Here is an 86303-nt window from a genome sequence, read left to right as displayed (position 1 = left end):
CTTGACCGCTTCGATCTTGAATTCTTCGGGGTAACGCTGACGACTCATGGCACCTCCTATTTGGGCCTCATTATGAGGCTTGGAGGTGTCTACGAAACCAGGGGCGATTCAATCTACCCGGTACTGCCTGGCAGCGTCCTCCAGCGGCGCAACGCGTCATTCTCGTCACCGGCCAGGTCGAGGGAGATGCCTCCATTCGCTACGGCAGCGCGCGCATTCGCAGCAACCTCCAACTGCTACGTGCAGTGCGTGAGGCCAATCCCTTAGCCTGGGTGCTGTACAAGCCGCACCCAGAGGTACTCGCCGGCACACGACCCGAGGGCGATGACGAAGCGCAAACAGTTCACTGGTGCAATGAGGTGATTGGCAACACGCCGCTGCAGCAGTTGCTGGAAGTGGTTGACGAATTGCATGTACTGACGTCGCAGTCGGGTTTCGAAGCGCTGTTGCGCGGCGTACCTGTAACGACCTACGGGCAGCCGTTCTATGCCGGCTGGGGGCTAACCGACGATCGTGAACTGGAACCGCAGGTTCAAGCGCGAAGGTCGCGAAAATTGACACTTGATCAACTGGTAGCGGGAACACTTTTGCTCTACCCCACCTATGTCAGTCGCATCACCAATCGTTTTACCACTGCTGAACAGACTCTCTACGAATTACAACATTGGCATGGGCTACCGCAGCTCGGAGCAATCTCCAGATGGCAGGACTTGAAACGACGCTTGAGCAGTTTGTTGGGCATGAAGCGCCCGACCGGCTGAATACGAGGGCGACGCGTGGTCCACTGCTGCGCATCCCTACGCACAATTTTCTGTTCCTGCAGGGTGTCAGTTCGCCTTTCTTCAGCCGCCTGGCGAAAGGGCTGCGTGACATTGGCCAAACTGTGCACAGTGTACGTTTCAATGTCGGTGACGAACTTTACGGTGCTGATGGCCCAAACATGAGTTGCCCGCAAAAGGCTGAAGACCTGGATGCTTGGTATTCCCATGTCTTTCGCCAGCTCGACATCACCGACCTGGTGCTGTTCGGCGATTGCCGCCCCGTGCACCGCACCGCAGTGAAGCTGGCCCGGTTGCAGGGCATTCGTGTGCACGTGTTCGAGGAAGGCTACTTCCGCCCGTACTGGATCACCCTGGAGCGCGATGGCGTCAATAACAACTCGCGCTTGCCAAGGGACCCCGACTGGTACCGCGAAGTGGGCAAGTACATCCCCCGCTACCAGAACGGCAACGCGTTCAAGCTGTCTTTTGCCGCCCGCGCGGCACACGACGTGCTGTATCACGCCAGCGGAGCGTTGAACCCGCTGTTCTACCCGAAATACCAGACCCACGCGCCGTTTAACGCTGCAGTGGAATACGCGGGGTTCATTCGCCAGGGCTTGCGTCTTTTGCTCGCTCGCAGCCGCGACGACGCACTCGTGGCCGATGTTGCCCGTGAGCGCCAACCAACGTTCTTACTACCGCTGCAACTGGACAGTGATGCGCAGATTCGCGATCACTCGCCATTCTCCAACATGACCCAGGTCATCAGGCATGTGATCGACTCGTTTTCGCTGAACGCGCCGTTCAACGCACGCCTGTTGATCAAAAACCACCCGTTGACACCGGGGCTAGTCAACTACCGCAAGGTCACCGAAGCGCTGGCGCGCGAGTACGATGTGGTAGACCGCGTCGTATTCATGGAGAGCGGGCACATGCCGACATTGCTCTCTCACATCACCGGCATGATTACCATCAACAGCACCGCCGGCGCATCAGCCATCCTCCACGGCCGCCCAACCATCACGCTGGCCGACCCAATCTACGCCATGCCCGGCCTGACTCACCAAGGCGCGCTGGCCGATTTCTGGCAATCCCCGGACATGCCAGACATCAAGCTCTTTCATCGTTTTCGCAACACAGTCATCCACACCACCCAGGTCAACGGCGGTTTCTACACCGGCTGCGGCATCGACATGGCGGTCACCAATTGCCTCGAAGTGCTGATGGCGAAAACTTCAAGAATCGAAAAATACCTATGAACCACACCGCTTCACCCCGCTGCATCCTCATCACCGGCGCCACCGGCGGCATCGGCGGCGCGCTGGCGCCTGCCTATGCCGCGCCGGGCGTGACGCTGATTCTGCAAGGCCGGCGCCTGGACCGCCTGGATGAGATGGCCGAGCAGTGCCGCGCCTTGGGCGCCGAGGTACTGCTGGAAGCCATCGACGTGCGCGACCTGGATGGCCTGCGGGCGATGGTGCGGCGGGTCAGCGAGGCGCATCAGCCAGACTTGGTGCTGGTCGGTGCCGGGCTCAACACGGCAGTGGGCGCCAATGGCGAGGCCGAGTGCTGGGACGACAGCCGGGCGTTGCTCGAGGTGAATGTGATGGCGGCGCTGGCCACTGTGGAAGCAGCGCTGCCGGCCATGCGCAGCCGGGGCCATGGGCAGATTGCGCTGTTCAGCTCGCTGGCGGGCTGGCGTGGGCTGCCGGTGACGCCTACCTACAGTGCCAGCAAGGCGGCGATTCGGGTGTATGGCGAAGCGATCCGCGATTGGCTGGCGCCGGAAGGGGTGAAGGTGAATGTGATCGTGCCGGGCTACGTGGAATCGAAGATGTGCTTCGAAATGCCGGGGCCTAAGCCGTTTTTGTGGACCGCCGAAAAAGCGGCCAAGCGCATCAAGCGTGGGCTGGCTGCTAACCAGGCGCGTATCAGTTTTCCGTTCCCGCTCAACCTGGGCACCTGGCTGCTGGGGCTGATCCCGCAGTGGCTTTCTTCGATGATCCTGCGTGGGCTGAAGTACAGTGATTGATGTTTCTCTGCTGCCGGTTGCGTTGATCGGCCTGATGCTGACCGTGCTGGTCGAACGCTTGTTGATACCCCGCCCTGCCCTGCGCCGCCCGGCTGACTGCTGGATGCTGCATGTGGGGTTGTGGTGCGTGGGGTTTGGGTTGCTGTATGCGCTGACCGCGCGGCCACTGTTCAGTGGCGTGAACCTGCTGTTGCTGTGGGTGCTGATCGTGCTGGTGAGCAACTCGAAGTACCACTCGCTGCGCGAACCGTTTGTGTGTGCGGATTTCGAGTACTTCAGTGATGCGGTGAAGTTTCCGCGGTTGTATTTGCCGTTCTTTGGGTTTGGCAAGGCGGCAGTGCTGGCGGTCGGGTTTCTGGTTTACCTGTGGGCGGGCTTGCGCTTCGAGGTGCCGGGGGCGTGGGTTGAGGCGTTGCTGCCGGTGGTGATTGGCCTGGGGTTGCTGCGGTTGGGGCATCGTCGGGTGGTGCCGAGCTTTGATGCCGAGCGCGATGTGCGGGGCTGGGGGTTGGCGGCTAGTTTGTGGCGGTATTTTTGGGCGGCGCGGGCGCCGGTTGATCAGGCTGGGTTGGGGTCGCCGTTTGCTTGTGAGGGTAGTGCTAGGTCGGCTGGCGCATTCGCGGGTAAAGCCGCTCCCACGGGGAATGGGCTGGCGGACTTGGTGTCGGTGCAGAGCGAGTCGTTCTTTGATGTGCGTGGCTTGTGGCCTGGCGTGCGGGCTGAGGTGCTGGGCGAGTATGACGTGCTGGCCAGCCAGGCGCTCGCGCGGGGCAAGCTGCAGGTGGCGGCGTGGGGGGCCAACACGGTGCGTACCGAATTCGCCTACCTCACGGGCATCCCCTCCGAGCGGCTTGGCGTGCACCGTTTCAACCCTTATCGCGTACTGGCGCGCCGGGGCTTGCCTAGCATCGCTTCGCGGCTGAAGGCGCTGGGCTACCGCACGGTGTGCATTCACCCGTATGACGGTGGGTTCTACGGCCGCAATAAAGTGCTGCCGGCGTTGGGCTTCGATGAGTTCATCGATGTGCGCGCGTTCAACCCGTCGCAAAAGGCTGGGCCGTTCATTGGCGATTGCGCGGTGGCGCAGAAGATTCGCGAACTGCTGGAGGCGCCTGGGCGTACTCAGCCGTTGTTCATCCACGCGGTCACCATGGAAAACCACGGGCCGCTGCACCTGGAAAGCGTGGCCGAGCACGAGCTGCCGGCCTGGTTCGACCGCCCGCTGCAACCGGGCATGCAAGACCTGGCGCCTTACCTGCGGCATATCGGCAATGCCGATCGCATGCTTGGCATGCTGCGCGAAACGTTACTGAGCCAGCCGAACGAGGCGCTGCTGTGCTTCTTTGGTGACCATGTACCGATCCTGCCCGAGGTTTACCAGGCAGTCGGCGCGCCGGCCGGCGACACTGACTACCTGATCTGGTCCAACCGGCGCCAGCCTGGCAGCCAAGCGTGCCCCATCGCTGTACACAAGCTGTCCAGCGCACTGCTGGCACACGCCCAGGCGCCCGCACAGGGCCAGGCGCCGCACAGTGCAGTGGCTGGGGTAGCCTGAAAACGTGGTGCGCATTGTTCTGGGATCGGACCTGGCGCCGGAGCGTGCCGCAGACCCTGCCTTGGCTCAGTTGCTGACCCAGGGGCGCGGTTCGCTGGCGTTTCTGATTGGTAACCCTACTTGCCGCTATCGCCTGCTGGGCGGGGCCATCCACTGGGACCGCGTGCTGCTGGCCTTCGAGGGCGAGCAGGCGCTGGGCTTTGCCGCCTTGAAGCATGACGGGCGTGGGCCATTTGCGTTGCACTGGCGGCCGTTCATTCGCGAGTTCGGGCTAATCAGTGGCTGGGTGCGCTTTGCCGGGTTTTGCCTGAGCGAACTGCGCGAGTGGCGTTACCCGTTCTTGTTGTATGGGCTGCGCGTGAGCAAGGCAGCTCGCCAGCAAGGCATGGGATCGGCGTTGGTGCAGGCGTGCTGTGCGCATGCGGCCAAGCTGGGCTTTACCCAGGTCGAACTGGAAGTGCCGCTGAACAACCCACGGGCCAAACGGCTGTACCTGCACAATGGCTTTGCCCTGCGCCGCAAGCGTTGGGTGCCGTTCCCGCCGGTGCGTGGCATGTGGCGGGGGGTGCCATGAACCGTATTGAAGCGCCGGCAGCAGTGGCCTTGCAAGCACTGGTGGACGGCCCGGGTTGGGTCGGCATCATGTCGCAGTGGGTTGCCTGGAAGGTGTTGCACCTGCCGCAGTTTCTTGGGCCCGAGGGCCCGCCCTTCTGGCTCTGGCGCCGGGGTAGCAAGGCGCCGAAGGGGCTCAAGGCGATTGCCGGTATCGGCTACAAACAGTCTTCTGCGCAGGCGCGCGTGTTGTGCCAGCGCTGGGGGCTGCCTTATATCGCGCTAGAGGACGGTTTTTTACGGTCTTCGTCGCTGGGCATCGAAGGCGACACGCCGATGTCGATGGTGGTTGACCCGATAGGTATTCACTACCTGGCAGACCGGCCTTCGCTGCTCGAGAACATCCTGCAACAGCCCGAGGCGCTGACCGAGCACGAGCTGGAATGCGCGCACGCGCTGATCTCGCTGATGCGCAGCACGGGCATCGGCAAGTACAACAATGCCCAGGACCTGCCCGCAGACGACCCGCTGGGCCGTGAGCGGCCGCTGGTGCTGGTGGTTGACCAGACGGCGGGCGACTATTCGATCCCCGGTGGCGGTTTGTGCGAAGCGGACTACGTGCGCATGCTCGATGTCGCCTTGGCCGAGCACCCTGATGCCGATGTGCGGGTGCGTATTCACCCGGACTGCCTGGGCGGGCAGAAACCCAGCTGCCTGCTGGCCGCCGCGCAAGCCCGGGGCGTGCCGCTGGAGGCACGGCCAGTGGCGTGGGCGTCGCTGGCCAAGCGGGCGCAGCGGGTGTATGTGGGCACCAGCCAGGCTGGGCTCGAGGCGTTGATTCAGGGCGTGGCGGTGACCTGCTTCGGGCTGCCGTTTTACGCTGGCTGGGGCCTGACCGACGACCGCATGCCCATCCCCCGTCGCCAGGCGCGGCCGAGCCTGGAGCAATTGGTGGCGGCGGCGTACATCCGTTATTGCCGCTATGTCGACCCGCTCACCGGCCAGCTGACCGATGCGCTGACCGTCGCTCGCCAGCTGGCGCGCAAAAAGGCACGCGACACTGAATTTGCCGGGCCTACCACAGTGCTGGGGGTCAAGCGCCACAAGCAGCACAACATTCGCCGCTTCTTTGCCAGCCGCTGGGGCCAGCTGCGCTTTACCGTGGATAGCCCGCAACTGGTGCAGCAGGTGGCGGCAGAAAACGGCCGGCTGCTGGTGTGGGCGGCGCGGGAGCCCGCCAGCCTGGCAGAACGCGCCCGCCAGCAGGGGGTGCCGATCTGGCGGGTCGAGGACGGCTTCATGCGGTCCACGGGGTTGGGGGTGAGTAACAGCCCGGCCCTGTCGTTGGTGCTGGACCGTGGCGGTATTCACTATGACGCCGCGTCGGACAGTGACCTGGAATGGCTGCTGCTCAATACCGACTTCGACGACGCCAGCCTGGCCGAAGCCGCGCAGTTAAGGGCGCAGATCGTCGCCAGCGGCACCAGCAAGTTCAACCTGCGCAGCGGGCCGATTCCGCCGTTGCTGGGCCAGCCGGGCCAAGCACGTGTGCTGGTGGTGGGCCAGGTCGAAGATGACGCTTCGGCGCTGTGCAGTGGCGGCGGCGCAGGCTGCAACCTGCGCCTGCTGCAACGGGTGCGCGCGCAGTTGCCGGACGCCTGGATCATCTACAAACCCCACCCGGACGTCGAGGCCGGCAAGCGCCAGGGCCAAGTTGCCCCGGCGCTACTGACGGGCCTGGCTGACCAAGTGTTGGGCGGTGTCGATATCGCCAGCCTCTACGGCCAGGTCGATGCGCTGCACACCTTGAGCTCCACCGCTGGCTTCGAAGCGCTGCTGCGCGGCGTGCCGGTGGTGACCTACGGCACACCGTTCTACGCCGGCTGGGGGTTGACCCACGACCACCAGCCGCTGCCGCGCCGCACCCGGCGCCTGACCCTGGACCAGTTGGTAGCCGGCGCCCTGATGCGCTATGCGAGCTATGCCGACGTTCAGCAAGACTTGCCCTGCGATGCCTGGCACGCCCTCGCTTGCCTGTCGATGCCGCGCCCTGCGCGGTTGGCCGAACACCGGCGCGTGGCGCCGCTGCTCAATTACTCCCGGACCATGCTCGGCTGCGGCCGGCCACTGGCCCCATCAAAGGACTAAAACATGCCCGTATCGATCAAGGACATCGGCCGCTATGCGGCGCTCCCCTGGCATTGCATGCAACTGGCCACCCACGCGAAATCGTTCGAGAACAACCCGGTGCTCGGCAGTGCGCGGCTCAATGCGCTTGGCCTGCATGTGCAGCGTCGCCAATTGGCGATGGCCATGGCCAGCTACCGTCGCCAGGCCCTGGCCTCGCGCCTGGATGCCGGCGAGCGTGCGCATTTTGAAGAAAACGGGTTTTTCATCCGCGAAAACGCCCTGCCCGCTGACCAGTTCGCGGCGTTGCGCGCCGAATTGGGTGCCTTGCGCAGCACGGGTTGGGAGATGCGCCAAGGGCGTGCGGTTACCCGCCGGGTCAGCCTTGATCAGGATGTGCTGGCCAGCAACCCGGCCAGTGCGGCGTTTGTGGCGGACCGTGGGGTACGGGACCTGATTGCCTATGCATCGTCCAACACGGGCGGCATTACCTATCAGCTGCAGTCGATCATCATCGATGCTGCCAATGCCGACCAAGACCCGCAAACTCGCCTGCACGCAGACACCTTCCACCCCACCGCCAAGGCGTGGTTATTCCTGGATGACGTGGCCGACGACCAGGGGCCGTTCAGTTATGTGCCGGGGTCGCACCGCCTGACGCCCGAGCGCCTGGCGTGGGAGTATCAGCAAAGCCTGGGCGCTGCCCGCTCGACCGAGCAGATGCACCGCGAGGGCTCGTTCCGTATCGACACCCCCGACCTCGCCGCCCTGGGCCTGCCGCAGCCGCGCCGCTTTGCGGTGCCTGCCAATACCCTGGTGGTGGCCGATACATCCGGCTTCCATGCCCGCTGCGCCAGCCACCAGGCCAGCCACCGGGTAGAAATTTACGCCAGCTTGCGGCGCAACCCGTTCATCCCTTGGCGCGGGGCGCACCTGTTTGCCCTGCCGTGGATTGCCAACCATCACATGCGCTGGGACATCCGCCTGAAGCGCTGGATGGGTTTTGACAAGAAGAGCCATTGGCGGTTTGTGGAGCAGCTGAATGCCTATGAGCCGCCGCATATTTGAGGCAGTTATCCCGTCGGTCAGCACCGACCCGTAGGAGCAGCCTTGTGCTGCGAAGACGCCAGTGGCAGCAACGAAAATTGATTGTGCTGGCACCGGCCTCTTCGCAGCGCAAGGCTACTCCTACAAGGGACTGCGCCAGGCGAAAGCCCTTGCGTGCGCTCAGTTATTCCTTCGCTTAGCACCGACCTGTAGGAGCAGCCTTGTGCTGCGAAGAGGCCAGTGGCAGCAGCGAAAATTGATTGTGCTGGCACCGGCCTCTTCGCAGCACAAGGCTGCTCCTACAAGGGACTGCGCCTGGCGAAAGCCCTTGCGTGTGTTCAGTTATTCCTTCGGTCAGCACAGACACCTGTAGGAGCAGCCTTGTGCTGCGAAGACGCCAGTGGCAGCAGCGAAGATCGATTGTGCTGGCACCGGCCTCTTCGCAGCGCAAGGCTGCTCCTACAAGGATTGCGCCTGGCGGTTGGCTCAGGGTCACTTCATTAATTATTGCAAAACCCTTGCGTGTGCAAGATTAAAAACTGACGCCAAGTTTTATACCGTATTCATCCTGCACCTGAGTATCCGTTGGGGTCATTGCAAACTGCCCGTCCAACTCATATTCAAAGCGGCTGTAATACAACGAGGCAATCACCGGTATCATCCCGTCCTGATTGAACAGCAGGCTCATTTCAGCAAACGGATGAGTGCCATCTTTCAAGTCCACTTTCTCGTTGCTGATGCCATGGATCTCCAATTGCGAATCACCATTGATCAGCTTACGCATGCCGGCTTCGAAACGTAGGGTCGCGGTGTCGAACCGGTAGTTGTAACCCAGCGCCACCTTGGCAAAAGGCGTGCGGTTGGTGAGGTCGATGTCGTACTTGCGGTTGTTCGGCTGCAGGCGGTTCCATTTGTAACCGCCGCCCACCAGCAGGTCGACGGAATGGCGCTCAGCCAGCGTAATACGCCAGCCCAGGTCGAGGTCGGCCTGCGCGTCCTTGACCTTCTGGTTCTGGTGCTTGCTATAGAGGCCGCTGAGTTCTGCCTGATAAATGAACCCGTCGGTTGACGTCATTTTATTGCCGAAGTTAATGAATGCGCCGCCTTCTGGCATATGTTCCGTGTCGGTTTTACCGTGCCCGGTGAATTCCTGCTCGGTGTAGCTTCCCTGTAAGCCAAACGCAAAAGCCGGTGCAGTGTGAGAAGTCGCATCGCAAACGGTTGGCACGGCGCAGACGCACGCCGATACAACAGCAGCAAGAGTCACTCTGCTCATAAGTACTCCATCGGATACACGACGGGCCCAGGGGGTGGCCCGGTTAATGATCACGATAGTCGTATTTTTTAAAGTTGCAGGCGTTACGCAAACTTTACACAGACACTTTTTTGCGTCGTTTTAAAGAGGAATTATTTAGATGTTTAACACTAGAGCGCTCGAAGTAAGTTCGGCTTTTCTTGCTTCGATTTAATATGACTAGCCGCTTTGCAGTGGCCAGATTCCAGCTATCATTGATGGCCCATTGATGGCACGCCACAAGGGCTGCCAAGCAGCCCCTCAGGCCTTACCCCATCACCCCAGCCGCGCCATCTCTTCAGCGACCACCGCCACCGTGTGCTGGATCTGCTCGGGCGTATGCTCGCACGAGACAAAGAAGCGCACCCGCGCCGCCTGCTCTGGCACGGCCGGGTAGACGATCGGCTGGGCATTGATGCCCCGCTCGAACAACGCACTGGACAACCGCCCCGCCTTGAACGAACTGCCGGTAATCACCGGGATCACCGCAAGCCCCGTGCTGGTGGCGGTGTCCAAGCCCGCTTCACGCGCCAGGCGCAAGAACAACTCGCCCCGCGCCTGCACCTGGGCAACCCGCCCGTTATCCGCCGCCAGCAGCTGCAACGCTGCCAAGGCCGACGCTGCGACCGCCGGCGGCATACCGACGCTGTACAAAAAGCCCGGCGCCAGAAACTTGAGGTGCTCGATCAGCGCCGTGCTGCCAGCGATATATCCGCCGCAACTGGCCAAGGTCTTGCTCAAGGTGCCCATCCAGATGTCGACGTCATCACCCGCCAGGCCAAAGTGCTCACGGATACCTTTACCCGTAGCCCCCATCACGCCCAGCGAATGCGCTTCATCCACCATCAGAAACGCTTTGTGCTTGCGCTTGATGTCGACGAAGCGGGGCAGCTCAGGGTAGTCGCCGTCCATGCTGTAGATGCCTTCGACCACCACCAGCACCCGCTCGAAGTGCTGGCGCTGCTCGCTCAACAGGCGGTCCAGCGCCTGCCAGTCGTTATGCGCAAAGCTCAAACGCCGTGCACCGGACAACTGAATGCCCTGCAGGACGCTGTTGTGAATCAGCTCGTCATGCACCACCAGGTCGCGCGGCCCGAACAGGTAGCCGATAGTGGTGACGTTGGTGGCATGGCCGCTGACCATCACCACGGCGTCGTCCACCTCGTACAGCCTGGCCAACCCCTGCTCCAGCTCACGGTGCAGCGGGCGATCACCCGAGACCGGGCGGCTGGCAGACACCGAGGTGCCGTAGCGGTCGATCGCCGCCTTGGCTGCCTCGGCAACGCTGGGGTGGCCGGAATACCCCAGGTAGTTGTAACTGGCGAAGTTCAGGTACTCGCGCTCGCCAATCTGGGTCTGCGCGCCGGCGGTGCCTTGGTGCAGGCGGAAAAACGGGTTGCTCAGCCCCAGCCGCTGCGCGGTTTGTTGCATCACCCGCAGGTGCTGGTAACCCGGGTGCTGGTCGAAACGGTAAAACGCTTCAGGCACCTTCAATGCAGCCTGCTGCACCTGCTCCAGGGTGGCACCTTCCGCGCCTTCGGCGCCTGTGTTACGGCGCCGCGCAAGGGCTTGCTGGATCAGGCGTTGCTTGGCGTCGCCACCAAGGCCGGTCGGGGTTTTGGCTGTCATCTGAGCTCTTAGTCAATCAATCGGTTAGGTGCCACACTGGTCTCGGCCAGTTCTGCATTCAGTTCAGCCACTTGTTCGGCGCTGAGTTCGCTGCCATGACGGGCGAGCACGTTTTGCGCCAGCTGGTCTTCGCCAGTGCTGGCTTCACCGCGCAACAGCTCAAGCAAGCGCACGCTGAGCTTATCGATGCTGGAACTGTCACTGAGTTCCATGACCGGCAAGCGAATGCCGAAGCGCTCTTCCAAGGCCACCACCAGCTCGACACTCATCAGCGAGTCCAGCCCCAGTTCCTGCAGCGGGCGTTGTGCATCCAGGCGCGCGGGCGGCAGGCGCAGAATCTCACACACCTCGTGCTTGAGCATCTCGGCAAAGCGCTCGAGCAATTCGGCATCGTCAAGCTCGGCCAGCATGCGCTGGATGTCTTCACCGCCGTTGTCGTCTTCCTGGTCACCGCCGTGGGCACGGGCCAGTTCGCTGAAGCGTGGCGAGGTGGCGGTCGGCAGGAAGCGCGACAGGGCTTTGAAGTCCAGTTCGAGCACGCCTTGGCCGTTGTCACCGCTCAGCAGCATGGCTTCGAGCTGGGCCAGGGCCGCCTCGGCGCGCAGGGCAGCACCGCCCATGCGGCTTTGCAGGGCATCCTTGATCTGGCTGTTGCGGGCCAGGAAGCCGACGTCGTCAATCGCGCCCCACAGCACTGCGGTGGCCGCCAGCCCTTGGGCACGACGGTGGCGCGCCAAGGCTTCGAGCCAGTGGTTGGCGGCGACGTAGTTAGCCTGGCCGGGGTTGCCGAACAGGGTGGTGGCCGACGAGAACATCACGAAGAAGTCCAGCGGCAACGCTTGGGTCAGTTCATGCAGGTACTGCGCGCCCTTGGCCTTGGGCTCAAGCACGCGACGCAGCTGGTCGCCATCGAGGTTGCGGATCAGGCTGTCGTCGATCACTGTCGCGGCATGCACCAGGCCTCGCAGCGGCCATGGGCTGGCTGCGATGCGCTCGAACACCGCGCGCAGCTGGCCGGCATCCGTGATATCGCAAGCCACTGCCTGTACATCGATACCTTGAGCCTGCCACAGCGCCAGCTGCGGCTGGGCCTCGGCACTGGCCGGGCCACGGCGGCCCAGCAGCACCAGGTGGCGGGCGCCCTTGTCGATCAACCATTGCGCGGTGCGCAGGCCGAAGCCACCCAGGCCACCGGTGACCAGGTAACTGGCATCGGCTGCCAGTTGCACGTTACGCAGCGGTTGTTCGCGGGTGTCGACCGTGCGTTCGATCGGGTTGGCGTAGGTGATCACCACCTTGCCGATCTGCCGCGCCTGCTGCATGTAGCGGTAGGCTTCGACCACCTGGTTGGCGTCGAACTCGCGGAATGGCAGCGGGTGCAGGATGCCTTGGGCAAACAGCGCCATCATTTCGGCGAACAGGCGACGGGTCAGTTGCGGGCGTTCGCTCATCAGCTGGTCGGCGTCGATGCCGAAGTAGCTGATGTTGTTGCGGAACGGGCGCAAGCCGATACGGGTGTTCTGGTAGAAGTCGCGCTTGCCCAGTTCGAGGAAACGGCCAAACGGCTTCAGCACACGCAGGTTGCGGTTGATCGCCTCGCCCGCCAGCGAGTTGAGCACCACATCGACGCCACGCCCGCCGGTTGCGGCCAGTACCTGGTCGGCATAGGCCAGCGAACGCGAGTCGTAGACGTTGTCCACGCCCAGCAGGCGCAGGAAGTCGCGCTTCTCGTCGCTGCCGGCGGTGGCGTGGATCTCGGCACCCAGCCACTTGGCGATCTGGATCGCGGCGATGCCCACGCCGCCAGCCGCGCCGTGGATCAGCACTTTCTCGCCCGGCTCTACGCGTGCCAGGTGGTGCAGCGCGTAGTACACGGTGAAGAAGGTGCTCGGAATGGTCGCTGCGGCTTCGAACGACATGCCCTCTGGGATGCGTGCCACGGCGTTGGCGTTGGTCACCAGGCGGTTGGCGAAGCTGCACGGGCCAAAGCCCACCACGCGGTCGCCCGGGGCGAAATCGCCGAGCACGTCAGCGCCCTTGCCTTGCACCACACCGGCAAACTCGAAGCCCAGGGTTGGGCCAGAGAAGCCGTTCTCGATCGCTTCGTCAGACAGCAGGCCGAGGGCGAACATCACGTCGCGGAAGTTCAGGCCGGTGGCCCGTACGGCGATGTCCAGCTCGTCCGCCGCCGGTTGGCGCGGCTCGCGCAGCTCCCAACGCAGGTTACGAAGCTGGCCAGGCAGGTCGAAGCCCAGGCACACCCACTGCGCGGCGCTGTCGGCGCTGGCGGGCTGGTCTGCCAATACACGCAGGCGCGGCACATAGCGGCGGCCTTCGGCATCCAGCGCCAACTCGGTTTCGCTGTCGGCGTGCAGCAACGAGGGCAGCACGTGGTCGATTGGTGCCGCGTGGGCCAGGTCCAGCAGGCGAATGCGGCAATTGACCGATTCGTTGGCCAGGGTGCGGCCAAAGCCCCAGAACGCCGCGTCAGCGATGGCCGCGACGTCGGCGGCGGTGTCGGTGCCGTACAGGTGTTCGGCAGCGCCACGGGTCAGCAGCCAGCATTGCGGCGCCAGTGCCAGGGCCTCGCAGGCCTGTACCAGTGCGGCTGCCTGCAGGCAGCGCTCAGCCTGGTTGTCTAGGCCGGCGGCGCTGTCGAAGCCTGCCAGGTGCAGCACATGCGCTGGCGCCTGGTCCAATGCGCTGAGCTGTGCAGCCAGCGCCTGCGCATCGCCAGGCAGGAGCAGGCTCACGAGCTGGCCTTGGGCACGCAGTTGCGCGGCCAAGCACTCGGCAGCGCCCTGCCCGGCTTCGGCAAGCACCGCCCAGTGTTGCACAGGCACCTCTGCCGAGGCGTGCACAGCGCCCGCAGGCTTGTCGGCCAGCAGCACGTAGCTACCGCACGCGCTGCCAGGCAAGGCATCGACGGTGTGCAGCGGGCCGAGGCCGTGGCGTTGCAGTTCATGGCTCCAGAAGGCCGGAGCCTGCTGACGCGAAAGCGCGTGCTGCGGGCCAGCCAGCCACCAATCAGGCTCGCCACCGAAGACAAAGTCAGCCCAACGCGCCGGGTATTGCCCCAGCAGCGCCAGTTGGCCATGGGGGTTAAGCTGCGCGCTGGCCTGGCGCAAGGCATCGCCCACTGCGCCAAGTGCGGCGAGGTCGGTCGGCACCAGTGCCCAGTCAAAGCGGCCGGCGTCGGCCAATTGCTCCAGGCTCAGCACGCTCAGCGCAGGGCAATCGTCATGCAGACGTTGCTGCAGCTCGGGCTCTGCCACAGCGTAGACATAATCGATGCGGTCGAAGTCGAGCCCTGCGTACAGCAGCTCGGCAAACGATGCGCCGCCAAAGCCGATTTCCAGCACACGCAGGCGCTGCCCGGCCGGCAGTTGCTCAAGGCGCAAGGCCAAGGTTTGGCTGATACCGGTAAGCAGGCGCTGCTGGCCGGCCGCACCGAGCACCAGGCGCGCCAAGCTGCTGCCGCTGGTTTCGCGCGGCAACAGGCTTTCGAGCGTTTGCTCGCCCGTCAGCAAGGTCGGCAGGTGACGGCCAATACGCCCCACCGAATGAATGATCTGGAAGTACTCGGGGTAGCTCTGGAACAGTTCCTGCCAGATGGCCTCCGACGACGGGCGCTCGTCGCTGTCGACCAACTGCCAGCTGCCATCGGCGTTGCGCAGCACATTGCCGTCCTGCTCGGCGTGGCGCAGCAGGGTCGCCAGGTAATCGCCCTGGCCCTGGGACCACAGCGCGACCTGTTCGGCGCTCAGCTGGCCACCGGCCTGCTCGACCAGGTCGAGCACAAAGCTGGCACACAGCACATCCAGCAGCGGTTCGACTTCATTGAGGTAACGCAACTGCGCCGGCTCGTCGGCCAGGCTGTGCAGCGCGTCAGCCACCGGCGTACCGGCCACGGCGTGGCGTTGCACGGCAACGGCATTGCCCGGTGCGGCCAGGCCAACGTGGCCGAGGCGCTTGATATCGCCACTGCGGTCGTACTGCAGGCGCACGGCGCGCATGCGCGCATCCTTGATCGCCAGCACGGCAGCGCCGCTGGCATCAAACAGGGTGAAATCAACCAACAGCGAATGCGCGGTGCGCTTGCGCTGGCGTACTTCGGCCAGCACCGGCACAGCACCTGCCGTGCTGAAGGCGATACGCCCCAGCTTGACGGGGATGAAGGCCAGCCCGTTGTTGCGGCCCGGGCGGCTGGCCAGCAGTTCGGTAATCAGCTGGAAGGCACCGTCCAGCAGCGCCGGGTGCAGGTGCAGCGCGTCCAGTTCGTGCTCGATGGCGGCAGGGACGGCCAGTTGCGCCAGCACCCGCTCTTCTTCTACCCAAGCCGCGGCGACGGTCTGGTAGGCCGGGCCGTAGTTCAGGCCGACCGCACAGGTCAGTGCCAGGTGCTGCTCGCCGCTGAAGTCCGCCGGGCGCTGTGGCAGCGCCGGCGCACGGGTGTCCAGCATGACGCCACGGGCTTCGCCCGGCAGGCGCGCGACCACGTGCTGCACCCAGTCTTCATGCTGCGCCAGGTTACGCGAAATGATGCGCAGCGTGCCGTCGGCCTCTTCGATGTGCACGCGGACTTTTTTGCTGCCCTCGCTGCTCAGCAGCAGCGGGTTGTGGATTTCCAGCTCTTCGATGTCAACGAACTCACCTGGCTGGTGCAACTGCGCCGCCGCCAGGGCCAACTCGGTGAAACCGGCACCGGGGAACAGCACCGACTCGCCCACTTTGTGGTCGGCCAGGGTCGGGAACAGTTGTGTGTCCAGGCGGTTTTCCCAGGTCAGCGGCTGGTCGACGACGGGGTAACCCAGCAACGGGTGCACGCGCTTGCGGTTCAAGGGGCTGTGCGACTCGGCACTCACCGGCAAGCTGAAGTGATCACGCTGCCAGGCATAGTTCGGCAGGCGTACCTGGCGCCCGGCAACCGGGAAGCGCGTTGCCCACTGCGGCTCGACGCCGGCAATCAGCAGGCGGGCCACGGTGCGTTCCAGCAGCAGCGGGCTGTGGTCGTTGCGCTTGAGCGTGCCGACCACCTGGCCAGGCTGCTCGCACTGGTTCAGCACATCGGTGACGTAGCTGCGCAGAATCGCGTGCGGGCCGATCTCGACGAACAGGTTATGGCCGTTGCGCACCAGCGCGTCCAAGGCGCCCTGGAACAGCACCGGGAAGCGGATGTTCTGCCACCAGTAGTGATTGCCCAGGCACTCGCCATCCAGCTCGCCGCCAACCACCGTGGAGTAGAACGGGATCTGCGTGGCGCGCGGGCGAATGTGCGCCAGGTCGTCGATGACGGCCTGTTCAATCGGGTTCATTGCTGGCGAGTGGAAGGCGTAGTCCAGGTCCAGTCGGCGGGCGAACACCTGGCGCTCGGCAAGGGTTTCTTCCAGCAGCGTCAGGGCGTCGACCTCACCTGCCAGGGTGGCGCCACGGGCACTGTTTTCACCGGCGACGACCAGGCGGCCGTCCAGCTTCAGTTCAGTGATCAGCTCGCCAGCGGCTTCACCCGACAGGCCCACGGCGGTCATCTGCCCGGTACCGCGGGTCAGCCCTTGCAGGCGGCTGCGGTGGTAGATCACTTGGGTGGCGTCTTCCAGGCTCAGGGCACCACTGGCCCAGGCCGCGGCCACTTCACCGACGCTATGGCCGATCACCGCGACAGGGTGGATGCCTTCGGCGGCCAGCACGCGGGTCACCGCCACTTGCAAGGCAAACAGCGCCGGCTGGGCGATTTCGGTGCGGGCATAACGGCCTTCGCCGTTGTCACCCAGCAGCTCGGCGCGCAACGAATAGCCCGCCAGCGGCTGGAACAACGCATCCACTTCATCCACCGCAGCAGCAAACAGCGGTTGACCGAGCATCGCCCGGCCCATGCCTTGCCACTGCGAGCCGTTACCGGAGTAGACGAACACTGGCGCCGAGGCGGCTTCCAGTGCCTGGCCGGCTTCGAGCACCGCGCTCAGTTCACTGAGGGTGGGGTCCTGGGCATAGTCGTCCAGGGCCTGGGCGGCTTCGGCGGCATTGTCGCTGACCAGCAGCAGGCGATGGCTGTGAGCGTCCCGGCGGTACATGGCCTGATAGGCCACGTCGTAATAATCCAGCTCCGGGTGGGCGGCCAAGTACGCGGCAAAGCGCTCGGCGGTGGCGCGCAGGCCTTGTTCGGTCTTGCCGCTGAGCAGCAACGGTACGCGTCGCGCCTCGGCAGCTTTAGCCGGGGCAGCCTGCGGTTCGGGGCTCTGCAGGATGACGTGCGCGTTGGCGCCGCCAAAGCCGAACGAGTTAACGCCGACCGTCAGTTGGCCTTCAGGCTTGAGCGGCAGCGGCTCGGTGACCACCTGCAGGTTCAGGTCGCCGAACGCGATATTCGGGTTAAGCGCCTTGACCCCGATGGTGGCCGGCACGGTGCGTTCGGTCAGGCAGTTGAGCGCCTTCATCAGGCCCGCCACACCGGACGCGGCTTCCAGGTGGCCAAGGTTGCTTTTGACCGAGCCAATCGGCAACGGGTTGCCATTGCCACGCGCCTGGGCCAGTGCTTCGCCGATGGCACGGGTTTCGATCGGGTCACCGACCGAGGTACCGGTACCATGGGCTTCCAGGTAATCGAGCTGGTCGGGGCTGATGCCCGCCTTGGCGTAGGTCTGCTTGAGCAGCGCGGCCTGGGCTTCGGCGTTGGGCAGGGTCAGGCTGGACTTGCGCCCGTCGGTGTTCACCGCACTGGCCGCGACCACGGCCAGAATCGTGTTGCCATCGGCCACAGCCTGGTCGTAGTCCTTGAGCAGGAACAACCCACCGCCTTCCGAACGCGCATAGCCATCGCCATTCTCATCGAATGACTGGCAGCGCCCGGTGCGCGACAGCATGGTCGCCTTGGCAAAGATCATGAAGCCAAACGGGTGCATGTGCAGGCTGATGCCGCCGGTCAGCGCCTGGTCAACATCACCGCTGAGGATGGCCTGGCACGCCTGGTGGAAGGCCACCAGCGAAGAGGAACAGGCGGTGTCGATGGCCATGCTCGGCCCACGCAGGTCGTAGAAGAACGACAGGCGGTTGGCGGCAATGCTCATGGTGTTGCCCGTGGCGGTTGCACCATCGATCGACGCCAGGTCTTCGACCAGCCGGTAGGACTGCTCGACACCGGCGATGCCCAGGTACACGCCACAGTTGCTGCCGCGCAGGCTCGACGGCTTGACCCCGGCGTTTTCGAAGGTTTCCCAGCACATTTCCAGCAGCATGCGCTGCTGGGGGTCCATCATCCCCGCTTCACGCGGCGAAATATTGAAGAACCCCGCGTCGAACGCGCTGATGTCGCCCAAAGTGCCCGCGGCGAAGGTGTAGCTGGTCGCAGGGTTGGCCTTGTCCGGGTGCAGAAACTCAGATTTCTCCCACCGAGAAGGGTCGACCTGGGTGACCAGGTCGCGCCCCTCCATCAGGTTTTGCCAGAAGCTGGCATTGGAAGATCCAGGGAAGCGGTACGAACAGCCAACGATTGCAACCTTTCTACGCTTAATCAAAACCTATTCCTTCAAATCTCATCGGGCACCGTCCCATCCGTCGGACAGCCGGCATGCCTGGCCTGGCCATGAATCTGGCAGGTCGTTTTATGACACTGATGATCGTCTGGTTATCTGAAGCTGCTATGCACGCTGGGAACGCAAGACCTTTGGTCTGAAGCAGGCGTGGGGATATTCAGATTTGTGTGAGGGGATGATACGCGGGTTGGGGGGGCGGGGAAAACCCTGGGGTGCTGCGGGGTTCACATTAACGCTGGGCGGTAGTGCTGCCCCGCTCTAATGAGGGCCATTGCGGCCCTCATGGCTGGCACTGCTAATCGTGTAGAACAGGCCGCTGCTATAAGGAGCGGCCTTGTGTCACAGAGGATGCTTACAGATCCAAGCGCCGCTGCTGATAAATCCAGTCAACGATTTCCCCTTCCGGGGCATAGCCGATCACGGTTTCACGCAGCAACTGACGCACCCGTACAAAATCATCTGCAGAGGCCGCGCCCAGCAACTGGTTCAGCGCGTCCTTGAGCTCGTCCCAAGGGAGGAAGTCCTCGCTTGCACTCATGATCATCGGGTGGCGGGTCGCTAGCACGTTGTCACCGATCAACAGCTCTTCGTAAAGCTTCTCGCCCGGCCGCAACCCGGTGAACTCGATAGCGATGTCACCCATGGGGTTGCGTTCGGAGCGGACGCTGAAACCGGACAGGTGGATCATCTTCTCGGCCAACTCGACGATCCGCACTGGCTCGCCCATGTCGAGTACGAACACATCCCCGCCCTTGCCCATCGAACCCGCCTGGATCACCAACTGCGCGGCTTCGGGAATGGTCATGAAGTAGCGGGTGATTTTCGGATGGGTAACGGTCAGCGGGCCGCCGGCCTTGATCTGCTTATGGAACAGCGGGATTACCGAGCCCGATGAGCCCAGCACGTTGCCGAAACGGACCATGGTGAAGCGGGTTTTGTTGACCTGCGAAACATTGCCCCCATCGCCAAACAGTACGGGCGCCAACTCGCGGCTCAGGGCCTGCAGGGTCATCTCGGCAAGGCGCTTGGTACTGCCCATCACGTTGGTCGGGCGTACCGCCTTGTCGGTCGAAATCAGCACAAAGTTGGCGACACCCGCCTGCAATGCTGCTTGCGCGGTGTGCAAAGTACCAATGACGTTGTTCAGCAGGCCTTCGCTGATATTGTGCTCGACCATCGGTACATGCTTATAGGCCGCAGCATGGTAAACCGTATCGACCCGCCAGGTTTTCATGATGTCGAGCATCTGCGCCTGGTTACGTACCGAACCCAGGATCGGCAGCAGGCAAACAGACAGCGACTCACGGGCAATGCGCTGTTCCAGTTCAGAAAGAATGCTGTAGAGGTTGAACTCGCTGTGATCGAACAGCAGCAGCGTTTTCGGGGACTGCGAAAGAATTTGCCTGCACAGCTCGGAGCCGATCGAGCCACCGGCACCGGTGACCAACACGGTTTGTTCAGCGATGCAACGTTCAAGCAGGTCGCTTTGTGCGGGCACCGGGTCACGGCCCAACAGGTCGGCAATGTCCACTTCCTGAATATCATCCACCTTGACCTTGCCGCTCGCCAGGTCGATGAAGCTGGGCACACTGCGCACATGCAGCGGGAAGTCTTCGAGGAAGTTTAGGATCTCTCGACGGCGGGTGCGGGTCGATGACGGCAGTGCCAGCAGGATTTCCTGGGCGCCGGTATCGTCAATCAACTGCTGCAGTTGCTCTGGGCGATACACTTGCAAACCCGCGATCACACGGTCGGCAATGCTCGGGTCATCGTCGATGAATGCCACCGGCCGCATGGCTTTGTCCATGCGCAGCGCCGTTGCCAATTGGTTACCGGCGGCGCCGGCCCCGTAGATTGCCACCCGTGGCAAGCCATCGTCTCGTTGAGCGAACGGGACGTGCTGGACGGCGGCAGCAAACCAGTCACCCAGGAAGTACTGGCGCATGGCGAGCCGCAGGCCACCGACCATGATCAGGCTCAACCACCAGTAGTTGAAGGTGATGGAACGCGGCACTACGTTCTGATGGTTGCTGGACCAATAAATGATGAAGCCGAGGATCAGCGCAGACAGCGTGACCGCCTTGATGATGGCGATCAGTGCGTCGTTACCAAAATAACGCATCACCGCGCGGTACAGCCCGAAGCGAATGAAGAGCGGGATCGACACTACCGGCGCACACAGGAACAGCCACATGTGGTCGACGATCGGATTGGCCAGGTCGTCGATGCCAAGACGAACGACAAAGGCAAGCCACAAGGCGAGCCAGATCATCACTACGTCAGTAGAGAGCTGCAGCAGCCGCTTCTGGCGCCGCGTTAGCTGTAAAAGCCAGCTGCGCATCTTATCGTATCCTTGAACCATAGCTAGTCAGGCCTCTTTCAATCCGGCATTGAACCTTAACGCCAAACACACCAAGGGAATATAGGCCAGAACAAGACCGGCTATACCGTCGAGATGGGCAGAGCCCACCAACAACGCGATGGGCAACAGCCACCCTATATTGATCAGCAGCACAGCGAGGGTCACGGTACGGTGGCTCCCATAATGCCTTGAAGCATACTGGTAAGCATGGCTGCGATGGGCTTCATGGACTTTGTCACCGCGCAACAGCCGGCGGATCAACGTCCACGTGGCATCAACGATGAATACCCCTAGCAATATCATCCAGCTCCAGAAAAACGCCGGCGAAATCCACGCTGCCTGGAGCGCGAAAAGGCCCAGCATGATCCCCAGGAAGCCACTACCGGCATCCCCCATGAAAATCTTCGCAGGCGGGAAGTTCCAGACCAGAAAGCCCGCCACTGCCATCAGCATCAACCCTGACAGCCACAGTTGCGATACGTGCCCCCCCAGCAAACAAAGCAGGCCTCCCCCCAGGCATGCGGTAACCGCCTGCACACTCGCCAGCCCATCGATCCCATCCATGAAGTTGTACAGGTTCAACAACCACACAAGGTAAACGGCCGCCAGCAAGTGGCCTATCACGCCCAAATCAACAACAACGCCGAAAAACTCCAGCGGTGGCGCACCGTTGAGCCAGAAAAGCCCCCAGGCAGCGGCCGCAAAATGCCCGAGCAACCGCCATCCGGCAGGGACGTGCCCGTGGTCATCCAGAAACCCGACGAGGGCCGCAATCAGGCCGGCACCGAACAGGCCCACAGCAACAGCCCAGTCGATCGCATCCACATAGCCCAGCCATGCCAGCGCAATGAGAAAGCTGACGACGATCGCCACACCGCCGCCGCGGGGCGTGGGTATCGTGTGCGAACTACGGGCATTGGGCACATCGATCATGCTCGTCGCCAGTGCGTAACGACGCAGTGCTGCAGTCAATACAAGCGACACAATCACAGTCAGGGGTAAAAGTAACCAAAGGCTCATCTAGGTTCCTGCTCACGGTAAGCTTTAACAGTGCGCTTCAACTCTTCGGCAACCGATGATCGAGGCGTCCAGCCCAGCACGCGGCTGTTTTTTTCAATGTCGACTCTCAACGAGCCGCACAGCCGGTCCACAACGGCCCGCTTACCCAGCAGTTCAGCGAACCCACGGAGTAACGTGACGGGGAACGGCAGCAGACGAGAGGGCTTTCCAAGTGCCTGCGCAACGTTGCGCAACAGCGCGGGGGTGGAAAGATCCTCTCCATCTGAAATCAGGAACACCTGGTTCGCTGCACCCGGATGGTCGATGCAATGGATCAGGAAGTTGGTCAGGTTTTCCAGGCCAACCAAACTCCTGCGGTTATCAACCAAGGCCAACGGAAGCGGCACGCCCCGATCGACCCACTGGATCATCTTCAGGAAGTTTGCCTTTACGCCCGGCCCATAAATCAACGGTGGCCTGACGATGACGACGTCCATCGCCGAATGTTGAGCCAGCTCCATGAGTCCTTTTTCAGCCTCCCATTTCGAAAGGCCGTAGGGGTCGGTCGGGCCGCAGTCGTCTTCGGCAGTGAAGGCTGCTCCGTCCGTACCCTCGCCGTTGACCTTGATCGAGCTGAGATAAATGAAGCGCCTAACGCCTGAGCGAGCGGCCTCCCGCGCAAGCTTCAACGTGCCTTCTACGTTGACCTCGCGGAATGCAGCCAACGGATCTGCAGTGGTTTCGTTCATGACATGAACGCGCGCCGCGCAATGCACGACCACATTCACCCCAGCCAACGCCGACGACCAGTCGGTCTCACTGTTGATAGCGGGTGTGACAACGGCTTTTCCCGGGCTCTTCTGCGCAGAGGCGCTGGAGCGAAACTGCGCGACGACCTCAAAGTCATTGCTTGCCAGCAATCGCGTCACCAGCGCACGCCCAACAAAACCGCTAGCGCCCGTAACGAGGACGCGCTGAGAAGAAGATAACGGCTGACTGCCACTCATGAGCTGAATCCTTCGTACTTTTCAATCAACAAGGCTGAGCACCGTGCTGAATCAAAATCCCTTATAGCCCGCTCCCTGGCGTGCCTGGCCATTTCCTTCAGACGCTCAGGCTCAGCCAAAAGCGATCGAATAGCCTCGGCCAAGGCGTCGGCATTCTGCACGGGGACCAATAAGCCTGTCTCACCGTCCACAATGGCATCGGTTAAACCGTAGATTGCGGTGCCTACCGTCGGCACGCCCATCGCCGCCGCCTCTATCACCACGGTGCCAAAACCTTCTCGATAACTCGGCAAGCACAACAGATCGGCGATCGCCATGTACTGCTCAGGCGCAGCTTGCAAGCCCAGCACTTTCACCCGCTCAACACATGCAGGCGTCAAATGAGACTCGACCACGGCGCGGCCGTCCGCTTCATAGGGCCCGACCAGCACCAGATAAAGCTCTGGGTAGTGCGCTTGCAGCTTCAAAAAAGCCTGCATCAATTCACCGACGCCTTTCTCCGGCGTCACCCTGCCAACGAACAGCAAGACTTTAGCGTCCGCTGGAATACCCAACTGTTGACGCATTGCGTCGTTGGCAGACGTCGAAAACCGTGCGGCGTCAAAACGACGAATATCAACGCCGGCGAGTGACCCGGAACCGATCACTGAAATTCTCGAAGCAGCGACCACCCCTTCCCTTACCAGGAAGTCGCGCTGGCTGACGCTGTCGGTGAAGGTATGTGAATTGAGCCTGGCGATGAGCATATCGCAGAGCTTGAGCAGCTTCTTCTTGGCCCCGCTCATGGTCACCCAAGGCTGCCCGGTAAAAGTGTGCAGGCGCACCTTGACCCCGGCAATCTTCGCGGCTATTGCCGTAAGCAAACCGGCTTTGGGCGTGGTGGAATGCACGATGTCATAACGCTGTTTGCGGAACAAGACGACCAGCCGAATCAGGCTGACCAAATCTTTGAAAGGGCTGATTTCACGCGCGATCTCGACCGGAATGAAACGTATGTCCTCACGGGCTTGAAGCGCCCCTACCAGCTCGTCGTTGCTGGCAATCACGTGCACTTGCGCGCCCGCCTCACCCAGGGCTTGCAGTTGCGCACTGAGCTGGGTCACTACAAAAAACGGAACCGTTGAGATTCGCGCCACCCTTAGGCCTTTGATCGACATCGCTTGAGGTTCCAATTTGCATGTTCATTATTTTCTATCGCCTGCTGGGCCCTCTGGGCTGGCCACTGGCGCATCGCTATTTTATTTCAGCACTTCGCTGATATGCGCTGGGACGCTGTAGCGCGGCACAAAATTCAGTTCGTCGCGTATTTTGCCTATCGGGTAAGCAGTTTTATTGACCATGGCATCAACTCGCCCCTGTGTCAGAGGCAAGCGCGTGACTTTGCCAGCCACCCACACGGCGAGCCTCACCACCCCCTCCGGCACCCTCAAACGCGGCGATGACACCCCGTGGGCAGCGGCCAGGGCGTTGACCACCTCGCTGAACGGGCAATCATTCGACAGGTTGTAGAGTTGCCGTGAGGCACGCGGATCTACGGCGCAGCGCACGAGGGCGGCAGCAACATCGTCGGCATGAATGTACGTGGCAATCGCCTCTTTGTAGCCGACGTAAAAAAACAACTTCTTGCGAATCATCGCACCCAGCTGCCGGATAGAAGCGTTCGGCATGTCGTCTGCAAAAACGTTGGAGGGCCGAAGGATAGCCCAATCAGCGAAATCGCCCTGCAGCGCAGGGTGAGACATGATCAATTCATCAGCCTGGGTCTTGGTGACTTCATAGGTCCCCTGCGGGTTGACTGGCGTCTGCTCGGTGACGATACGCTCACGGCCAGCCGCCGGGCCATATGCCCCGACGCTACTCAACTGCACCCAGCGCACGCGCCCTGTGCGGCTGCGCGCACGGCCCACGGCAGTGAGTAAACGCTCGACCGCGTCAACATGCAGCGCAGGCATCAGCTGTTCATTTCTGATCTCGCCCGCGCAGTTGATGACGACATCGCAGCCGCTGAGCACGTCATCCACATTCAACTGCGGGTCAGTCAGGTCCCCGGCGAATACCTCTAGCTGCGTGGCATCAAAAAGCGCTGGCTTACGGGTCAGAACACGAATCGAGAGCGCCTGCTCCTTAAGAAGACGTACCAACCGCGACCCAATAAAGCCGTTTGCGCCCAACACTAATATCTTCAATTACGCCCCCCCGTTTTCCACCTGTGCGCCCGCAGCCTAGACACCACCAAGCAAGTCCAAAAAATGATAAGGCAGGAATGGGCTAGGCCCCTGCCCCGACTCTTGCAAATAGTTCCTGTAACTGGCCACTACCGAGATAAGCCCAACCAGCGAAAGCCCCAACTTTATCGCCCAGTCGAATTCAAGATCGTTGTCGTTATAAACAACCATGACCGCCAATGGCAGTGAAAACGACAGCAAATCAAGGAAGCGCAAACCCGCGTAGCTTACGGTCGCCAAGCCAAACGAAGCCGCCGTCAACAGCACCGCCAAAACCAACAATTTAAACTTGTCCGGCCGCGGCATACGTGAGGCGATGACCGCCAACAGCATCACCGCAATCAGCACGACCTTGCTCAACCCAGAAAACCTCCCGGGCGACGCGACCTGCTGATAAGCGTTCAGCTTCATCAAGAAGTAGTCGTTATTCAAGAGCACGACCGACAACGCACAGACGACGAAAACGGCGAACCCCAGCATGCTGGCCCAGCGTGTCCAGCGCATACGCAGTGCCAACAAAAAACCCAGATTGAAAAGGGACGAGTAATGAAACGCCAAGGCAACTATCGATAACGCTGCGCGTTGTGAATAACGGTACCGACGAATGTACTGAAACACCAACAGAAGTACGGCGCTGGCCAAGCCTAAGCGCAAGGTATTCATGCTGTACTGATAGATGAATGACGGCAGGAAAAACGACAACAGGAAGAAGCGTTCATTTCTATTCGAGTGCAACAGAAAATAGAAAAGCACGCCAAATAACACAAGCGCAAACAGCCTGACCGCCCCCACTGCAGAACCCGTGACCGTCTTGAAAAGCCAGCCGGACACCATGAACAGAGGCTCTACACCGCCGCTGAACGCCGCAGGGTCCACGGACTCCAGCAAGAACTCGTAGGTGTTTGTGTCCGTACCCACCGCACCTCGGAAAATAGCCAATATCGCCACGAAAGCGATCACCACCGCAGCAGGGATACGGCTTCGGTTTTTGACCACCTCCGAAACCATAAGCCCGAGCAGCATGATCCCCCAGCCGACGATATAAATCATAGAGTCCTTCGAACCGATGAGTTGATGACGCGACGAACAAACTTCCCGAGTGACCATGAAACGGCGAGCAAGCACGCAGGAAGGCCTATGTACCTGCGCTTGAGCAGCGACAGGTGCACCGCCAACTCGCCTCTCTCCATGCGCCAGAGTTGACCACTCAGGCCTGAGTCGCCGTACACGGGCTTGAAGGTGTTGACGAGTGGGTAATCCACGTTAAAGCATGCCCCACCGCCGAAACAGATATCACACCACAACTGGTAATCTTCGCAGTAACGCATGCCCTGCTTGAATCTATACTTCACGTCTTGCCGAATCATGACAGAAGAGGTGGAAAAGCGATTGGACAGCAGCAACTGGCGTCCCGTCACGGGGATAAAACGCACATCGTCAATCGACGGTTCGCTGCGCTGACCTGCCGCAAAATGCTGGCCAAGCAAGTCGACCTCGGGATGCTGCTCAAGCCACTGGTATTGCAACTCGGTTTTCTTGATATGCCAGCTGTCATCAGAATCAAGAAACGCCACGTACTTCCCAGTGGCTTCTGCCCAGCCAGCATTCCGCGCATTGCCTGGGCCGCCATTTTTCTTCAGCGCAATGACCTTTACCCAGCCCGGCGGGTACCTCTTCGCTTCAGCGTGCAGCTGTTCAAGCGTGTCATCTGGGCTGCAGTCGTCAACCAGGATAACTTCAGAAGGCCTCAGTGTTTGAGCAAACACAGACTCAACCGCGCGCGCTATCGAACCCTTGCAGCGATAACAAGGGATAACAACACTGACACTGACGACAGCACTGAGCTCGGCCAAACGACTTCTCCAACACACCGACAAATAATAAAGCACCAACAACCGGGCACACGACGTTGATCAGGCTTTCAGCTCTTGCTGTATGTAATCCAGCTTGAGCAAGGTCTCCTTGATCTCTTCGATCGACAACAACACGGTATTGTGTGAGGTGTAGTCATCGAGATGGGAAACTTCTTCCTCGCCATTGGAGGAATATTTTTCGTAGTTGAGATCTCGGTTATCAGCAGGCACGCGATAATAACGGCCCATGTCTTCGGCCTTGGCCATTTCTTCACGCGATATCAGCGACTCGTAGAGCTTCTCGCCATGCCGCGTGCCGATGACCTTGATTTCATTCTTAAGCTTGAACAATTGTTGCAAGGCGGTCGCCAGGTCACCCACCGTTGAAGCAGGCGCCTTCTGCACAAAAATATCCCCTTGCTGGGAATGCTCGAATGCATGCAGCACCAAGTCGACGGAGTCCTCAAGCGACATGAGGAAACGCGTCATATTGGGGTCGGTAATAGTAAGCGGCTGGCCACTTTTTAGCTGATTGACAAACAAGGGGATTACCGAGCCCCTGGACGCCATCACGTTGCCATAGCGGGTAGCGCAAATGACAGTTTGTGAACTCGCAGGAATCATACGGGACTTGGCAATGACCAGTTTTTCCGCCAACGCCTTGGAGATACCCATCGCGTTGATCGGGTACACCGCTTTGTCGGTGCTCAATACCACCACGCGCTTGACCTTGCACTCGACTGCCGCGTTGAGCACATTCTCAGTACCCATCACGTTGGTCTTGACCGCCTCCATGGGGAAGAACTCGCAAGACGGCACCTGCTTGAGCGCTGCAGCATGGAAGATGTAATCCACGCCGACCATCGCTTGCAACAGGCTGGAATAATCACGCACATCGCCAATGTAGAACTTGACCTTGTCATTACCCAAGGCAATGCGCATGTCTTCCTGCTTTTTCTCGTCACGACTGAAAATCCGAATTTCTTTCACATCGGTATCGAGAAACCGCTTAAGCACTGTATTGCCGAACGACCCAGTACCACCCGTAATCATCAATACTTTATTTTTAAACATTTCCAAGCCCTGAAATATCTTATTTAAAGTCGCGCATCTTAACGATCAGATCAGCCCAGCTCGGGGGCAGGTAACCTGTCGCCTGACGAAACCGGCTCGAGTCAAGCGAGCGATCAATAGCAACCGCGTCATCCGCCACGATATCGATCGTCTTACCGTATTTCTCAGCGACCAACTTCAACAATGAGTATTTATCAATCGCCTCCGCCGACACATGGTAGAGGCCATTCAGCGCTGCATTGGGCAGCACGTAGTCCGCAATGACCCGCGCCATTTCAACCGTTGGCAGGCCTGAAAATATGGCCTTCTGGTAACCCTTGACACTGCCGGACTGAGAAAGGAACCAGTCCACCAGTGACTTGCTCCCTGACAGCTCGTGACCAATGATCGAGGTTCGCAACGTGATCGCGTTCGCTGAATCATGTACTTCACCGATGTACTTCGACTTGCCGTACAGGTCTTCAGCATCAGAAACATCAGCCTCTACGTACTGCCCCTGGGTGCCGGCATAAACACAATCGGTACTAATATGAACCAGCCGCGCACCAATCAGTTGCGCGAGCTTCTGCAGACGATGAGGCAGCAGCGCATTGATCGGCAATACCGCGAGCGGGTCATTTGCAGTTGAAAGTTGCTTTATCAGCCCAGTGCAATTGACAACGACATCCGGCCGATACTGCATAAAGAATTCAAGCAGGTCGTCTTGGCTAAGCACATCAAGCCCTACCACCAAACGTTCACGTTCACTGGCAGAAAAATACTTGAGCGACGCGGAACTACGTACCGTGCCCCATACTGTGTAGCGCTGATCAGACACCAAGTACCTGAACACCGCATTACCCAGCATCCCGGAAGCACCCAGCACAACTATCTTCATTATAATTCTCCGTAATCAAGACAGACTATACGCTCATGTCACCTGAGTCCAGCCAACTGCTTGCGAAAGATAAATGCCCCCAATGCAGCCAGCAACGCCGAAGCCAGGCATGCACCCACCACGCCCGCCACCGCGCCAGACAACCATTGGAAACACAGGAAGAATAAGCCATTCGCCATCACGGCAGTCACCAACGCAGCGTATAGACACGCGCGATAAGCAGGCAGCAACCAAGGAAATCGGCGACACGTAAAATATACCGTACAGCCAAACGAAAAGGCGTTGTAAAGCAGCCAATTGTAAGCACCGCCAACAGCCCCAAAGCTCGCCACCAGTGCTGGCAGGCCGAACAAGATAATCGGCACCGCAACCAGGTTTAAGCGGAACGCAAGCGACGTCCACCCCGCAGCCATCTGCAGCGAGAAAGGAACGATCAACAAGGATTGCAGTGCCGTACCCACCAGCAGCCAAGGCACTACCGTGTCGATACCCTCTGCCAAAAACGGCTCGAACATCATGTGCAAGGCCGCGCCGGCATACCAGAATACCGCACTGCACATAATGGTCATGATCAACGCAAACAGTACCAGTGCAGCTCGAAATACTTTTTCGATACGCGCCAGTTCACCAACACGCAGGTCCCGCGAGAACCGTGGGAACAACACCGTATTAAAAGCTGTCGAAAAAATATAAGGAAAACCTGCAATCGTGCTGGCAAGGCTGTAGTACGCATAGTCTTGCAGGCCGAGCGCACCGCTCATGAACAACTTGTCATATTGCACGGTTATCACCGAAGTCAAGGAGATCAGAAAAACCCCTCGACTAAATGCCAAGCCGCTAAGAACGTATTTTTTGTGAACCCTCCCCGCCCCCAGCAAGTCACGACGATACAGCACATACATCAATGTCGCGACATACATCAACTGGATTAAAACCTGAAGTGTAAAATAACCCGTCACACCACCGAAGGCGGGAACACTATGAACCAACCCTAATACGCCGAGGGTACGCATCAACGAGTAGACGATGTACACTTTGTTCAGCGGGTATTGCAGTTCATTGCCTACAAATACGCCCTGCAGCAACATCACTGGCAAATTAAGGCCAATGAATATTGCCATGCAGTAAAGGGCGTACAGTGCTTGATCCTGGCTGATATCAGTGAGCTTCAGCCAATGGCTCACGAGTGCCGGCGACGCCAGCGATATCGCGCACGCCGCAATCAAGCCCACTGCAGAAAAGACCAACAGGTAGGTATTCACCAGCGCCCTGACCGAGCGCATTGAACGGTCAGCGCTCGCAACGCCTCTGATCCTGGCCAAACGCTGGATGACGTTACTGGTCAGTCCGCCCTCCAGCACCATCAACACCATCAGCAGTGTAGTAAAAAAACCTACCAGGCCTACCGCTTCTGCGCCAAGCACATAAGCGGCCAGCGGCAATGAAATGACACTTGCCAACGCATAGATGAGCTTTCCGGAAAAACTGGCCAGCAGCAGTGACGAGAGATTAGCTATCTTCATTGCCTCCCACCAATCACTCTGTCACGCTGCGCGTTCTCGTCGATGAAGTGCAGATGCCCGCCCCCGCCAACCTTGCTTCCAGCTTATTGTCCAGGGCCTGCCGTGCGAGGTACACATCTTCTACCACGCCAACCACTTCGCGCCCGTTACTGGCATTAGGCTTCATCACCCTTTTCAGGCGGGAGAAGGTATATTTTGTAACCACGGATACAAACTCAGAAACCAGCCGGACCATGCCCACCTGGCTATTGCCACCTGCCTGAGCCGCCCGACGCGCTGCAAAAATTTCTTTTGCGTAGTCACGGTGATAAAAAAGGCACAAGGCATAAAGGCGCGCTAAGTTGAACTGCGACTGCCGCTTTTCGTCTTTCATACCTTCCAGCGTTGCCCAGGCAGCGTGAGCCCAAACAGTCTCAACACTGAAGAACATGGGCAACTCAGCAGGCCACTGTAAGTCCGTGAAGGGCTTCATATGAGGGTCATCTTTCAAGTTGCCCTTGTGCTTGCCCATGGCGCTACGCCCGCTGTTACTCCCACCCCCACCGCCTGGCATGGTGAAGGGGAAATCGAGCAAGCAATAAGTCTTGCCTATCATCGCAAGCGAAACGGACGCTGACATGTCGGGGCTAGTCCCGAAGAAAATCTTTCCACTGCGGCGACGCAGTTCGTCCAGCAAGTTACGCCTTACCAGGCCATGGTAAAGCTTCGGCAGCGCATCGGTGCCCTGGCATGCCTCATGGAGTGCTTTGTCCAACTGCTTGCTAGCCTGCAGCGTCTCGGCACCCCGCCCAAACGTTTCCAGATAAATGCGCCCTGCATGCGCAGCACCGTAAAACTTGGTGCGAAAGTCTGGCCAGTAATAGAAGGCTTTAACCCGCGGCGTCAGCATGTCGACGTTTTCAGCCTTTGCGTATTCGGCCGCCTCGAGAATCCGTTGCGAAACAGTATCATCATCACCAATCAGGCAGACGTACTCGCCCTCTGCCAACTGCATGGCCCGCTCATGGTTCTCGGTCATGGAAAGACGGCTTTTCCAATGGACGTAAACCAATCTCGAGTCCGCCTGATCCGCCGCCCAGGCAGCCAACTGGCAATCATCGTTACTGGTATCGTGCACCACGACCTGTAGCCGCTCGGACTTTATTTCGAGCAAGCTCTTCACACAGGGAATCGCGTACTTCGAACGGTTATGAGTTGGCACTACAATGGAAACTAGATATTGCTCACTCATCCTCAACCACTGCCTTATGTCTTTTGAGTTTTCGGCACTATGAGCCGACGCTTCACAGGCCAGCAGTGTTCGACAGTTTATTCATTGCCGCACACCACCAGCACCTCTGCTGACCACTAGTCCTGGCGCGCTTGCCTGAACCGCCACGCCTCACGAATGAGCGCGATGAATGTGCCGATGAACAAGCCAACCAACACGCCGATCCCCACAATCAAAGCCTTGCGAGGCTTGATTGGAGCTTCGGGTGGCTCCACTACGCCATCCTGCCGATACACCTCAAACTGATCAGGCGTCAGTGTTACCGAACGATAGAACGACACCTTTTGTTCTCGCTCACGCAAGTTACTCACGAACGGGTCATCAGACACGCGCGCCTGCAAATTCTTAATTTCCGATTCCAGCGCTTTGCTTCCGCGCATATACATCAGCGAGCCATTCATCCCCGAAGAGACTTCCGCTGACAACCCGGTGGTAATAATTGGCGGCTTTTCAAGACCGATGGAGCGCGCCGTGTGCAACGCCTCCGTCAACTGGATAATCCGGTCCTCACGCTCACGCGAGGCATTGGCACGCGCGGCATCGATGGCTCGCTGCAGGTTGTCGGCCTCTACCTTGAACTCGGCAGTGACCTTTTTAATCAGTTCACTTTTGGTTCGCTCAGCCGCCATCTCCGCATACTTCACAACCCAATCAGCCGCTTGATGGGGATCCTCGGCACGTGCAGAAACAGAAGAACGGCCCTCCTCCTCATTAGCATTGAGCACCTGTAGCTGCCCATAGAATTTGGCGTAAAGACCAGCCGAACCTGCACCAAGCCCCTCACCAAGACTGGGTAGGTAAACTTGCTCGAAAAACGCTTGCCGCAACGAATCTGACTGCAGATTGCGCCGGTAGATCTGGCCGACCTCCCGCTCACGAATGGGAGCGAGCAAATCATCACCACCCACCCGTCCGACATTCAACTGACTGATATCACTGCTCAGTGGCGGCTGCAGAAGAACCTTGGCCTCATACACCGGAGTCGCCAGCATTGCGTAGACAACTGCCAGCGCCGCAACCAACACAGTGACCACCAGCACCAGCAAGCGTTGCCGCCAAAGCCCCTCGGTCAAATCGAAAATATCATACTCACGCGCTTCACCGAGGCGCTCACGATCATTGCGCATTTCTTTTAGTTATCCTTGAATCCGACGATCTGCACGATTCCCTGGCAAACCAGGGAAAGCCACTTTCAGCAACCCACCCAAATCGGTGGATCAAGACATAGCTCAGCGGCGATGTGTCACCCAGCCGCCCGCATTCGAGCCTGCCCCACTATGAATCAGAGTACAGCATTCGCTCTAATTCGACCGAGGAAAGCACAATCTATCAGTTTCTTGGCACAGCGGATAACGCGCAGATCATCTTGCCGCTTTCAAGGAATACTCACCTCCACTTGCTGCTTGGCTCCCTGTGCCCGACTGAGTAGAGCTCGGCTCAAGGCCGCCTTTGCGGCTGGCTCCCCATGCACCAAAACCACTTTGGCAGGCGACGTGGCGCCGCCCATGGCAAATTCGAGCAGGCCATGCTGATCCGCATGCCCCGAATACCCACTCAACGTCATCACCTTCGCCCGAATCCCATAAGCCTCTCCATCCAGATCAATCTGCACAAACCCTTCCGCGCCTTCACTGGCCTGGATCACTGCCCCCGGCGTGCCCTTGGCCTGATACCCGACGAACAGCACCTCATGCCTCGGTTCCCCAAGCATGGCCTTGAGATAGTTGACGATCCGCCCACCCGAGCACATGCCGTTGCCTGCAATGACAATCGCCGGGCGCCCGGTGCTCTTGAGGTAATTCACCACCTGCTGATGCCTGGCATGGGTATCCACACTGATCAACTGACCGAAGCCCAGCGGGTCACGCCCTTCAGCCAACCGCGCCCGGGCCTCTTCATTCCAGTATTCATGCAGGTCGCGGTAAACGCCGGTGATGCGTTGAGCCAAGGGTGAATCAAGAATGATGGGTAATTGTGACCAATCAAGAGGATTATCACCCGATGCTTGCCCCGCGTTCAGCAGGGCCTTGCGATGAAGGATGTCTTCGAGCTCGTACAACAATTCCTGGGTACGCCCCAGGCTGAAGGCTGGGATGAGGATCGTGCCGTTATCCGCCAATGCCCGATCGATGACTGCTTCCAGTTTTTCTCGACGGTCGTCGGTACTGGGGTGCAGACGATCACCATAGGTGCTTTCGAGCACCAGCACGTCAGCGCGCTCTGGGGGCTGCACTGGCCGCAGCAAGGGATTGGTGGAGGGCCCTAGGTCGCCGGAGAACACGTAGCGGGTGTTGACCTCCCCGCGCGCCAAGTCACACTCGACATAGGCTGAACCCAGTAGGTGCCCGGCGCGCTGCAAGCGAATGCGGCAGCCAAGACCAGGTCGATCGATGAGAACATGCCATTGCTCGAAAGGCAGTGGGACGATCAGTTCATTGAGCATCGCGAGATAGCGCTGCACGTGCTTCGGTTCACGGCTGATGCTCAGCCTGTAGGCATCCTCCAGCACCAGTGGAAGCAGCTTGGCAGAGGGTTCGCTGCACAGAATGGGGCCACGGTACCCTGCCGCCAGCAGCGCGGGGATGCGGCCGACATGGTCGAGATGCACGTGCGTGACGATCAGCGCCTGAACACTGCTCACCTCGAAGCTCGCACCCAAACCCAGGGACGCGGACTCCGCGCCAGGCGATGCATCATCACCCTGCTCCAGGCCGCAATCGACCAGCAAGCTGGTAGCGGGGCCAAGATGAAGCTGGTGGCAAGAGCCAGTTACGCCTCGGGTGGCGCCGTGATGAGAAAGAACGGGGAAATCCATGCTGCTGCACACTCGCCTGGGCCGAAAATGAAGTGTGCTATTACTTCATGACAGCCGATGCGGGCATAGGTGAGACTTTCCTCAATAGAAGTAGGAAACCGCCTCAATTACCGCTTAATGCCGCTTGGCGGGCAGAAGCGCGAATTTTGCGCTTGCTGCGCTGCACGCCGTAGGCGCCGAGCAGTGGGCCGATAGCCAAGCCGATGACCAGCGCGGCCAGTACCAGTACCGCAACCGGCACTTCAGGGGCAGACCAACCAAACAGGACCAACGAGACCGCCTGCTGGTTCTCGAGCACGAAGAACAGCACCACAGCCGCCAACAGCAGCACGAACAACGCCGCCAGGGCGCGCTTGAGGTTACGCATCAGACTGCTCCTTTTTTATCAGGCCTCGGCCTCATCTTCTTCATTGACCCGGTCACGCAATTCCTTGCCCGGTTTGAAGTGCGGCACGAACTTGCCTTCCAAGCTGACCGACTGGCCAGTCTTGGGGTTGCGACCGACACGGGGTGCGCGATAGTGCAGCGAGAAGCTGCCAAAACCGCGAATCTCGATGCGATCGCCCGTCGCCAGGCACTGCGACATCTGCTCAAGCATGGTCTTGATGGCCAACTCCACATCTTTCGAGGAGAGCAGCCCCTGATGGGTGACAATACGTTCGATCAGCTCCGACTTCGTCATATTTTTCCCTTCGTTATCAAGCAGCTAGATCATTGCTTAACCAGTTTGTAGCACGCTGGGAGGGATTTGAACAGGGCGGTTCTTGACTTAATAAAAAAATTCAAGATTGAAGTAAAAAGAAATTTGTCGCGGATTGGCTGGGATGCGCGTGGTTGAAGGGGTACGTCGTGAGTTTTGGGGTGACGCGTAGATCGAGCGCCGCCCGCGCGGCGCATCGCGAGCAACGCTCGCTCCTACGTTTGTTTTTGGCCAATAACGCCTGTGACAGGCGCGCGCGACCGCCTTGTTTGCTAGACGCGATATTACGCCATGCGCCAAGGCGGTCGCGGGCATTTACCCCAAGAAATAACTGGCCCGATACAAACGTAGGAGCGAGCGTTGCTCGCGATGCGCCGCGCGGGCGGCGCTCGATCTACGCACCACCACACAACTCACGCCAAATGGCCGCCCCACGCCCCCACTGACCCAGCCATTCAACTCATGGCATTTACATGCTGACAATCTTCCATCGCCCAGCGCCACAGGTCGGCAACTACGCTGATTGGACGCCCTTGTTCACGGAAGAACACGATGCCCAAACCTCATGGCTGCATGCTTCGCCGCGCACGATACTCTGAGCCAGGCAGGCTTTATATGTTGACCACAGCCACACACCAACGTCGGCCACTGTTTCAGGACTTTCATTTAGCGCGCATGATTATCCAGAACCTTCGCCATGCCGAAGTAAAAAACCACTGCCGGTCATTAGCCTGGGTTGTGATGCCTGACCATGTGCATTGGTTGCTTGAATTAGGGGAAGTGACGCTTAGTGTACTTATGCAACGCGTAAAGAGCCGGTCCAGTCATGCACTGCGCAAGGCAGGGATAAAGGTTTCACCGGTCTGGCAGGCGGGTTATCACGACCGGGCTTTGCGGCAAGATGAAGATGTTTTGAGGGTTGCCCGATACATCATAGCCAATCCGGTCAGGGCGGGATTGGTCGCCAGGATTGGCGATTATCCGCACAGGGATGCAGTGTGGGTTTGAGATCGAGCGCCGCCCGCGCGGCGCATCGCGAGCAACGCTCGCTACGATTGATTCGGGCCGCTCGATTTAGGCACCACCACAAAAATCACAGATAAAAAAAGGGCGACCCGAGGGTCGCCCTTTTTCTTACCGATCCAACAGAACTTAGTTCTGTTTGGCCATTGCTTCGCGCAGCAGCGCAGCCATGGTGGTGTCGGCAGCAGCTTCCGGAGCGTTTTTCAGGCTCTGGATAGCTTCGCGCTCTTCAGCGTCGTCTTTCGATTTGATCGACAGGCTGATAACGCGGGACTTACGGTCAACGCTGATGATCTTAGCTTCGATCTCTTCGCCTTCCTTCAGAACGTTACGCGCGTCTTCAACGCGGTCACGGCTGATTTCGGAAGCTTTCAGAGTGGCTTCGATGTCGTCGGCCAGGGTGACGATGGCGCCTTTGGCGTCAACTTCTTTCACGATGCCCTTGACGATAGCGCCCTTGTCATTGACAGCAACGAAGTTGGAGAACGGATCGTCTTCCAGCTGCTTGATGCCCAGGGAGATGCGCTCGCGCTCTGGGTCGACCGACAGGATGACGGTTTCCAGCTCGTCGCCCTTCTTGAAACGACGTACGGCTTCTTCGCCGGTTTCGTTCCAGGAGATGTCGGACAGGTGAACCAGGCCGTCGATGCCGCCGTCCAGACCAATGAAGATACCGAAGTCGGTGATCGACTTGATGGTACCGGTGATCTTGTCACCCTTGTTGAACTGGCCGGAGAAGTCTTCCCATGGGTTGGACTTGCACTGCTTGATGCCCAGGGAGATACGACGACGCTCTTCGTCGATGTCCAGAACCATGACTTCCACTTCGTCGCCAACCTGAACGACTTTCGACGGGTGGATGTTCTTGTTGGTCCAGTCCATTTCGGAAACGTGTACCAGACCTTCAACGCCTTCTTCCAGCTCAGCGAAGCAGCCGTAGTCGGTCAGGTTGGTAACGCGAGCTTGTACGCGAGTACCTTCTGGGTAGCGGGCAGTGATAGCAACCCACGGATCTTCGCCCATCTGCTTCAGACCCAGCGAAACGCGGTTGCGCTCACGGTCGAACTTCAGAACGCGAACGTCGACTTCGTCGCCAACGTTAACGATTTCGGAAGGATGCTTGATGCGCTTCCAGGCCATGTCGGTGATGTGCAGCAGGCCGTCGATACCGCCCAGGTCCACGAATGCGCCGTAGTCGGTGAGGTTCTTGACGATACCTTTGACTTGCTGGCCTTCCTGCAGGGTTTCCAGCAGGGCTTCGCGCTCGGCGGAGTTCTCGGCTTCCAGCACGCTGCGACGGGAAACGACAACGTTGTTGCGCTTCTGGTCGAGCTTGATGACCTTGAATTCCAGCTCTTTGCCTTCCAGGTGGGTGGTGTCGCGCACTGGGCGGACATCAACCAGGGAGCCCGGCAGGAACGCACGGATGCCGTTAACGTCGACAGTGAAGCCGCCCTTAACCTTACCGTTGATAACGCCCTTGACCACTTCTTCGGCGGCGAAAGCTGCTTCCAGAACAATCCAGCACTCGGCGCGCTTGGCTTTTTCACGGGACAGTTTGGTTTCGCCAAAGCCGTCTTCGACCGCGTCCAGCGCAACGTGAACTTCGTCACCGACCTTGATGGTCAGCTCGCCAGCTTCGTTGTAGAACTGCTCGAGCGGGATGACGCCCTCGGACTTCAGGCCAGCGTGTACGGTAACCCAGTCGCCGTCGATGTCGACAACGATACCGGTGATGATCGCACCCGGCTGAAGATTGAGGGTTTTCAGGCTTTCTTCAAAGAGTTCTGCAAAGCTTTCGCTCATTTTAATTCCTGTAGATTCGGGCGAAACAGACGCCCATCGCCACATTCCAGACAATGTGGGTTTCGTTATTTAAAGGAAAGCCGACAGGACGTTGACTGGTGCACCTGCCTGCTCTCCTGGCTATCAGTGAAGGTCGCGAAGCGCGATCTCACTCCTGATACGTTGCAACACCTGCTCGATGGACAACTCGGTAGAGTCCAACTGAATGGCATCGGCCGCTGGTTTCAGCGGGGCCACTGCACGTTGGGTGTCACGCTCATCACGTGCACGAATCTCATCCAGCAGACTCGACAGACTAACATCTTCGCCTTTGCCCTTCAACTGCAGGTAACGACGACGTGCCCGTTCCTCGGCGCTGGCGGTCAGGAAAATCTTCAAGGGCGCATCCGGGAACACCACGGTACCCATGTCGCGACCATCGGCGATCAAGCCCGGAGCCTCGCGGAATGCACGCTGACGCAACAACAAAGCGTCCCGCACGGCAGGCAACGAGGCCACCATCGAGGCGCCTGCACCGACGGTTTCGGTGCGGATGACACTGCTGACGTCCTCACCCTCAAGGATGATCTGTTGCAGCTTACCGGGCTCGGCCGCGATGAACTGCACATCCAGATGGGCGGCAAGTTGCTTGAGCAGCTCTTCGTTGGTCAGGTCGACGCCGTGATTGTTGGCATTGAACGCCAGCAAACGGTACAGCGCGCCGGAGTCCAGCAGGCGCCAGCCCAGCTCGCGAGCCAGCAGACCGGCGACCGTGCCCTTGCCCGAGCCGCTTGGCCCATCGATGGTGATGACTGTTGCTTGCGAATTCACGACTTGCCCTCTTCAGCCACGCGGATACCGACTTCGGCACACAGCGCCAGGAAGTTAGGGAACGAGGTGGCGACGTTGGCGCAGTCATGGATGCGAATCGGCGCAGTGGCACGCAGCGAGGCAACGCTGAAGGCCATGGCGATACGGTGGTCACCGTGGCCGTGCACTTCGCCGCCGCCGATCTGGCCGCCGTCGATGATGATGCCGTCCGGGGTCGGTTCGCACTTCACGCCCAGGCTGATCAGCCCATCGGCCATGACCTGGATGCGGTCGGATTCCTTGACCCGCAGCTCTTCGGCGCCACGCAGCACGGTGCGCCCTTCGGCACAGGCCGCGGCGACGAACAGTACCGGGAACTCGTCGATGGCCAGCGGCACCAGGTTTTCGGGGATGTCGATACCCTTGAGCTGAGCACCGCGCACACGCAGGTCGGCCACCGGCTCGCCACCCACTTCACGCTGGTTTTCCAGGGTGATGTCGCCGCCCATCAGTCGCAGAATGTCGATCACGCCGGTACGGGTCGGGTTGATGCCGACATGCTCGAGCACCAGCTCAGAGCCTTGAGCGATCGAGGCTGCGACCAGGAAGAACGCCGCCGACGAAATATCGGCAGGCACTTCGATGCGGGTCGCCGTCAGCTTGCCGCCAGACTGCAGCGAAGCCACCGGGCCATTGGACTCGACTGCGTAACCAAAGCCGCGCAGCATGCGCTCGGTGTGGTCACGGGTCGGTGCAGGTTCAGTGACCGTGGTCTTGCCTTCGGCATACAGACCGGCCAGCAGCAGGCACGATTTGACCTGGGCACTGGCCATTGGCAGCGTGTAGGTCAGCGCCTTGAGCTTGTTGCCACCACGGATGGTCAATGGCGGACGGCCTTCAGGGCCAGTCTCGACCACTGCGCCCATTTCGCGCAGCGGGTTAGCCACGCGATTCATCGGGCGCTTGGACAGCGAGGCATCACCGGTCATGGTCACGTCGAACGGCTGACCGGCCAACAGGCCAGAGAGCAAGCGCATCGAGGTGCCGGAGTTACCCACGTAGATTGGCCCAGGTGGCGGCTTGAGGCCGTGCAGGCCGACCCCATGGATGGTTACGCGACCCTGGTTCGGGCCTTCGATGACCACCCCCATGTCACGGAAGGCTTGCAAGGTCGCCAGCGCATCCTCACCTTCGAGGAACCCTTCGACCTCGGTCGTGCCTTCGGCCAGCGAGCCGAGCATGATCGAGCGGTGAGAAATCGACTTGTCGCCCGGTACGCGGATTCGCCCGGTCAGGCAGCCACCCGGTTGGGCCAGGAAAATCAGATCGTTGGCGTTCATAGCGTCCACATAGGCCCGGCGGGCCAGGATTTTACTGAAATGCTCGCGGGCAACGCGTGCGCGGGTGAATACACCCAGCAACTGGTGCCCGTCCCCTGCATCGATCGCGTCGCGCAAGGCGTCGAGATCGCTGCGATATGTATCAAGCGTGCGCAGGACGGCTTCGCGGTTGGCGAGAAAGATGTCGTGCCACATGGTCGGGTCGCTGCCGGCGATTCTCGTGAAATCGCGGAAGCCTCCCGCAGCGTACCGGAAGATCTCGAGGTTTTCATTGCGCTTGGCCAGCGAATCGACCAGGCCGAAGGCCAGCAAGTGCGGCAGGTGGCTGGTGGCGGCCAGGACTTCGTCATGGCGCTCGACCGGCATGTGCTCGACATCGGCATCCAATGCGCGCCACAGGCGGTCTACCGTGGCCAGGGCGGCGGGGTCGGTGTCCGGCAGCGGCGTGAGGATGACCTTGTGGCGACGGAACAGGGCGGCGTTGGAGGCCTCTACCCCGCTCTGCTCAGAACCGGCAATCGGGTGGCCGGGGACGAAGCGCGACAGGCGCTCACCCAGGACTTCACGGGCGGCGCGCACCACATTGCCCTTGGCGCTGCCGACATCGGTGATGACGGCATCGCCCAGGTCGAGCTGTGCCAGGCGCGCCAGCAGCTTTTCCATGGCCAGGATCGGCACGGCCAGCTGGATGACATCGGCACCGACACAGGCGGCGGCGAGGTCTTCTTCACAGCGGTCGACCACCCCCAGGGCCACGGCCTGCTTGCGCGAGGGGGCATCCAGGTCGACGCCGACCACTTCGCGGCACAGGCCGCTTTCGCGCAAGCCCTTGGCGAAGGAGCCGCCGATCAGGCCCAGGCCTACGACGACGAGGCGACCGATGAGCGGTGCGGGTTTGGTTGTTACTGCATTTACCACGAGTGCGAACCCTGTTCAGAAATCAAGACAGTCTGTGAGACCGCAGGGGGCCGCTTCGCAGCCCATCGCGACACAAGGCCGCGCCCACAGGTATCACGCAGGCCCTGTAGGAGCGGCCTTGCGTCGCGATGGGGCGCAAAGCGGCCCCGGCAAGCTCATTTACAGCACCGCCTTCGGATAAGACCCCAGCACCTTCAGCCCCACAGCCTCTTGGCTGATCGCCTCCAGCACTGCCTTGATCAACGGGTCGCGGTGGTGGCCGACGAAGTCGATGAAGAACACGTACGTCCACTTGCCGCTGCGCGACGGGCGCGTCTCGATGCGGGTCAGGTCGATACCGTTCTCGTGGAACGGCACCAGCAGCTCGTGCAAGGCCCCCGGCTTGTTGCTCATCGAGACGATGATCGAGGTCTTGTCGTCGCCGGTCGGCGGTACTTCCTGGTTACCGATCATCAGGAAGCGCGTCGAGTTGTCTGGACGGTCTTCGATCTTCTCGGCCAGACGGGTCAGGCCGTACAGGTTCGCCGCCATATCACCGGCGATCGCTGCCGAATTCCACTCACCCTTGACCCGCTTGGCCGCTTCGGCGTTGCTCGAAACCGCCACGCGCTCCACGTTCGGGTAGTGCGCATCCAGCCACTTGCGGCACTGGGCCAGCGACTGGGCGTGGGAGTAGATGCGGGTAATGCTGTCGGTCTTGGTGCTCTCACCCACCAGCAGGTGGTGGTGGATGCGCAGCTCGACTTCACCGCAGATCACCATGTCGTGCTCAAGGAAGCTGTCCAGGGTGTGGCTGACCGCGCCCTCGGTGGAGTTTTCCACCGGCACCACGCCGAAGTTGACGGCACCGGCCGCCACTTCGCGGAACACTTCGTCAATGGCCGCCATTGGGCGGCTGATTACGGCATGGCCGAAGTGCTTCATCGCCGCTGCCTGGGTGAAGGTACCTTCAGGGCCCAGGTAGGCGATTTTCAGCGGCTCTTCCAGGGCCAGGCAGGACGACATGATTTCGCGGAACAGCCGCGCCATCTCTTCGTTGCCCAGCGGCCCCTTGTTGCGCTCCATGACCCGCTTGAGTACCGCAGCCTCACGCTCGGGGCGGTAGAACACCGGCTTTTCACCTTCGGCGAGCGAGGCGGTCTTGACCCGCGCCACTTCCTGGGCGCAACGGGCGCGCTCGCTGATCAGCTCGAGGATCTTCTCGTCGAGGCTGTCGATGCGCACGCGCAGCGCCTTGAGCTCGTGTTCGGACATCAGCCGTGCTCCTTCTCGAATTCAGCCATGTAGCCAACCAGGGCTTCAACCGCTTCCAGGCCCAGGGCGTTGTAGATCGAGGCACGCATGCCGCCGACCGAACGATGGCCCTTGAGGTTGAGCAAGCCACGGGCGTCGGCGCCGGCCAGGAAGGCCTTGTCCAGGCGCTCGTCGGCCAGGCGGAACGGCACGTTCATCCACGAACGGGCGTTGACGCTGATCGGGTTGGTGTAGAAGTCGCTGGCGTCGATGAAGCTGTACAGGCGGTCTTTCTTGGCGCGGTTGCGCTGCTCCATGGCCTCGACGCCACCCTGCTCCTTGAGCCACTCGAACACCAGGCCCGAGAGGTACCAGGAATAGGTGGCCGGGGTGTTGTACATCGAGCCGTTGTCGGCCGACACCTTGTAGTCGAGCATGGTCGGGCAGCTGCTGCGGGCATGGCCCAGCAGGTCTTCGCGCACGATCACCACCACCAGGCCGCTCGGGCCGATGTTTTTCTGCGCGCCGGCGTAGATCAGGCCGTACTGCGAGACGTCGATCGGGCGAGAGAGGATATCGGACGACATGTCGACCACCAGCGGAACGTCACCGGTTTCTGGCACCCAGTCGAATTGCAGGCCACCAATGGTCTCGTTGGACGCATAGTGCACGTAGGCAGCGTTCTTGGTCAGGTTCCAGTCGTTCTGGCCTGGGATGGCGAGGTAGTCGTAAGGCTTGGCGCTGGCGGCGACATTGATGTTGCCGAAACGGCGCCCTTCCTCGATCGCCTTCTTCGACCAGATACCGGTTTCGACGTAGTCGGCGGTACCGTTTTCCGGCAGCAGGTTCAGCGGGATCTCGGCGAACTGCTGGCTGGCACCGCCCTGCAGGAACAGGACCTTGTAGTTGGAGGGGACGGACAGCAGGTCACGCAGGTCCTGCTCGGCCTTCTCGGCGATGGCCACGTAATCGTCGCTGCGATGGCTCATTTCCATCACCGACAAGCCCTTGCCGCGCCAGTCCAGCATTTCGGCCTGGGCGCGCTGCAGGACAGCGTCAGGAAGCGCAGCAGGGCCTGCGCAGAAGTTAAAGGCTCGTTTGCTCACATCCACTCTCGCTCTGCCAAATAGAACAAAATCGTTTCTCGCACGCCGCGCACCGCTCTTTGTAGGAGCAGCCTTGCGTCGCGAAAGGGCCGCAAAGCGGCCCCCAGCTTTTTGCAGCGTCGCTGAAATCCTGGGGGCTGCCTTGCAGCCCTTTCGCGACACAAGGCCGCTCCTACAAAAAACGCCCCCACTAATGGGAGGATCCAGCGTTGCCTGCTGTAATCAGTCAAACGGGGCGACCTTGGTCGCCCCGCTCGGGTTGTTGCGCTTGCTTACTCTTGCGGTGCCTCTTCGGCGCCCGCGCTGTCGTCATCGACAGCCTCCGGCGCTTCGCCTTGCGCATCCGCCTCGACCAGTTCGTCGAGCTCTTCTTCGGAAGGCTCCTGGATCCGCTCCAGGCCCACCAGCGTTTCGTCAGCCGCCAGCTTGATCAGCGTCACACCCTGGGTGTTACGGCTCAGGCTGGACACTTCACCAACCCGCGTGCGCACCAAGGTGCCCTGGTCGGAGATGAGCATGATCTCTTCGCCTTCCTGAACCTGGATAGCGCCGATCAACAGACCGTTGCGCCCCTTGGTACCCATGGCGATCACGCCCTGGCCACCACGGCCGCGACGCGGGAACTTGGACAGCGGCGTACGCTTGCCGTAGCCACGCTCGGACGCGGTGAGGATCTGCGCACCGGACTCAGGGATCAGCATCGAAATGATCTGCTGCCCTTTGCCCAACTTCATGCCGCGCACACCACGGGCGGTACGGCCCATTTCGCGCACCACGCTTTCAGCGAAGCGGATCACCTTGCCGGCGTCGGAGAACATCATGACTTCCTTGGCGCCGTCGGTGATGGCCGCGGCAATCAAGGTGTCGCCTTCTTTCAGCTTCAGGGCGATCAGGCCGCTGGTGCGTGGGCGGGCAAACTGGGCCAGCGGGGTCTTCTTGACGGTACCGGAAGCGGTGGCCATGAAGATATAGGCACCGGTCGGCTCAGCAGACCATTCCGGGGTGTCGCCGTCTTCTTCGTCGACTTCCTCGGCTTCTACCAGCTCACCTTCGAGCACGGTGTCATCGGCCTCGTCCAGCTCTTCGTCCAGGTCGGCGCTTTGCTGCAGGGCCTCGAGGTCGATCTGCAGCATCGCAGTGATGCGCTCACCCTCTTCCAGCGGCAGCAGGTTGACCAGCGGACGGCCACGCGCAGCACGGGACGCTTCGGGGATTTCGTAGGTCTTCTTCCAGTACACCTTGCCCTTGCTGGAGAACAGCAACAGGGTGGCGTGGCTGTTGGCGACCAACAGGTGCTCGATGTAGTCCTCGTCCTTCACGCCGGTCGCCGACTTGCCCTTGCCGCCACGGCGCTGGGCCTGGTAGGCGGACAGTGGCTGGGTCTTGGCATAGCCACCGTGGGAGATAGTCACCACGCGCTCTTCTTCCGGGATCATGTCGCCGTAGTTGAGGTCGTGGCTGGCGTTGAGGATCTCGGTGCGGCGCGCATCGCCGTATTCGGCGCGGATGGCTTCGAGCTCTTCGCGGATCACTTCCATCAGGCGCTCGGCGCTGCTGAGGATGCGGATCAGTTCGCCGATCTGCTCGAGGATTTCCTGGTACTCGGCCAGCAGCTTCTCGTGCTCCAGGCCGGTCAGGCGGTGCAGACGCAGGTCAAGAATCGCCTGGGCCTGTTCCGGCGACAGGTAGTACTTGCCCTCGCGCAGGCCGAACTGCTCCGGGAGGTCTTCAGGGCGGCAGGAATCGGCGCCGGCGCGCTCGACCATGACCTGCACAGCGCTGGATTCCCAGGCAGTGGAAATCAACGCTTCCTTGGCTTCCGACGGCGTCGGCGAGGCCTTGATCAGGGCGATGACCGGGTCGATGTTGGACAGCGCGACCGCTTGGCCTTCAAGGATGTGGCCACGCTCACGGGCCTTGCGCAGCTCGAACACGGTACGGCGCGTCACCACTTCACGGCGGTGGCGGACGAACGCTTCGAGCAGGTCCTTGAGGTTGAGCAGACGCGGGCGGCCGTCGATCAGGGCCACGACGTTGATGCCGAACACGCTCTGCAGCTGGGTCTGCTGATAGAGGTTGTTGAGCACCACCTCCGGCACCTCGCCGCGACGCAGCTCGATGACGATGCGCATGCCGTCCTTGTCGGACTCGTCACGCAGCTCGGTAATGCCTTCGATCTTCTTCTCTTTGACCAGCTCGGCGATCTTCTCGATCAGACGCGCCTTGTTCAGCTGGTACGGCAGCTCGGTGACGACGATCTGCTGGCGGCCACCGACCTTGTCGATGTCTTCGACTTCGGAACGGGCACGCATGTAAATGCGGCCACGGCCGGTGCGGTAGGCCTCGATGATGCCCTGGCGGCCGTTGATGATGCCGGCAGTCGGGAAGTCTGGGCCAGGGATGAACTGCATCAGCTCATCGATGGTGACATCCGGGTTGTCGATCAGCGCCAGGCAGCCGTCGATGACCTCGCCGAGGTTGTGCGGCGGGATGTTGGTCGCCATGCCCACGGCGATACCGCTGGAACCGTTGACCAGCAGGTTGGGAATACGGGTCGGCATGACTGCCGGGATCTGCTCGGTGCCGTCGTAGTTGGGCACCCAGTCGACGGTTTCTTTGTGCAGGTCGGCCAGCAGCTCGTGCGCCAGCTTGGCCATGCGCACTTCGGTGTATCGCATGGCCGCGGCGTTGTCGCCGTCGACCGAACCGAAGTTGCCCTGGCCGTCGACCAGCAGGTAACGCAGCGAGAACGGCTGGGCCATACGCACGATGGTGTCGTAGACCGCAGTGTCGCCGTGCGGGTGGTACTTACCGATCACGTCACCGACCACACGGGCGGACTTCTTGTACGGTTTGTTCCAGTCGTTGCCCAGTTCGCTCATCGCAAAGAGAACGCGACGATGCACGGGCTTCAAGCCGTCACGCGCATCGGGCAGCGCTCGCCCGACAATCACGCTCATCGCGTAGTCGAGGTAAGACTGTCTCAGTTCGTCTTCGATATTGACCGGGAGGATTTCTTTGGCCAGTTCGCCCATGAGAAGCCTGATTCCTTTTTCTGGTGAAACTTCGCAGCGCCATCAAGGGCCGAACGAAGCTCGCCGTCGCGACGCGCAGTGCTGCGACGACTTACGACAAATCAATGAGTTGTGCCATGGATCTGCGCAAATTTGGCCGCCGTGATGGGCGGTCTTGGAAACTGCCGGATGTTATCACAAAGGCAGTGCGGGTGGGGAGATGTGGCAGGCCCTGCCACTACAGGTTGTGCAAGGCTCATGTAGGAGCAGCCTTGCGCTGCGAAGAGGCCGGCGCAGACAGCAGAAATAGCCGGCGCCAGTACTGGCCTCTTCGCAGCACAAGGCTGCTCCTACAGAGAAATGTGCAGCCACACCCCTCAGTGCAAACGCTTGCGGCACATCAACTGAGCCAGCTTGGCGGTATCCGGGCGTTCAACGATGCCCTTCTCGGTCACGATCACGTCGATCAGGTCGGCCGGGGTCACGTCGAACACTGGGTTGAACACCTCCACCTGCGGCGCCACGCGGGTGCCGGCGTAATCCAGCAGCTCGTCTGCATCGCGCTCTTCAAGGGGGATGTCCTCGCCGGTGGCCAGGTTCAGGTCGATGCTGGTGCTCGGCGCCACGACCATGAAGCGCACGCCGTGGTGCATGGCACTGACCGCGAGCTGGTAGGTGCCGATCTTGCTCGCCACATCACCATTGGCCGCGATGCAGTCGGCACCGACCACGACCCAGGTGATGCCCTTGCTCTTCATCAGGTGGGCCAGGGCCGAATCGGCGCACAACGTCACCGGAATGCCCTCGTTGGCCAACTCCCAGGCGGTCAGGCGCGAGCCTTGCAGCCAGGGGCGGGTTTCGCCGGCATACACCCGCTCGACCATGCCTTCCAGGTAACCCGCGCGGATCACCCCCAGCGCGGTGCCAAAACCGCCACTGGCCAGGGCCCCGGAATTGCCGTAGGTGAGCAGGGTCTGGGCGTTGCCCTGATGGCGGCGAATCAGTTCGATGCCGTACTGGGCCATGGTCAGGTTGGCTTCACGGTCGCTTTCATGAATCGCTACCGCCTCAGCTTGCAGCGCCGCCAGCACGTCTTCCTCCGGGCGCAAGCGCTGCAGGCGCTCGCGCATGCGGTTCAGCGCCCAGAACAGGTTAGCGGCGGTGGGGCGCGCCTCGGCCAGGCTGAGGAAGTCTTCTTCCAGGTCCTGCTCCCAGTCGCCGCCCTCGGCCAGGCGCTCTTCCAGGGCGAGGACCAGGCCGTAGGCCGCGGCAATGCCGATGGCCGACGCACCGCGCACAGCCATGTCACGGATCGCGTCCACCACCTGCGCGACATTGTCGCAGGCCAGCCAGACCTCCTGCGCGGGCAGCAGGCGCTGGTCGAGCAGATGCAGAACGCCGCCTTGCCAGCGGATCGCGGTCACCTTCTCCGCCGCCAAAAGTCGCTCGCGCATCGCCTCTCCCCGTCGTTCGGATATCAAAAGCCGGCGATTATAGCGACCCTCGGCCTTGAGCGCTCGGGTATACTCCGGCCCAATTTAGCGAAGTTTCAGAGGACTCTTAAATGAGCAACGTCGACCACGCCGAAATTGCCAAGTTCGAAGCCTTGGCCCACCGCTGGTGGGACCGTGAAAGCGAGTTCAAGCCGCTGCATGAAATCAACCCGTTGCGCGTCAACTGGATCGACGAGCGGGTCGGCCTGGCTGGCAAGAAAGTGCTGGACGTGGGCTGCGGCGGCGGCATTCTCAGCGAATCCATGGCCCTGCGTGGCGCCTCGGTAACCGGCATCGACATGGGCGAGGCCCCGCTGGCGGTGGCCCAGTTGCACCAACTGGAGTCCGGAGTCGAGGTTGAATACCGGCAGATCACCGCCGAAGCACTGGCCGAAGAGATGCCCGGGCAGTTCGACGTGGTCACCTGCCTGGAAATGCTCGAGCACGTCCCCGACCCGTCGTCGGTGATTCGCGCCTGCTACCGCATGGTCAAGCCTGGCGGCCAGGTGTTCTTCTCCACCATCAACCGCAACCCCAAGGCCTACCTGCTGGCCATTGTCGGCGCCGAGTACATCCTGAAGATGCTGCCGCGCGGCACCCACGACTTCAAGAAGTTCATCCGCCCCTCCGAGCTGGGCGCCTGGAGCCGTGTTGCCGGCCTTGAAGTCAAGGACATCATCGGCCTGACCTACAACCCGTTGACCAAGCACTACAAGCTTTGCAACGACGTGGACGTCAACTACATGATCCAGACCCTGCGCGAGGAATGAGCATGCGTTTGCGAGCAGTACTCTTCGACATGGACGGCACCCTGCTCGACACGGCGCCGGACTTCATCGCCATCTGCCAGGCCATGCTCGCCGAGCGCGGCTTGCCGGCCGTGGACGACAACCTGATTCGCGGGGTGATTTCCGGCGGTGCCCGTGCCATGGTCGCCACCACCTTCGCCATGGACCCGGAGGCCGAAGGCTTCGAGGCCCTGCGCCTGGAGTTTCTCGAGCGCTACCAGCGCGACTGCGCGGTGCACAGCAAGCTGTTCGACGGCATGGCAGAGCTGCTGGCCGACATCGAGAAAGGCAACCTGCTGTGGGGCGTGGTCACCAACAAGCCGGTACGTTTTGCCGAGCCGATCATGCAGCGCCTGGGCCTGGCCGAGCGCTCGGCGCTGCTGATCTGCCCGGACCACGTGAAAAACAGCAAGCCCGACCCCGAACCGCTGATCCTGGCCTGCAAAACCTTGAACCTGGACCCGGCCAGCGTGCTATTCGTCGGCGACGACCTGCGCGACATCGAGTCTGGCCGCGATGCCGGCACCCGCACCGCGGCGGTGCGCTACGGCTATATTCATCCAGAGGACAACCCGAACAACTGGGGTGCCGACGTGGTGGTGGACCACCCGCTGGAACTGCGCAAGGTGATTGACAGCGCGCTGTGCGGCTGCTGATCAAGACCTGAAGTCAGCAGGGCCTGTGGGAGCGGGCTTGCCCCGCGAACGCGGGCGAAGCCCGTGCCATCCTCCGCGCCGCCTGCTTCGCGGGGCAAGCCCGCTCCCACAATGATCGGCGCTGCCCAATGAACAAGGGAAAAATCTGATGTTCGACTACACCGCCCGCCCCGACCTGCTGCAAGGCCGGGTCATCCTGGTCACCGGAGCCGGCCGCGGCATCGGCGCCGCCGCTGCCAAGGCCTACGCCGCGCTCGGTGCCACCGTGCTGCTGCTGGGCAAGACCGAGGCCAACCTCAACGAGGTCTACGACCAGATCGAGGCCGCCGGGCACCCACAACCGGTGGTGATCCCGTTCAACCTGGAAACCGCCCTGCCCCATCAGTACGACGAGCTGGCGGTCATGATCGAAGACCAGTTCGGGCGCCTCGATGGCCTGCTCAACAACGCCTCGATCATCGGCCCGCGCACGCCCCTGGAGCAGTTGTCGGGTGACAACTTCATGCGCGTAATGCACATCAACGTCGATGCCACCTTCATGCTCACCAGCACCCTGCTGCCGCTGCTCAAGCTGTCGGAGGACGCCTCGGTGGTGTTCACCTCCAGCAGCGTCGGGCGCAAAGGCCGGGCCTACTGGGGCGCCTACGGGGTGTCGAAGTTCGCCACCGAAGGCCTGATGCAGACCTTGGCCGACGAACTGGAAGGGGTTGCGCCGGTGCGCTCCAACAGCATCAACCCAGGCGCCACGCGCACCGCGATGCGGGCCCAGGCTTACCCGAGCGAGAACCCGCAGAACAACCCGCTGCCTGAAGAGATCATGCCGGTGTACCTGTACCTGATGGGGCCAGACAGCACTGGGGTGAATGGGCAGGCGTTCAACGCCCAGTGATTTTGGGTGGCCTGCACTGGCCCTATCGCCGGCAAGCCGGCTCCCACAGGGGTATCATTTGCGTCTGGCTTGGTGAAATTCTGTGGGAGCCGGCTTGCCGGCGATAGGGCCAGTACAGGGGACCATCAACCCGCCGCCAACGCCGGCCGCACCCGCCCCTGCTGACGCCCTTCCAGCTGCATGCAGCGCTCCAGGAACAGGTACATGCAGTCGTAACTCTTGCAGATCGCCCGGCGCAATTCGGTACGCAACCCCAGCGTCGGGTTCTCCCCCGCCAAGGTACAGATGATTTCCAGCGCCTCCCACGGGTGCGCATCGTCGTACTGCGCATGCATCTTCAGCCATTTCATGGCGCGCTTGCGCTGCTCCTCCGGGAAGCCTTGGGCGTAGGTGTCATTGGCGCACACCACCGCCGACCATTCCCCCGTCGCGCCTTCGATGGCGTAGTTGGTCGCCGCCATGGAAATCGCCAGGTTTTCAGTAGCACACACCCGCCAGCACCAGTCATTGAGCCCATTCAACTCGGGTGGCACCTCTTGCGCCTGCAGGTCATGCAGGTGAACGCCATGGGCATGGCACCAGTGCACCCAGTAGTCGGCATGGTTGAGCTCGACGCGGATGTTGCGCATCAACCAGCGCCGCGCCATGTCTTCGCCGGGGTGGCGGCCATAGCGGGTCTTGGTCAGGTTATGGGCCATGTACAGGGAGAACTGCTCGACCACCGGCCAGCCGCCGATCAGGTACTGGCGGATGGTCGAAGGCTTCAGCTGGCCATCACGCAGGCGCTGGTAAAACTCATGCTCGACCACCCGGCGCTTGCTTTCGCGGCACTCTTCAATCAATTGCTGGGCCCATTGAGGGTAACTGGCGGGGTCCATCAATGGCCCGATACGAACGAATGCATCAATCACTTTCAGCTCCTTGTTCCTTGTGATTTTTCGGACGTGTTGTGTCAGCGAAAGCCGCTGTCTAGCTAACGAAACGTGCCAGGTGCCCGCTGCAACAGAGGCCGTGCGGCGATCCGTTGGCGCTGCAGGCTGTCACAGGTGAACACCTGGGGCCGTTCGATCAGGTAGCCCTGGGCGTAATCCACGCCAATTTCCTGCAGGGCCTGTTCGATCAAGGGGGTTTCGACAAACTCGGCGATGGTCCGCTTACCCATGACATGGCCGATGTGGTTGATGACCTCGACCATGGCCCGGTTGACCGGGTCGTCGAGCATGTCCTTGACGAAACTGCCGTCAATCTTGAGGAAATCCACAGGCAAATGCTTCAAATAGGCGAACGACGACATGCCGGCACAGAAGTCGTCTAGCGAGAACCTGCACCCCAGCCCTTTCAGTTCGTTGATGAAACGAATAGCACTGCCGAGGTTGGCAATGGCGCTGGTTTCGGTGATCTCGAAGCAGATCATGCGTGGCGGGATGGCGTACTCGACGAACAAGCGCTGCAAGTACTCGAGGAAGTTGTCGTCGCCAATGCTCGACCCCGACAGGTTGATCGCGCACATGGACAACGGCCCTTCGCGCCCTTCGTCCAGGCACTGGCGAATCACCTGGAACACATTGCGCACCACCCAGCGATCAAGGGCGGTCATCAGGCCATAGCGCTCGGCGGCGGGGATGAAGCTGCTGGGCAGGATGGTGCGCCCGCTCTCATCGTGCAGGCGCAGCAGAATCTCGATATGGCCAGGGCCTTCGATGGTCTTCAGCGCGGCGATTTCCTGGGCGTACAGGCAGAAGCGGTTTTCTTCCAGGGCCACGTGCAAACGCTGGATCCAGGCCATCTCGCCAAAGCGCATGGACAGCTCGCTGTCGTCGGCGTGGTACACCTGCACCCGGTTGCGACCCTTTTCCTTGGCCATGTAGCAGGCCATGTCGGCAGCGCGCAGCGAGGCCTCCAGGGTACCGGGGGCCTGCGCCATGTTCACCAGGCCAATGCTCACGGTGGTGACGAACGGGCGCCCCTTCCACACAAAGTGCAGGCTCTGGACCATCTGGCGCAGCTGCTCGGCAATTCGCTCGGCCTGGTCCGGCGGGCAGTTTTCCAGCAGCACGCCAAACTCATCGCCACCCAGCCTGGCCAGGGTATCCCCTTCGCGCAGACCCGACTGCAACACGGCGCAAATATGGCGCAGCAACTCGTCGCCCGCCGCGTGGCCACAGGTATCGTTGACCAGCTTGAACTGGTCGAGGTCGAGGAACATCAGTGAATGCCGCCCAGCCTGACGTGCCAGGCCGTTGAGCGCCTGCTCCAGGCGGTATTCGAACTCGCGGCGGTTGGCCAGGCCGGTCAAGGCGTCATGGGTCGCCTGCCAGGACAGGTTGGCGATGTACTGGCGCTCCTGGGTCATGTCGTGCAGCACCAGCACGATGCCGCTGACCTGCCCGTCATTGACAATGGGCGAGCCCACCAGGTTGATCGACACGGTGCTGCCGTCCAGGCGCTGGATCAACCGGGCATGCTCGGCGCCGCCCTTCAGGCTGCCACTGAGCACCTGCTCGACCAGGCTGCGGCCGTCCTCTTCGGCCTGCTCGTCCACCAGGCTGAACAGCGCCGAAAGTGGCAGCCCTTGGGCTTGGCCGGCCTGCCAGTGGGTAAGTTGCTCGGCCGCCGGGTTCATGTAGCCGATATAGCCATCGACATCGGTGGTGATGACCGCATCGCCAATCGCCTGCAGGGTGATCTGCGCCCGCTCCTTTTCGGCCTGCAGGGCACTGGCGAACGCCTGGCGCTGGGCCAGCAACTTGCTGGAGCGGCGCCAGGCAATGGTAATGAGGAACAAGGCAGTCAGCAGGTTGGTGATCAGCAGCACCTGCAGCAGCATGCGCGAACCCTCGCCCAGGGCATCGCTGAAAGCCCTGGCGGCCGGCGTCACACCTTCGTTGATGGCGACGATGCGGGCCTTCCAGTCGCTGATCGTGCCGGCATCGACCTGGCCACCGGCAAAGCCTGTGCGCATCTCATCCGCCAGCACATCCAGCTGGCCTAGGTAGCGGTCGCCGATGTCCCAATAATCGATGGCCGTCTGCATGTAGCTGATGCTGCGGAAGTTGCGATAGAACCAGATGATGCGTTCGACGTCGTCGGGGTGGTTGCCCCCCTGCAACACGGCATCGCGCGCGGCGTTCAAGTCCGGATTGGGCTGGTCGAGCACTTCACGCAACTGGTGATCGCCATGGGGCACGGTGATGGCCTGGCGATAGCGCTGGTAAGTGCTTTCGTCGCGGTTGTCGGCGTACAGGTTGAGGTAGTAGATGGCGTCTTTCTGAGCCTTGGACCACAAGCTCTCGCCCGCGACATAGGCGCGTACCGCCGATAGCGTATAGAGGCTGAGACCGGCCAATGCCGCCTGGAAGATCACGACGGCAATGAAGGGCCAGATGATACCCAGCAGCTTCGGCGCTTCTAGAGTGCGATGTCCCTTCATGGAGTCCCTGTCACAGAGCAGATAAGGCTCGAATCAACCCAGACAAGCACAGCGTAGGCCATTTGCCATCTGCGTGGAGGGGTTTTTTATGACAAGGAATGGGGCGATTCGCACCGCCCGTAACAAGAGGCTCAGGTCTGCTGTAGATGCCCGTACAGCTTGGCGTACAAACCACCCTCGGCAATCAACTGCTGATGGTCGCCATCTTCGGCCACATGCCCGCCATCGAACACCAACACCCGGTCGGCCTGTTTCACGGCCGACAGGCGGTGGGCGATGATCAGCGTGGTGCGGCCGCTGAGGAAGCGTGCCAGGGCCTGGTGCAGGTTGTACTCGGTGGCGGCATCCAGCGCCGACGTGGCTTCATCGAGAATCACCACCTTGGGTTCGGCCAAGACCATCCGGGCAATCGCCAGCCGTTGCCGCTGCCCCCCGGACAGGCGCACACCGGAACGCCCGACCACGCTGTCCAGGCCTTGCGGCAAGGCGGCGATGGTGGCGTCCAACTGCGCAATGCGCAGCGCCTGCCAGCAGGCTTCGTCGCTGCACTCGCGGCCCATGGTCAAGTTGGCGCGCACGCTGTCGTTGAACAACGAAGGGTGCTGCAGCACCACCGCGACGTTTTCACGAAGGGTTTCCAGGCCGATTTCCTGCAGGCTGGCACCGCCAAAGCGGATGGTCCCCGCCTGGGCGCTGTACAGGCCAAGCAGCAGCTGCACCAAGGTGCTCTTGCCGCCACCGCTGGCGCCCACGATGGCCACCTTCTCGCCCGGGGCGATGGACAGGTCGAGGTGCTCGAGCACCGGCTCGTCGGCATAGGCGAAGCGCAGGTCGCGCACCTCGATGCCCACTGTTTCGCGGCCCACGAATGGGTCACTGGCCGCGGGGTACTGCGGCTCGTCGGCACGCGCCAGCAGCTCGTTGAGCCGGCTCAGGGCGCCACCGGCGGCATAGTAGGCGTACTGCAGGTTGAGCAGTTGCTCCACCGGGCCGATCATGAACCACAGGTAGCTGAACACCGCCAGCATCTGGCCGATCGACAGGTCGGAAAACAGCACAGTGAGCATCGCCGCGGCGCGGAAGATGTCGATGCCGAACTGGAACAACAAACCACTGGCGCGGCCGCTGGCATCGCTCTTCCATTGCGAGTCCACGGCGTAGTCACGCACCTCCCGGGCGCGCACGCCCAGGCGCCCCAGGAAATAGCCCTGGCGGTTGCCGGCGCGGATCTCCTGGATGGCGTCGAGGGTTTCCGACAGCGCCTGGGTAAAGCGCGCGGTGCTGTCGTTTTCGAGCTTTTTCAGGTGTTTGACGCGTTTGCCCAACTGCACGGTGAAGTAGATCACCAGCGGGTTGAACAGCAAAATCAGCAACGCCAGTTGCCAGTGCATCCAGATCAGGATGGCCGCCGTGCCGGTCAGGGTCAGCATGGCGACCAGGAAACGGCTGAGGGTCTCGCCGACGAATTTGTCGAGGGTGTCCAGGTCGGTGACCAGGTGAGTGGTCACCGTGCCGCTGCCCAGGCTTTCGTATTCCTTGAGGGAAATCCGCTTGAGCCGTTCGATCAGCCGAATACGCAGGCGGTAGACGATGTCCTTGGCCAGCCCGGCAAACAGCTTGGCCTGCACCACGTTGAAGGCCAGGGCGGCCAGGCGCAGGCACAACGTCAGCGCCAGCATCAGGCCGATATAGCCGGCCGCGACCTGCCAGCTGGCCGGCAGCAGGTGGTTCATCCACTTCAGCGCGGCGTCGCCGTGGCCCAGCAGCACTTCATCCACCAGCAGCGGTAGCAGCAAGGGGATCGGCACGCTGCAGCACGCCGCGAGCACGGCAATCAGGTTGGCGGACCAGAGGTTTTTCTTGTGATGCAGTGCCAGGCGGCGGATTTCCGCCCAGCTCAGTCGATCGGCCGCACTGTGGGGTTTCCCTGGCACAGGGTCGGGCGACCCGGGCACATCAAGCACAGGCAGCCTGCTGCAGCCAGCGGCCGAGCAAGGGTTGCAGGCGCTCCAGCGGCTGGTAGCCGTTGGTCAGCAGCGCCAGCTGGCCGTTACGCTCGGCCAGCAGGGTGGGGAAACCGGCGATGCCCAGGTCTTGCGCCCACGCAATATCGGCTGCGGTTGCTACACGCGTATCGGCGCGGGCAAAGGCCTCGGCAAACACCGCACGGTCGAAGCCTGCCTGTTCGGCCAGCTCAACCAAGTGCGGCGCAGTGGTAACGTCGACGCCGGCCTCGTAGAACGCGCGCTGGATCAACGCCAGCAGTGGCCAGACGCGCTCGGCGTCCAGCTCACGGGCGGTGACCAGGGCGCGGCAGGCAGGCTCGGTGTCGTAGACGAAACCGTCAGGCATGGCGCCCTCGAAACGAAACGGCTGGCCGGTGGCGTCGGCCACCGCCTGCCAATGCTCGAGGATGTACTTGCGGGTCGACGCATCCAAGGCGCTGCCACCGGTGCGCAGGCCGCCTGGCACCAGGTGGGTTGGCACGCCGGCTTCACGCGCCTGGGCGATCAGGGCCGCGGCCACCGGCGCAAAACCCCAGCACCAGGAGCACATGGGGTCCATCACATACAGCAGGCGTGCAGTCATGCATCAGGCCTCGGCTTTGTAGTTGTAACCGATCGGGTGCGGCAGGTTGCGGGCCTTGGCCAGCTCGATCTGCTTCTGCCGGTCGATGGCGCTGCGGCGAGTTTTTTCGCTCAGGCTGTCCCAGCAGTGCGGGCAGCTGACACCTGGCGAATAGTGCTCGGACGCACGCTCCTCTGCGTTGATCGGGTGGCGGCAGGCATGGCACTGGTCGTACTCGCCTTCGCTCAGGTCATGGCGCACCGTGACGCGGTTGTCGAAGACGAAGCAGTCGCCGTCCCACAGGCTTTCTTCCTGAGGCACTTCTTCGAAGTACTTCAGGACGCCACCTTTAAGATGATAGACCGCCTCGAAGCCTTCACCGAGCATGTAGCTGGAGGCTTTTTCGCAACGGATACCGCCGGTGCAGAACATCGCCACTTTCTTGTGCTTGCTCGGGTCGAAGTTGGCCTTGATGTACTCGGGGAACTCGCGGAAGGTCTCGGTCTTGGGGTCGATGGCGCCCTTGAACGTGCCGATGGCCACTTCGTAGTCGTTGCGGGTATCGATCAGCAGCACTTCAGGGTCACTGATCAGGGCGTTCCAGTCCTTGGGCTCGACGTAGGTGCCCACCTGCTGGTTGGGGTCCACGCCCGGCACACCAAGGGTGACGATCTCTTTCTTCAGCTTCACCTTGGTGCGGTAGAACGGCTGTTCGTCGCAGTAGGATTCCTTGTGGTCGACATCCACCAGGCGCGGGTCGTTGCGCAGCCAGGCCAGCAGGCCGTCGATGCCTTCGCGGGTGGCCGACACGGTGCCGTTGATGCCTTCGTTGGCCAGCAGCAGGGTGCCTTTGACGTCATTGTCGAGCATGGCCTTGAGCAGCGGCTCGCGCAGCTCGACGTAGTCCTGCAGGGTGACGAATTTGTACAGCGCCGCGACGACGATCGGTTGTGACATGAACGTGAATCTCCAGGTGGTTGCCCTCGTAAGGGGCGGACCGGGGTAACAAAAACAGGGGGCTGCTTCGCAGCCCATCGCAGGCAAGCCAGCTCCCACAGGTACAGGGTGTGGGAGCTGGCTTGCCTGCGATGGGCCGCAAAGCGGCCCCCTTTGGGATTGTTGCGGATTCTACCAGAACGCTAGAAAGGATTCAGTGCCCACCGCCCGCACACACCGGCGAGGCCGGTGCGACCCCGACCTTGGCCCACTCTTCAGCGGTGTAGGTGTGGATCGCGAGGGCGTGGATCTGGCCCATCAGCTCGCCCATGGTGGCGTAGACCTTCTGGTGACGCTTGACGCTGTTCAGCCCGGCAAACTGCTCGCTGACGATCACTGCCTTGTAGTGGGTCTCCTGACCACGACTGTGCATGTGACTTTCATTGAGCACTTCCAGGTGTTGCGGCGCCAGCGCGGCCAGTTGTTGCTCGATGCGGTGCTGCATGCTCATCACGCGTTACTCACTTCTTGGCGGGGGCGGCGGCCTTGCCAGCGTTCGGGTCAAGCTCTTTGGTCATGTCTTCGAGCAGCTTGTTGACCACCGGTACCGCAGGCTCCAGGCTCTGCTGGGTCAGCTGGGCCGACTGCTGGGTAACCTTGGGCATCTCGCGCAGGACTTTCTTGCCCAGCGGCGACTCGTAGAACTTGACCAAGTCCTTGAGCTCGGCCTCGGTGAAGGTGGCGGTGTACAGGTCGACCATTTTCGGCTTCAGCTTGTTCCAGCCGATGGCGCTGTCCAGGGCGGCGTTGGCCTTGGCCTGGTAGCTTTGCAGCACCGGTTGCTTGGACGCAGGCGCCTTGGTTTGGGCGAAGCGCTGGGCGAACATTTGTTGGACCTGCATATAGACCGGGGTGCCCAGCTTGTCGGCGTTGGCCAGGTTCAGGAATTTCTCGGCGGCAGCGTTGTGACTGGCGGTGGCAGCGAGTACCTGGCCGCTGGCACAGGCCAGGGCGACGGCGGCACAAAGGACACGGAGACGGGTCATTGCATTTCCTTCAAGAGAGGGAGGCGGGTACCTCAGAGTAGAGCATTCTGCGCTGTGGTGGCGATGTGCTCAAGTGGGCACGACGAGCGAGGGAACCGCGCTGTCGAATCAGGGCCTAAACTGCGATTTCGAACCACAAAGGAGTGAGCGCAGAATGAGCCGTATCGAGACAGACAGCCTGGGCCCGGTCGAAGTTCCTGAGGGCGCCTATTGGGGTGCGCAGACCCAGCGGTCGCTGATCAACTTCGCCATTGGCAAGGAACGCATGCCGCTCGCGGTGCTGCACGCCCTGGCGCTGATCAAGAAAGCCGCGGCACGGGTCAACAACCGCAACGGCGACCTGCCGGCCGATATCGCCCGGCTGATCGAGCAGGCCGCCGACGAAGTGCTCGACGGCCAGCATGACGATCAGTTCCCACTGGTGGTCTGGCAAACCGGCAGCGGCACCCAGAGCAACATGAACGTCAACGAAGTCATCGCCGGGCGCGCCAATGAACTGGCCGGCAAGGGCCGTGGCGGCAAGACGCCCGTGCACCCCAACGACCACGTCAATCGCTCGCAGAGCTCCAACGACTGCTTCCCCACCGCCATGCACATTGCCGCGGCCCAGGCGGTGCATGAAAAACTGCTGCCGGCGATCGCCGAGTTGTCCTCGGGGCTGGCCGAACTGTCGGCGCGCCACCTCAAACTGGTCAAAACCGGCCGTACGCACATGATGGACGCCACGCCGATCACCTTCGGCCAGGAGGTCTCGGCCTTCGTCGCCCAGCTCGATTACGCCCAGCGCGCCATTCGCGCCACCCTGCCCCCAGTCTGCGAACTGGCCCAGGGCGGCACGGCCGTCGGTACCGGCCTGAACGCGCCACACGGCTTTGCCGAAGCCATCGCGGCCGAGCTGGCGGCCCTTTCCGGCTTGCCATTCGTCACCGCGCCCAACAAGTTCGCCGCCCTTGCCGGCCATGAACCGCTGACCAGCCTGGCGGGGGGGCTGAAGACCCTGGCAGTGGCCTTGATGAAAATCGCCAATGACCTGCGCCTGCTTGGCTCTGGCCCCCGCACGGGGCTGGCGGAAGTGCGCCTGCCGGCCAACGAGCCGGGCAGCTCGATCATGCCCGGCAAGGTCAACCCGACCCAGTGCGAGGCACTGTCCATGCTGGCCTGCCAGGTGCTGGGCAACGACGCGGCGATCGGTTTTGCTGCCAGCCAAGGCCACTTGCAGTTGAACGTGTTCAAACCGGTGATCATCCACAACCTGCTGCAGTCGGTTGAACTGCTGGCTGATGGCTGCCGCAACTTCCAGCAGCACTGCGTGGCCGGGATCGAGCCGGATGCCGAGCAGATGGCGGCGCACCTGGAGCAGGGTTTGATGCTGGTGACGGCATTGAACCCGCATATTGGCTATGACAAGGCAGCGGAAATTGCCAAGAAGGCGTATGCCGAAGGCACGACCTTGCGCGAGGCGGCGTTGGCGTTGAAGTACCTGACCAATGAACAGTTCGATCAGTGGGTCAGGCCGGAAAACATGCTGGCGCCGGGCGGTAAAGGCTGACCCGCTCGCCCCTCCCCTGTAGGAGCAGCCTTGTGCTGCGAAGAGGCCGGTGAAAGTAGCGAAAAATCGCTGTGTTTGCACCGGCCTCTTCGCAGCACAAGGCTGCTCCTACAAGGACGGCGGTTAGCGCATGCTATTGATGCACCTGCGCCAACCGTGCCTTTCTGGCGCGCCAACCGGCAACCAACGAAGGCCCAAGCGCCACCAGCGCCGACCCCAGCACGACCGTCACCGCCCCCAGATACCCCAGGGCATTGATGTCCTCGGCATGCACATAGTCGGGCCACACCCAAGCCGCCAGCGCCACCGCCACAAAGGTCACCAACGGCGTCAACGCCAGCGTCGCGCTCACCCTTGAGGCCTCCCAGTGCGCCAGTGCCTCGGCAAAGGCGCCATACGCCACCAGGGTATTCAGGCAGCAGGCCAACAGCAGCCAGCCTTGCAGCGGCGTCAGTTGCAACGCTTCCAGTGGATGCACCCAAGGCGTGAGCAGCGCGGCGCAGCTCAGGTAAATCACCATCATCACCTGCTGCGAATGCCATGCCGTCAGCAGCTGCTTCTGGCTCAAGGCGTAGAACACCCAGATGCTGGTCGCCAGCAAAATGGTCAGCACGCCAGTGGTGTAGGTGCCGAGTGAGGTCAGCAGCTCTTCCAGACGCTGGTTGAAGAACAGCCCGAAACCGCCGATCAACACCACCAGGCCCAGCCCCTGCCCCAGGCTGAAGCGCTCCTTGAACACGAACACGCTGGCCACCAGCAACAGCACCGGGCCTACCTGCACCACCAGTTGCGCGGTACCAGGGCTAAGCAGCCTGAGGCCGATCAGGTAGAGCACGTAGTTGCCCATCAGGCCAAGCACGGCCACGGCCACCAACCCCTTGCCCTTGGGCCCGAGCTTGCCGAACGAGGGCAACTGGCGCTTGGCCCCTAGCCAGGCGAACAACAGCCCGCCAGACACCAACAGGCGGTACCAGGTGACGGTGACAGGGTCCATCACCTGCAGCACCTGCTTGAGCTTGATCGGCAGGATGCCCCACAGCAGCGCGGTCAGAAGTGCCAACAGCAGGCCATAGACCCAGCGTCCGGAAGTGGTGTGCATAAAGCCCTCGATCAAGCCCGTGGTGGGGGTGCTTGGATTCTACGGGCTTGGCGGCTGGCGCGGGGCTAAGTGCCGGGAAAAGAATTCATCAGGTCATTCCACCGCGGCATGGCTGGACGGGCAGTCCGAAAGGGCCGCTGCGCGCCCCATCGCCGGCAAGCCGACTCCCACAGATACACCGCCTCCTGAGATTCACGCCCCACCTGTGGGAGCCGGCTTGCCGGCGATGGGCTGCACAGCAGCCCCAATGACCAACGGACACAGGTGGCTATTTCTTGTCCTTGGCAAACGCCGCTTCCAGCGCCTCGTTGATGGTGCGCAATACCTTCACCCGGGCCCAGCGCTTGTCATTGGCCTCGACCAGTGTCCATGGCGCGATCTCGCTGCTGGTGCGGTCGACCATGTCGCCCACGGCCTCGGTATACAGGTCCCACTTTTCGCGGTTGCGCCAGTCGTCCTCGGTGATTTTGTAGCGTTTGAAGGGGATCTGCTCACGCTCTTCGAAACGTTCCAGCTGGGTCTGCTGGTCGATCGCCAGCCAGAACTTGACCACCACCACACCGGCATTCACCAACTGCTCTTCAAAATCGTTGATCTCGCTGTAGGCACGCATCCAGTCGGCCGGGCTGCAGAACCCCTCGACCCGCTCCACCAGCACCCGCCCATACCAGGAGCGGTCGAAGATAGTGAACTTGCCCCGCGCCGGGATGTGCCGCCAGAAACGCCACAGGTACGGTTGCGCGCGTTCGTCTTCGCTGGGCGCGGCAATCGGCACGATGCGGTATTGGCGTGGGTCCAGCGCCGCCGCCACGCGGCGGATCGCGCCGCCCTTGCCAGCCGCGTCGTTGCCTTCGAACACCGCCACCAGGGCATGCCGGCGCATGTGCTTGTGGCGCAGCAGGCCGGCCAGGCGCGCCTGCTCGGTGACCAGTTGTTCCTGGTAATCCTGCTTGTCCAGGCGCAGGGTCATGTCCAGGGCACCGATCAAGCTGCGCTGGTCAATGCTGCGACCCAACGGCGCGACGTTGCCCTGGTGCTTGCCCTTGGGGTTGTTGGCGAGGGCGGCTTGCAGGCCGTCCAGCAGAATGCGCCCCACCGCCAGGCTGCGGTAGTAAGGGTCGACCCCCTCGACCACATGCCAGGGCGCGTAGTCACGGCTGGTGCGGCGCAGCACCCGCTCGCCAAAGCGCACGAAACGGTCGTAGGTCTCGGACTGCTGCCAGTCCAGTGGGCTGATGCGCCAACTGTGCAGCGGGTCATCCTTGAGCGCCTTTAGGCGGGCTTTCATCTGCTTCTTGGAAAGGTGGAACCAGAACTTGATGATCAGCGCGCCTTCGTCGCACAGCATCTGCTCCAGGCGTTCGGCACCGGTGATGGCTTGGTCGAGCACGGCGTCCTTGAACACCCCGTGCACACGCCCCTGCAGCATCTGGCTGTACCAGTTGCCAAAAAAAACGCCCATCCGCCCTTTCGGCGGCAAGGCCCGCCAATAGCGCCAGGCCGGTGGCCGGGCGAGTTCTTCGTCGGTCTGCTGGTCGAAGGTGAGCACATCGATCATGCGCGGGTCCATCCACTCATTGAGCAGCTTGACCGTCTCGCCCTTGCCGGCGCCTTCGATGCCATTGATCAGCACGATCACCGGGAAGCGCGCCTGCTGCTTGAGCTCGTACTGGGCTTCGAGCAGCGCCTCGCGCAGGGCGGGCACTTCGGCGTCGTAGGTCTCCTTGTCGATGCTGTGACCGATTTCAGCGGATTCGAACATGCAGTGGCTCCTTCATTGGATAACCAAGACTAGCGGATTTGTGCTGGGGCTGTGTTCGTGCAACCAGCGTAAAAACCGCAGATGGCATAAAATCCCGCCATCCGCTGCAACCGAGCCCACCATGTCCACCCTCCTCCAACATGCCCAGATCGACTGGGACGACCAGGGCCGCCCTCATTCGCGGCAGTACGACGACGTGTACTTCGCCGTCAACGAAGGCATCGAAGAAACCAAACACGTCTTCCTCGGCCAGACCCGCCTGGCCGAGCGTTTCGCCGACCTAACGCCGCACACCTGCCTGGTGATCGGCGAAACCGGTTTCGGCACCGGCATGAATTTTTTCTGCGCCTGGCAGTTATTCGACCAGCACGCCCACGCCGACGCCCGCCTGCACTTCGTCAGTGTCGAAAAATACCCGCTCGGCCACGACGACATGGCCCGGGCGGTGCGCCTGTGGCCAGAGCTGGCGGCCTATACCGAGCCACTGCTTGAGCAGTACGTGGCTGTGCACCCAGGGTTTCAGCAGTTCACCTTCGCCAACGGCCGGGTGACCCTGACCCTGCTGATTGGCGATGTGCTCGAGCAGTTGCCGCAGCTTGATGCACGCATCGACGTGTGGTTCCTCGACGGCTTCGCCCCGGCCAAGAACCCCGACATGTGGACCCCAGAGCTGTTCGCGCAACTGGCGCAGCTGTCACACCCAGGCACCGTGCTGGGCACGTTCACCACCACCGGCTGGGTGCGGCGCAGCCTGGTCGAGGCCGGCTTCGCCATGAAGAAGGTGCCGGGCATTGGCAAAAAGTGGGAGGTGATGAGCGGTGCCTACACCGGGCCGACCGCCCTGCGTAAACAGCTGCCCTGGTATGGCCGCCCGCGCAGTGCTGCGGGGCCACGCGAGGCGCTGGTGATCGGTGCCGGGCTAGCGGGCAGTGCCAGTGCCGCGAGCCTGGCCAGGCGTGGCTGGCAGGTCACGGTACTGGAGCGCCATGCGGCGCCTGCACAGGAAGCCTCCGGTAACCCACAAGGGGTGCTGTACCTCAAGCTGTCTGCCCATGGTACGGCCCTTTCGCAGATGATCCTGGCCGGCTTCGGCTACACCCGGCGCCAACTAGCGCACTTGCAGCGTGGCCGCGACTGGGATGCTTGCGGGGTGCTGCAGTTGGCGTTCGACAGCAAGGAGGCCGAACGCCAGGGCAAACTGGCCGAGGCGTTCGACCACGACCTGCTGCACGCACTTGACCGTGACCAGGCCGAAGCCATCGCCGGGGTGGCATTGCCCGCAGGTGGCCTGTTCTATCCGGAAGGCGGCTGGGTACACCCGCCGGCCTTGTGCCAGGCGCAGTTGCAACACCCCAGGATCCAGGTTCGGGTGCACCATGAGGTGATGGAACTGCGCAAGGTCGGCCACCTGTGGCAGGCCTGGGACGGCGAACGCTTGCTGGCCAGCGCGCCGCTGGTGGTGCTGGCCGGTGCTGCCGATGTGCGGCATTTCGCGCCCTGCGCACAGCTGCCGCTCAAGCGCATCCGCGGGCAGATCACCCGCCTGCCGGCCACCGACAGCAGCCGCGCCCTGCGTACGGTGGTGTGTGCGGACGGTTATGTGGCGCCGCCGCGCGAGGGCGAACACACCCTGGGCGCCAGCTTCGACTTCCACAGTGACGACCTGGCGCCGACCGTTGCCGAGCACAAGGGCAACCTGGCGCTGCTGGACGATATTTCCGTGGACCTGGCCCAGCGCCTGGACACCGCTGCGCTCGACCCTGAGCAGTTGCAGGGCCGGGCGGCGTTTCGCTGCACCAGCCCGGATTACCTGCCAATCGTCGGGCCCATGGCCGACCCGCAGGCGCTTGCCGAAGCCTTCGCCGTGCTGGGCAAGGACGCGCGGCAGGTGCCGGAGGTGGAGTGCCCTTGGCTCGATGGGCTGTATGTGAACAGCGGGCATGGGTCGCGGGGGTTGATCACGGCTCCGCTGTCGGGCGAATTGATTGCGGCCTGGGTGTGCGGGGAGCCATTGCCGGTGCCGCGGGCAGTGGCTGAGGCGTGCCATCCGAACCGGTTTGCCTTGCGCAGGTTGGTTCGGGGTAAGTGATAGGGCTGGGGTGCATGGTTGGGGATAGGTTGCGCCTTTGAGATCGAGCGCCGCCCGCGCGGCGCATCGCGAGCAACGCTCGCTCCTACGTTTGTTTTTGGCCAATAACGCCTGAGACAGGCGCGCGCGACCGCCTTGTTTGTTCGACGCCATATCGCGTCATGCCCCAAGGCAGTCGCGCGCATTTACCCCAGGAATAATTGGCCCGAAACAAACGTAGGAGCGAGCGTTGCTCGCGATGCGCCGCGCGTGCGGCGCTCGATCTCACCGGCGCAACAAATGCTAAACCAAACACCCAGCACCCTCCCCCATATAACAGATCGTTCTAAAACTCCTGCAAACCTCACCGGTCAGTTCCTTACGGCGCCCTGATTCTGGGCACCGCCTCCCCAACGGAAAAACCGGTAAGGACTTATGTGCGGATTAGCAGGAGAGTTACGTTTCACCCCCCTCGACCAAGCCCCTCGCCCGGCCGACCTGGCCGCGGTGGAGCGCATCACCCACCATCTGGCGCCTCGTGGCCCGGACGCCTGGGGCTTCCATAGCCAGGGCCCGATCGCCCTCGGCCACCGCCGGCTGAAAATCATGGACTTGTCCGACGGTTCGGCTCAGCCGATGGTCGACAACACCCTCGGCCTGTCGCTGGCCTTCAACGGCGCCATCTACAACTTCCCCGAACTGCGCCAGGAGCTGCAAGACCTGGGCTACACGTTCTGGTCGGATGGCGACACCGAAGTGCTGCTCAAGGGCTACCACGCCTGGGGCGCGGCCTTGCTGCCCAAGCTCAATGGCATGTTCGCCCTGGCCATCTGGGAGCGCGACAACCAGCGCCTGTTCCTGGCCCGCGACCGCCTTGGCGTCAAACCGCTGTACCTGTCGCGCAACGGCGAGCGCCTGCGCTTTGCCTCGACCCTGCCTGCCCTGCTCAAGGGCGGCGACATCGACCCGATGATCGACCCGGTAGCGCTCAACCACTACCTGAACTTCCACGCCGTGGTACCCGCGCCGCGCACGCTGCTGGCCAACGTGCAAAAGCTTGAACCCGGCACTTGGATGCGCGTCGACCGCCACGGCGAAATCGAACGCCAGACCTGGTGGCAGCTGCAGTACGGCGCCCACCCCGACGAGCGTGAACTGGACCTCGAAGGCTGGACCACCCGCGTGCTCGACGCCACCCGTGATGCCGTGGCGATCCGCCAGCGTGCTGCGGTGGACGTTGGCGTGCTGTTGTCTGGCGGGGTCGACTCCAGCTTGCTGGTCGGCCTGCTGCGTGAAGCCGGTGTGGACGACCTGTCGACCTTCTCCATCGGCTTCGAAGATGCCGGCGGCGAACGCGGCAACGAGTTCGAGTACTCCGACCTGATCGCCCGCCACTACGGCACCCGCCACCACCAGTTGCGCATCGCCGAACATGAAATCATCGACCAGCTGCCGGCCGCCTTCCGCGCCATGAGCGAACCGATGGTCAGCCATGACTGCATTGCCTTCTACCTGCTGTCGCGGGAAGTGGCCAAGCACTGCAAAGGCGTGCAAAGCGGCCAAGGTGCCGACGAACTGTTCGCTGGCTACCACTGGTACCCACAGGTGGATGGCGCCGAGGATGCCTTTGGCGCCTACCGCGACGCATTCTTCGACCGCACCCACGCCGAGTACCGTGACACCGTGCAAGCCCCTTGGCTGCTGGAAAGCGATGCCGCCGGCGACTTTGTCCGCGAACACTTCGCCCGCCCTGGCGCCAGCGACCCGGTCGACAAGGCCCTGCGCCTGGACAGCACGGTGATGCTGGTCGACGACCCGGTCAAGCGGGTCGACAACATGACCATGGCCTGGGGCCTGGAAGCGCGTACGCCGTTTCTCGATTACCGCCTGGTGGAACTGTCGGCACGCATCCCAGCACGCTTCAAGCTGCCCGATGGCGGCAAACAGGTGCTCAAGCAGGCCGCCCGACGGGTCATCCCGCATGAGGTGATCGACCGCAAGAAGGGCTACTTCCCGGTTCCAGGCCTGAAGCACCTGGAAGGCGCGACGCTGGGCTGGGTGCGCGAACTGCTTACCGACCCCAGCCAAGACCGAGGGCTTTTCAACCCGGCCATGCTCGACCGCTTGCTGAGCAACCCGCACGGCCAGTTGACGCCGCTGCGAGGCTCCAAGCTGTGGCAGCTGGCGGCGCTCAACCTGTGGCTGAGCGAACAAGGAATCTGACCGATGAAAGCCCACGAAATCGCCTACGGCCAGCGCCTGCTGCGCGGCCAGGCACCGTCCTACGAGCGTTTGCAGGCGCGCCTGGCCGGCGATGGCAGCGAGCCCCACGACCAGCCACGTGCCGTGCACTGTGGTTGGGGCCGGCTGCTGATCGGCCATACCTACCCAGACCCCGTTTCACTCGCCGAGCAATTGCTGGACGAGCGCCACGGCGAGCGCGACATTGCCCTGTACGTGGCCGCGCCGCAGCAGGTACTGGCGCAGGCGCCGCAGCAGTTGTTTCTCGACCCCTCCGACACCCTGCGCCTGTGGTTTACCGACTACCGCCCGGCGCAGCGGGTGTTTCGCGGTTTTCGCGTGCGGCGGGCGCAAAACCTGGGGGACTGGCAGGCGATCAATACCCTTTACCAAGCGCGCGGCATGTTGCCGGTCGACCCTGACCGGCTCACGCCACGTCACCTCGGCGGCCCGGTTTACTGGCTGGCCGAGGATGAAGACAGCGGCGCGGTGATCGGTAGCGTCATGGGCCTTAACCATGCCAAGGCGTTTGATGACCCCGAGCACGGCAGCAGCCTGTGGTGCCTGGCCGTGGACCCGCACTGCACCCGCCCTGGCGTGGGTGAAGTGCTGGTGCGCCACCTGATCGAGCACTTCATGAGCCGCGGCCTGGCCTACCTAGACCTGTCGGTGCTGCATGACAACCGCCAGGCCAAGCGCCTGTACGAGAAACTCGGGTTTCGCAACCTGCCGACCTTCGCCGTCAAGCGCAAGAACGGCATCAACGAACGCCTGTTCCTCGGCCCTGGCCCTGAAGCAGGGCTTAACCCTTATGCACGGATCATTGTTGACGAGGCGCTGCGCCGTGGTATCGAAGTGCAGGTCGAAGACGCCGCAGGCGGGCTGTTCACCTTGAGCCTGGGCGGGCGTCGCATTCGCTGCCGTGAGTCGCTAAGCGACCTGACCAGCGCTGTGACCATGACCCTGTGCCAAGACAAGTGCCTGACCCAGCGAGCACTGAGCAACGCCGGGCTGCGTGTACCAGCGCAGCAACTGGCGGGCAACGCCGACGACAACCTGGCGTTTCTCGACGAGCATGGCGCAGTGGTGGTCAAGCCGGTGGATGGCGAACAAGGCCAAGGGGTGGCGGTGAACCTCTCCACCCTTGAAGAGCTCACCCACGCAGTGGCCCACGCCAAGCAGTTCGACAGCCGTGTACTGCTGGAGAGCTTCCATGCCGGCCTTGACCTGCGCATCGTGGTGATCGGCTTTGAAGTGGTGGCAGCTGCCATACGCCACCCGGCCCAGGTAGTGGGTGATGGCAAGCACGACATCCGCGCGCTGATCGAAGCCCAGAGCCGCAGGCGCCAGGCCGCGACCGGCGGTGAAAGCCGCATCCCGCTTGACGATGAAACCGAGCGCACCCTGCGCGCGGCGGGGCTGGGCTATGACGACGTGCTTCCTGCCGGCCAACGCCTGGCGGTGCGGCGTACTGCCAACCTGCACACCGGTGGCACCCTTGAGGACGTGACCGAGCGCCTGCACCCCGTGCTGGCCGATGCGGCGGTGCGCGCGGCACGGGCGCTGGAAATTCCGGTGGTGGGGTTGGACTTCATGGTGCGTGATGCCGAACAGGCGGAGTACGTGATCATCGAGGCCAACGAACGCGCCGGCCTGGCCAATCATGAACCGCAGCCGACGGCTGAGCGGTTCATCGACTTGTTGTTCCCGCATAGCCGGGGATTGGCGTAAATCAATGATGGCCCTTTCGCGGGGCAAGCCCGCTCCCACAGGTTTCAGGTTTACGTGTGGGAGCGGGCTTGCCCCGCGAAGAGGCCAGTAAGGAGTACCCATGTCCGAACACCACCCCGAACCCGATCTCGACTACCTCAAACGCGTCCTGCTGGAGATGCTCGCCATCCCAAGCCCCACCGGCTTCACCGACACCATCGTGCGCTACGTGGCCGAACGCCTGGATGAGTTGGGCATCCCCTTCGAGCTGACCCGCCGTGGCACCATCCGCGCCACCCTCAAAGGCCGGCAAAGCTCACCCGACCGCGCCGTTTCGGCGCACCTGGACACCATCGGTGCCAGCGTGCGTCAGTTGCAGGACAACGGCCGCCTGGCGCTGGCGCCAGTGGGCTGTTGGTCGAGCCGCTTTGCCGAGGGCAGCCGGGTCAGTGTGTTCACCGACACCGGCGTGTTCCGCGGCAGCGTGTTGCCGCTGATGGCCAGCGGGCATGCGTTCAACACCGCCATCGACCAGATGCCTATCAGTTGGGACCACGTCGAAGTGCGCCTGGATGCCTACTGCGCGACCCGCGCCGATTGCGAAGCCCTGGGGGTCTCGATCGGCGATTTCGTCGCCTTCGACCCGTTGCCAGAGTTCACTGAAAGCGGCCACATCAGCGGCCGCCACCTGGACGACAAAGCGGGCGTAGCCGCATTGCTGGCGGCGCTCAAGGCAGTGGTGGAAAGTGGCCGACAGCCACTGATCGACTGCCACCCGCTGTTCACCATCACCGAAGAAACCGGCTCCGGCGCGGCAGGTGCCCTGCCCTGGGACGTCAGCGAATTCGTCGGTATCGACATTGCCCCGGTAGCGCCAGGCCAGGCCTCCAGCGAGCATGCGGTGAGCGTGGCCATGCAGGACTCTTCGGGGCCTTACGATTACCACCTGTCGCGTCACCTGCTGAAGCTGGCCGACGACCACGATTTGCCGGTCAGGCGCGACCTGTTCCGTTACTACTTCAGCGATGCCCACTCGGCGGTGACGGCGGGGCATGACATCCGAACCGCGCTGGTGGCGTTTGGCTGCGATGCCACGCACGGTTACGAACGCACGCATATCGACAGCCTGGCGGCGCTGAGCCGGTTGCTGTCAGCGTACTTGTTGAGCCCGCCGGTGTTTGCCAGTGATTCGCAGCCGGCCAATGCCTCGCTCGAGCGCTTCAGCCATCAGTTGGAGCACGATGCGCAGATGGAGAGCGATACGCGGGTGCCGGCGGTGGATAGCCTGGTTGGGAATAAAGGCTGATAGTTGGGGGCTGCTGCGCAGCCCATCGCGACGCAAGGCCGCTCCTACACGGTCCTTGTGGGAGCGGCCTTGCGTCGCGATGGGCCGCACAGCGGCCCCAAATGCGCGAACGTTTCGCGTAGCATGCCCACACTCAACCCCCAGAATCGCCCGCCATGCTAATCCCCTACGACCAACTGCAAGCCGACACCCTGACCCTGCTGATCGAGGACTTCGTCACCCGCGACGGCACCGACAACGGCGACGACACCCCCCTCGAAACCCGCGTATTGCGGGTGCGCCAGGCGTTGGCCAAGGGCCAGGCGTTCATCCTGTTCGACCCGGAAAGCCAGCAATGCCAGCTCCTGGCCAAACATGATGTGCCACGCGAGCTGCTCGACTGACGCCCTCACGCGCCACGCCCCTTGCGCACCTCCCCCTCCTTGATGCGCCTGTACACCTCGGCGCGGTGCACCGGCACCTCGCGGGGGGCACTTACCCCAAAACGCACCATCCCGTCCCGCGTCTCGACCACCATGATGCGGATGTCATCGCCAATGGTGATGACTTCGCCTACTTCGCGCCCTATTACCAGCATGATCCGATCCTCCAGCGTAAGGGAAAACCGGAGACTGCCTCGGGTACTTAAGGCTACTCAATAGTTCCAGGGCAATTCAGAAGCAACCTACATCCATGGGTAATTTCCCCTACAGACAGATCATCGCGCAGGCGCCTTGGCACGCATTTTCACCGCCATGTCCGCCATCTCGGCATACAGCCGCTCAGGTGCCTCGCGCTTGAGCTGCCACGCCTGGCGCCCGGCCTCGTGGGGCAAGATCAGGAACTCGCCGGCAGCCACTTGCCGGTGGATGTACTCGGCGATATCGACCGCGCTGATCGGCGAGCCCTCCAGCAGCTTGCCCACCTGGGCCTTCATGGCCGGGTTGGGGCCACGGAACGAATCCAGCAGGTTGGTCTGGAAGAACGACGGGCACACCACGTGCACCGCCACCTGCACTTGGCGCAATTCCACCAGCAGGCTTTCCGACAGGGCCAGCACACCGGCCTTGGCGACGTTGTAGTTGCTCATGCCCGGGCCCTGCATCAGCGCGGCCATCGAGGCGATGTTGATGATCCGCCCTTGGCTGCGCTCCAGCAGCGGGAGGAAGGCCTTGCAGCCCTTGACCACGCCCATGAGGTTGACCGCGATTTGCCAGTCCCAGTCCTCAAGCGACAACTCGGCGAAGAAGCCGCCCGAGGCGACGCCGGCGTTGTTGACGATCACATCGATGCCGCCAAAGCGCTCTTCGCAGGCCTGGGCCAACGCCGTGAGCTGGCTGTAGTCGCGCACATCACAGCGCTGGATAAACCCGTCGCCACCGGCTTGCTGGGCCAGTTCCAGCGTTTCGCGCAGGCCGGCCTCGTTGACATCGGCCAACGCCAGGCGCCAGCCCTCGCGTGCCCAGCGCAGGGCGATCTCGCGGCCGAGGCCGGACCCGGCGCCGGTGATCATGATGCGGTTTTGCATGGTGGCAGGCCTTGTGCTGATGGGTTGTCAGGCGAGTCTAATCAAGGCATTGCTGTGAGGGAGGGTTCATCAGGGTAGTGAATGAAAGGGCATGACCAAGCGGTCAGTACCAAACAAATGGAATCTTTAGCCAAGCGCACCGGTCCGATTTAACAAGAGGCCAGCAGTCCGAGGCCCTTGACCCCTAACCACGCAAGGACTCCGCCATGACCACGATCCTCATCATCATCCTGATCCTGCTGCTGATTGGTGGCTTACCCGTCTTCCCACACTCGCGCAGCTGGGGCTATGGCCCTTCCGGCATTATCGGCGTGGTGTTGGTGATTCTGCTGGTGCTGTTGCTGCTAGGCATGATCTAGCCGGCCAAGCATGAAAAAACCGCGATACGGGCATCACCCGTATCGCGGTTTTTTTTAGGCCTCAGCGGTCAGTGCGAAACCGCACCGGAAGCGCCCAGGCCGGTTTGCGAACGTACGAACTGCGGGAAGAACAGTGCACGTTCGTTCTCAGCCGCCTTGGACTTGTCGGTGACCGAGAAGAACCAGATACCGACGAAGGCAATCAGCATCGAGAACAGCGCCGGGTACTCGTACGGGTAGATCGCCTTCTCGTGGCCGAGGATCTGTACCCAGATGGTTGGGCCAAGGATCATCAGGCCCACTGCACTCACCAGGCCCAGCCAGCCGCCGATCATGGCGCCGCGGGTGGTCAGTTTCTTCCAGTACATCGAAAGCAGCAGTACCGGGAAGTTGCAGCTGGCAGCAATAGAGAACGCCAGGCCCACCATGAAAGCGATGTTCTGCTTCTCGAACAGGATGCCCAGGCCGATCGCCAGCACGCCGAGGGCGATGGTGGTGATCTTCGACACGCGGATCTCGTCCTTGTCGTTGGCCTTGCCCTTGCGCCATACGCTGGCGTACAGGTCGTGGGACACCGCCGAGGCACCGGCCAGGGTCAGGCCAGCAACCACCGCCAGGATGGTGGCGAAGGCCACCGCCGAGATGAAGCCCAGGAACACGCTGCCACCCACGGCATTGGCCAGGTGCACCGCAGCCATGTTGTTACCGCCCAGCAAGGCGCCTGCGGCGTCCTTGAAGTTCGGGTTGGTGCTGACCAGCAGGATCGCGCCGAAGCCGATGATGAAGGTGAGGATGTAGAAGTAGCCGATGAAGCCGGTGGCGTAGAGCACGCTCTTGCGCGCTTCCTTGGCGTCACTGACGGTGAAGAAGCGCATCAGGATGTGCGGCAGGCCAGCGGTACCGAACATCAGCGCCAGGCCCAGGGAGAACGCCGAGATCGGGTCCTTGACCAGGCCGCCAGGGCTCATGATCGCCTCGCCTTTGGCGTGCACCTTGATGGCTTCGGAGAACAGGGTGTTGAAGTCGAAGTTGACGTGTTTCATCACCATCAGTGCCATGAAGCTGGCACCGGACAGCAGCAGCACGGCCTTGATGATCTGTACCCAGGTGGTGGCCAGCATGCCGCCGAACAGTACGTACAGGCACATCAGGATACCGACCAGGATCACCGCCACGTGGTAGTCGAGGCCAAACAGCAGCTCGATCAACTTACCGGCGCCGACCATCTGCGCGATCAGGTAGAACGCCACCACCACCAGCGAACCGGAGGCCGACAGGGTACGGATTTCTTTCTGCCCAAGGCGGTACGAGGCCACGTCGGCGAAGGTGTACTTGCCCAGGTTGCGCAGGCGTTCGGCGATCAGGAAGAGGATGATCGGCCAGCCGACCAAAAAGCCGATGGAGTAGATCAGGCCGTCGTAACCCGAGGTGAACACCAGGGCGGAAATCCCCAGGAACGAGGCCGCCGACATGTAGTCACCGGCAATTGCCAGGCCGTTCTGGAAGCCCGTGATCTTGCCACCGGCTGCGTAGTAGTCCGCCGCCGATTTGTTGCGTTTGGAGGCCCAGTAGGTGATCCCGAGGGTGAAGGCGACGAAGGCCACGAACATGGCGATCGCCGACACGTTCAGCGGCTGTTTCTGCACCTCGCCGGTCAGGGCATCGGCGGCCCACACGGCGGGTGCGAAAACGCCGCAGGCCAGAACGGCCAGGGCTTTGGCGTGGCGAATCATTGTTGCGCCTCCTTCAGGATGGCCTTGTTCAGCTCATCGAACTCACCGTTGGCACGGCGCACGTAGATGGCGGTCAGGACAAATGCCGAAACGATCAGGCCGACGCCCAGGGGGATGCCCCAGGTAATCGACGACTCTGGGCTGAGCTTGGCGCCCAGTACATGAGGACCGTAGGCGATCAGGAGGATGAAGGCGCAATAGAGACCGAGCATGATCGCCGAGAGAATCCAGGCGAACCGTTCGCGTTTTGTAACCAGCTCCTTGAAGCGCGGGCTGTTTTGTATCGAGAGGTAAATGCTGTCGTTCATTGTTTTTGTCCTAGCAGCACAGATAGGGGATGAAACCCACACCCTCACTTTATGCTGCCGTTGGACGCCAACCAGACGACCTTAGTCTTAGATGCAACAGTGTTTTACCGATCAAGTAACAAAGCGGGGCCGCTTTGCGGCCCTTTCGCGACACAAGGCCGCTCCTACAAGGAATCGCGTAATACCTGTAGGAGCGGCCTTGTGTCGCGAAAAGGCTGCGCAGCAGCCCCGCTTTAGAACGAATAAATCAGTTACTTACCGGTCCACTCTTTGACCCGGTCCGGGTGTTTGGCCACCCAGTCCTTGGCCGCCGCTTCAGGCTTGGCGCCTTCCTGGATCGCCAGCATCACTTCGCCGATCTCGTCCTTGGACTGCCAGCTGAACTTCTTGAGGAACTCCGCCACTTCCGGCGCCTTGGTCGCCAGTTCCTTGCTGCCGATGCTGTTGACGGTTTCGGCAGCGCCATACACGCCTTTCGGGTCTTCGAGGAACTTGAGCTTCCACTTGGCGAACATCCAGTGCGGCACCCAACCGGTCACGGCAATCGACTGCTGCTTGGCATAGGCACGGCCCAGTTCGGCGGTCATCGCAGCGCCGGAACTGGCCTGCAGTTTGTAACCTGTCAGGTCATAGTCTTTGATGGCCTGGTCGGTCTTGAGCATGACCCCGGAGCCGGCGTCGATGCCGACGATCTTCTGCTTGAAGCTGCTGTCGGTCTTGAGGTCGGCGATGCTTACCGCCTTCACGTATTCTGGGACGATCAGGCCGATCTTGGCATCCTTGAAGTTGGCACCGTAGTCGACCACGTTGTCTTTGTTCTTGGTCCAGTACTCACCGTGGGTCACGGGTAACCAGGCCGACAACATCGCATCGAGCTTGCCGGTCGCCACGCCCTGCCACATGATGCCCGTGGCCACGGCCTGCAACTTCACGTCGTAGCCGAGCTTCTGCTTGATCACTTCGGCAGCCACGTTGGTGGTCGCCACGCTGTCGGCCCAACCATCCACGTAACCAATGCTTACTTCTTTGGCCATTGCCTGTGCAGCGCTCATGGCCATTACCAGGGCGGTGCCCACACCCAGGAAACGTCGCATCTTGTTCAAAGTTGCCATCAAAGCATCCCCTCGTCAGGTCTCGGAGATTGCATCATCTTCCTGCAACAACTTGTGACCTGCTCCCTGTACGACATGTAACCACTCATATACGACAGCACTGTGCCATTAGCGCCATGGGCTCACGCCAGTCTGCGCGATCCTTGCATGCCAAAGGTTTGGCGCCGGGCTACTATCTACCCTTTTGCGCCTGACGATGGACCGCCCGATGCCCAGCCCCACCCGCCTGCACCTGCCGTTGTACCTGCTAGCCTGCCTGCTTGCCCTGATCGGGCTGGCAACGCTCTGGTACGGGCTCGGCAAGCCAGTGCACCTGCCCGATGCGGCCAGCCCCACGCACAAACTGCAGTGCGCTTCTTACACCCCCTTCGACAAGGACCAGTCGCCGTTCGACCAGCCGTTTCGTCTGCGCCCGGCGCGCATGGATGCCGACCTGGCCTTGCTGGCGGAGCGTTTTCAGTGCATCCGCACCTATTCGATGACCGGCCTTGAGGCGATTCCGCAGCTGGCACGCAAACATGGCCTGAAGGTGATGCTCGGTGCCTGGGTCAACGCCAACGCGGTGGACACCGAAAAGGAAGTGGACCTGCTGATCGCCGCCGCCAACGCCAACCCCGATGTCGTCAGCGCGGTGATCGTCGGCAACGAGGCGCTGCTGCGCAAGGAAGTCACCGGCACGCGCCTTGCCGAGCTGATCGCCAAGGTCAAGCGCCAGGTCAAGGTGCCGGTCACCTATGCCGACGTCTGGGAATTCTGGCTACAGCACCCTCAGGTGGCCCCGGAGGTGGACTTTTTGACCATCCACCTGCTGCCTTACTGGGAGGATGACCCGCGCGGCATCGACGATGCCTTGGCCCATGTCGCCGATGTGCGCCGTGAGTTCGGGACGCGCTTTGCGCCCAAGGACATTCTGATCGGCGAGACCGGCTGGCCCAGCGAAGGCCGCCAACGGGAAACCGCCGTGCCCAGCCGGGCCAACGAGGCGCGCTTTATCCGTGGCTTTGTGGCGATGGCCGAAAGCAATGGCTGGCGGTACAACCTGATCGAGGCCTTCGACCAGCCGTGGAAGCGCGCCAGCGAAGGCGCCGTGGGCGGTTACTGGGGGCTTTACGACGCCGACCGGCAGGACAAAGGCGTGCTCGAAGGGCCCGTCAGCAACCTGCACTACTGGCCGCAGTGGCTGCTGGCCAGCGCGGTGTTGATGCTGGTCATGCTGTTGGTGGCCGGGCAGCCCGCTACCCCCATGGCGGCCCTGCTGTTGCCGTTGCTGGCCGCGTTTGGCGCGGGTTGCCTGGGGCTGTGGGGCGAGCTGATGCGCAGCCACGCACGCTTTGCTGGGGAGTGGCTGTGGGCCGGGCTGCTGGCGGCGCTCAACCTGCTGGTGCTGGCCCACGCCGCCCTGGCCTTGGCCCGCCGCGAGGGCTGGCGTGAGCGTGTTTATGCCTGGCTTGAGGCCCGTGCTGGCTGGCTGTTGCTTGCAGCGGGCTTTGCGGCGGCGGTGAGCATGCTGGCGCTGGTGTTCGACCCGCGTTATCGCAGTTTCCCCACGGCTGCACTGGCGTTGCCGGCAGTGGTTTACCTGGTGCGGCCAGTGCTGGCGCGGCGGGCCGAGGTGGCATTGCTGGCGTTTATCGTGGGGGCGGGGGTGGCGCCGCAGTTGTTTCTGGAAGGGCTAGAGAATCAGCAGGCCTGGGGGTGGGCGGTGGTGAGCGTGTTGATGACCGCGGCGTTGTGGCGGAGCTTGAGGCTGCGTGCGGGTTGATATTGCCGGGTCCGCTGCGCGGCCCATCGCCGGCAAGCCAGCTCCTACAGGTCTGCGCTGTACCTGTAGGAGCTGGCTTGCCGGCGATGGGCTGCAAAGCAGCCCCTATCAGCCGCGACGCGGTTGCCGCACCAGCCGCAACCCCGCCAGCACCACGGCAAACACCGCAATACTGGCGGTATACAGCACCAGCGCCGGTATCGCGAACACCAACGCCAAACCTGCCAGCCACCACCCAACCCGACCCGCAACCACCTGCGCCACCAGCGCCAGGCCAAGCCCACTCCAGGCGATGACCTGAAAATGAATACCCAGCCCCAGCAGCGAGCGCACCTGGCACTGCCAGAACGCCTCGGGCGCCGCACACAGCCCCACCCACTGCGCGTCTTCCATCAACCCATAACGCACGCCATAGCTGGCGGCCAGCCACGCAGGCAGGAATAACAGCAAGGCAATGACCGGCAGCGAACGAGACATCCAGTTCTCCAATAGCGGAAATCGAAATCGTGCATGATCGCCCAAGGCCGGTTGTAAGGCAAAATCACCTTCCTGCAGCTATGTTGCAGATAACAAGCACACCAAAGACCACCGCACTTGGCAACTTTGCCCATACTGCCGTGGTCCTAGCCTGCACACCGCAACACCTTGTATTTCTTTTTGGGGGTTACATGCATCGATCTTTGCGCCTCGCTGCCCTGCTCGGCGGCCTGCTCATGGCTGTGGCCGCTTCGGCGCGGGATATCGACGCCGCGAGCTATGGCTACCCCTTGACCAACCCGTTCGAGGCGACCATCGCCACCACGCCGCCGGAGCAACGCCCAACCTTGCCCAGCGATGAGGACATCGACCAGGACGACTACAGCCTCAACCTGCGACCCGAGCGTGAGTTCACCCTGCCCGACAACTTCTGGTCGGTAAAAAAGCTCAAGTACCGCCTGGCCCGTCAGGACCACAAGGCGCCGCTGATCTTCCTGATCGCTGGCACCGGTGCCCCTTATTCCAGCAGCATCAACGAATACCTGAAAAAGCTGTACTACCAAGCCGGCTACCACGTGGTGCAACTGTCCTCGCCCACCAGCTACGACTTCATGAGTGCGGCCTCGCGCTTCGCCACCCCGGGTATCAGCCAGGAAGACGCTGAAGACATGTACCGGGTAATGCAGGCCGTGCGCGCCCAGCACCCGCGCTTGCCGATCAGCGAGTTCTACCTCACCGGCTACAGCCTCGGCGCGCTGGACGCGGCGTTCGTCAGCCACCTGGACGAGACCCGGCGCAGCTTCAACTTCAAGCGTGTGCTGCTGCTCAACCCGCCGGTCAACCTGTACACCTCGATCAACAACCTCGACAAACTGGTGCAAACCCAGGTCAAAGGCATCGACCGCAGCACCACGTTCTACGAGCTGATGCTCACCAAGTTGACCCGTTACTTCCAGGACAAGGGCTATATCGACCTCAACGAAGCCCTGCTGTACGACTTCCAGCAGTCGCGACAGCACTTGTCCAACGAGCAGATGGCCATGCTGATCGGCACCTCGTTCCGCTTCTCGGCAGCCGATATCGCCTTTACCTCCGACCTGATCAACCGCCGCGGCCTGATCATTCCGCCGAAGTTCCCGATCACCGAGGGCAGCAGCCTCACGCCGTTCTTCAAGCGTGCCCTGCAGTGCGACTTCGACTGCTACATGACCGAGCAGGTGATCCCGATGTGGCGCGCCCGCACCGATGGCAACAGCATCCTGCAGTTGGTTAACCAGGTCAGCCTGTATGCGCTGGAAGACTACCTGCGCGACAGCCCGAAAATTGCCGTGATGCACAACGCCGACGACGTCATCCTCGGCCCAGGCGATATCGGCTTCTTGCGCAAGGTGTTCGGTGACCGCCTGACCCTTTACCCCCATGGCGGCCATTGCGGCAACCTCAACTACCGCGTCAACAGCGACGCCATGCTGGAGTTCTTCCGTGGTTAACAAACTCCTCTTCGCCACTGCCCTGCTCGTCGCTGGCAACGCCCTGGCCGCGGAGGTCGCACCGCGCGCCAGCGTGGTCGAGGCCGACCCGCAGGTTACCGCCGCACCGCTGCCACCGGAGGCCGATGGTTTCATCGACCCGTTGCGGGCATTGAAATTCAACCCAGGCCTGGACCAGCGCGAGTTCGAACGCTCCACCCTGGAGGCGCTGAACGTCTACGACCCACTGGAATCGATCAACCGGCGCATCTACCACTTCAACTACCGCCTCGACCAATGGGTGCTGCTGCCCGTGGTGAGCGGCTATCAGTATGTAACACCGCGTTTCGTGCGCACCGGGGTGAGCAACTTCTTCAACAACCTCGGCGATGTGCCGAACCTGTTCAACAGTGTGTTGCAACTGAAAGCCAAGCGCTCGGCGGAAATCACCGCACGGTTGATGTTCAACACGCTGATCGGGGTCGGTGGGCTGTGGGACCCGGCGACCAAGATGGGCCTGCCGCGCCAGAGTGAAGACTTCGGCCAGACCCTGGGCTTTTATGGTGTGCCGGACGGGCCGTACCTGATGCTGCCGGTGCTGGGCCCCTCGAACCTGCGCGATACCACCGGGCTGGTGGTGGACTATGCGGGCGAGCAGGCGGTCAACTTCCTCAATGTGCCGGAAACCAGTACCGATCACCCGGAAATCTTTGCCCTGCAAGTGGTGGACAAGCGCTATACCACCAAATTCCGCTATGGCCAGCTCAACTCGCCGTTCGAGTATGAGAAGGTTCGGTATGTGTATACCCAGGCGCGCAAGCTGCAGATTGCTGAGTAAATAGCTACTGGCCTCTTCGCGGGCAAGCCCGCTCCTACAGGTACCCCACTGCGCTCAGGCCAGTGATACCCCTGTGGGAGCGGGCTTGCCCGCGAAGAGGCCAGTACTGCTTGCATCAAATTCCCAGAAACTGCTCCAGCTCCCGCCGCTTGACCAAAGCATCCCTGCGCCCCAGCTCGATCAGCTCACTGCAATAACTCGCCTCGAACAGCAAGTAACTCAACACCCCCGCCCCACTGGTTCGCGTCGCCCCCGGCCCACGCAAGAACAGCCGCAACGCCGCCGGCAATTCACGCCGGTGCCGCGCAGCGATTTCGTCCAGCGGCTGGCTGGGCGCCACCACCAATACTTCCACCGGCGCCAGCCCCAGGCGCCGTGCATCCAGGTGGGCAGGCAGCAAGTGGCTAAGGTGATTGAGCCGCTGCAGCAGTTCGATGTCGTCTTCCAGGCTGTCGATGAAGGTGCTGTTGAGCATGTGCCCACCAATCTGCGCCAGGCTCGGCTGCTGGCCACTGAACACTCGCTGGGTGGGCCGCGGCGGCGATGGCCGCTGAGGGTTGCCGCTGACCCCGACCACCAGCACCCGGCTGGCCCCCAGGTGCAACGCCGGGCTGATCGGTGCCGACTGGCGCACCGCGCCGTCACCGTAGTACTCGTCGCCCAGCCTGACCGGCGCGAACAACAGCGGGATCGCCGCACTGGCCAGCAAGTGGTCGAGGGTCAACGGCGTGGGTACGCCGATGCGGCGGTGGCGCAACCACGCCTCGATGGTGCCGCGGCCCTGGTAGAAGGTCACCGCCTGCCCCGACTCGTAGCCGAATGCGGTCACCGCCACGGCGCGCAGTTGTTCGGTGGCCAGGGCGTGGTCGATGCCGTCCAGGTCCAGGTGCGCTTGCAGCAGGCCGCGCAAAGGGCTGCTGTCGAGCAGCGCCACCGGTGCATGGCCACCCAGGCCCAGCAGGCTGTGGCTGACGAAGCGGCTGGCCTGGCGGATTACCCCCGGCCAGTCGCTGCGCAGCACCAGGTGGCTGCGAAAGTTTTGCCAGAAAGCGGTGAGGTTGCGCACGGTTTCGGTGAAGCGGGTGGCACCGCTGGCGAGGGTGACCGCATTGATAGCGCCAGCCGACGTGCCGACAATGACCGGGAAGGGGTTGGGCGCGCCCGGGGGCAGCAGTTCAGCGATACCGGCCAATACGCCGACCTGATAAGCGGCACGGGCGCCGCCGCCAGAGAGGATCAGACCGGTTACTGGGGCGGGTGCCATTTATTGCTCCCTGGGTTATCGGCTGTCAGGCCCGGCCTCTTCGCGGGGCAAGCCCGCTCCGTACTCCACTGGCTTCTGGCACTTTAGAGGTCCTGTGGGAGCGGGCTTGCCCCGCGAAGAGGCCAGCACTGGCATTACAAAAATCAGCGTTTCTTCTTGTCATACAGCCTAGGCGCACCCTCGGGCCGCGACTTGAAGCGCCGGTGCGCCCACAGGTACTGCTCGGGGCACTCACGCAACACACCCTCGATCCACTGGTTGATGCGCAGGCAGTCCGCTTCTTCACTCTCCCCGGGGAAGTCCGCCAGCGGCGGATGGATCACCAAACGATAGCCGCTGCCATCTTCCAGGCGTTTCTGGGTAAAGGTGATGACCTGCGCCTTGCCCAGGCGGGCGAACTTGGTGGTGGCGGTCACGGTCGCCGCCGGGATGCCGAACAACGGCACGAACAGGCTCTGCTTGGCGCCGTAATCCTGGTCGGGCGCATACCAGATTGCCCGGCCCGAACGCAGCAGCTTGAGCATGCCGCGTACGTCTTCACGCTCCACCGCCAGCGAGTCGAGGTTGTGCCGCTCACGGCCGCTGCGCTGGATGAAGTCGAACAGCGGGTTGCCGTGCTCGCGGTACATACCATCGATGGTGTGCTGCTGGCCCAGCAGCGCGGCGCCGATTTCCAGGGTGGTGAAGTGCACGGCCATCAGAATCGCGCCCTGCCCTGCCTGCTGGGCAGCCTGCAGGTGCTCGAGGCCTTCGATATGTGCCAGGCGTGCCAACCTGGCCTTGGGCCACCACCAGCTCATGGCCATTTCGAAGAAGGCGATGCCGGTGGAGGCGAAGTTGGCCTTCAACAAACGCTGCCGTTCGTCGTCGGACATTTCAGGGAAACACAGTTCAAGGTTGCGCGCGGCGATGCGTCGACGCTCGCCGGCAACCCGGTACATCACTGCGCCCAGGGCAGTGCCGACCCACAGCAAGGCCCGGTAAGGCAGCTGGACGATCAGCCACAGCAGGCCCAGGCCCAGCCACAGGCCCCAGAATCTGGGGTGAAGGAAATAGGGGCGAAAACGCGGGCGTTCCATTGAAGCTTCCGGAAAGACAAAGGCCGCGCATTCTACAACGGATCAGCGCATGTTGCGGGCAACGGGTGTTCTCGTTATAAGTCAGGGCACTTTTTTCGCAACAAGCCGTCTATGCAGACCATGAGCCTAAACCAGACCCCCGACACCGCCTCCGTGTTCCAGCTCAAGGGCAGCATGCTCGCCATCACTGTGCTGGAACTGGCGCGCAATGACCTTGAAGCCCTCGACCGCCAATTGGCGGCCAAAGTCGCGCAGGCACCCAACTTTTTCAGCAACACGCCGCTGGTGCTGGCGCTGGACAAGCTGCCGGCCAGCGAAGGCGCCATCGACCTGCCCGGCTTGATGCGTATCTGCCGCCACCATGGCCTGCGTACCCTGGCGATCCGCGCCAACCGCATCGAGGACATCGCCGCGGCGATCGCCATCGACCTGCCGGTGCTGCCGCCGTCCGGCGCGCGCGAACGGCCGCTGGAACCCGAGCCCGAGGTGAAAAAGCCCGAGCCGGCGCCTGCGCCTGCAGCCGAACCGGAAATCCGCCCGACCCGCATCATCACCTCGCCGGTGCGTGGCGGCCAGCAGATCTACGCCCAAGGCGGCGACCTGGTGGTGACCGCGTCGGTCAGCCCAGGTGCGGAACTTCTGGCCGATGGCAACATCCATGTGTACGGCGCCATGCGCGGCCGCGCCCTGGCGGGCATCAAAGGCAACACCAAAGCACGCATTTTCTGCCAGCAGATGACGGCGGAAATGGTCTCGATCGCAGGCCAGTACAAGGTCTGCGAAGACCTGCGCCGCGACCCGCTGTGGGGCTTCGGCGTGCAAGTCAGCCTGTCTGGTGACGTGTTGAACATCACCCGTCTTTAACGGATACTTGCCGTCATTTTTAGAGCAACTTTTTTACCTGTTGCCGTTTTTTGCATATTGCTGGGACACCTGTCCCGACTTATTTAGGGGTGAAACACCTTGGCCAAGATTCTCGTCGTTACTTCCGGCAAGGGGGGTGTGGGCAAGACCACCACCAGCGCCGCCATCGGCACCGGCCTCGCACTGCGCGGCCACAAGACAGTCATCGTCGACTTCGACGTGGGCCTGCGTAACCTCGACCTGATCATGGGCTGCGAGCGCCGCGTGGTGTACGACTTCGTCAACGTGGTCAACGGCGAAGCCAACCTGCAGCAAGCCTTGATCAAGGACAAGCGCCTCGAGAATCTGTACGTCCTGGCCGCCAGCCAGACCCGTGACAAGGACGCGCTGACCCAGGAAGGCGTCGAGAAAGTGCTGATGGAACTCAAGAATGACTTCGAGTACGTCATCTGCGACTCCCCGGCCGGTATCGAAAAAGGCGCGCACCTGGCGATGTACTTCGCCGACGAAGCCATCGTCGTGACCAACCCTGAGGTTTCCTCGGTACGTGACTCGGACCGCATGCTGGGCATCCTGTCGAGCAAGTCGCGCCGCTCCGAGAACGGCGAAGAGCCGATCAAGGAACACCTGCTGATCACCCGCTACCACCCTGAGCGCGTCGAGAAAGGCGAGATGCTGAGCATCGACGACGTTACCGACATCCTCGCGATCAAGCTCAAGGGCGTGATCCCTGAGTCCCAGGCAGTGCTCAAGGCTTCCAACCAGGGCATCCCGGTCATCCTCGACGACCAGAGCGATGCCGGCCAGGCCTATAGCGATACCGTCGACCGTCTGCTGGGCAAAGAAAAGCCCCTGCGGTTCATCGAAGTGCCGAAGCAAGGATTCTTCGCGCGCCTGTTTGGAGGCAAGTAAACCATGAACCTTTTTGACTTCTTTCGTGGCAGACAGAAACAGACCAGCGCGTCGGTGGCGAAAGAGCGTCTACAGATCATCGTGGCGCATGAGCGCGGCCAGCGCAGCGAACCGGACTACCTGCCGGCACTGCAGAAAGAACTGCTCGAAGTGATCCGCAAGTATGTGAACATCGGCAACGATGATGTGCACATCGAGCTGGAAAACCAGGGCAGCTGCTCGATTCTGGAGCTGAACATTACCTTGCCTGATCGCTGATTCAGCGTTCTGGCGTGATCATTGGGGCTGCGTTGCAGCCCATCGCCGGCAAGCCAGCTCCTACAGGGTCCGCGCTGTACCTGTAGGAGCTGGCTAGCCGGCGATGGGCCGCAACGCGGCCCCAATGGTTTTCCCCGATTTAACCGAGACCACGCAATGCCGCTGTCAAACGTCCAGATCCTCCACGAAGACGCCGCCATCCTGGTGGTCAACAAGCCAACCCTGCTGCTGTCAGTGCCCGGCCGTGCCGATGACAACAAGGACTGCTTGATCACCCGCCTGCAGGAAAACGGCTACCCCGATGCGCTGATCGTGCACCGTCTGGACTGGGAAACCTCCGGCATCATCCTGCTGGCCCGCGATGCCGACAGCCACCGCGAGCTGTCGCGCCAGTTCCACGACCGCGAGACCGAAAAGGCCTATACCGCCCTGTGCTGGGGCCAGCCGGCGCTGGACAGCGGCAGCATCGACCTGCCCCTGCGCTACGACCCGCCGACCAAGCCACGGCATGTGGTGGACCATGAGCAAGGCAAGCATGCCCTGACTTTCTGGCGCGTCCTGGAGCGTTGCGGCGACCACTGCCGGGTCGAGTTGACGCCGATTACCGGGCGCTCGCACCAGCTGCGCGTCCACATGCTGTCGATCGGCCACCCGCTGCTGGGTGACCGCTTGTATGCCAACCCTGAAGCCTTGGCGGCCTATGACCGGTTGTGCCTGCATGCGGCAATGCTGAGCTTCACTCACCCGGTCAGCGGGGAGCGGTTGAAGTTCGAGTGCCCGGCACCGTTCTGATGACGCTAGGGCTTAGCGGGCCCTTTCGCGGGGCAAGCCCGCTCCCACAGGGTTTGCGAGGTATCTGTGGGCGCGGGGTTGCCCCGCGAAGAGGCCGACACAATTTGTGATCTATCTGCGTTAAACTCGCGCCACTGCTGTCTGGAGTGAGTTATGCGCGAAGCACTGAACACTGGCCTGATCGATTTCCTCAAGGCCTCCCCCACGCCCTTCCATGCCACCGCCAGCCTGGCCCAGCGCCTCGAGGCCGCCGGCTACCAGCGCCTGGACGAGCGCGACAGCTGGTCAACGGTGCCGGGTGGTCGGTATTACGTCACCCGCAACGACTCCTCGATCATCGCTATCAAACTGGGCAAGCAAGCGCCCCTGCTTGGCGGTATCCGCATGGTCGGTGCCCACACCGACAGCCCGTGCCTGCGCGTCAAGCCGCAACCCGAACTGCAGCGCCAAGGCTTCCTGCAGCTGGGCGTCGAGGTTTACGGCGGTGCGCTGCTGGCGCCCTGGTTCGACCGCGACCTGTCCCTGGCCGGCCGAGTCACCTTCCGCCGTGACGGCAAGGTCGAAAGCCAGCTGATCGACTTCAAGCTGCCCATCGCGGTGATCCCCAACCTGGCGATCCACCTCAACCGCACCGCCAACGAAGGCTGGCAGATCAACCCGCAGAACGAACTGCCGCCCATCCTGGCCCAGGTCGCCGGCGACGAGCGCATCGACTTCCGCGCGCTGCTCACCGAACAGCTGGCCCGTGAGCACGAGCTCAACGCCGACGTGGTGCTGGACTACGAGCTGAGCTTCTACGACACCCAGGATGCCGCGCTGATCGGCATCAACCGCGACTTCATCGCCGGTGCCCGCCTGGACAACCTGCTGTCGTGCTATGCCGGCCTGCAAGCGCTGCTGGCTGCCGACAGCGACGAAACCTGCGTGCTGGTGTGCAACGACCACGAAGAAGTCGGCTCGTGCTCGGCCTGTGGCGCCGACGGCCCCATGCTCGAGCAGACCTTGCAACGCCTGCTGCCCGAAGGTGACAGCTATGTGCGGACCATTCAGCGCTCGCTGATGGTGTCGGCTGACAACGCCCATGGCGTGCACCCCAACTATGCCGACAAGCACGACGGCAACCACGGGCCCAAGCTCAACGCCGGGCCGGTGATCAAGGTCAACAACAACCAGCGCTACGCCACCAACAGCGAAACCGCCGGGTTCTTCCGCCACCTGTGCATGGCCGAAGAAGTACCGGTGCAGAGCTTCGTGGTGCGCAGCGACATGGGTTGCGGCTCGACCATCGGCCCAATCACCGCCAGCAACCTGGGTGTGCGCACGGTCGATATCGGCTTGCCAACCTTTGCCATGCACTCGATCCGCGAGTTGTGCGGCAGCCATGACCTGGCGCACCTGGTGAAAGTGCTGACGGCGTTCTACCGCAGCCGCGACCTGCCGTAAGTCCGCACTGGCCTCATCGCCGGCAAGCCGGCTTGTGTCTTGAGGGGGTATTAGAATCAGGAGTGAGAGCGGTGAATGGCAAGCTGACTGCCGGAGGTGCTGCGAGCACGAGTGGGAGCACACGC

General features: G+C 62.0%; 68 protein-coding genes. 26 read left to right on the top strand and 42 right to left on the bottom strand.

Annotated elements, in window-relative coordinates:
* Nucleotides 1-20 precede the first annotated feature (20 nt).
* From HU750_RS21870 to HU750_RS21840, 7 genes are read left to right on the top strand one after another with little or no spacing between them, the layout of a single operon-like run.
* Nucleotides 21-761 (top strand): capsular polysaccharide export protein, LipB/KpsS family, encoded by a 741-nt coding sequence (locus tag HU750_RS21870; RefSeq protein WP_514132428.1) that lies wholly within the window; start codon nt 21-23, stop codon nt 759-761.
* Nucleotides 701-2020, top strand: coding sequence for a capsular polysaccharide export protein, LipB/KpsS family (locus HU750_RS21865; protein WP_186682337.1), 1320 nt, complete (start codon nt 701-703; stop codon nt 2018-2020). The genes HU750_RS21870 and HU750_RS21865 overlap by 61 nt, the downstream gene beginning before the upstream one ends.
* Nucleotides 2017-2793 (top strand): SDR family NAD(P)-dependent oxidoreductase, encoded by a 777-nt coding sequence (locus HU750_RS21860; protein WP_027595982.1) that lies wholly within the window; start codon nt 2017-2019, stop codon nt 2791-2793. The genes HU750_RS21865 and HU750_RS21860 overlap by 4 nt, the downstream gene beginning before the upstream one ends.
* A 7-nt stretch (nt 2794-2800) precedes the next feature.
* Entirely contained in the window at nt 2801-4348 is a 1548-nt protein-coding gene (locus HU750_RS21855) for a sulfatase-like hydrolase/transferase (RefSeq protein WP_186682339.1), read from the top strand.
* A gap of 4 nt (nt 4349-4352) precedes the next feature.
* Nucleotides 4353-4922: a GNAT family N-acetyltransferase gene (locus HU750_RS21850; protein ID WP_186682335.1), complete on the top strand. Its 570-nt coding sequence runs from the start codon at nt 4353-4355 to the stop codon at nt 4920-4922.
* Nucleotides 4919-7048, top strand: a complete 2130-nt coding sequence (locus tag HU750_RS21845; RefSeq protein ID WP_186682333.1) for a capsule polysaccharide biogenesis protein — start codon at nt 4919-4921, stop codon at nt 7046-7048. The genes HU750_RS21850 and HU750_RS21845 overlap by 4 nt, the downstream gene beginning before the upstream one ends.
* A 3-nt stretch (nt 7049-7051) precedes the next feature.
* On the top strand, nt 7052-8095 hold the full coding sequence (locus HU750_RS21840; RefSeq protein ID WP_186682331.1) for a phytanoyl-CoA dioxygenase family protein: 1044 nt from the start codon (nt 7052-7054) through the stop codon (nt 8093-8095).
* 511 nt (nt 8096-8606) lie between these two features.
* Here the strand turns inward: HU750_RS21840 and HU750_RS21835 are convergent.
* From HU750_RS21835 to ihfB, 18 genes are all read right to left on the bottom strand, one after another.
* On the bottom strand, nt 8607-9350 hold the full coding sequence (locus HU750_RS21835; protein ID WP_186682329.1) for a hypothetical protein: 744 nt from the start codon (nt 9348-9350) through the stop codon (nt 8607-8609).
* Between the two features lie 294 nt (nt 9351-9644).
* Nucleotides 9645-10997 carry an aminotransferase class I/II-fold pyridoxal phosphate-dependent enzyme gene (locus HU750_RS21830; protein WP_186682327.1) on the bottom strand — a complete coding sequence of 451 codons (1353 nt, stop codon included), beginning with the start codon at nt 10995-10997 and terminating at the stop codon, nt 9645-9647.
* Nucleotides 10998-11005: 8 nt separating this feature from the next.
* The gene (locus tag HU750_RS21825) at nt 11006-18508 is read right to left on the bottom strand and encodes a type I polyketide synthase (RefSeq protein WP_186682325.1); all 7503 of its coding nucleotides are present in this window, start codon (nt 18506-18508) and stop codon (nt 11006-11008) included.
* Nucleotides 18509-18878: 370 nt separating this feature from the next.
* Entirely contained in the window at nt 18879-20867 is a 1989-nt protein-coding gene (locus HU750_RS21820) for a polysaccharide biosynthesis protein (protein WP_225935615.1), read from the bottom strand.
* Nucleotides 20868-20894: 27 nt separating this feature from the next.
* A complete protein-coding gene (locus HU750_RS21815; protein WP_186682321.1) occupies nt 20895-21908 on the bottom strand; it encodes an MraY family glycosyltransferase in 1014 nt (337 codons plus the stop codon).
* Nucleotides 21905-22894: a UDP-glucose 4-epimerase family protein gene (locus HU750_RS21810; RefSeq protein ID WP_186682319.1), complete on the bottom strand. Its 990-nt coding sequence runs from the start codon at nt 22892-22894 to the stop codon at nt 21905-21907. The genes HU750_RS21815 and HU750_RS21810 overlap by 4 nt, the downstream gene beginning before the upstream one ends.
* Nucleotides 22891-24051: a glycosyltransferase family 4 protein gene (locus HU750_RS21805; protein WP_186682317.1), complete on the bottom strand. Its 1161-nt coding sequence runs from the start codon at nt 24049-24051 to the stop codon at nt 22891-22893. Before HU750_RS21805 ends, HU750_RS21810 begins: the two co-directional genes overlap by 4 nt.
* An 81-nt stretch (nt 24052-24132) precedes the next feature.
* Complete coding sequence (locus HU750_RS21800) at nt 24133-25080, bottom strand: NAD-dependent epimerase/dehydratase family protein (protein WP_186682315.1); 948 nt, start codon at nt 25078-25080, stop codon at nt 24133-24135.
* Nucleotides 25081-25116: 36 nt separating this feature from the next.
* The gene (locus HU750_RS21795; RefSeq protein WP_186682313.1) at nt 25117-26169 is read right to left on the bottom strand and encodes an EpsG family protein; all 1053 of its coding nucleotides are present in this window, start codon (nt 26167-26169) and stop codon (nt 25117-25119) included.
* On the bottom strand, nt 26166-26972 hold the full coding sequence (locus HU750_RS21790) for a glycosyltransferase family 2 protein (RefSeq protein WP_186682311.1): 807 nt from the start codon (nt 26970-26972) through the stop codon (nt 26166-26168). Before HU750_RS21790 ends, HU750_RS21795 begins: the two co-directional genes overlap by 4 nt.
* A gap of 60 nt (nt 26973-27032) precedes the next feature.
* Nucleotides 27033-28046: a polysaccharide biosynthesis protein gene (locus tag HU750_RS21785; RefSeq protein ID WP_186682309.1), complete on the bottom strand. Its 1014-nt coding sequence runs from the start codon at nt 28044-28046 to the stop codon at nt 27033-27035.
* Nucleotides 28047-28065: 19 nt separating this feature from the next.
* Nucleotides 28066-28923 carry a dTDP-4-dehydrorhamnose reductase family protein gene (locus tag HU750_RS21780; protein WP_186682307.1) on the bottom strand — a complete coding sequence of 286 codons (858 nt, stop codon included), beginning with the start codon at nt 28921-28923 and terminating at the stop codon, nt 28066-28068.
* 38 nt (nt 28924-28961) lie between these two features.
* The gene (locus HU750_RS21775; RefSeq protein WP_186682305.1) at nt 28962-30446 is read right to left on the bottom strand and encodes an oligosaccharide flippase family protein; all 1485 of its coding nucleotides are present in this window, start codon (nt 30444-30446) and stop codon (nt 28962-28964) included.
* Between the two features lie 13 nt (nt 30447-30459).
* Nucleotides 30460-31677, bottom strand: coding sequence for a glycosyltransferase family 2 protein (locus tag HU750_RS21770; protein WP_186682303.1), 1218 nt, complete (start codon nt 31675-31677; stop codon nt 30460-30462).
* 116 nt (nt 31678-31793) lie between these two features.
* A complete protein-coding gene (locus tag HU750_RS21765; RefSeq protein WP_186682301.1) occupies nt 31794-32843 on the bottom strand; it encodes an LPS O-antigen chain length determinant protein WzzB in 1050 nt (349 codons plus the stop codon).
* Between the two features lie 248 nt (nt 32844-33091).
* Entirely contained in the window at nt 33092-34531 is a 1440-nt protein-coding gene (locus HU750_RS21760) for an MBL fold metallo-hydrolase RNA specificity domain-containing protein (protein ID WP_186682299.1), read from the bottom strand.
* Nucleotides 34532-34634: 103 nt separating this feature from the next.
* Nucleotides 34635-34898, bottom strand: coding sequence for a lipopolysaccharide assembly protein LapA domain-containing protein (locus HU750_RS21755; RefSeq protein WP_027595953.1), 264 nt, complete (start codon nt 34896-34898; stop codon nt 34635-34637).
* Nucleotides 34899-34916: 18 nt separating this feature from the next.
* Nucleotides 34917-35213, bottom strand: coding sequence for an integration host factor subunit beta (ihfB, locus tag HU750_RS21750; protein WP_003252675.1), 297 nt, complete (start codon nt 35211-35213; stop codon nt 34917-34919).
* 570 nt (nt 35214-35783) lie between these two features.
* Between ihfB and HU750_RS21745 the strand changes: the two genes are divergently transcribed.
* Nucleotides 35784-36239: an REP-associated tyrosine transposase gene (locus HU750_RS21745; RefSeq protein WP_186682297.1), complete on the top strand. Its 456-nt coding sequence runs from the start codon at nt 35784-35786 to the stop codon at nt 36237-36239.
* Between the two features lie 144 nt (nt 36240-36383).
* On the opposite strand, the gene rpsA is transcribed toward HU750_RS21745, so the two are convergent.
* The 7 genes from rpsA to mtnA form a co-directional block, all read right to left on the bottom strand.
* Nucleotides 36384-38060 (bottom strand): 30S ribosomal protein S1, encoded by a 1677-nt coding sequence (rpsA, locus tag HU750_RS21740; RefSeq protein ID WP_003252673.1) that lies wholly within the window; start codon nt 38058-38060, stop codon nt 36384-36386.
* A gap of 123 nt (nt 38061-38183) precedes the next feature.
* Nucleotides 38184-38870 carry a (d)CMP kinase gene (cmk, locus tag HU750_RS21735; RefSeq protein WP_027595952.1) on the bottom strand — a complete coding sequence of 229 codons (687 nt, stop codon included), beginning with the start codon at nt 38868-38870 and terminating at the stop codon, nt 38184-38186.
* Nucleotides 38867-41107: a bifunctional prephenate dehydrogenase/3-phosphoshikimate 1-carboxyvinyltransferase gene (locus tag HU750_RS21730; protein ID WP_186682295.1), complete on the bottom strand. Its 2241-nt coding sequence runs from the start codon at nt 41105-41107 to the stop codon at nt 38867-38869. Before HU750_RS21730 ends, cmk begins: the two co-directional genes overlap by 4 nt.
* 159 nt (nt 41108-41266) lie before the next feature.
* Complete coding sequence (pheA, locus tag HU750_RS21725) at nt 41267-42361, bottom strand: prephenate dehydratase (protein ID WP_027595950.1); 1095 nt, start codon at nt 42359-42361, stop codon at nt 41267-41269.
* Nucleotides 42361-43446, bottom strand: a complete 1086-nt coding sequence (gene serC / locus HU750_RS21720; protein WP_085272802.1) for a 3-phosphoserine/phosphohydroxythreonine transaminase — start codon at nt 43444-43446, stop codon at nt 42361-42363. The genes pheA and serC overlap by 1 nt, the downstream gene beginning before the upstream one ends.
* Before the next feature lie 272 nt (nt 43447-43718).
* Nucleotides 43719-46481, bottom strand: coding sequence for a DNA gyrase subunit A (gene gyrA, locus HU750_RS21715; protein WP_027595948.1), 2763 nt, complete (start codon nt 46479-46481; stop codon nt 43719-43721).
* 356 nt (nt 46482-46837) lie between these two features.
* On the bottom strand, nt 46838-47914 hold the full coding sequence (mtnA, locus tag HU750_RS21710) for an S-methyl-5-thioribose-1-phosphate isomerase (protein ID WP_186682293.1): 1077 nt from the start codon (nt 47912-47914) through the stop codon (nt 46838-46840).
* Between the two features lie 110 nt (nt 47915-48024).
* On the opposite strand from mtnA, the gene ubiG reads away from it, so the two are divergent.
* The 3 genes from ubiG (at nt 48025) to HU750_RS21695 (ending at nt 50286) form a co-directional block, all read left to right on the top strand.
* Nucleotides 48025-48723, top strand: a complete 699-nt coding sequence (gene ubiG, locus HU750_RS21705; RefSeq protein WP_027595946.1) for a bifunctional 2-polyprenyl-6-hydroxyphenol methylase/3-demethylubiquinol 3-O-methyltransferase UbiG — start codon at nt 48025-48027, stop codon at nt 48721-48723.
* Between the two features lie 2 nt (nt 48724-48725).
* The gene (gene mupP / locus HU750_RS21700) at nt 48726-49397 is read left to right on the top strand and encodes an N-acetylmuramic acid 6-phosphate phosphatase MupP (protein WP_027595945.1); all 672 of its coding nucleotides are present in this window, start codon (nt 48726-48728) and stop codon (nt 49395-49397) included.
* Between the two features lie 148 nt (nt 49398-49545).
* On the top strand, nt 49546-50286 hold the full coding sequence (locus HU750_RS21695; protein ID WP_027595944.1) for a YciK family oxidoreductase: 741 nt from the start codon (nt 49546-49548) through the stop codon (nt 50284-50286).
* A gap of 125 nt (nt 50287-50411) precedes the next feature.
* On the opposite strand, the gene HU750_RS21690 is transcribed toward HU750_RS21695, so the two are convergent.
* The 7 genes from HU750_RS21690 to HU750_RS21660 all read right to left on the bottom strand — a co-directional run bounded on the left by HU750_RS21690 (nt 50412) and on the right by HU750_RS21660 (nt 58266).
* Nucleotides 50412-51197 (bottom strand): iron-containing redox enzyme family protein, encoded by a 786-nt coding sequence (locus HU750_RS21690; RefSeq protein WP_027595943.1) that lies wholly within the window; start codon nt 51195-51197, stop codon nt 50412-50414.
* Between the two features lie 62 nt (nt 51198-51259).
* A complete protein-coding gene (locus tag HU750_RS21685; protein WP_027595942.1) occupies nt 51260-53716 on the bottom strand; it encodes an EAL domain-containing protein in 2457 nt (818 codons plus the stop codon).
* A gap of 131 nt (nt 53717-53847) precedes the next feature.
* Nucleotides 53848-55680 (bottom strand): ATP-binding cassette domain-containing protein, encoded by a 1833-nt coding sequence (locus tag HU750_RS21680; protein WP_186682291.1) that lies wholly within the window; start codon nt 55678-55680, stop codon nt 53848-53850.
* Nucleotides 55673-56305 (bottom strand): DsbA family protein, encoded by a 633-nt coding sequence (locus HU750_RS21675; RefSeq protein WP_186682289.1) that lies wholly within the window; start codon nt 56303-56305, stop codon nt 55673-55675. Before HU750_RS21675 ends, HU750_RS21680 begins: the two co-directional genes overlap by 8 nt.
* 3 nt (nt 56306-56308) lie before the next feature.
* Nucleotides 56309-57241, bottom strand: coding sequence for an oxygen-dependent tRNA uridine(34) hydroxylase TrhO (gene trhO / locus HU750_RS21670; RefSeq protein WP_027595939.1), 933 nt, complete (start codon nt 57239-57241; stop codon nt 56309-56311).
* A gap of 193 nt (nt 57242-57434) precedes the next feature.
* On the bottom strand, nt 57435-57731 hold the full coding sequence (locus HU750_RS21665) for a BolA family protein (RefSeq protein ID WP_085272798.1): 297 nt from the start codon (nt 57729-57731) through the stop codon (nt 57435-57437).
* Nucleotides 57732-57741: 10 nt separating this feature from the next.
* Complete coding sequence (locus HU750_RS21660) at nt 57742-58266, bottom strand: DUF2059 domain-containing protein (protein WP_186682280.1); 525 nt, start codon at nt 58264-58266, stop codon at nt 57742-57744.
* Between the two features lie 154 nt (nt 58267-58420).
* Here HU750_RS21660 and HU750_RS21655 point away from each other — a divergent pair, with 154 nt between their 5' ends.
* Nucleotides 58421-59815, top strand: a complete 1395-nt coding sequence (locus HU750_RS21655) for a class II fumarate hydratase (RefSeq protein ID WP_099453215.1) — start codon at nt 58421-58423, stop codon at nt 59813-59815.
* 133 nt (nt 59816-59948) lie between these two features.
* On the opposite strand, the gene HU750_RS21650 is transcribed toward HU750_RS21655, so the two are convergent.
* Nucleotides 59949-60914, bottom strand: coding sequence for a DMT family transporter (locus tag HU750_RS21650; RefSeq protein WP_085272796.1), 966 nt, complete (start codon nt 60912-60914; stop codon nt 59949-59951).
* 268 nt (nt 60915-61182) lie between these two features.
* Nucleotides 61183-62676: a polyphosphate:AMP phosphotransferase gene (gene pap, locus HU750_RS21645; RefSeq protein ID WP_027595934.1), complete on the bottom strand. Its 1494-nt coding sequence runs from the start codon at nt 62674-62676 to the stop codon at nt 61183-61185.
* A 121-nt stretch (nt 62677-62797) separates the two neighbouring features.
* On the opposite strand from pap, the gene mnmC reads away from it, so the two are divergent.
* The 5 genes from mnmC to HU750_RS21620 all read left to right on the top strand — a co-directional run bounded on the left by mnmC (nt 62798) and on the right by HU750_RS21620 (nt 70384).
* Nucleotides 62798-64765: a bifunctional tRNA (5-methylaminomethyl-2-thiouridine)(34)-methyltransferase MnmC2/FAD-dependent 5-carboxymethylaminomethyl-2-thiouridine(34) oxidoreductase MnmC1 gene (mnmC, locus tag HU750_RS21640; protein ID WP_186682278.1), complete on the top strand. Its 1968-nt coding sequence runs from the start codon at nt 62798-62800 to the stop codon at nt 64763-64765.
* A 414-nt stretch (nt 64766-65179) separates the two neighbouring features.
* Nucleotides 65180-66967, top strand: a complete 1788-nt coding sequence (locus HU750_RS21635) for an N-acetylglutaminylglutamine amidotransferase (RefSeq protein ID WP_186682276.1) — start codon at nt 65180-65182, stop codon at nt 66965-66967.
* 3 nt (nt 66968-66970) lie between these two features.
* Nucleotides 66971-68716, top strand: coding sequence for an N-acetylglutaminylglutamine synthetase (gene ngg / locus HU750_RS21630; protein ID WP_186682274.1), 1746 nt, complete (start codon nt 66971-66973; stop codon nt 68714-68716).
* A gap of 100 nt (nt 68717-68816) precedes the next feature.
* The gene (locus HU750_RS21625) at nt 68817-70001 is read left to right on the top strand and encodes an osmoprotectant NAGGN system M42 family peptidase (protein ID WP_186682272.1); all 1185 of its coding nucleotides are present in this window, start codon (nt 68817-68819) and stop codon (nt 69999-70001) included.
* Between the two features lie 155 nt (nt 70002-70156).
* On the top strand, nt 70157-70384 hold the full coding sequence (locus HU750_RS21620; protein WP_027595929.1) for a YheU family protein: 228 nt from the start codon (nt 70157-70159) through the stop codon (nt 70382-70384).
* A gap of 5 nt (nt 70385-70389) precedes the next feature.
* Here the strand turns inward: HU750_RS21620 and csrA are convergent, their stop codons facing one another.
* Entirely contained in the window at nt 70390-70578 is a 189-nt protein-coding gene (gene csrA, locus HU750_RS21615; protein WP_186682270.1) for a carbon storage regulator CsrA, read from the bottom strand.
* A gap of 120 nt (nt 70579-70698) precedes the next feature.
* On the bottom strand, nt 70699-71508 hold the full coding sequence (locus HU750_RS21610) for an SDR family oxidoreductase (protein WP_186682268.1): 810 nt from the start codon (nt 71506-71508) through the stop codon (nt 70699-70701).
* Nucleotides 71509-71714: 206 nt separating this feature from the next.
* On the opposite strand from HU750_RS21610, the gene HU750_RS21605 reads away from it, so the two are divergent.
* Complete coding sequence (locus HU750_RS21605; protein WP_003252624.1) at nt 71715-71867, top strand: DUF3309 family protein; 153 nt, start codon at nt 71715-71717, stop codon at nt 71865-71867.
* Nucleotides 71868-71935: 68 nt separating this feature from the next.
* Here the strand turns inward: HU750_RS21605 and HU750_RS21600 are convergent, their stop codons facing one another.
* From HU750_RS21600 to HU750_RS21590, 3 genes are all read right to left on the bottom strand, one after another.
* A complete protein-coding gene (locus HU750_RS21600) occupies nt 71936-73600 on the bottom strand; it encodes a cation acetate symporter (RefSeq protein ID WP_186682266.1) in 1665 nt (554 codons plus the stop codon).
* Nucleotides 73597-73908, bottom strand: coding sequence for a DUF485 domain-containing protein (locus HU750_RS21595; RefSeq protein WP_027595925.1), 312 nt, complete (start codon nt 73906-73908; stop codon nt 73597-73599). The genes HU750_RS21600 and HU750_RS21595 overlap by 4 nt, the downstream gene beginning before the upstream one ends.
* 251 nt (nt 73909-74159) lie before the next feature.
* On the bottom strand, nt 74160-75020 hold the full coding sequence (locus HU750_RS21590) for a glycine betaine ABC transporter substrate-binding protein (protein WP_099428543.1): 861 nt from the start codon (nt 75018-75020) through the stop codon (nt 74160-74162).
* Nucleotides 75021-75216: 196 nt separating this feature from the next.
* On the opposite strand from HU750_RS21590, the gene HU750_RS21585 reads away from it, so the two are divergent.
* On the top strand, nt 75217-76782 hold the full coding sequence (locus tag HU750_RS21585; protein ID WP_186682264.1) for a glycoside hydrolase family 17 protein: 1566 nt from the start codon (nt 75217-75219) through the stop codon (nt 76780-76782).
* A 108-nt stretch (nt 76783-76890) separates the two neighbouring features.
* Here HU750_RS21585 and HU750_RS21580 read toward each other — a convergent pair whose 3' ends face one another.
* Nucleotides 76891-77259 carry a hypothetical protein gene (locus HU750_RS21580; RefSeq protein WP_027595922.1) on the bottom strand — a complete coding sequence of 123 codons (369 nt, stop codon included), beginning with the start codon at nt 77257-77259 and terminating at the stop codon, nt 76891-76893.
* Between the two features lie 191 nt (nt 77260-77450).
* On the opposite strand from HU750_RS21580, the gene mlaY reads away from it, so the two are divergent.
* Together mlaY and HU750_RS21570 are read left to right on the top strand one after the other, a co-directional pair.
* A complete protein-coding gene (gene mlaY, locus HU750_RS21575) occupies nt 77451-78749 on the top strand; it encodes a lipid asymmetry maintenance lipase MlaY (protein WP_099453207.1) in 1299 nt (432 codons plus the stop codon).
* Nucleotides 78750-78822: 73 nt separating this feature from the next.
* Complete coding sequence (locus HU750_RS21570; RefSeq protein ID WP_374707410.1) at nt 78823-79566, top strand: MlaA family lipoprotein; 744 nt, start codon at nt 78823-78825, stop codon at nt 79564-79566.
* Between the two features lie 115 nt (nt 79567-79681).
* Here HU750_RS21570 and HU750_RS21565 read toward each other — a convergent pair whose 3' ends face one another.
* Together HU750_RS21565 and HU750_RS21560 are read right to left on the bottom strand one after the other, a co-directional pair.
* On the bottom strand, nt 79682-80830 hold the full coding sequence (locus HU750_RS21565) for a patatin-like phospholipase family protein (RefSeq protein WP_186682262.1): 1149 nt from the start codon (nt 80828-80830) through the stop codon (nt 79682-79684).
* 143 nt (nt 80831-80973) lie between these two features.
* A complete protein-coding gene (locus HU750_RS21560; protein WP_186682261.1) occupies nt 80974-81909 on the bottom strand; it encodes a lipid A biosynthesis lauroyl acyltransferase in 936 nt (311 codons plus the stop codon).
* Nucleotides 81910-82020: 111 nt separating this feature from the next.
* Between HU750_RS21560 and minC the strand changes: the two genes are divergently transcribed.
* The 5 genes from minC (at nt 82021) to HU750_RS21535 (ending at nt 86178) form a co-directional block, all read left to right on the top strand.
* Nucleotides 82021-82773 carry a septum site-determining protein MinC gene (gene minC, locus HU750_RS21555; protein ID WP_027595917.1) on the top strand — a complete coding sequence of 251 codons (753 nt, stop codon included), beginning with the start codon at nt 82021-82023 and terminating at the stop codon, nt 82771-82773.
* A gap of 99 nt (nt 82774-82872) precedes the next feature.
* A complete protein-coding gene (minD, locus tag HU750_RS21550) occupies nt 82873-83685 on the top strand; it encodes a septum site-determining protein MinD (RefSeq protein ID WP_027595916.1) in 813 nt (270 codons plus the stop codon).
* Between the two features lie 3 nt (nt 83686-83688).
* Nucleotides 83689-83943 carry a cell division topological specificity factor MinE gene (gene minE, locus HU750_RS21545; protein WP_003252572.1) on the top strand — a complete coding sequence of 85 codons (255 nt, stop codon included), beginning with the start codon at nt 83689-83691 and terminating at the stop codon, nt 83941-83943.
* A 156-nt stretch (nt 83944-84099) separates the two neighbouring features.
* Entirely contained in the window at nt 84100-84735 is a 636-nt protein-coding gene (locus HU750_RS21540) for an RluA family pseudouridine synthase (RefSeq protein ID WP_027595915.1), read from the top strand.
* 153 nt (nt 84736-84888) lie between these two features.
* Nucleotides 84889-86178 carry a M18 family aminopeptidase gene (locus HU750_RS21535; protein ID WP_027595914.1) on the top strand — a complete coding sequence of 430 codons (1290 nt, stop codon included), beginning with the start codon at nt 84889-84891 and terminating at the stop codon, nt 86176-86178.
* The last annotated feature ends 125 nt before the right edge of the window (nt 86179-86303 follow it).

The sequence above is a fragment of the Pseudomonas sp. SWRI50 genome, from assembly GCF_014269095.1.
Taxonomy (GTDB): Bacteria; Pseudomonadota; Gammaproteobacteria; order Pseudomonadales; family Pseudomonadaceae; genus Aquipseudomonas; species Aquipseudomonas kermanshahensis.
This window is presented reverse-complemented; position numbering and strand designations above follow the sequence as displayed.

Excerpts from the sequence above, each read along its gene's own strand:
- minC (WP_027595917.1), top strand. The coding sequence starts at position 82,021 with ATGCAGACCATGAGCCTAAACCAGACCCCCGACACCGCCTCCGTGTTC.
- HU750_RS21840 (WP_186682331.1), top strand. The coding sequence starts at position 7,052 with ATGCCCGTATCGATCAAGGACATCGGCCGCTATGCGGCGCTCCCCTGG.
- trhO (WP_027595939.1), bottom strand. The coding sequence starts at position 57,241 with ATGTCACAACCGATCGTCGTCGCGGCGCTGTACAAATTCGTCACCCTG.
- HU750_RS21755 (WP_027595953.1), bottom strand. The coding sequence starts at position 34,898 with ATGCGTAACCTCAAGCGCGCCCTGGCGGCGTTGTTCGTGCTGCTGTTG.
- HU750_RS21805 (WP_186682317.1), bottom strand. The coding sequence starts at position 24,051 with ATGTCGATCAAAGGCCTAAGGGTGGCGCGAATCTCAACGGTTCCGTTT.
- minE (WP_003252572.1), top strand. The coding sequence starts at position 83,689 with ATGAACCTTTTTGACTTCTTTCGTGGCAGACAGAAACAGACCAGCGCG.
- HU750_RS21620 (WP_027595929.1), top strand. The coding sequence starts at position 70,157 with ATGCTAATCCCCTACGACCAACTGCAAGCCGACACCCTGACCCTGCTG.
- HU750_RS21660 (WP_186682280.1), bottom strand. The coding sequence starts at position 58,266 with ATGACCCGTCTCCGTGTCCTTTGTGCCGCCGTCGCCCTGGCCTGTGCC.
- HU750_RS21595 (WP_027595925.1), bottom strand. The coding sequence starts at position 73,908 with ATGAACGACAGCATTTACCTCTCGATACAAAACAGCCCGCGCTTCAAG.
- HU750_RS21810 (WP_186682319.1), bottom strand. The coding sequence starts at position 22,894 with ATGAGTGGCAGTCAGCCGTTATCTTCTTCTCAGCGCGTCCTCGTTACG.
- HU750_RS21845 (WP_186682333.1), top strand. The coding sequence starts at position 4,919 with ATGAACCGTATTGAAGCGCCGGCAGCAGTGGCCTTGCAAGCACTGGTG.
- HU750_RS21770 (WP_186682303.1), bottom strand. The coding sequence starts at position 31,677 with ATGAGTGAGCAATATCTAGTTTCCATTGTAGTGCCAACTCATAACCGT.
- HU750_RS21600 (WP_186682266.1), bottom strand. The coding sequence starts at position 73,600 with ATGATTCGCCACGCCAAAGCCCTGGCCGTTCTGGCCTGCGGCGTTTTC.
- HU750_RS21785 (WP_186682309.1), bottom strand. The coding sequence starts at position 28,046 with ATGTTTAAAAATAAAGTATTGATGATTACGGGTGGTACTGGGTCGTTC.
- pap (WP_027595934.1), bottom strand. The coding sequence starts at position 62,676 with ATGTTCGAATCCGCTGAAATCGGTCACAGCATCGACAAGGAGACCTAC.
- HU750_RS21605 (WP_003252624.1), top strand. The coding sequence starts at position 71,715 with ATGACCACGATCCTCATCATCATCCTGATCCTGCTGCTGATTGGTGGC.
- HU750_RS21835 (WP_186682329.1), bottom strand. The coding sequence starts at position 9,350 with ATGAGCAGAGTGACTCTTGCTGCTGTTGTATCGGCGTGCGTCTGCGCC.
- HU750_RS21590 (WP_099428543.1), bottom strand. The coding sequence starts at position 75,020 with ATGGCAACTTTGAACAAGATGCGACGTTTCCTGGGTGTGGGCACCGCC.
- HU750_RS21765 (WP_186682301.1), bottom strand. The coding sequence starts at position 32,843 with ATGCGCAATGATCGTGAGCGCCTCGGTGAAGCGCGTGAGTATGATATT.
- rpsA (WP_003252673.1), bottom strand. The coding sequence starts at position 38,060 with ATGAGCGAAAGCTTTGCAGAACTCTTTGAAGAAAGCCTGAAAACCCTC.
- mupP (WP_027595945.1), top strand. The coding sequence starts at position 48,726 with ATGCGTTTGCGAGCAGTACTCTTCGACATGGACGGCACCCTGCTCGAC.
- HU750_RS21655 (WP_099453215.1), top strand. The coding sequence starts at position 58,421 with ATGAGCCGTATCGAGACAGACAGCCTGGGCCCGGTCGAAGTTCCTGAG.
- HU750_RS21695 (WP_027595944.1), top strand. The coding sequence starts at position 49,546 with ATGTTCGACTACACCGCCCGCCCCGACCTGCTGCAAGGCCGGGTCATC.
- gyrA (WP_027595948.1), bottom strand. The coding sequence starts at position 46,481 with ATGGGCGAACTGGCCAAAGAAATCCTCCCGGTCAATATCGAAGACGAA.
- HU750_RS21560 (WP_186682261.1), bottom strand. The coding sequence starts at position 81,909 with ATGGAACGCCCGCGTTTTCGCCCCTATTTCCTTCACCCCAGATTCTGG.
- HU750_RS21815 (WP_186682321.1), bottom strand. The coding sequence starts at position 21,908 with ATGAGCCTTTGGTTACTTTTACCCCTGACTGTGATTGTGTCGCTTGTA.
- mtnA (WP_186682293.1), bottom strand. The coding sequence starts at position 47,914 with ATGCGCGAGCGACTTTTGGCGGCGGAGAAGGTGACCGCGATCCGCTGG.
- csrA (WP_186682270.1), bottom strand. The coding sequence starts at position 70,578 with ATGCTGGTAATAGGGCGCGAAGTAGGCGAAGTCATCACCATTGGCGAT.
- ngg (WP_186682274.1), top strand. The coding sequence starts at position 66,971 with ATGAAAGCCCACGAAATCGCCTACGGCCAGCGCCTGCTGCGCGGCCAG.
- ubiG (WP_027595946.1), top strand. The coding sequence starts at position 48,025 with ATGAGCAACGTCGACCACGCCGAAATTGCCAAGTTCGAAGCCTTGGCC.
- pheA (WP_027595950.1), bottom strand. The coding sequence starts at position 42,361 with ATGTCCGAACACGAGCTCAAGGCGCTGCGCGTGCGCATCGACAGCCTC.
- HU750_RS21665 (WP_085272798.1), bottom strand. The coding sequence starts at position 57,731 with ATGAGCATGCAGCACCGCATCGAGCAACAACTGGCCGCGCTGGCGCCG.
- HU750_RS21745 (WP_186682297.1), top strand. The coding sequence starts at position 35,784 with ATGCCCAAACCTCATGGCTGCATGCTTCGCCGCGCACGATACTCTGAG.
- HU750_RS21585 (WP_186682264.1), top strand. The coding sequence starts at position 75,217 with ATGGACCGCCCGATGCCCAGCCCCACCCGCCTGCACCTGCCGTTGTAC.
- HU750_RS21650 (WP_085272796.1), bottom strand. The coding sequence starts at position 60,914 with ATGCACACCACTTCCGGACGCTGGGTCTATGGCCTGCTGTTGGCACTT.
- HU750_RS21580 (WP_027595922.1), bottom strand. The coding sequence starts at position 77,259 with ATGTCTCGTTCGCTGCCGGTCATTGCCTTGCTGTTATTCCTGCCTGCG.
- HU750_RS21635 (WP_186682276.1), top strand. The coding sequence starts at position 65,180 with ATGTGCGGATTAGCAGGAGAGTTACGTTTCACCCCCCTCGACCAAGCC.
- mnmC (WP_186682278.1), top strand. The coding sequence starts at position 62,798 with ATGTCCACCCTCCTCCAACATGCCCAGATCGACTGGGACGACCAGGGC.
- HU750_RS21775 (WP_186682305.1), bottom strand. The coding sequence starts at position 30,446 with ATGAAGATAGCTAATCTCTCGTCACTGCTGCTGGCCAGTTTTTCCGGA.
- HU750_RS21540 (WP_027595915.1), top strand. The coding sequence starts at position 84,100 with ATGCCGCTGTCAAACGTCCAGATCCTCCACGAAGACGCCGCCATCCTG.
- HU750_RS21780 (WP_186682307.1), bottom strand. The coding sequence starts at position 28,923 with ATGAAGATAGTTGTGCTGGGTGCTTCCGGGATGCTGGGTAATGCGGTG.
- mlaY (WP_099453207.1), top strand. The coding sequence starts at position 77,451 with ATGCATCGATCTTTGCGCCTCGCTGCCCTGCTCGGCGGCCTGCTCATG.
- HU750_RS21760 (WP_186682299.1), bottom strand. The coding sequence starts at position 34,531 with ATGGATTTCCCCGTTCTTTCTCATCACGGCGCCACCCGAGGCGTAACT.
- HU750_RS21860 (WP_027595982.1), top strand. The coding sequence starts at position 2,017 with ATGAACCACACCGCTTCACCCCGCTGCATCCTCATCACCGGCGCCACC.
- HU750_RS21625 (WP_186682272.1), top strand. The coding sequence starts at position 68,817 with ATGTCCGAACACCACCCCGAACCCGATCTCGACTACCTCAAACGCGTC.
- HU750_RS21830 (WP_186682327.1), bottom strand. The coding sequence starts at position 10,997 with ATGACAGCCAAAACCCCGACCGGCCTTGGTGGCGACGCCAAGCAACGC.
- HU750_RS21865 (WP_186682337.1), top strand. The coding sequence starts at position 701 with ATGGCAGGACTTGAAACGACGCTTGAGCAGTTTGTTGGGCATGAAGCG.
- HU750_RS21565 (WP_186682262.1), bottom strand. The coding sequence starts at position 80,830 with ATGGCACCCGCCCCAGTAACCGGTCTGATCCTCTCTGGCGGCGGCGCC.
- HU750_RS21795 (WP_186682313.1), bottom strand. The coding sequence starts at position 26,169 with ATGATTTATATCGTCGGCTGGGGGATCATGCTGCTCGGGCTTATGGTT.
- HU750_RS21820 (WP_225935615.1), bottom strand. The coding sequence starts at position 20,867 with ATGCGCAGCTGGCTTTTACAGCTAACGCGGCGCCAGAAGCGGCTGCTG.
- ihfB (WP_003252675.1), bottom strand. The coding sequence starts at position 35,213 with ATGACGAAGTCGGAGCTGATCGAACGTATTGTCACCCATCAGGGGCTG.
- HU750_RS21685 (WP_027595942.1), bottom strand. The coding sequence starts at position 53,716 with ATGAAGGGACATCGCACTCTAGAAGCGCCGAAGCTGCTGGGTATCATC.
- HU750_RS21535 (WP_027595914.1), top strand. The coding sequence starts at position 84,889 with ATGCGCGAAGCACTGAACACTGGCCTGATCGATTTCCTCAAGGCCTCC.
- HU750_RS21610 (WP_186682268.1), bottom strand. The coding sequence starts at position 71,508 with ATGCAAAACCGCATCATGATCACCGGCGCCGGGTCCGGCCTCGGCCGC.
- HU750_RS21675 (WP_186682289.1), bottom strand. The coding sequence starts at position 56,305 with ATGACTGCACGCCTGCTGTATGTGATGGACCCCATGTGCTCCTGGTGC.